Genomic DNA, 115343 nt, shown 5'->3' with positions numbered 1-115343 from the left:
GCCTTCGGCGTTATCATCGCACAAAGCGTAAAGCAAGACGGTATAAAACTCAACCCCAAGCATATTTTAAAGGGCTATAATGAAGCAATGGCCAAGGATTTTAAGGAACCCGGTCTTTCTGATGCTCATATGGTTTTAAATAAGGCCTTTCAAATGGCTCAAATGGAAAAGGCTGCAAAGGCTCTTGAAGAAGCTAATGCCTTTTTGGAAAAAAACAAGGCTAAAGAGGGTGTTGTAGTTACCGAATCCGGTTTGCAGTATGAGGTGCTTTCAAAGGGGAAGGAAGATTTCTATCCTACAGCAAATGACGAAGTTGAAGTCAACTATATCGGAAAACTTATAGACGGAAGTGTTTTTGACGATTCATATAAAAGCGGTTCCGGCGTAAAAATCCAATTATCAAGGGTGATCCCCGGCTGGAAAGAAGGCTTACAGTTGATGAGTCAGGATGCAAAATTCAGACTTTATGTTCCGCCGGCATTGGCTTACGGAGAACAGGGTATTACTCAGGGCAATACGGTTATAATTCCCCCCAATGCTGTTTTGATTTTTGACATTGAGCTGGTAAATATCTTGCCGCAAAAGTAGTAAACGGTAAAAGAAAAAAAGAGTTTTGCTTTTAAGCAAAACTCTTTTTTTATGCCCTGTTAATTTTTAGCCCTTTCTTTAAGCTTTGCCTTATTCCAAAATTCTTCCATTTTTTCCCCATTTTCAGGTAAAAGCTCAAGGCCATTTTTTTTCATTTCGGCCTCCACAAACCGGAACCGCCTTTCAAATTTTTTGTTTGCATGCATCAAAGCCATTTCGGGATCTATCTTTAAAAAACGGGCGGCATTGACGGCAACAAAGAATACATCTCCTATCTCATCTTCCATCGCGGCCTCGGATCCTGATTTAACGGCTTCGGCAAATTCTGCCGTTTCTTCTTCCATCTTTTCGATAAGGCCGCCTATTTCAGTCCACTCAAAACCGGCCTTTGCTGCCTTTTTTGAAATCTTTAAGGCCCTCAACATCGGCGGAAAATTTTTAGGAATTGAATCCAAAATTGATTCGGCCTTAGGTCTTTCGATTTTTTCTTTTATGTTTTCCCATTGGTTTAAAACGGATTCGGGAGTCGAAGCTTTTTTATCGCTTTCAGGCCCTTCATAGCCTTCCGTTTCCCCGAAAACATGAGGATGCCTTCTTATCAGCTTTTCGGTAAGATTTTTCATAATATCGGCAGTTGAAAAAAGACCTTCTTGTTCATACATATACGAAATCATAAGTACGTTTAAAAGAATATCGCCAAGCTCTTCTTTTACATGCTCAGCGTTTTGTCCGCTACTATGGTGTTCTTCTATTGCATCAGCTGCCTCATAGGCTTCTTCCAAAAGGGACTTGCGCATACTCATAGGGGTTTGAGCTATATCCCATGGACAGCCTCCCAGCCCCCTTAATCTTTTAATTACATTAAAAAGAGCTTCAAAGCTCTCAATCAGTTGTGAATTTTCCATAGGCCAAACATTATAGCAAAAAGGTTCGATAATTGACAATCAGGGGAACTGATTTTACTATCTATTACAAACAATTTCTATAATAATTATGAAAGGAGAAAAGTTTTTTCTTTTAAATAATTTTATGGGAGTTAAGAATGAACAAACTTTTTAAAATCACCCTCCGCAACGACTATGCCTTTAAAAGAGTATTCGGAGTTGAAGAAAACAAAGATGTTCTACAGGACTTGCTGGAATGTATACTAGACATTCCGCCTGAAACCATCGCAGGTTTGGAGCTCTTGGATAAAGAGTTTCAGAAAGAACTTTTGAGTGAAAAACTCGGTGTTTTGGACATCAAGTTAAGACTAAAAGATGGAACCTTTGTCGACATTGAAATTCAAAACAGTTGGCATTTTGATTTTCCTGAAAGAACCCTGTATTATTGGTCTAAGATGTACAACGAAAATATAAAACAAGGTCAAGACTATACAAAACTGCCAAAGTGTATTACAATAAACTTGATAGGAAAAGGCTTTAATAAAAATAAGCGTTTGCACAATAAGTATCTTGTTCTTGAACAAGATACAAAAGAACCTTTAGTCTCAAAACTTGAGATTCATATACTAAACCTTGAAAAAGCAAGAGGGTTAGAAAGATCTCAATTTAGAGATAACAAAATGAAACGCTTATTAAATTGGCTGAAATTTATCGAAACTGATAATGTGGAGGTACGTAATATGCTGGCACAAGAATCACAGATGATGAGAAAGGCAAATGAGACTATTACAATAATGGAAATGAGTCCTAGAGATAAATGGCTATATGATTCCCGTATGAAATATGAACACGATAGAGCATCATGTATAAGTGAAGGGTATCGGCAAGGTATTGAACGAGGAATATCCCAAGGTGCTTACCAAACCAAACTTGAAACGGCTGTTGCATTTAAGAAAATGGGTATTGCTATAGAAAAAATAGCTGAAGGAACGGGGCTCAGTAAGGAAGAGATAGAGAAGCTCTAATTAAGAGAGAATACAACACAGTACAATAAGCTAAGGAAAGACTCTGTTCTAACTGAAGATTTGACGTTTGCATCTATGACTGAAGCCCGGTTTTATGATGCTTTTTTATGGAAGCATTTCCAATCCTTGACTTTTTTATTCTTTTTTTGTAATCTTACAAGTGTTAAAAATGCTTAAACATAATTCTTTTTTTATTTATCTCTTCGTTTCGTTAAATGTTCTTTTTGCTCAAGAAAATATTTATGACAAAATTTTGGACTACCGCTGCAAAAACGATACAGATATTGTTTTGATAGAAAACGAAGCGGCGATAGCTCTAAATAATTATAAATACGTAAGGCTTAATTCCATCTTTGCTTTTGATTTTAGCTCTACTTTAAATTTTAATCTTAGTTCCGAAAAGGATAAATCGGGATTTTCCGTACAGCCTTCGGTTTCGGCAGGGATGCCTCTTTATAATAATCTGGGACTCAAACTGTCAGCTCCTTATTCCTATAAGATGGGAAAAAGCTCTCAAGATTTTTCGCTGGGGCTTTCGGGAGATATTTACAGCCAAGCCCGCAAAAGAAAAAAGCAGGAAATTGAAACTTCCTTGGAAGCTCTTAAAGAGGCCGAAAAAAAAGTAAAGAGCGTTAAAGAGCTTGCCGAAAAAAAACTTTTAACCGATATTCAAAAAATATTAAACGAATATTCGGCTCTTCTTGCAAAAAGACTTTCAGGCATTCAGGCCGATATTAACTACAAACAAATTCTTGCAGAAGGCTATTCCGAAACATCTTCAAAGTTAAGAACGGCAAGGCTTAATTTGATAAGCTCCGAAAGGACAGAAAAAGAAACGGAATTTTCTTTTGAGGTTTCTGCCCGTCTTTTTTTTGAGTCCTGCGGTCTTGATATTCCAAAAAAAGATGAGGATGAATTTTTTATAAGGCTTGCAAAGAGCCTCCCTAAACAAAAGCTGATTTCTATGGAAAACCTGAAGGCCGAAAACTATAAGCCTCTTTTAAAAGCGGAAAATGATTATCAAAAACTTATCGAAAAAAATAAAATGGATTTAAGCCCATTTTCGGCATCTGCAAGTTTGGGATATTCTTATACGGGCTCATACATGAATAAACTTGAGAATATAAGTTCGGGGCTGCAGTTGATGTTTCCCGGGGTAAGGCTTGATACGGGCCTTAGCTTAAGTCTGGACTCCGCTTCCGTTCCGGCCATGCAAGTGTCTTTTTCGATAAATCCGCTTGCAATTTATGATTATTATCTTAATAAAAAAAATGTTGCCTTAAAAGAAGCGGGCGAAAAGATAAAGCTGGGAAACACGAGAAATAATTTTGCTAAAGAGTTTAATACTTTTAAGCTTAAATGGGAGCAGCTTGAATGGCAGCAAATCCGCTATGCCGAAGAACTGGATATTTATAAAGAAAATGCCGAAGAACATGCTAAATGGTTCCAAAGGGGACTTATAAACGCTTTGGAAAATAAGCAGGCTTCTTTGCAATATATTACCGCTCTTTTAGGTTCAGCCGATTCGAATATCGCCGTACATATTTTCAATGCAGAGTTAAAAGAAGCTTTCGATATAGAGGAAAAATAAATGCAGGATACAAAGCAAAAAAATAAAAATAAAAATAAAAAGATTATTTTAATAGTCATTGCCGCAATAATTATACTTTTGATAGTTTGGATTCTTTTTTTACCCAAGAAGGGAACTGAGGAAGTTTCTCAAACGGTTACGGTAACTAAAGAAATAATACAGGATGTTATTCAAGTTTCAGGTTATATCCAGCCTGCTCAACAGCAAAATCTTCAATCTCCGGGCGAGGGCCTTATAAAAAAAGTTGCGGTTAAAGAAGGCGATACCGTAAAAAAAGGAGACCTTATCTTTGCCCTTGACAATACCTATCAGGCTTTTCAAGTTGCAAAGCAGGAATTTCTTATCGAAAAAGAACAATTACAAGGCTATTCTAAAAACCTTGAACTTATGAAACTGGAGCTTGAATCTTTAAAGAGGGCCTTACGGGATAGAAGCGTTTATGCAAAGTTTGACGGCATAGTCGTTTCTTTTGACCTTACCGAAGGCTCCTATGTTATGCCCAAGGATAATTTCGGGGTGATTATAGACCGCTCCTTTTTTAAGTCTACTGTCGATGTTTCTGAAGGAGATGTTCCGCGGTTAAAGGTAGGGCAAAAAGTTTTACTCAGCTTTCAAGCTCTCGGCGATGAAAAAGTGGAAGGCCGTGTTACCTATCATTCTTCAATTGCGAAGTCCGGCTCCCAAAGGGGAGCTACTGTGATAGAGACAAAGATAGTTGTCGATAAGCTCCCCGAAAATGTTTTACCCGGTTATTCTTTTAGCGGAAACATCATTGCCGGTGAAGATGAAGAAGTTTTGCTTTTGGATCAAACAGCTCTTTCCTATGATAAGGGCGAACCCTATGTTGAAAGGCTTCTTGAAAACGGCAAGCTTGAAAGGGTTAATGTCGAAGTTGAAGCCTATACTCCGGGCACCGTAAAAGTTTTATCGGGCTTAAAGGAAGGCGATACCTTGAGGGTAAAACCTCCTAAGTGGTAAGAGAAAAATGTTTGAAGATTTTATAAACGCCCTTCATAATTTTAGAACAAACAAGATGCGGACCCTTCTTTCCTTATTGGGCATAGTGATAGGCGTTACCTCGGTTATAATTGTTACAAGCCTTGCAAGTTCTCTTTCAAACAGCATGATAAAAGAATTTGAAGAGTTCAGTATGGATATAATCAACATAGGAACTCAGGCGGATAATCCCGAATTTGCAGGTGAAGGTAAAAGCATAAAATTTGATGAAGCTTTCCGTAAAAAGCTGATGCAAAAAATCCCCGAGATAAAGCATGTTTTTTATTCCAACACTTTTCAAGCCTCGATTATAAGGAATGATTTGCGGATTGAAATTAGCGATATAGAAGGAATTGAAGCAGAAAGGCTGGAGTCTCACCGAGTGGTTATGGATTACGGCAGTTTTTTTTCTTCTTCGGATTATTCTATGGGAGCTGAAAAGGCTGTTATAGGCGAAAGGATAGCTTTTCAGCTTTTTCCTGAGGGCAGGGCAGTAGGTAAATTTATTACTTTGCAGATTCCGTCAAGCAGCGAAAAATCTCCTCCCCTTATTGTGCGTCTTCAGGTCATAGGTGTTATAAAAGCCAAAAATACCTGGGTGATCCGTACCTCAGATGCCGTCTTTGTTCCAAGAAAATTTGCCCTGAGTAGGCTTCCGGGAAAGGTATCTGAGGCTGTTTGGTCAGCCGAAGTTGCTATATCAGATCCTAAGGATTCATCCAAGGTTGAAGTAAAGATTCAGGATTTTTCTGAAGAACTGTCGGGCGGTAACCGCTTTGCTCTGTGGGTTTACTCTGCTCGTCAGCAGTTTGAGCAAATGACTAAGATTACCGGAATGGTAAGCCTTGTGCTTTCAGCCATAGCCGGAATATCCTTGCTTGTCGGGGGTATCGGTATTATGAATATAATGCTTGTTACCGTTACCGAGCGCCGAAGGGAGATAGGCATAAGAAAGGCTCTCGGAGCTACGGGCGGAGCCATAAGAATGCAGTTTTTAATAGAGTCGGCTTCCCTTACTCTTACAGGCGGGCTCATAGGTATAGTTTTAGGGCTTCTAATCAGTAAGCTGATTGTAAATGTTTTCTTCCCTCCCGAAATAATCTTTTTACCCAATTTTTCGGGCTCGCTGATAGCCTTTTCGGTAAGCGTATGTACGGGAATATTTTTCGGCCTTAATCCTGCCATCAAGGCTGCAAGGCTTGATCCCGTCCTAGCCCTTGCAGAGTAAATGAGGTTTTCTTATGGATATTGAAGCTTTAGAATTGCGTGCCCTGAGTATTCAGGCCGCAAGAGAATTTTTTATTAAAAAAAATTATTTGGAATTGGATACGCCGGCTCTTTCGGGAGAGCTAATCCCTGAAACCTGTTTGGAGGTTTTTAAAACGGAATATCTAAGTCCGTCCTTGTTAAAAAAAAGCCCTACAGGAAAAGCCCTTTTTTTGGTTCCTTCTCCCGAAGTTTATATTAAGCCGATAATAGCCCAAACTTCCCGCTCGGTTTTTCAAATTTCAAAATGCTACCGCAATGCAGAATCGATAGGCAATATCCATAGCCCCGAATTTACCATGCTCGAATATTATACGGTAAACGCAAACTATAAAGATTCCGTAAAGATAAGCGAAGAATTTTTAAGCCATGTTTCCGATAGGGTAAAAGAAAATCCTCTTGTTGACGGAGAGGTCTTAAAAACCTTATCAAAGGGATTTGAGTGTCTGACTATGGACGAAGCCTTTAGAAAATACGCAGGAGTGCCTTTAAGTACGGAACATTCACCGGAGGAGCTTGCTTATTATGCCGAAAAGTTAGGGCTCGGAGAAGCTGAAAACTATTCGGATTGGAAAGAGGACGATTTATATGAGCTTATTTTAGTCCATGCCGTCGAGCCCAATCTACCTAAAAACAGACTCATAGCCCTTTTGGATTATCCCGCCTTTGTGCCATGCCTTGCCGCAGAAAATTCCAAAAAGGTTTTCAATAAAAAAAATGAAGCTCTTGAATGGAAGACCGTCGAGCGTTGGGAAGTTTATTTAAACGGAGTTGAGCTTGCAAACTGCTATACCGAAGAAAGAAATGAAAACAAAATAAATTCTTATTTTAAAAACGAAAACGAATTAAAGCAAAAAAACGCCCTCGTTCCGCATCCGCCGGTAAAAAATTTCGGAGAGACTTGCTCTAAGATGCCGGCTTGTTCCGGTGTTGCCATGGGCTTCGACCGCCTTATCATGCTCCTTGCGGGGAGAAAAACTCTTAGCCCTATAATTTATCGTAATAATTTTTAAATCCGGATATAAGTATTATGTAACTTTATTGTGATTTTCGTTTTAAATTCATTGACAATAACCTGTTTTGCGTTTAAAATGGTTATAGATGTCTAGAAGCAATTATTAAATTTTGAATTTTGCAGGAGGATATTATGGCTTCAAAAATAGGAATAAAACTTGCAGACGGGACATTTTTCCCGATTTTGGATGAAAGTGCACTTTCCGAGCAATCTTTGGAATTGACTACAGTTAGGGATGATCAGGAAAGTGTTCAAATAAATTTATTTAAACAAGTTGACGGGGCAGAGCCCGAATATATAGGCTCCCTTATTGTAGAAGATGTTTCAACGGGGCGTGCAGGCGATCCCACTATAAATTTAAAAATAAAGCTTGATGAAGAAAAAAATCTTTCTGCAGAAGCCGTCGATGAGGGCTCCGGATCTCATCAATCGCTAAGAGTATCTTTAAAAAATCTTGATGAGGCAAGCCTTGAAGGTATGGATTTTGATTTTGCCTCCCTTGATTCCTCATCCGGGTTTACAAGCGGTAATGACGATTATTTTATAAAAGAAAGCGATGACTTTTCTTTTGATGAATCACTTCAATCTCAGGCTGATTCTCAACTTTACGATAATGAAGAAAAACCTGAAAAAAAGAAAAAGATGCCTTTGTGGCTTATAATTATAATAATAATTCTTTGTATAACGGCCTTGGTATTTGCCATTCTTCTTTTGACAAAAAAAATGCCCTTTGCCGATAAAGATAAGATAGCTTCGGTTCCTGAAAAGGTTGAACAGGTGCAAGAGTCAAAAAAAGATGTAAATGCGACAACCTCTAATGTTCCTAAAGAAAATGCCGCAGAAAAAGCTGCCGCTGAAGCCAAGCGAAAAGCTGAAGAAGAGGCCAAACAAAAGGCTGAAGCCGAGGCTAAGAAAAAGGCCGAAGAAGAAGCCAAGCAAAAGGCTGAAGCCGAGGCTAAAAAGAAGGCTGAAGAAGAAGCTAAACAAAAAGCAGAGGCCAAGAAAAAGGCTGAAGCTCAACAAAAATCGAGTACAAATTCAAATGGCGCAGTACGGTACAAGATCAAATGGGGAGATACTCTGTGGGATCTATCCGAGACCTATTATAAAACACCTTGGCTTTACAAAAAGATAGCGGATTACAACAAGATCAAAAATCCTAATCTTATTATAGCCGGTACCTATATAGATATTCCGCCTAAATAATTTTTAAGAGGATAGCCTTATAACATACAAATTTACCCGCATCGCTTTAATATGGTTCTTTTTGTGCGTTTGTCTTTGCAGCGTTTCCTGTGCGGGCTCTTACGATAAAACGGAAGAAGCCCGCCTGGTTGAGGACCTTTATTCGGAAAATTTTTACCGTTTTTTAAAACCTCAACCTTTGGAATTGAAGAAGCTGTATAATACCGATCCTTCATCCTTGTACTATATAGGTCTTGCCCTCCAAAAGGCGAGGGTGGGGGCTTCGGATAAAAAAATCTATGATGCATCGGCGAGGGCTTATTTTGAGTACGCAGTAAAAAATGCTCCCATGCCGTATAAAAAACTGGCCGATGATGCTCTTTATTCTCTTGTATCCAATGAAGAAAAACTTAAGCGGCTTGAAGAAAAACTTGCTTTACCCGAAGCTATTCAATTAGACAATAAATTAGACAATCAAACAATAAGATCCGAAATCCAAAGGCTGCTATTTTTGTCGGGAAATTTTACAAGAATGGATCAGTCTTTGCCTGATTACCTTAGCACGCAAAAATTTGATGCGGAAATTATTGAAGGCCTAAAAAATATCGAAAAAAAGCAGAATGAATTAAAAGACTGCGGAGACGATTTTTTTAATATTTTAAAAGCAAGAAAGCTAAACTTTGAATCTCGGTTTGAAGATGCGTGGATTATTTTTAAAAGTTTAATGGAAGCAGGGGATAATCCATGCTTTGAATATCGAATGGTTCTCTCGGATGCGGGAAAGGCTGCCTTATCAGGCTCCTCCGACAATGCTTCGGATGCCCTCCTTTTTGAAAATCGGCTTGATTTTTATGAAAAAAAATCCGCAAAAAATTCCGACTACATTGTTCAAAAATACATGTATGCTTTTTATGCTGCCCGCCTGCGTCTAAAGATGGGCGGAAAGGAAAATACCGAAAAGGCTCTTTTACTTTTTAAAAAGGCAAAAACCTATCCGCCTCAATCCTACGATTATGATGTTGCTCTTTGGTACATCCTCGATATAGAAAAAAGCAGATCGTTTAAGGTATTTTTTGATGAGCTTTGCCTGTCTGTTCCTTCATGGAAGAATCCTTCGGTTTATGAAGAACTGACAGCTCATGCCTGTATGAAGCTGGTTCTTTCCCGGGATTGGAAAGGACTTGAAAAACTTCAAAAAGCCGTTCAAAAAACAAATCTTATGACGGCACGAGCCCGTCTTGCTTATATTCTTGCACGTTCTAAAAAATCATCGGATGCAGAGTCTCAAAAGCTTTACCGTGAAGCTTATGAAAAAGATCATAATTCCTTTTATTACAGGCTTATGGCTGCTTACCGGCTTGGGCTTCCTATTTCCTCTTCTCCATACGGGAAAAATTATAAAAGAAAAGGCAGCAGCGGCTTTTCTGATGAAGAGATTGTTCAGATTTTAAAAGGTTTTGTAAAATATAAACTTTATTCCCAAGTGTACAATAAAATTATCGTTTTATATCCTCAGATCAGTACGGAAGAAGCCGCTTTTTTTTCGCAAGTTTTATCGGAAAACGGCTATTATGCCGACTCTATGAGGATTATGACCTTTGCGGTCAACTCCGAAGGTGCCGAATTTGGAGACGAACACTTAAAGTTGATTTATCCCCGGCCTTGGCTTGAGTCGGTTAAAAGATATGCGGCAGAATACAATTTACCTGAATATCTTTTATACGCCCTGCTTAGAAGCGAAAGTTATTTTAAGCCTGAGGTTGTTTCCCATGCGGGTGCGATAGGACTTGCCCAGCTGATGAAGCCTACTGCTGCCGATATTGCCCGCCGTCTGAAGCTGGAAACTTATGACCTTAACAATCCCGATACAAATATCCGTTTCGGAGCCTTCTATCTTTCGGATATGGTAAACCGTAACGGCGGAAAAATTATGCATGCCCTTTTTTCTTATAATGCAGGTCCCAATGCAGTCAAACGCTGGGTAAGGCAGGCCGGTGATTTGCCGACCGACTTATTTTTAGAAAGCCTTGCTTATGCGGAAACAAGGGGCTACGGCAGAAATGTGCTTGCCGCCGCGATTATCTACGGGCATTTATATTACAATAAAACCCACCGCCAAATTATAAAAGAGCTTTTTCCGGATATTTAACACCGGGATTCTTGCAATTCTTACTTTGAAAAAGCAAATTCAAAGCGTTCACAGAGTTTTTTAAGTTGTTCTTCCGACTTTATTTTGAATCTTTTTAGCAAGGCTTCAGGGATCTGATAGTAATCTATTTTTCCTTGTGAAAAATTAAGCATAAAGTCTGCAAAGCAAACGCTTTCAACCAATTCTCGATGTTCTTCGGGTGCATTTTCAAAATTATCCTGATATCTTATCGTTACTACTATGGGTTCTGGGAAGTTCCACTTTTCTGCAAGGGTCGCTCCTATTTCTGCTTGGGCCATTCCGCTCATAATCATGTCCATAACCTGAGGCGGTATGTTCCTTTCAGCTTGAATTTCTGCAAGCTTTACGACCAATTCGGGGTACATTGAACCAAGGATAATCTTTCCAAGGTCATGGAGAAGACCGCAAATATAGGCATCGTCAACTACAGTCCGTTTTCCCGTAAGTTTTGCAACATTTAGGGAGAAAAAAGCCAGTCTGTAAGCATTTTCCCAAATTTGCTTTTGCTCTTTTTCCGTTGTTTCCAATATTTTGATTGTTCCCATAGAGTAAAGCAGGTTTTGTATACCTCTCAAGCCTACGAACTTGACGGCTTCGACAATGTTCATACAGGGTTTTGAAAGACCGAAAGCTACGGAGTTTACATGTTTTAGAAGGTCTGTTGCCAATCCTATATCGCTGCTTATAAGCTGGGCAATTTTTTGCATCTTCGATTCGGGATCGTTAATAGCCCTCTGTATCTGCATAATATTTTCGGGGAATTGCGGTATTTCGTTGATATATTCTACAATAGCCTTTGTAAGAGGTACAGCCTCTTTTTTCAGCTCCAATCTTAGGGGAATAATAACACGGTTTACCGTTACTCCGTCTACAACATCAATTGTATAGGCCTTTTCATCCAGTCCCATTTTTTTGAGCATTAGAACCATTATTACAAGGCCTAAACCGGCTCCTTCGGTATTGTCTAAAACTTGAGTAAAGGCCTCATCCAATGATGAAAATTGTCTTGCTCTGACTATTTTGTCAAAAATTCTCTTAAATTCTTGGCGGGTTAGGGCCGAGTTATTGCTTACTTCAAGGACTATATTGTCATTTTTAAGTTGAAGGGATAGCTTGATATAAAGACCTGCCTTTTTTTGAAGTTCCAGATAATGATCCATGTTTGAGATTGTATCTTCTTTAAAATCCTTCATTCCCAGTTCATAGTCTTCGGCATCGGAAATATTTAAGCCTCTTTCTTTAAAATATACTCTTTTTGTATTGGCTTTTTTTGCGTTTGTTGTGAGCTCATTTGTGTAATATACGATATAATCTGTAATATCGGTGCAATGCAGCTGCCTTAAAAATTCCGATATAACATCCGTGATATAAACTTCTGTTTCTTTAGGCAAAGTATATGAAGTTATAGCGATAGGGACACCCAAACGTATGACTGTTTCAATTTTTTCTGAATCAACGATTATTCTTTTATCTTTTTCCATGAGACACATCCTAACACATAAATAAAAAAAAATAAATACCTTTTTAGTAATTTACTGTAAATCTTTTTCAGTTTAGTTATCGGCATTAAAGCCTTAAATCTTGAATGCTTGTTTTGCACTATAATATAAAAAAATCGCCCCGGGAGTATGCGGACCGGAGCGATTAAAATAGAGTATAAACCATTCACATATAAATACTTTTATGAACGCTTTACGCAGGTAATTTAGGATAATTACCCGCAATCTGTGCCTGAATGTAAGTTACCATATTCTTACTTTTTTGTCAAGTGAATTTGAATAAAAAATTAAATTTTCTTTAATCTTTTGTCTATTTCTTCGAAAGTTTCTTCCAAATCTTCAAATAAAAGGTCCGTATAGGAGTCAAATTGGGTAGGCTGATTGTTTACTATCGCTATCTTACCTCCGTTTCTTAAAGTATAAGCCGGAAGAGCTGCTACAGGATAAACCAAAAGACTTGTACCTAAAACCAGCATAAAATCCGACTTGGAAGCTTCCGTTTCTGCCTTCATCAGGGCTTTTTGGGGAAGGGCTTCTCCAAAAAAAGTTATTGCCGGTTTTATAGGGCTTCCGCACTTAGGGCACCTTGGTACTTCTCCCGTTTTAGCTGTCTTTGCGGTTTCCTCAAAGGTTTCGGTGTAGGAGCAGCTTGTGCAATAGTGAACCGATGGAGAGCCGTGTACCTCAATTACATTTTTGCTTCCCGCCTTTTGATGGAGTAAATCAATGTTTTGGGTTATTACGGCTTTTAGGATGCCCCTTTTTTCAAGGTCGGCAAGGACGGTATGCACGATTGCAGGCTGCTTTTCTTCCAATCCGTATATAAATTCCTTGGCCATCCCGTAATAAACCGAAGGATCCCGATAAAAGACATCTATATCGAACATTTTCTCCGTGTTCGGTTGTTTATAAAGGCCGTCTTTTCCCCTAAAGTCCTTGATTCCTGCAAGGGTGCTTATTCCGGCTCCCGTGAAGGCTACGAGGTGCCTTGCTTTTGTAATTTCCGAAAAAAGTTTGTCATAATCGTTTTTTTCTTTATCCATAGTCTTAACCCCATGTAAATATTATAAGGCATTTTTCTTTCAAAATAAAGACCTTGTCGTTAAACCTCTTGAATTTAATTCTTTTTCAATGTATGCTTACAAATATGCAGATTGCAGCACTCATGTTTCTTTCTTTTGCACTTTCAATTATTTGGGCTTTTATTATTATAAGAAAAGAAAATTTATCGGTTAAACCATTATTATATATTTTTTTGTTTTCATTTTTTGCAGTCCTTATTTCGATTTTAATGCAGACTATCGTATACTTTTTGTCTCAGGATTTTGTAAAAACTACGGGATATGCTCACGGCATTCTTTTTGACTGTTTTATTCATTCTTCTCTGCCGGAAGAAACCGTTAAGGCACTTCTTTTTTCTATTTTTGTAAAATTGCTTTGGTCGGATAAGATGAAAAATATGGATGAGATTACTCCGGCTCAAACGAGGGCGAACATAAGAATCCTAATGCTTTTATCGGTGTTTTACGGCTTAATTTTTGCCTCCTTTGAGAATCTTGCTTATGCAATACGTTATCCGGAAGCAATCTGGCTTAGATCTTTTACTTCAAATATCTTACATGCGTGTTTGGGTGTATACTATCTTGAAATAAGCATGGTGCAAAAGACGAGGAATATTATAAAGCCTTTTCTTTTTACTTGGGGTATACACGGCCTATATAATATGTTTTTTTCCATAGGCTCTTATTTTGTAATCTTCGGAATAGTTATTGTGTTTTTTGTTATTTCTAATGCGGTAAGCAGATATGACCGCTTTAAGAGTAATTAAGTTTACTGTCCATTAAAAGGTTTCCGGAGGTGCTTTAAGCAGGTCTTCAGGATATTCTATCGACCATAAAAAAAGGCCTTGGGGCGGTGCTGTGGGGCCTGCCTTTTCCCTCATCTTTGATTCTAAGATATCTTTAAAATCTTTTTTGGAAGCTCCGATTTCGTCTAAATGCAAAAGAGTTCCTACTATTGAGCGTACCATCTTCCATAAAAAGGCATTTGCACAAATTTCAAAAATAAGATAATCGTTTTCGATAAAAAAGACCGCCTTTTTGATATAGCGGGATTTACTTATACTTTGATCTCCGGCTGCAGAAAAAGCGGTACAATCCAATTCTCCTGAAAGGCAGGAGGCCATTTCGTTTAAGGCGGCTATGTCGGGGTATCTTCTTATGTGCCAAGTATAGGGCTGCTCGTGGGCAAAGATTGTTTTACTGCATTTGATCTTATAGCGATAGGTTCTTGAAAGAGCATTAAAGCGTGCATGCAAGAGGGGGGACACTTCAGCTGCATCCATCACCCTTATATCCTTAGGCAGGATTGAGTTAAGTGCCGGTAAAAAATTTGAGGCCCTCATGCTTTTTATATCGCAAAAAAAGTTTACGGCTTGGCGGGCTGCGTGTACACCTGAATCCGTGCGTCCTGAGCCGTTTGTTTCTATAGGATGTTTATGAATTTTGGTTAAGGCTTTTTCCAATTCTCCTTGAACCGTCCGGAAGGTTTCGGCTCCTTCCTTGGTTTGTTTTTGCCATCCGCAAAAATTCGTACCGTCATAGGATAGGGTAAGGAGGATATTTTTTTGATTTTGCGAGATTTCCATTAATCTTCTACATCCTTTAGCTCTACCTTGAGAGTATCGTAAAGGCTTCTTGCCGCTTCCAAAATCGGCCCCGGCTTATTTTTACTTGATTTTCCTAGACCGAACATTTTTGCAAGGGCAAATTTGTGATAATCCAAGCGTTTTAGGCGCATGTCCATGTCGATCTTTTGGCCGTATTTATATTCAAGGAGGGCTGAAAGATAGATTATACCGTCATAACCGTAGTTTTTATCTACATCAGGGCCGAAAGATTTTAAGCCTGCAATTATTTCCGTTCCTGTCGATTCCAATTCAAGAGCACGGCGGTAAAGAAAGGTTGCCTTTCGATAAAAAAGGTCTGAAACATATTTATAATTTTCTTCAGGGTATTTTTTCCCAAGTTCGTCAAAGAGCCATGCCGCTCTTATGGCACAGATAGCCTGTTTTATCGTGGGCGAAAATTTTTCTTCAAAAAGCTCGTAACATAAAATGGCAAGGTAATATGAGGCTGCTCCTTCATTTAAACCACGGGATTTTGTAAAATCAACATTATGGAAAAGACCTTTTATCGCCTCATACCTTGCTTCGGTATTTTCAAAAAGTTTTTCGATGACCGGACGTGAAGGAATGGCAAAATCTTGCGGAAAGGCTGTATAAAGACATTTGTGACAGACCGTTAAATTGTACACTGTAGGAAATATTTCTCCGTATTTTGCCGAAGGTTCATAAAGTCTGCGTAATTCATCGGTAAGGTCTCCGGCGATTAAGCGTCCTCCGCCTGAGTGCAGTTCTTCTCTTTTAAATTTTGTACTGCACACGGGGCACTGTACTTGTTCCTTTGAGTAAAAAGTTATACTTCCTGTACGGGATTCCTTTTCTGCTTGTTTTCTTATCATAATTTTCTTCTCCGCTTTTGATTATCGGCATTTTTTGTGTTTTGAAGACCGATAAGCTCAGTCTTTTTATGGAAAATCTCATTTTTTTATTGATAATTTTTTAAGCTCTTATAAAAAAATTGAAAAACTCATTTTTCAAGATTATAAAAACTAAAAAATATCCAAACTAATAAGCTTTTTTCAAGCTGCTGTTTTGCACTCTTTTTGCTTCCATAAAACATATAATGTTAAAGGAGATAAAAGTGAATTTCAGTTTAGAAAAAGGAGAGGAATTTGTCAAGGCCTACAATACCGATAAGACAAATCCTTCAAGACGACAAAAAGTTTTAATGTCTATCTTTGAGATGATTTATGTCAATTTGGAAAGTTTCGGTGTGTATTTTGCGGACGAAGATTTACGCAGTGATTTTTTACTCAAATTTTATTATAAGCTTCCTAGAATTTTGGAAAATTATAATTCTTCACTGTCAAGTTTTTATACTTATTTAACAAATCATATTCGTTTTTATTATTTAACGTTTAAATGCAAAACCGTAAGGCACGAGATAAATGATACCGTTCTTGCCGATCAAGAAGGAGCAAGATGGGAGTATCTTATGGGAGAGTATGATTTAGAGGAAAATTTTAATTTTTATGTGGCCGAGTCTGAACCTGAATACTGCAATGTAAAAACAGGGCATTTGAGTTTGAAGGATGACAAAAATTTCTCAAAAGAATCGATACATATGAGAGAGCTTTATTTTAGTATGCCTTGTAACCATAGACGAATTTTCTTGCTTGCGTGCAAGGCTTGTTTTTTTCTTGATGATGATTTGATCGATAAAATAGCTGCCGAAATTAAAATGGATTCATGGTTTTTATGTTCGATTCTTCATGATTTAAAGGCTGCCTGTTTTAACCGTTACGAAAAAATAAGCTATTGTGTCGGTAATAGAAACAGGTATTACATAAAGGCTCAGCTTTTTAAATACCTTTTACTTAATACTTATAATACAAGAAGTCAGCTTAAAAAGATTTGTTTTTCACTAAAACATAACCGTCATTTATGGGATAAAACAAAAAAAATAAATCGAAGGCAGATAAAGGCTCCAAGCAGTACCGATATAGGAAAGTATATAAATGTATATAAGGGTACAATCGACAAAAATATTGCAAAGAGTTTAAAAATTTGGTATACTCAACAGCATGAAAATATATCTGGCATCGGGAAATGTAAACAAAAAAAGGGAAGTGCAGGAGCTTCTTCCGTCTCATACGATCGTTTTGCCTAAAGACGAGGGCATAGAATTTGATCCTGAAGAAACGGGAAGTACTTTTTTTGAAAATGCTATGATAAAGGCAAAGGCTCTTTACGATATTGTAAAAGCTCCTGTTCTTGCAGATGATTCCGGTCTTTGTGTCGACTTTTTAAACGGAGCTCCCGGTATTCATTCCGCACGATACGGTTCTATTGAAGGAGAGCATGTTTCGGCTGAAGCAGGTATTAACAAGGTCCTTTCAGAATTAAAAGGCGTAAAAGACCGAAGTGCCCGTTTTGCTTGCTGCATGGTTTTTCTTTTGGACGAAAACCGTTTTTATTCGGTGCAGGAAACATGTGAAGGTCATATAATCGAAGCTCCTTCGGGTTCGGGCGGCTTCGGCTACGATCCCATATTCTTTGTAGAAAAGTTCGGCAAAACCTTTGCCGAACTTACTTCTGAACAAAAAAATTCCATTTCGCATAGGGGCAGGGCTCTTTTTTCAATTTCAAGATTTATAGAGGGTTCTTAACTGCTATTTTTTTAATAAAGGGATATTGGATATATTGATACATTTTATATTTTTGTATATATTTAAATCATTAAAAAATTGAATGAGATATAGAGGTCATATGAAAAATAAAAAGCATTTCTCACTACGAAAAAAATTATTGATTGTTTTCGGATTATTGATTATATTGGGCGGAGTTATACAGGGCTCCGTATCATGGTATACCTTTAGAAAGACAATGATTAAAGATGTCGAAGAACGCTTAACGGATAAGGCTGCCGATATTGCTATCCTTGTGGAAAGCATAATAGATGTCGATTTTGAGTATTTAAGAGGCGTTGCCCGTATTCCCGATTTAAATGACGATAGTTTGTCGTATCCTCAAAAATCCGCACGGCTGCAGCAGGAGCTCTCCTCAGACAATGGCGGTGCTTTTTTAAATATATGCGACTTAAACGGCAATACTTATTATATGGACGGAAGAGTAGTTTCGGTTGCAGACAGACATTGGTATAAGACGGCTCTTGAAGGAAAATATTTTATTTCGGAGCCCTATCTTTCTCCGGACACAGGTAAGATTCACGTCGTTTTTTCTTTGCCTATTTACAACAAAGACGGTGAAATTTCGGGAGTTATATGTGCAGGGCTTCAAGGGCTGATTTTGTCGGAAGATATTAAAGATCTTGTTATAGGTAAAACAGGTTACTGCTACATGATGGGTAAAGACGGTACCATTATTGCACATAGAGACAATAAGCTTGTTTCCGGTTTTGTCAATTATCAAAAACTTGCTGAAAAAGATGCCGAATTGAAATCGGTAGCGGAATTTCAGAAAAAAGCCTTGCGGGACGAAGATCCCGGAGTAGGTTATTATACGCTTGACGGAGAAAAAAATATCGGCGCTTATGCAAAAATGGAAAGGAACGGATGGACTATCGTTATACGGGCTCCTGTAAACGAATTCTTAATTTCGCTTAACACGCTGACCCGCGCAATCATAATTTCAGTTATTATAATATTGCTTGTAACAATAATTATTTCATTTATTATTTCTACAAAAATGGTAGGTCCCGTTAAGACTGCCGTAAATGTTCTTAGGGATATTGCCCAAGGCGAAGGCGACCTAACCGTTCAGCTTCCTCTTATCGGAAACGATGAGGTTACTCAGCTGTCGGAATATTTTAACGAAACAATCGAAAAAATACGTCTTTCCATTAAATCTGTTGATTTAAATGCCGGAACAATGCAGAATATTGGTGACGAGCTTGCAGGCAACATGACGGAGACTGCAAGCGCAGTAAACCAAATAAGTGCAAACGTTGAAGGTATTAAGCAGCAAGCTATTACGCAGGCGGCAAGTGTCAGCCAGACATCGGCAACCGTAGAAGAAATTATCAATACGATAAAAAAACTTGATGAGAGAATAGAACTTCAGGCATCCAGCGTTGCCCGTTCTTCTGCTTCGGTGGAAGAGATGGTTGCAAACATCGGCTCAATTACTCAAACCCTTGAAAAAAGCGACGATGCCATTAAAAATCTTGCAACGGCAACAGCCGACGGAAAAGATACCGTTTTAAACTCGAATACGATTACGCAAAAAATAGCCGAAGAATCGGGCAGCCTTTTGGAAGCTTCAAGTGTTATTCAGCACATTGCAAGCCAGACAAACCTCCTTGCGATGAATGCCGCAATTGAGGCCGCCCACGCAGGCGAAGCCGGAAAAGGTTTTGCTGTAGTCGCCGATGAAATAAGAAAACTTGCTGAGGATTCCGCTGCTCAAGGTAAGACCATTACCGCCGTATTAAAAACCTTAAGCAACGAAATTGAAATCTTGTCGTCTTCTTCCAAAACCGTTGAAGAAAAGTTTAATACCATCTTCTCGCTTTCCGAAGAAGTAAAAACGATGAGTAATACTTTAACCGAAGCGATGAGAGAACAGGAAAACGGCAGTAAAGAAGTGCTTGCCGCTATCCGCGACATCAATGCCGTAACGGTAGAAGTAAAAGAAGGTTCCGCCGAAATGTTAAGGGGCGGCGAGCAAACTGCCGAAGAAATGCAAAAGCTGGACGGTCTTACACGGGTTATTACCGACGGAATGAACGAAATGGCTGCCGGCGTTATCGAGATAAACAATGCTGTACAGGAAGTAAACGAAATTACTCAAAAAAATAAGATAAGCATTGAAAACCTGGCAAATGAGGTTAAAAAGTTTAAGATTTAAGAGAATGCATCTCAAATTAAAATCAAATGAAACCTCTAAAAAATTAAAGTTTTTAGAGGTTTCATATTGTAAATTAAAAAAAATCTTCGCGCCCTTTGCGCCCATTGCGGTTAAATTAAACACGGCCTTTTAAAATGCCTATTTACTTTTTTTTGATTATCATATATTATCGAAAACATGCATAAAAAAAGCACCTTCTTAAAATTTGCGGCCTATTACAAGCCTTATAAATTCTTATTCTTCTTTGATCTTTTTTGTGCCCTTTTGGTGTCTGCGGTGGACTTGGTTTTTCCCCAAGTGATAAGATACTTAACAAGGGTAATTCCAAAAATAAGAAGCGGCGGGCTTTTGCCCTTTTCGGATAAGACTATTTTCGGCTTTGATGTGCAAGCCTCGGCGATTATCTACCTTGGACTTATAATTGCGGCGATTCTTTTGGTGCTTTATATAATAAGATACTTTACCCAATATTTTATAACCTCATGGGGCCATATAATGGGTGCCCGCATGGAAAGGGATATGAGGAATGACCTTTTTAACCACATGCAGCGTCTTTCCTTTTCATATTACGATAAAAACAAAACGGGAGACATGATTTCGCGGATTGTTTCAGACCTTTTCGATATATCGGAGCTGGCACACCACGGCCCCGAGAACCTTTTTATTTCTTTTTTAAAAATAATAGGTTCTTTTTCGCTCCTTTGTTTTATCAATGTAAGGCTTACCCTTATTTTGGCTTCGGTTACCTCCCTTATGTTCATCTTTACTTTTTTTCAAAATAAAAAGATGCGTAAAATCTTTATGCTCAACCGTAAAACCATAGCCGGAATAAATTCCCAAGTGCAGGATACCCTTTCGGGAATAAGGGTGGTACAGTCCTTTGCAAACGAAGAATTGGAAAGCAAAAAATTCGATATAGCAAACGAGGCCTTTGTTCATTCCAAATATTTAAACTACAGGCAGATGGGGCAGTTTGTCGGCGTAAACGGTCTTTTACAGGGCTTGTTTTTTATCGTAACGGTTTTAGCCGGAAGCTTTTTTGTTGCAAGAAATGAATTGACTATTCCCGATTTGACCATCTATGTTTTGTACATAAATATTTATATCGCTCCTATAAATGTGCTTATTAATTTTACCGAGATGTTTCAAAAAGGAGCCGCCGGTTTTAAGCGCTTTTTACAGGTTGTCGAAACGGCTCCGGACATTACCGAAAAAGAAGATGCCGTCGAGCTAAAGGATGTAAAAGGAAATATAAAATACGAAAATGTAGATTTCAGCTACAATGAAACTACAACAATCTTAAAAAATATTTCCATCGATATTCCTGCAGGAAAAACCCTTGCTCTTGTAGGCCCTTCAGGCGGCGGAAAGACTACTATTTGTTCTCTTCTTCCCCGCTTTTATGATGTAATAAACGGAAAGATAAGCATAGACGGTAAGGATGTTCGGGACTTAACATTAAAGTCATTGAGGGAAAATATCGGAATTGTACAGCAGGATGTTTATCTTTTCGGCGGAACCATAAAAGAAAATATAGCCTACGGTAAGCCTGAGGCTTCCGATGAGGAAATTATTGAAGCCGCTAAAAATGCTCACATTCATGATTTTATTATGAGTTTGGAAGCAGGCTATGATTCCTATGTGGGAGAGCGGGGCGTTATGCTTTCAGGCGGTCAAAAGCAAAGAATTTCCATTGCCAGAGTCTTTTTAAAAAATCCTCCGATTTTGATTTTGGATGAAGCGACTTCAGCCCTCGATACAGAAAACGAAATTTTAATTCAAAAGGCAATTGAGGAACTTTCTGAGGAGAGGACTACAATAGTTATAGCCCATCGTCTTTCTACAATAAGAAATGCCGATAGGATTTTGGTGGTTACCGATGAGGGCATTATGGAAAGCGGCACTCACGAGGAGCTTTTAAGTTTAAACGGCATCTATGCAAATTTACGCAAGCTTGATGAGTTTTAATCGATGCCTCAAAGCCGATTAATCAAAAACCAATTAAATGGGAGACATTTAGGTGCAAAACGAATTGAAGGATTTACGCGAATTAAAAAAGAAATTTAAAAAGGCCGTTCTATCTCAAAGGTATACGATAGATGAACTTCGTATTGCTTATGACGATATTTTATATTCTCCTCATGTGCCTAACAATGTAGACCTATCGGAAGCCGATTATCGGGGAATAAAAACCGATATATTGAAACCGGATATGGCTGTTTCGGGAAGAGTAATCTTATATATACACGGGGGTTCGTTTATAAGCGGCACAAAAAAAGCTTACCGCTCCTTTTGTGCAGGGCTTGCTCATGAAGCTTCTGCCGATCTTTACTTACCCGAGTACAAGACGGCTCCCGAACATCCCTTTCCTGCCGCTCTTGAAGATGTTTACAAGGTCTATGCAAAACTTATAGAATCGCATACGGTTGAACCTGCAAATTTGATTCTTGCAGGAGACGGGGCAGGGGGAGGCTTGATTTTGTCTCTTATTCATTATTTAAAAAATAAGCGTCTTCCCCTCCCTGCCTTGCTGATTTTATTTTCGCCTTGGGCGGATTTAAGCTGCTCAAGTGAGGGCTTAAGCGTAAACCGAAAGAAAGATTTTGTTTTTTCGCAAGCTGCTTTATTTGGGGCTGCGCATTTATACACGGAAGAAAAAAATCTTACCAACGAACTGGTTTCCCCTATTTTTGGAAACTTTGAAAACTTTCCGCCTGTTTTTATTCAATGCGGCAGTAATGAGATTCTTTTGGATGATTCGATCAGGCTTTGCGGAAAAATAGAAAAGGCCGGAGGAAGGGCCGTGCTCGATAAAAAGGAGAACATGCCTCATTTGTTTCAGGCCTTACCCGATTACTTTGCCAATGCTCACATTGCGGTTGAAGCTGTCGGGAAAAAAATAAGTGAGTTTATTTTAAGCGGAGATACAAAATAATGGAACTTCTTTCGCCTGCGGGCAATTTTGAAAAATTGGATTATGCATGGGAGTACGGAGCCGATGCAGCCTATATAGGATTAAAAAACTTTTCGCTTAGAGCCAAGGCCGATAATTTTTCGGGAGAAGAATATAAAAATATTTTCCTTTTAAAAGAAGAATACAAAAAACGCGGCTTAACAAAAAAGCTTTATTGCGCAATAAATATTTCGTTTCATAATGAGGACTTAAAAAACCTTTTAGAAGAGATAAAATATTTTAAGCAATATCCTTTCGATGCCTTTATAGTTCAAGATTTGGGAGCTGCCAGAATTTTAAAAGAAAACTTTCCCGATATTCCGCTTCATTTAAGTACGCAGGCAAACTGCATAAACTATGAGGCAGTAAGAGTGTACAAGGACCTAGGTTTTTCCCGCGTGGTTTTGGGAAGGGAAGCAAGCCTTGAGGATGTGCGTGAAATAAAACAAAGGGTTCCCGAAATAGAGCTTGAATGTTTTGTGCATGGGGCGATGTGTATTTCTTATTCGGGACGCTGCCTTATAAGTGCCTATCTTACCGACCGAAGCGCAAACGCAGGCGCCTGTACCCATTCTTGCCGCTGGAATTATAAGATGTATTCCGAAAAAGGCGGACACTTCTTTGTAGAAGAATCCGAACGGAAGGGCGAGCTTTTCCCCGTAGAAGAGGGCGAAAACTATACGGCCCTTTTTTCTTCAAAAGATTTATGTATGATAGACTACCTCGATAAGATGAAAGAAGCCGGGGTTGATTCTTTAAAAATCGAAGGCCGCATGAAAAGCATTTACTATACGGCCTTAACCGCAAGGGCTTACCGCAAAAAAATAGATTTTTTAAACGGAAAAATAAGCGCCGATGAAGCGGCTCCCTTTGTAGAAGAATTGTATAATACGGCCCACAGGGAGTTTTCTACGGGCTTTTATTTTTCGAGTGCTGAAGCAAATAAGACCACCGCAGGCGAGTCAAAGTCTCCCTACATGCTTGCAGGCAAAATCGGTAAAAGGCTTTCGGAAAATGAATATGAATTTATTTCGATGAATAAGATAGATTCAGGTCTTCCGCTCGAATATGTAGGCCCCGATATTTGTTCTATCGAGGACTTGGATTACACCCTTCTTAAACCCGACACAAAAGAAAAAATGGATTGGGTCTGCCACGGTCATCCCTGTATCCTCAAAACCGATAAACCCATAGCCGAAAAATTCTTGGTAAGGTGCAAAGAAAACTTGTAATTTTTCTTGTACTGGTGTATAATTTTATTATAAAATTATTAGAAGTTTTTATAGGAGTATGCTTATGAAGAACAGCAAATTTTTTAAAGCCGTCGGCTTTGTTGTAATCGTTCTCATCCTGAGTGCCGCCTTTACAGGATGTGAAACCGAATCCCATGATGTAAGCGGTCAGTATGCGGGAATTGAGGCAAAGGCCCCTGCAAACCAGGTCGATATTCTTCTTTTTAACGACTTTCACGGAAACGTTGCAGAAGATACCCGTCCCGGAAAGGGAAAGAATGCCGGTATGGCTAAGATGATAGGCTATGTACGCACTGCCGGAATGGAAAATCCTAACACCATCGTGGTTGCAGGAGGCGATAACTATCAGGGAACAGCCATATCCAATCTTACCTATGGAGCTCCCGTTTCGGCTATGATGAGGGCTATGGATGTAAAGGTCTGTGCCGTAGGTAACCATGAATTTGACTGGGGCTCAAACCGCATGACAAAGTGGCAAAAGGACGGAAACTTTACCTTCTTGGCTGCAAACATTGTCGAAAAGAAGACGGGAAAGCCCGTATCCTGGGCAAAGCCTTATTCAATCATCAAAAAAGGAAACTACAAGATTGCCTTTATCGGTTTGGCTCACCCCGATACGGCCGTATTGACAAGCGCTGAACATGTAAGCGGTTTGGAATTTACCGATCCGGTAAAAACAGGCCAAGAATGGGTAGACTATCTATTAGCCGGAAAGGCTAAAGAAGGCAAGCCCGATGCAATTATCGCCTTAACCCACATCGATTCATTCCAAGAAGATGGAAAAATCAGCGGAAATGCAGTTAAACTTACCGAAATTAAGGGCTTGGATGCTGTTCTTTCGGCTCACAGTCATCGAACAGTTTCAGGAAATGTAAACGGCATTCCCATACTTCAAGCCTATTGTTACGGCAGGGCTGTAGGTAAACTCAGCATCACCTTCGGAAGCGGAAACAAGATTGCAAAGATTGAATCGGCAGTCGATGAAATCTACAAGCACAAAGATTCTCTTATCGAGGATGAAAAAGGCAAGGCTGTATTTACAAAATATGAGACAGAGCTGGAGCCTATTAAGGGTGAAGTAATCGGTGTTGCCGAGGGTGAGTTTACCCATGAAAGAAGCGAAAAGGGAAGCAATACCCTTTTGGGTGCATGGGCAGCTGAAGTTCAACGCCAATTGGGAAAGGCCGATATAGCCATTCAAAACGGAGGAGGCTTACGCCGAACCCTTGCAGCAGGCAATATCACCGTAGGCGACCTTTATGAAATTATGCCCTTTGATAATTACCTCGTTGTTTTCGATCTCCCCGGCTCTGAGATTAAAAAGGCAATTGATCACGGTATAATGAATCCTAATATTACCGACGGTCAATTTGCAGGTTTAAGGGTAGAATATGACGGCAGAAAGCCTTTTGAAAACAGAATCACAAAGATTACTCTTATGGACGGAACACCCCTTGATATGAATAAAAAATATAAGGTTGTGGTAAACAGCTTTATGTTTACGGGAGGAGATTCCTACGATTTTAGCAAGGCTACAAATTCTGCAGAAAGCGTATCCATAAGAGATGCTCTCATTGATGCCATTAAAAAGGCTAAAACGATTAAACCCATACCTGTCGATTATATTAAAGATATAAGCAAATAACAGGATTCGATTATAAAAGCGGTGTAGAAAACTTTCTCGCCGCTTTTTATTAAAGGGAGCCTCTAAAAACTGATGTTTTTAGAGGCTTCTAAGTAAAGATGAACGGAATTAAACATGAAGCGTATTTTCCTTTTTATTGTAAGCCTCTTATTTTTTAATTTATATGCAGAAGACACAGGGCAAATTTCCTCTGAAAATTTATCTCAAGATATGGAAAAGAAGTATGATGGTTTAAGCAGTTATTATAATGCCTATATAAATGCTCCCGAAAGTCAGGTAGTTAAGGCTAGGGTTATCGAAATCGTTTATGACGATACAAAGGAAAACCGCCCCGATATTCCTATAGAGTCGGACTTCCGTTATCAGCATTTAAAGATAAAAATTTTAACCGGAAAGCATAGGGATGAGGTTTATACAATCCGGAATACGATAGAGCTCGCCATTCCTTATAAGCTTATTTTTAAGGTAAACGAAAAGCTCATCTTACAGCTGGATGAGGATGAAACAGGGAAGATAAACAACTTGCGCATTTATGAGAGGGCGAGGGACTATAAGGTCTATGCTCTTATTTTTATTTTTGCAGCGGTTTTAATTTTTGTCGGCAAAAAAAACGGTCTAAAAGCTCTTATCTCCCTGGGGCTTACCATAGGCCTGATATTCGGCATTTTTCTTCCCCTTATCCTTCAAGGTCATAATCCTATTCTTTGGGCTATTATAATTTGCAGTCTTGCCTCCGTTATTACTCTTTTTATTATTTCTGGAATGAATAACAAAACCTATACGGCAATTTTGGGAACTATAGGCGGGGTTATTATAGCAGGCCTTTTTGCCTTTGTTGCAGGAAAAATTCTAAGACTTTCAGGTTTGGGAAATGAAGATGCTCAAATGTTAGCCTTTGTTCCGCAGTACCGTAAAATAGATTATCAGGGACTCTTATTTGCCGGCATTATGATAGGCTCCCTCGGTGCCGTTATGGATGTAGCTATGTCTATTTCTTCTTCAATGTGGGAGATTGTAGCTGTAAGCCCTAAGATACCGAATAAACAGCTTATAAAATCGGGGATGAATATAGGGCGGGATATTATAGGCTCAATGTCCAATACGCTTATTTTAGCCTATGTGAGTACGTCAATTCCCGTACTTTTACTCTTTATCATTTTTTCGCACGGGTTTACCGAAATCATAAATTTGGAAATTTTATCGGCCGAGATATTGCGTGCCGTCTCCGGAAGTATAGGTTTAATCTGTACGATTCCCATAACCGTCAACTTAGTAAATATTTTTAGAAAGAACTAAAAAAGTTTTTAGTCTGAGGTACGGAATCTTTTATTTGCAAATTAAATAATTTTATCCGCAAACCAATGCCCAATTTTTAAAAAATATTTTATAGCCGCCCTTATCCCAAAGTTTTATAAGATCGGAATATTCGTAATAACGGTTTCCGTAATATTGAGGTTTGTCTTTTATTGTTTTTCGCGGATTTGATTTTGTCTTTTCTTGCAGAGAGTCGTAAAGAATAAAACCATTTTCGTCGTAACCTATTACCGTTACATAATGCAAAACTTTTTTTATTTTTATTAAAAGAATAATCGGCTTTCCTTCGTCGACCGTATTTTTTATCCAATTAATTTTTTCGTTATCGGAGCAGCAGGATAAAACTGCTTCTTTTGTTTTTATTTTGTGTTTATGCAATACTTGGATAAGGCCTTGCGGCATGGTTAAATTATTTTTTATCCGCCATCCTGTTTCTTTTGCTAAAAGTTCCGGATCTATTTCTTTTTTTGTTATTATATTTATCGCAGCCATCGCAGAATAGGGTGCACAGTTATTAAAAGTTTGGCGGTAATAAATTTCGCTCATGGCTAAGATATTTTTTTGCCTATGGTTTTCTTTTGTGTTTAATCCGACGGACGGAAAAACTCTGCCTAGACTTGCGATTAAAACGGCAAGCGGAATGAGTGCTAAAAAGAAAAACAAAAATCTTTTTTGTATCCGCATCAAAAGTTCCATTGTCAAATACTTATCCAATATTTTTTTGAGAATGCTGTTAATTTTACATGCTTGCTTGTTTTAAAGTTTTTGGGGCAGCGATGCTCATTTCTAAATTAAGAAATTCAAGAACTTTAAAGATTGTTGAAAAAGATGGATTCCCTTTTTTTGATAGCGATTTATAAAGACTTTCTCTACTGACATCTATTGTTTTTGCTAGATCCGTCATTCCTTGAGCTCTGGTTACATCTCCAAGGGCTTCTATAAATAGTTCCGGCATATTATCTTCTCTTGCAATTTTTAGTATTTCATCTAAGTATATTGCAATATCTTTTCTTGTTTTAAGATAATCTGCTGCGTCCCATTTTGATATTTTCATATTCATGCGAGCTCCTCAGCCATGTCTATGGCTTTCTGTATATCTTTGGTTTGTGTAGATTTGTCTCCACCCAAAAGGAGTAAAATAATTTTGTTATTTTTATTAATAAAATAAACCCTATAACCTTTTGCATAATTGATTCGAAGTTCATATATCTTTTTGTTGATAAACTTACAATCGCCGAAATTACCCATCTGAAGCCTTTTGATTCTGGCTGTAATAATAATTTTGGCTTTTCTATCTCTTAAGTTTTCAAGCCACTTTTGATAGATATCTGTTTTTTCGATCTCAATCATAATTATATTGTATCTTATAAGATACAATATGTCAACACCCTATTCTTCCAGGATGCCAAGTTTTTCAAAAATAAAAAAGATAAGGCTTAAAGCTACGGCAACGAGAGAGGCTAAAACCATTCCCTTAAATTCGATTTCTCCGAATTTTATGCTGAGGCCGCTCAATCCTGTGGTAAATACTATCGAGGTTAGGATTAAGTTTTTTGATTTTGAATAATCGACCTTTGAATCTACTAAAAGGCGTATTCCCGAAGCTCCTATCATTCCATAGAGAAGAAAGGTTATGCCGCCGATGACGTTACCCGGCACGGTACGGATTAGGGCTGCAAGGGGGCTTATAAAGGCCATACAAATTGAAATGATTGCGGCTCCTGCAATTACATAAACGCTGTAAATACCGGTAACTGCCATAACGCCTATGTTTTCGCCGTAGGTTGTAGTGGGCACTCCTCCGACAAGGCCTGAAAGAGCTGTCGAAAAATTATCGGCAAAGATACTCCTGTGAAGGCCGGGATTTTTTAACAGGTCTTTTCCGATGATGTTGGAAGTTACTACCTGATGGCTTATGTGTTCGCTTGTAATAACTAAAAGAACGGGAAGCATTGTGATAATTGCCATGAGGTCGAATTTGGGAAGCTGAAAATGGGGAAGGGTAAAAAGTCCTGCTTCTCTTATTATCGAAAAATCTACCATACCGAAAAAGATTGCGGCTATGTAGCCTGCAATGCTTGCAATTAAAATAGAAATGGTAGATAAAAAGCCCTTAAAAAGAACCGAACCCAAAACGGCCGCTCCTATCGTAATAAAAAAAACTATTATGTCGCCCCGTGAGGCCGATTCCGTCATGATGTTTGCCCCGATAGTTCCGCCTCGAACAGTGAGTCCCGTAAGCTCAAAACCGATCAGGGAAACGACGGCACCCATGGCTGCAGGCGGAAGAATGACATTGATCCATGAGGTTCCGAACTTATAAATTATAAAGGCTATGAGGCATCCTAAAAGTCCTGTTACTATAAAGGCCCCTTGGGCATACTGAAATCCCATGGAAGAAATAATCAGGCCGGCAGGTCCTAAAAAGGCAAAGCTTGAACCTAAGTAGGCGGGTGCTTTTCCCTTTGTTATGGCTATAAATAAAAGGGTTCCCACACCGTTCATAAATAGAACGATGCCTGCATCAATTCCGAATATAATCGGAACCAAAACCGAGGCACCGAACATTGCAAATGTATGTTGAATACTTAAAGGCAAGAAAAGCCCCGCCGGAACTTTTTCGTCAACTTGATAAATTCTTTTATGTAACATGTTAATTTCCTTACTTCAATTTAATCTTTTTTTATCTTTTCAAACAGCGTTATCAGGCCCCAGCCTGCAAGCATACAGAGGACTGCAGCCAGCCTCATTGAAGGCAGCAGTCAGCCGTCGGGTAGCATGTGACGGATTGAACCTGCAACCAGCCCTAAAATAAAGGCGTAGGTTATCTTGGGAAATTTCTCCATTAAAAAACCGATTAAACGGGCAGAAAGAATAATGCCGGCTAGAATACCTAAGCCTACAGGAATCAGTACCGGAATGTTAAGCTCTGTAATGGCTTTGATTACCGTATAATAAGCTCCCATTATCAAAAGGAGGAAGGAGCCTGAGATGCCCGGAATTACCATTGCTGCAGCCCCTACAAAACCTGCAAGAAATAAAAAGATAAAGCTTCCGAGGCTCAATGTTTCTACGGCCGCAGTTGATGAGGCCGCCGCACCCTTAAAAAAGTACAGGGCAAGCATTATGCTTAAACCTATAAAGAACCAAAGAATTTTAAAGACCTTTGTAAAAGAGTTTTCTTTTTCTTTTTTTCGTACAAGGTCAAAGATTATAAAGATACTTCCTATTATGAGGCCTATAAAAAAGAAATTGGTCTGCACGGGAAACTTTTCATAAACAAGCTTGAAAAGGCGTGCAAAGAGGAGAATTCCTAAGCCCATGCCTCCGAAAAGGCAAAGATAAATTTTAAAATTAGCTTTAATGATCTTGATGTCAAGGCTTGCAGCCCCTATAAGGTCGGAATAGGCTCCAAAAACGACGGCTATGGTTCCGCCTGAAACTCCGGGAATTACATTTGCTATACCTACGGCAATACCTGCGATTATCTTCTTTATATAATTTAACATTGCTTTAGTATACATAAATTTTATAATATAAACAATACAATAGACACAATCTATAAAAATTTGGTATAATATAAAAATGTTATACCATATTGCAGAACTGCTTGGTCCCTATTTCGGGCCGATGAGACTTTTACAATCCTATGCCGTTTTAATTTCTTTAGGCTTGTTTTTGGGCTTTTTAATAACGGTTTTACTCTTGCCTAAATTTTATTCTAAACTGCCGAAAGACAGAGGGCGGGAATTTACCGTAAATCCTGAAGCTGCTGTAGGAAAACCTACGGGAGCCGGCGTGGTGTTTATTTCCATCTTCGTGCTCTGCGTTTTTTTATTGATTACACCTACCATTACGCAGAGCCTTGTTTTGGTTATAACCTTTGCCGTTATGCTGACAGGCTTTTTAGATGACAGGTCCGAAAAGTCATGGGGAGAATATTTAAAGGGCGGCTTGGATTTTATTTTATCGGCCGTAACAGCCCTTGTTATTTTTTATATCTATTTTGAAGGAAGGGTTTCCTTTTGGATTCCCTTTACATCGAACCTTGTAGAAGTGCACCCTATTGTTTTCTTTGCCGTTTCCATAATTATTTTGTGGATTTCGATTAATACAACAAACTGTACTGACGGAGTTGACGGCCTTTCGGGAACCCTTATTCTGTTAGCCCTTGTTTCCCTCGGCATAGTTTTTTACTTTGTTTTGGGACATGTCAAGGTTGCGGCCTATCTTTTGGTTCCGAATATCAGCACTGGTGCAAAATGGGCTGTTATGATTTTTACCCTCTGCGGAGTTCTTACCGGCTATCTTTGGCATAATGCCTATCCGAGTAAGGTACTTATGGGAGATGCAGGTTCCAGAGCCTTGGGCTTTTTTATCGGTGTTCTGGTAATTATTTCACGGAACCCCTTTATCCTTTTGATGACGAGCGGCGTTATCCTCATAAACGGAGGAACGGGTATTTTAAAAGTGGTTATGCTCCGCTTTTTTAAAATCCGTATTTTTAAAAACATCAGGTTTCCTCTTCATGACCACATGAAAAAGAATTTGCAGTGGTCGCCGACTCAGGTTTTAATCCGATTTGTGATTATCCAAATTTTAATTACGATTGTGATTTTAGGAATTCTATTTAAGATTAGATAGGCTTATAATTTTTAGAACTATGAGTTTTTTATCGAGGTTTGAGCCTCTTTTAGGTTCTGAAAATTTAAAGAAAATTGAAGACGCACGGATTGCGGTTTTCGGTTTGGGAGGCGTGGGAAGCTATACTGCCGAGGCTCTTGCTCGAAGCGGGGTTGCCCAAAACGGGGCAGGGCAACTTATTTTGATTGACGGCGACAAGATAGAAGAAAGCAATATCAACCGTCAGCTTTATGCCCTTTATTCTACCATCGGAAAAGCTAAGACCGAAATTGCAATGGAGCGTATTGCCGATATAAATCCGGCATGTAAAATAAAAGCTGTAAGTTCCTTTATCCTGCCCGATAATTTTTATAAAATTTTAGGCGAAGATTTTTTTAAAAGGGTAGATTTTATAGTTGATGCCGTCGATACAATAGCCCTAAAACTTTTTCTTGCAGCCGAAGCCGAAAAAAATGAGGTACCGCTTATTTCGGCGATGGGCTGCGGAAACCGTCTAAACGCCGATTTTGAATTTGCAGATATTTACAGAACAAGTGTCTGCCCCCTTTGTAAAATAATGCGTACCGAGCTTAAAAAAAGGAATGTTAAGCACTTGAAGGTGCTTTATTCTAAAACCGAATGTACCGTAAAACAAAACCCTCCGGCTTCGGCTGCATGGGTGCCCTCAATCGCCGGACTTTTAATCGCCGGAGAGGTAATTAAGCGTCTATCTCGGCCAGAAGATTTTTCATGATAAATTTGCGGCGTTCGGGGGTGTTCTTGCCCATGTAGAATTCCAAAATTGAAGGAACTTTTTTTAGGGTTTGAACCGTTACGGGGAGGAGTTTTATATCCTGCCCGATAAATTGCCCGAATTCCTTTGGGCTTATTTCTCCCAAGCCCTTAAAGCGGGTAATTTCGGAAGAAGCCCCAAGGCGGCTTACGGCCTCATCTCTTTCTTTTTCGGAATAGCAATAGTTTGTCTCTTTTTTGGTGCGTACCCTGAATAGGGGAGTTTCTAAGATATGAACCCGTCCTGAGGTAACCAGCTCTTCAAAATAGCTTAAAAAGAATGTTAAAAGCAGGTTACGGATATGAAAGCCGTCGTTATCCGCATCAGTTGCGATTACGATTTTAGAGTAGCGCAAGCCCTCAATATCGTTTTCGATGCCCAGGGCCATCATCATATTATAAAGCTCGGCGTTTTTGTATATCTGAGCCCGTTTTTTGCCGTACATGTTTTCGGGTTTTCCTCGAAGAGAAAAAATTGCCTGCGTTAAAACATCCCTGCTTGAAACCATTGCCCCTGTAGCCGAGTCTCCTTCGGTGATGAAGATCATGGTGTCTTCACCGAATTTTCCGTCTCCTAAATGGAATTTACAGTCCTTTAATTTCGGAATCTTTATGGCAATTTTTTTTGCTGCTGCCTTTGCTTCTTTTTTTACCGTGTTAAGCTCGGTGCGGAGTTTTTCGTTGGCAATTATCTTGCTTTCAAGTTTTGCGGCAGAGTCCGCATTTTTTTGCAGCCATTCAACTACTGCCGACTTTGTATCGTTGACTATCCAAGAGCGTACCTCGGTGTTGCCTAGCTTGTTCTTTGTCTGGCTTTCGAAGACGGGAGCTTGAATTTTTACTGAAACGGCAGCACAGGTTCCCTCTCTTACGTCTTCGCTCTTATAGTTCTTTCTAAAATATTCGTTAATGCCTTTTAATAAGCCTTCCTTAAAAGCCGAAAGGTGGGTTCCGCCGTCGGAAGTGTATTGTCCGTTTACAAAGGAGTAGTAGGTTTCGCCGTAATTGTTTGTGTGCGAAAAAGCAAACTCAAGCTGTTTTTCCTTGAATCGGCAGACCTCATAAATTGTTGAAGCTCCTACATTGGATTCAAGCAAGTCCAAAAGACCGTTTTCGGATTTAAAAAGTTTTCCGTTAAAACTCAAGGTAAGGCCTGAGTTTAAATAGGCATAGTTCCAAATTCTTTTTTCGATAAAGTCCAAATTGAATTTATAGTCCCCGAAAATTTTTGTATCGGGAATGAATTCTACCAGAGTTCCGTTTTTGATTCCGGGCTTTGTGTTTCCGCTTTTTTCGCTTACAAGCTTTCCTCTTTCAAAGATTGCTTCGGCATATTTGCCGTCCCGCACGGCTACAACCCTAAAATGTTCCGAAAGGGCATTTACAGCCTTTGTTCCGACTCCGTTTAAGCCGACCGAAAACTGAAAGACATCATCGTTATATTTTGCACCGGTATTTATAACCGAAACACATTCTACCAATTTTCCTAAAGGAATACCCCGCCCGAAGTCGCGGACCGTTATCTTGTTTTCTTCTTGTTGAATCTCTATGCGGGAGCCGTTTCCCATTATAAACTCGTCTATCGAGTTGTCTATAACCTCTTTTACGAGGATATAGATACCGTCATCGGGATTTGAGCCGTCGCCTAAGCGGCCTATGTACATACCTGTTCTCAAACGGATGTGTTCAAGGGAGCTCAAGGTTTTTATTTTGGACTCATCGTAAACAGCTTTTTTTGTTGCCATTACTCTTCCTCCGTAACCTGTTCAGAGGTTTTATCCAAAAACTTTTCTTCAAGTCCGGCTGCGAAGTCTTTTAAATCGGCTATCTTAGCTTCCGAGTTTTTGATGGCCGTTTCAGAGTTGCCTATTTTCTTTTCGGCTTCCTTTATGGCGTTTTCGCAATTCTTGATTGTGCGGTTAAGATTTTGAATTTGATTTTCTTCCGCTCTAATTTTTTGCATTATCTCGCAAAATTCTATATTGTATTTTGTTTTGCTTATTTCTTTTAGGTATTTACCGGCCTTTTTTAGATATTCTGCATATTTTCCAAGTTCGACATCTGAAGGATTTTCCCCAAGAGCCGAATCTCCTTCCGGCGAGTAAAAATTTTCCGTGTATTTTAGACCGGCAGATTCCAAAATAAGGTCTATTTTTTCGTCTATTTCTTTTATTCTGCTTGTAAAGTTATCGATCCGTTTTTTTGAATTTTTGTCTGCACCGGCATCGGCTAATTTTTGAGTAACAAAGCCTGTTTCCTCATCTATCATTTTGAGGCGGCTTTCCGAATCGCTTAAGTCGGTACCGAGCTTTAAAATTTCTTCGAAAGTTTTTTTAAGTTCGGATGAAAGCTTATCTTCATCATAAAGAGCTTTTACTTCTTGAGAATTGTAAATATCTATATCCGATTTTGTTAAAATATTTTTAATCTTTTTTTCGGAATTTTTTACCTTTAATTCCTGGGAAGAAATCTTGCCCGAGATGCCGATCTTAGCAAAAAAGTTTGCATCCTTTTTCTCGGCGTTTAAGGTTTCTATTTTTTCTTGGGCCTCATGTATTTTTGCTTCTTCCGTGTGTATTTCGGCAGATAGAGAATCAAAAAGAGCTGCACACTGAGGCAAAAAATCTTTGTAAAGTTTGAGTAAAAAAACTCCCTTTATTTTTTCCGTTTCTTTTTTTGTATCCGAGAGCCTGTCTTTTATCTGTTTTTTAAAGCTGTCCAATTCTGAAAGGCGGGTATTGTTGTTTTTTATGTCCAAAACGCTTTCAGTACAAAATTTTCTTTCGTCATGCAGCTTTTGCCATTGAAGAAAATTTTCTTGAGAAACCCCGTTTGCTTCTGCAACAGGATCTGCCGTATCTTTGATGAGTTTATTTCCAAGCTGTTTATAAGCTTCCGTCAGTTTTGATTCAAGGTCTTTTAATTCCTTTAAAAGAACAGGGATTGTTTTATTACTCTTATTCATTTTTTCATTGTAACCTTTTATTTGTTTCTTGACAATAGCTTGTCTTTGATGTTGACATTTTCGTCTTCATTTTTTAAAATAGGAAAGGCCGTTAATGGCCAATAAGGGTATTTATATGAAAAATGTTAAAATAGAAATTTGTGCGGGATCCTTTGAGGATGCCGTCTTGGCGGAAAAGGTAGGAGCTTCAAGGATTGAACTTAATTCTTCTCTTTTTTTGGGAGGCTTGACTCCCTCTCTTGGAACCTTAAAGTTGGTTAAAAAGGAAACCCATCTTGAGGTTATGGCCATGGTAAGGCCCAGAGCAGCCGGTTTTTTTTATTCTTCTTATGAATATAAGACTATGCTTGAAGATGCAAAACTTTTTATAGATAACGGAGCAGACGGTCTTGTCTTCGGTTTTTTAAAAAAAGACGGAACCATCGATGAAAAACGGTGTGAAGCTTTGATAAAAATTGCAGGAAGCAGGGATAAGGTTTTTCACAGAGCCATTGATGTGGTCCCTGATCCCTTAAAGGCCCTGGATGAGCTTATTTCTTTAGGATTTACAAGAGTTTTAACGAGCGGGCAAGAGCCTACAGCCTATGAGGGTGCCGATTTAATTGCCAAAATGGTAAAACGTGCAAAAGGCCGAATCGAAATTTTACCCGGCGGCGGAATTACCGAAAAAAACGCTTCAAAAATAATCAAACTTACCGGTGTTGATCAGATTCATTTTGCAGCCCTAAAACGGAGAGAGGAACCGTCTACCAAGGCAAATCCTTCAATCTATTATGGAGGAGCCCTCTATCCGCCTGAGGACAGTATCGAGGTTGCCGGACTTGATGAGATGACAAAGGTCATAAAAAGCTTGTAATTTTTCCAAATTTTGCTTGGTATTTTAATTTTTTTGATGTATAATGGAAGAACAGAAGATGGGAGTAAACCGCTAAGGCTGTGTAAGCAATTTATAAATAAATGCAATTAAAAATTTTAGCGTTTTTTTCGTCCCTTGCGGTTATATTCAAAAATTGACCTTTGTTTTGGGAGGTTTTTATGAAAAAGACATTAATTTTTATTTTGATGATACTTGTTTTGATGGTGTCATCCTGTAATTTGTTTTTAAAAGAAGAATACGGCGAGCTTATTGTGAACTTTGACGGAACCCTGCCCGACGGTGCCAGAGCCTTGGATGCTAACGGGCTTCCCGTTCTTTCGTCTTCTCCTATGAAAATCAATATAATCAGAGAAGACGGCTACACGGTAACAAGAGAACTAAGTGCCGAAGAACCCAAGTCACTGGTTGAGCTTGTACCTATCGGTGAAAAGATAGAGATAATAGTTACGGCAATTAACCCATCCGGTCAATGGTCGGGAAGGGCTTCTCACACCGTAGCCTCAGGTCAGAATAAGGTAACCGTTCTCTTAAACAAAAAAATTTCAGGTTTAAACAATCTTTTGTTTACACAGAAAAAAATCAAGGTTTCGGGGCAAGATGCCTATGAGTTAAAATTCTACATGGGCGGAAAAGAAATTAATGCTCCCGTTTCAAATGAAGAGTACAGCTTTGGCCGCGACAGTAAGGGACGTCTTTATGTCAGATATAAACCCAACGATACCTATCTTGTCCGTTATACGAGTGAGGGTGAACTTGATGTCCATCCGGCAACAACGACGATCGAATTTCTCGCAAACGATTATACAACGGGGAAAATGTACGGGATAGGTGGAGGCTTAAAGGAAATAAATGAGAACGATTTGAGTTCTGGTACTGTTTCCGGTTCCCCTGCCTCTGTGAGCAAGCCTTTTGCCGTAGATAACGGCAGAGTTGCATGGCTGCGTGTAAGTAGCCCACCACCACCACTACCACCACTACCTCCTAACAACATAATAAATGCCGCAAGTTTGACCGGGGGATCTCATTCAGACATTCTGATTAATTCTCATATTGATATTCACCATTGCAAGCCATCAGAAGTAAAAGATATTTTTATCCGCGGCGATTATGTATATGTGCTTTTTAATACAGTTAATGAAAGTATAACATCAAGTGATCCTAACCTTTACTCTTTAGGCGGGGTTGTCCGCTATAATATAAACAATTTGGCGGGGAATCATGTAAAAATCGGTTTTTCAAACAGCGTAGGCTTTGAAAATCGGGCAGTGCCCGCCTCTTATTATTCCGAAAATTTTTACGGGGCGGTAAAGGTAATCGGTTTTGACGACGAAAACATCTACATAGCCGATGACGGCTTCGATGCCGTCGATACTCCCGCAGGTTCCCGGATCGTTAAAAACCGCAACCGTATAGCAGCCATTAATATTGCAACAAACGCTTTGAGTTTTAGTGATGCCGGGCCTGCAAAGTGGTATAACGAATGGAAAGAATGGCGAACGCCCAATACGAAGACTGTGGTGTGGGAATCTTTATATGACGGCTCCTCAAGAAGTGGGATGAATTACTATCAGGTAGAAAAAGGTGATGAGGACTTGTCAGGGGCTAATCCGTTTATAACTTCCAGCGTCCACGAGTCCAGCGGTGTTTTATATAGCGACGTATTTTGTTATGACAGCGCAGGAAATTTCTATGTTTCGGGTAAAGATAACAATGAAAAATTATACCGATATGTATTAGAAGATGACGGAAACTATGAGACTGACGGAGAAAAGGATATATCCGAGAAACCGACGACTATTGCAGTTTCCGTTTCGTCCGTACCTGACGATGCAGGAAAAACAATTTTGTTCTACTATTTTGAGTCCGGACATGGTCACAACATAGGGCGGCTTGCATGGTATACCGATGATTTTACTCATGCTGCCCAACAAAGGAACATAACACTCTCTGATTTAGGCCAGAATGATACCGTTACTGCAATGGCGGCAAATAAGGACGGCATTTTTGTTGCGGTAAAAACCGTAACGGGTAAGGATTCTCCCAATGAAAAATACAAGATTACGGTTAAAAAATATGCGCATCAATCGCTTGGCTCTCCGGCAATTATTAGTGCTGTTGAAACCGTAACCGTTGTTAATGAAACATCGACAAACTATCCTAATGTTGTGGTTCCTCCTTCTCATTGGACAGCGGAACAGGCAAACGCATACATCAATGAAGACCTCAATGCTCTCTATATTTCAGACGGCGTATTATACGGTCTTACAACTAACCAAAAGGGATATATAAAGGACATTTTTTCCAAAGCAACGGAGGTGTTTATAGGCGGTAAACTGCTTAAAATCGGGAATACCAAATCCCTTGGTTCTTATGTTGTTGTATTGTATAAAAACGACGGTCTTAGGCCTGCAACGTCTGGAGAATTCGCCCCCTACCGATTTATTGCAGTTAAGCCAAAGAAACTCGTTATAGCTTCCGACGGCTATTACGGTAAGGAAACGACTCCCAGAAATAAAAATAAGGTGTTTGTATTTGATATAGGAAACTGGGCTCATCCTGATGAAACGGTTACTCATGCTATAATCAATTTCTCAAAACAATTGAACTATTCCGGTGGCTCATTCATCTGGACAAGTGAATAGGCCCCTTATAAGTCTTTCCGTTCCGGTTTACGGAACGGAAAGCTCTTTGCCTGCTCTTTTGGATAGTATTTTAGCTCAGAACCTGCTGCTTAAAAACGCCGTTCAAAAGAGCGGCTTTTTTTCGAATAATAAAGATACCTTGCCCATAGAAGTGCTCATCGTAAATGATGGAAGTCCTGGCGGTGATGCTTTACCTAAAATCCTTAAACCCTATAAAAAAAAGTTTAAAAACCTCGGTATTACTCTGACTCTTTTGGAACACCGCAAAAATCTGGGACTTTTTGAAGCTCGCAGAACGGCGGCAAATGCCGCTTCCGGTTCCTACATTTTCTTTGCTGACCCGGACGATACCCTGCCCAGCGATTCTCTTTTGGTCTTTTATAATGGACTGCTTGCTTCCGGCAACGGAAATCTTTCCGATGCAGCCGATATTATTCACGGCAAAATGCGGCTGTCAGTTCCTCAGTTCGATACGGCAGATAAAAAAAATGCGGAAAGATTCGACGCTTTTTCAAAAAGCGTGCAGTCGATACATTCGGGTTTTCTTTCGGGAAACGAAGTTCTTGAAAATTTTTTAATTAAAAAAGAACACTCAGGTTTTTTATGTGCTAAACTATTTCGTACCAGCCTTTTACAAGAGGTATATGCCGAACTTCCCAATATTTTTTGTATTATGTCCGAAGACCTCTTGTTGTATTTTTTTGTGCTTTTAAAAAAGCCCTCGTACTACGGCATCGATTCTTTTGTATATAATTATATTAACGATACGGGTATATCTTCAGCTGTTCAAGTTACAAGCCTCGATCGCTGGGAAAAAATCTGCTCCGCTTCCTCTGTCTTTACCCTTATTTTTTCCTATATTCATGAGCATCCCCTTGACGAAAAATATATAGATGAATTACGCATCGCCTGCAATAACCAGCTTAAAAAAATTATAAGCAAATTGAAGCGTGACTTTACCGGCTGTCTCCAAGCCGAAGCCTACGCAATCCTCTGCGATTACTGGGGCGAAGACTATGTAAAACAAATTGAAAAAAGCATGAAGGATGAAGAACAAAAGTAAAAGTGAAAAAGTTGAAAAAATGAGATTTGACATCCCTCTGTTCACAATCTCAACTAAAGATTAAACTAAAAATTTGATAACAATGCGGGTTCTTAGGGGCGGAGCCCCTAAGCGGTTCTTTTGAAGATAGGAGAGGTTATAGGGGAGGAAAGAAAACCTGTTCTGTCGGGTTGTCTTTCTTCCCCTAACTGATGATGAGGAGGTACGTAATATGCTGGCACAAGAATCCCCTATGATGCGGAAGGCAAATTCCACTATTGAGTTAATGGAAATGAGTCCAAAAGAAAAATGGCTCTATGAAAACCGCATGAAATACGAACATGACAAGGCCTCTTGGAAACATGTGGGTTATCAAGAAGGTCTTGATAAAGGGGCTTACCAAAAAGCCCTTGAAACGGCAAAGATATTAAAACAGCTCGGTGATTCTGTAAAAAAAATAATGCAAGTCACCGGTCTCACAAAAGAAGAAGTAGAAGCGATTAATTAATTGGTAATCAATAAAAACCGTATTCCCTCTTGAAGCTATATCATCCTTGTGATACAATGGGGCACTATACTTTAGGAGCAAGAGTATGAGATGGAAAAATAAAAAAATACCCGAAGGGGAGTTTATGGAGATGCGAGAAGAAATTCTCCAAACATGGCCCACGGGAAAGGATGTTGACTTAAAAGAGTCTATCGATTATTTAAAGAAGATCCCGCCTGAAAAAAACTTTGCAATCAAACTTGAACAAGCGGACAAAGAAGGTATAACTACGGCCCAGCCTCGTGCCGGTGTTCCCCTGTTGGATGAACACATTAATCTATTGCAGTTTTTACAGGATGAAGGAGGCGCCGACTTTTTGCCCAGCACAATTGACGCTTATACGCGTCAAAACCGATATGAAGAGGGTGAAGCCGGTATTGAAGCTTCAAAAAAGGCAGGCCGCTCTCTTATGAACGGTTTCCCTGCCGTAAACTGGGGTGTAGGCCCCTGCCGTCAGGTTTTGGAAGCCGTAAATCTTCCCTTACAGGCAAGACACGGAACCCCCGATGCCCGTCTTCTTTCAGAGATCATTCATGCCGGAGGTTATACCTCTAACGAAGGCGGAGGTATAAGCTACAATGTTCCCTATGCAAAGGCCGTTTCAATTGAACACAGTATAATGTGTTGGCAATATGCCGACCGCCTCGTAGGATTTTATGAAGAAAACGGAGTCCACCTTAACAGAGAACCTTTCGGTCCCCTTACAGGAACCCTCGTTCCGCCTTCTGTTGCTATTGCAGTAGGCGTTATCGAAGCCCTACTGGCCGCTGAGCAGGGTGTAAAGAGCATTACCGTAGGTTACGGTATGTGCGGAAATATGACACAGGATGTTGCAGCCGTTATTTCTTTAAGAGAAATTACAAAGGACTATATGAAAAAGTTCGGCTACAAGGATATGTGCATCACCACGGTTTTCCATCAATGGATGGGAGGCTTCCCTGCCGATGAGTCCAGAGCCTATGGTCTTATCTCCTTGGGAAGTACCACAGCTGCTCTTTCCGGAGCTACAAAGGTAATCGTTAAAACTCCGCATGAAGCTTTCGGTATTCCTACCAAAGAAGCAAACGCAGGAGGCATCAAGGCTACCAAAATGGTTCTAAACCTTTTGAAGGGACAGCGTTATCCCGATTCAAGAATACTCGCCCAGGAAATTGAGCTTATCAAGGCAGAAACAAAGTGTATTATGGACAGAGTCTATGAGATAGGAGGCGGTGATTTGGTTGAAGGCACTATCAAGGCCTTTGAAGCCGGAGTAATCGACATTCCCTTTGCCCCCTCCCAGTACAATGCCGGAAAGGTAATGCCTGCCAGAGACAATGACGGATGTATCCGCTATCTGATGCCGGGAAATCTGCCCTTTACAAAGGACATTCTTGACTTTAACAGGGGAAAACTTGAAGAGAGGGCCAAGGCAGATAAGAGGGAGGTTGATTTCCAAATGTCGGTTGATGATGTTTATGCCGTAAGTTCCGGTGTTCTTGTAGGAAGACCGGCTAAACGATAAAATTCTTATTGTATATGTGCGCTTTGCAGCACACACTTGAAAAAACTTTTTTCGGAAACTGATGTTTCATGCAAAAAATTTTTATAGGAGAAGAAGATGAAAATTGTTGATGTTATTTGCGCAGAAGGCAAAACAGGTTTCTATTTTGATGACCAAAAGGCTATCAAGATGGGTGCAGGTCATGACGGATTTTTTTATACGGGGAAACCCGTAACCGAAGGCTTTACCTCAATCAGACAGGCAGGCGAAGCTATTTCCGTTATGTTTATTCTCGAAGACGGACAGGTTGCATACGGAGACTGTGCTGCAGTACAGTATTCCGGAGCCGGCGGACGTGATCCACTCTTTTTGGCAAAGGACTTTATTCCCGTAATTGAAAAGGATATAAAGCCCCTCTTTGTAGGAAAAGAAATTACAAACTTTAGGGAAATGGCTAAGACATTTGAGGAGCACAAGGTAAACGGAAAAAGAATGCACACAGCTTTACGCTACGGCATATCTCAAGCTATTCTTGATGCCGTTGCAAAGTCCCAGCACATAACGATGGCCGAAGTTGTTGTAAAAGAATACAAAACAGGCTGCCAAATAAAGAGAATTCCGATATTTACTCAGTCAGGCGATGACCGCTACTTAAATGCCGATAAAATGATTATAAAGCAGGCTGAAGTTCTCCCCCACGGTCTTTTTAACAATGTTGAAGAAAAAACCGGTAAAAACGGCGAAAAGCTTTTAGAATATGTTAAGTGGCTTAAAAACAGGGTCGAAACCATGAGAACTTGTAAAAACTACAATCCTATTTTCCATATTGACGTATACGGCACAATCGGAGACTTTACAAATAACGATGTTCCCAAGATGACAGCCTATCTTAAAACGCTGGAATCAGCAGCAGCTCCTTTTAAACTTAGAATCGAAGGTCCGATGGACATGGGCGACAGAGAAAAGCAAATGCAGGTACTTGCAGCCCTCACAAAGAGCCTTGACGATAACGGCGTAAAGGTAGAGCTTGTTGCCGATGAATGGTGCAATACCCTCGAAGACATTCAGTACTTTGCCGATAACCGTGCAGGCCACATGATTCAGATTAAAACCCCCGACCTTGGCGGAATCAACAACACGATCGAAGCTATCCTTTACTGCAAAGAAAAGGGTGTAGGCGCTTATTGCGGAGGAACTTGTAACGAAACCAACCGCTCGGCTGAGGTTATCGTAAACTGTTCCGTTGCCGCCGGAGCCGCCCAGCAGCTTGCAAAACCCGGTATGGGCGTTGACGAAGGCTACATGATCATCAATAACGAGATGAACAGAATTGTTGCCTTAGCCAATAGGAAGTAAAACTTTTTTCAGAGTATTGTCTTAAGTGTGTGCTTTGCTGTACACACTTAAAAACTTTTTTCAGGATTTGATAATCCTTCAAAAACTTTTTTAAGGAGTAGGTTTATGAAGAATTTTAAGAAAATTTTCTTTGTGCTGGCCATGCTTTTGGCTGCAGGCACCATGGTTTTTGCAGGAGGAGCAAAAGAAGCAAGCCTTCCCTCGATTGATTTAACGATGGATAGGGCAGGTGCTCCGATTACCTTACCTGCAAAGGTGGAAAGAATTGTTTCGATGGCTCCGTCTACTACGGAAATCCTTATTGATTTAGGTGTAGCCGACAAGATTATTGCTGCCGATACCAATACCCAAAAGGATGGGCTTTTAAAACAGAATATTCCGTATTTTGATATGATGAAGCCCGATGCAGAAAAACTGATTGCCCTAAAACCGGATGTAGTTTTTATCTCAGGGATGTCGAATGCAAAAGGTAACACTCCTTTTTCTCCCTTAATTGATGCCGGTATCTGTGTTGTCAACATTCCTTCATCTTCGAGTATCGAGGCCATTTATCTTGATATTGCATACATAGCTGCCGTCGTAAAACAGGAAGGAAACGGAGCAAAAATTATTGCAAACATGAAAAAGGAAATAGAAGCTGTACGAAAAAAGGGTGCTTCTATTGCTCAAGATAAAAAGAAAACCGTTTACTTTGAAATAGGGGCCGCACCTTATATGTACAGTTTGGGAACAGGAACCTTTATCAATGAGATGATAGAAATTATCGGAGCTCAAAATATTCTTGCCGATCAACAAAAGTGGGTATCAGTTTCCGATGAAATGGTTTTGGCTAAGGATCCTGATGTAATTTTGACCAATGTAAATTATATACCTAATCCGATTGATGAAATAATGGCCAGATCAGGCTGGGCTTCTCTTAAAGCTGTAAAGGGCAAAAAGGTTTTCGGTATTGATACAAATTCTTCTTCAAGACCTAACCATAACATTATAAAGGCCTTAAAAGAAATGGCTAAAGCCGTCTATCCCGAAATCTATAAATAATGAAACTTCAATTCAAGCTTGCAGGCTCGATTGCTGCCTGCATCCTTGTTCTAATCTTGGGGATAGGAATAGGTTCTGTCTTTGTTCCGCCCCAAGATATTATCAAAATCATATTTTCAAAAATAACTCAAAAAGAAATTTCATGTATTGAATCGACCTTTGTTGCAATAGTTTGGAATGTGAGACTGCCTAGGGTTCTGGTCGCTTTTTTGGCAGGCGGTTCCCTTGCCGTAAGCGGGGCCGTAATGCAAAGCATCTTAAAGAACCCTCTGGCTTCTTCTTATACAATGGGTGTTTCATCCGGCGCCGCCTTAGGAGCGGCTCTGGTAATTTTAACAGGATTCACTCTTCCTTTAATACCCGCTTTTACTCTTCCTCTTGCAGGAACTCTTGCAGGTCTTCTTACAGTTTATGCCTCGGTTAAAGTTGCGGCCTTGGTTGATAGGAATTTTGAAAACTCGACGATTATTTTAACAGGTATAGTTTTTTCTCTTTTTATAAACGGAATTATAACCATCATAATCGCCCTTAACAGGGACGGAATGGCCCGCCTGATATTTTGGCAGATGGGAAGCTTTGCAAGTCAAAATATAAAAAACTTTAACGTGTTATTGCCTATCTGTGCTGCCGCAACCTTGATTCTTACAAGTCTTTCACACGAGATGGATTTGCTTACCTTCGGCGAGGAGCAGGCTAAGACTATGGGAGTAGATACAAAAAAAGTTAAATGGATTCTTTTGTTTTTAGCCTCAGCCCTTACGGGAACAGTAATTTCATTTGTAGGCATAATCGGTTTTATCGATTTGATTTCTCCTCATATTGTGCGTAAGCTCGTTGGTGCAAGACATAAGATAGTGATCCCCTTGTCCTTTTGTATAGGAGGCACTGCGATGGTTCTATGCGATATGACGGCAAGAACTATTTTATCCCCCCAAGAGCTTCCGGTGGGTGCAATCACTGCCCTCGCAGGTGCCCCGTTTTTTTGCTATGTCTATTTTAAGGGACGGAGGAGGGCTTAACTTTTATGGACTATCCTTTAATAAATGTAAAATCGGTTTATGCCGGATATTCAAAGACTCCCGTTTTAAAAGATATTTCCTTTTCGGTTTTAAAAGGAGACAGCCTTTGTGTTTTGGGCCCTAACGGCTGCGGAAAAACGACCCTCTTAAAAACTCTTGCCGGTCTTATCGGCTATTCGGGTGAAATTCTTTTAAACGGTCAAAACTTAAAAAATATCAAACGCAAGGATATAGCAAAAAAAATAGCCGTTTTAAGTCAAGTTTCTTCCATATATTTTTCATATTCCGTCTATGATACCGTTATGATGGGAAGATATGCCCATAGAGAAGGCAGCTCTTTTCTTTCAGTCTCAAAAAAAGACAGGGCCTATGTAGAAAAATGTTTAAGGGCTGTAGACATTTGGAATTTGCGAGAGAAGAAAATAGATGAACTTTCAGGCGGTCAGCTTCAGCGTGTTTATCTGGCCCGCACTCTTGCCCAAGAACCCGAACTTATCTTACTGGATGAACCTACAAATCATCTGGATTTAAAGGCTCAAACCGAGCTTATTCTTTTTTTAAAAGAGATTTGTAAAAAAGAAGCTAAAGCCGTCATCGGAGTCTTCCACGATATAAACCTAGCCCTTCAATTTGCAGATAAACTTATTTTTTTAAAAGACGGGATAATACAAGCCTCAGGAAAAAAAGATAAGGTTTTAAATAGAGAGATTTTACAATCCGTTTACGGGATGGATGTAGCCGAATGGATGAAAGATTCTTTTAATTTATGGCTTAGAGCTTTTTAGCTTAGAGGAATCTTTCTGTCAACCGCTTTTTATCAGCTTATTTCTTTGAGACTATCTGTTCTGTTGCCGGTATCCTGATTGTTTTTTTTTATATTTTATAATATACTACTAGTCTATAAAATAAATAATTTGGAGGTAATAATGAACCCATTGCAGAACACTGAACCTAAGGAAGTATTTAAATGGTTTTACGAAATCTCTCAGGTACCGAGAGGTTCGGGAAACGAAAGAGCTATCAGCGATTTTCTTGTAAAATTTGCAAAAGATAGAAATCTTGAAGTACATCAAGATAAGGCTATGAATGTTATAATAAAGAAGCCCGGAACTGCCGGCTATGAAAAATCTCCTACAGTTATTATTCAGGGCCACATGGATATGGTTTGTGAGAAGGATGCTTCCTCAAACCATGATTTTTTAAAGGATCCTATTAAATTCGTTGTAAAGGGAGAAATGCTCTATGCCGATAAGACAACCCTTGGAGGAGATGACGGTATAGCAGTCGCATACGCTCTTACCGTCCTTGACTCAAAGGATATTCCCCATCCGCCACTCGAAGTTTTGATTACGACTGAAGAAGAAACGGGGATGGGCGGAGCTATGGCTCTTACCGATGAACATCTGCAAGGAACACGCCTTTTAAATATAGATTCGGAAGAAGAAGGCGTCTTTTTGGTAAGCTGCGCAGGCGGATCCAATATTAATGTTTTTTTCGATATAAAGAAAGAGCCGGCCAAGGGAACATTCTTAAAAATCACCGTCGGAGGTCTTCTCGGAGGACATTCAGGTATCGAGATAAACAAGCAGAGAGCCAACTCAATTAAACTTTTGGGAAGAATTCTGTATAACATCAAGCAAAACGAAAAAATCAATATAGTAGAAATTTCAGGCGGTTCAAAACACAATGCCATTGCAAAGGATGCCCATGCTGTTATAGCGGTTGAAAATAAGGAAGCCGTTTTGAAGATTGTCGAAAAACTTGCTGCCGATTTTAAGGGCGAATACAGAGCCGTTGACAAACTTTTAACTGTTACGGCAAATGAAACGCAGAATTCTTCAGGCCAAATGTTTACAAAAGAGCTTACCTTAAATCTAATTGATTTTATGGCAAGTATTCCCAATGGTGTTCAATATATGAGCATGGAAATTCCCGGCCTTGTTCAAACAAGTTTAAATAACGGAGTTTTGGAAGAAATCGATGGAAGAATCAAATTTACAACCTCTGTACGAAGCAGCGTAAAGAGTGCCTTGGATGAAATTGTGGATATCCTTAGAATCCAAGCCGAGCACTGCGGAGCCGAATTCAAAAAGGTTTCGGAGTATCCCGCTTGGGAGTACAGTCCCGATTCTCCTGTACGCGATGCTGCCGTCAATGTTTACAAAAAGCTTAACAAAAAAGAACCCGTTATTACGGCAATACACGCAGGGCTTGAATGCGGTCTTTTAAAGAAAACCCTTCCCAATGTCGATGCTTTAAGTTTCGGGCCCAATTTGTATGATGTTCATACTCCTAACGAACACATGGACATTGCCTCTGTAGAACGTGTATGGAAGTTCTTGCAGGCCTATTTGGCTGAATTAAAGAATTAGAAATAAGGCATAAAAATTGCGGCCTAAGCCGAGGCAGGCTTAGTAAAAACTAAAAAGGGGCATGAAGTCATGCCCCTTATGGGAGTTGTGCTTTGAACCGCCTAAGACGGATACTCACATCTCCCTCTTAATATAATTCTAACATAATTATTGCAATTGTCAAGTAAAATAATCCTAAAAATTTAAATTTTTTTCTCGCCAAAGCTCTTGTACGATATATAAAGCAGGTTAAAGAGTGTCCCCAGTAAAAGAATAAAGGCCCATGTTCTTGCATGTATAAAGGGATTTTTTATCGGCAAAAAAAGGTCTGATAGAACGGAACTTAAATTCGTTACAAGATCCCATGAATTCCACCTTAAAAATCTTCCCAGATAGATGCCGAAAGCTGAAAGATATATCACAAAAATCGAAAAAATTTGCGGATACTTTATATTAAAAAGTTTTTGAATCTTGGCTTCGATAAAATCCAAACTTACAAAACCGTAAAAAAGACCTGCAAAGCTGTAAGAAAACAACAGGATTAAATCATACCAGCGCATTGTTGAAGCTGCCGTTTTTAGATGGATAAAATCTGTTACAATATAAAGAGCATTGGGAAAAAACAGAAGCCAGATAGTCATAAAAACAATAAAAATTATTTTGTTATTGTTTTTTGATAGGTATAGCGTTGAAGAGATAAGCCATGGTACAAAGGCCAAAAATAAGTTCCAGACCAAAAAAAGTAAAAAATAGTTTTCTGCTATAAAAATTCTACATACCGATAAAAAAATACAGAAAAAAGACAAGAACATCAAGGCAAAGGTACTTTTAATTCGGAATATATTTTTAAAGTAATGTCTCATTTATTCTCCAACAAAAAGAGCCGGGCGGTCTTTAAAAAAATCAAAAGACCCGCCCGTTCCTTTTATTTTAAATTTTCATATATGCGCATTAAATTTGTTTTCATGCGTTCAAGATAGCCTTTGTTATCTTCAGGGCTTTCGATTGTGTAAATTTTTTCAACCTTGGCTCCAAGCTCTGTTGCAAGTGTTTTTGAAACAAGGGGGCTTGCCGCTTCTTCCGTAAAGATAACCCTTACATTGTGCTCTCTGCAATATTCGACAAGTTTTGCAAGTTCTTTCGGATTCGGTTCGTTTTCATTAAAGATATCGGTTACGGAATTTTGCTTCAAGTCAAAATCTCTGCAAAGATATCCGAAGGCTGCGTGTCCCGTTACAAAGTGCTTGTTTTTTACTTTAGAAAATTTCTCGATATATTCTTTTAAAAGTTCGTCAAGCTCAGCAATGTATTTACTTGCATTTTCTTTATAGCTTTTTGCATTTGCAGGGTCAGCCGTAGTCAGAGCATTTTCAATATTTTTAACCATAATTTTTGCAGAAGAGAGGCTGAGCCATGTATGAGGATCGAATTCTCCGTGATGGCAATGTTCATGCCCCTTACCGTGTTTGTGCTGCCCGGCACAGGCTTCGCAGTCGCAGTCTTCTCCATGTTCATCATGGTTATGATGTCCCGCCTTGATTGCTTCTATTCCGCTGCTAGCCTCGACCATAATCAGCTTTTTGTTGTTGACCGCTTTTACGGCTTCATCAAGCCAAAACTCCATACCCAGCCCGTTATAGATTAAAATATCGGCCTTCGATAAAAAAGCAAGGTCTTTAGCTTTTGGTTCAAAGTCGTGAGCTTCCATTCCCGGCGGGATGATAACCGAAATATTAACCTTATCCCCTGCAACTGCCTGAGTCAACTCTTTCATTGCATCGAAGGTAACGGCAACATTTTTTTTGCCGTTATCGGGAATTTCCTTTGCTCCCATCGCAAAGAGATTTACCGATGAAAGGATAGCAATAAATAAACATGTTTTTAAAATAGATTTCATATAAACTCCAAAATTCCATATTTTTTTAAGACGGAATAGAATATAATACTGTGCCGAAATTAAGTCAATAAAAAATAAGCTAAAATTAACTTTTTATGGCTGAAGCTCGGGCTCCAGCCCCGGGACCAAGTATTTTTCGGGTATTTTAACGGGACGTCCGGTGCTGTCCACACAGGCCCACGTTACCTTTGCCTCTGCACAGACTTTACCTTCTTCATTTTTTATAACCTGCAAAAAGGTTCCGGAAACCTTACCCAAATCGATGTGAGTAACCTCAATGGCCAGTTTATCGTAAAGTTTGGCAGAGTGCTTGTATTTAATATCTATGTGGGATACATAGAGCATGTAGCCTTCTTCAATCATCCCTACATAATCAAAACCTATTTTTTTTAAAAACTGCATTCTGGCATGTTCCAGATAGTTTAGGTAAACCGAGTTGTTTACATGATTATAAGCGTCAAGCTCGTAGCTTCGAACTTCTACATAGAACGTATGCGTCACAATCTTCTCCTATTTTAGTTTAGCCGTCCGATTTCGTTTGCTTCGTGCATCTTTTCAAGGTCTGCCATTACCTGATCAACTACGGCCTGCTTTTTATCTATGCCTGTAAGGTCTTGATGTTCAGCCTTTACTTTTTCTCTATATTCTTCACAGTTTATGACGGGGCTTGCATCAAAGATGAGCCTATCCTTCCAAACAGTATCCTCGGTCATATCTCCCGAATCCGAAATACGCAAACAGTTTCCGTTACTTGAAACCAAGAGCATTATATCGGACATTTTAATATAGGAATCTATTTCTTTTACACCTTTTTTTGTTTCGGGTTTTCCGGGGCGGTATCGGGTTCCTGCAGGATATACAAGAATTACCCTTCCTTCTTCTTTTGCTTTTTCAAGTGCCCGCATTGAAGCAAGGTTTATCATCTTGCTCCGTTTTAATTCTTCTGCCAAAACTTCAGGGTCTTTAATCGATTTGATGGAACGGCTGGGATAGATATAAATGCGGTCATAGGCGCTTGCAAAGGCTGCAACATATGGATTGTCTTCTCCCAGTTTTAGCCCGGCCATTGCGATGCATTTTTCGGCAAGCTCCGTTCCTTTAGTACCGGTTTTTTTCATTAAATTTATAAAAGCCGGATAATCCATATTGCTGTAGTGTTCTGCAAGGATTATGCCTTTTTTTCCCTTATTTACCTCATCTAAAAATTCTTTCAAGTGTTCGGGATGCCTAAACTCCGAATTTTCAAGGGCGAGATCGTCTACCATGTCATCAAGAATTTTAGACAGGGCGGGATTTCCCTTTTGTAATACATTTTCGGGCGTAACTTCCGGATTTTTCATCGTGTGTTTTGCAATTTCAGGTAAAATGTCTTTTACATATTCCATTAAAGTTTGCTGCATTTTGCACCTCCATAAATTTTTAAAATAAGCCGTCAAAATAGTCTTTGTATTTTTGATACGAAGATTTATCGACGGTCAAGCTTACTACAGTATATTTTGATTTTTCTTTTTTTATTACCAATTTAATATCGTGTTTGACGCTTTTTGTTTCAAGATCATAGACGCTGTTTATGATTTTAAATTTTTGCTTGGAACCTGTTATATTTGTATTTTTTGCTAGCACCTTAGAAGCCTCTCCCGACGAAGAAAAATATCTTATCAAAAAATCGGTTTCCTTTCCGCTTATATCAGGGACAGGTTTTAAATCTACCGTATTTATGTTTAAAAAAGCTTCGTTTCCCATTAAAAAAGAATTGTCTGCTATCTGCTTCCATTGGCTGTCCAACGAAAGTTTAACTCCGTCAACAGTTTTTGTTTCTTTTTTTGCCTTGGAGTTTAAAACGAATTTGGACTCAAGCGGTTTAGCATCTTCGAGAGGTTTAAAATCAAAAAAAGTTTTTTCGTCCCTGATTTTTCCCATTTCGACCAACTCAAATGCTTTTTCCTTATTGGAATCTAAAATTTCTTTTACATGAAAAAGGGGAATGTAGGACTGGAATTTTACTTCGCTTTCCCCTCCGAATTGTTCTTCATCTACTATTTTAGAACCGGTTTTTATTATAAGGCTTTCAATCAAATTTTGAGACTTCCACGCGTAGAGTTTCGGGAGCATTCCCATAAGATAGTTTACCGCATAGGTGTAGGCCGGATCGGTGTTAATACCCGAAATATTGTTTTGGCCTGTAATTACGAATTCTCCGTTTAGAATTTCCCCGCTAAATAGAACTTTTGCAACAGTTCTTCCGTTTGAAGTGTATACAAAACTGCCTATCGTATTATCGTTGTAATATAAAAAGCCGGCCCATGTCGGTTCTTTCCACGAAAGGTCCTGATAAATAAGGTAATCTCCCGATTCCGTTCCCTCCCATGCCGATTTTTCTTCGGCTATGAGCTTAAAACCTTCTGCCGTGAAGAGAAAAAAAAGTAGAAAACCAAAACTTAAAATTTTTTTCATTTAAAAATCCTCTAGTTTAATTTTGCAAGTTCTTCTTTTACGGTTTTTTCAACTAAGTCTACAACCTTGTCTTTATCGATTAAGCTGCTTTCTCCCGCCTTTCTAAGCTTAAATTCGATATTGGGAAGATTTTTTTCGCCGACTACAAGCCTTATCGGAATGCCTATAAGGTCCATATCCTTAAACTTAACGCCTGTCCTTTCTTTTCGGTCATCTAAGAGGGCTTCAATTCCTCTTTTTTTGCATTCTTCGTAGAGACGGTCGGCTTCCTTTTGCATTTCTCCCTCGTATTTTATGGGAACTATAGCAACTTGGAAGGGGGCGATAGTCATGGGCCAGATTATTCCGTCTTCATCATGGTGTTCTTCGACAATTGAAGCTGTAAGCCGATCAAGACCTATGCCGTAGCAGCCCATGGAAGGGTGCTGTTGTTTTCCGTTTTCATCGAGATAGGTCATATTCATAGCCTTTGTGTATTTATATCCCAGCTTAAAGATGTGTCCGAGTTCGTTTCCCTTTTTGGTGTAAAGGGCGGTACCGCAAACCGCACACTTATCTCCGGCCCTTACCGTGCGGAGGTCAAAGATATAATCGGGGGTAAAATCCCGTAAAGGTTCTACATGAATTAAATGCTTATCCCTTTTTAAGGCTCCGGTTACCGTATCGTGCATCAGCATAACGCTTTCATCGGCTATGATCGGAATATTTTTTAAACCTGCTGGGCCGATAAAACCTATAACAGTTCCCGTAACTTCTTCTACCTCTCTATCACTTGTAAGAACGGCTTCAGATGCTTTAAGAGCAGATTTTAACTTTGCTTCGTTTACTTCCAAGTCACCCCTTATACAAACCGCAACCAGCTGTCCCCCATCAATACCGTTTTTATGCTTATTGTCCGCTGTCTTTGCAGCAAGGACTTCGGAATTCTCTATACGGTAAATTAAGGCCTTAATAAGGCAATCACTGGGCCTTTTTAAAAAAGAAGCTAAGGCCTCTATTGTCCTCACATCAGGCGTATCGATTTCTTCCATAACCGGGGTTGAATCTTGGGAGGTATTTCCGTTTTCCGGCTGTTTATCGGGCGCACAGGCTGCCTTTTCTTCATTTGCTGCATAGCCGCAAGAAGGGCAGATGAGGAGGGTGTCGTCACCAACGGAAGATTCTACCATGAACTCCTGAGAACCGCTTCCTCCCATAGCACCTGAGTCGGCCTTTACTCCTATTACCGTAAGACCGCAGCGCTTAAAAATCTTTATATAAGCTTTTTCAAAGCTGAGATAGGCTTCGTCTAAACTTTTATCGTTTGTATGGAAAGAATAGGCATCTTTCATAGTAAATTCGCGGGTTCTCATAAGTCCGTATCGGGGGCGGATTTCATCGCGGTATTTTGTATTTATTTGATAAGCCAAAACAGGATAGTGCTTATAGGAAGACAACTCATTCTTTAAAAGAGCAGTAAAGGCTTCTTCGTCCGTAGGGCTTACTACCAATTCTTGATTTAGGCGGTTTTTAATACGCAAAAGTTCAGGCCCCATCGAGTCCCATCTTCCCGATTCTTGCCAAATTTCACCCGGAACAATTACGGGAGGCTTAAATTCGAGACAGCCTATTGCATCCATTTCTTCCCTGATAATTTTTTCTACCTTTCTAAAGGCTTTTAAGCCGAGGGGCAAATAGGCAAAAAGCCCGTTAGCCAAATTTCTTATCATTCCTGCCCGCAAAAGCAGCTTGTGACTTTCAACAACAGCCTCATTCGGGATTTCTCGTAAGGTAGGCATATACATCTGCGTCATCTTCATAATTTTATCAACTCCAATAAAAACTTTTTAAGGCGTTTATTTTACCCCTTTTGCTTAAAAAAATCTATAGGCCGGATTTTTTTTAAAACGCTCGAACTCTAGCATAAAATACAAAAAAGTGATATACTCTGTTTCTTATGGGCCTTGATTTTGTTTAGATAGCAATAGGGCCGCTTTTAAAAGCTGATGTTTTTATAAGCTGTTTATATAAATTACTAGGAGTTTTCATGTCTATCCTTTTTTATGCGGAACCGGTTTTAAGTTTTTTATTTTCAATTTTACTAATTATAAAAAATGCCTCAAGTATTGCTGTGATTGCAGTGGTCTTAGGTGCGGCTTATTCTCTTTGGATGGCTTTTTGTATATTTTCTTTTTTTAAAAAGAAGACCGTGAGAGACTTGTTCATAATGCGTAAAACTATGGAATATGTGCCGTATATTTTTATGGCTTGCTTTATTATATCCAGGGCTGTTCAAGCCGAACAGGATAGGTCTGTGCTTGATGCAATTTTAGCCGTCTATTGGTTTGCCTTAGTTATTTATAATAGAGTGCTTTTGTTTAGATTAAAGGATAAGAGGCTGCCGAAATACTTTCCGGAATTGCCCGCGATACCTAAGAAAAAACGTTCTCTTATTTCGGAAATTTTAGATTGGGCCGATTCCATCTTGCAGGCTGCCTGTGTAGTTCTCCTTTTTACCGTTTTTGTTTTGCAGCTCTATGTTATTCCTTCGGAATCTATGGTTCAGCAGTTTATGATAGGGGACAGGGTCGCAGGCTTTAAAGTTGCTGCAGGGCCGACCTTTCCTCTTTCTTCATTCCGGTTTCCTCAAATTTATAATTATAAGAGGGGGGATGTGGTTATAATCCGCAATCCTCATTATGAAGATGACCCGAATAACGAGCTTAAATTTTTTGCATCTCAGCTGGTGCAGTACCTGACCCTCACTACGGTAAATATCAATAAGGATGAAAACGGAAAGATCAAGGCTGACCCCTTGGTAAAAAGGATTGTGGGCTTAAGCGGAGAAAAGTTAATGCTTGTAGATGGAGTGCTCTACATAAAAAAAGCCGGAGAAAAGGATTTTAAAGCCCTTGATGAAAGTGCTTATGCCGTTTGGGATTTATCCAAGCTGCCCCGGTCAAGCTTAAAATATGTAAAAGACATAAAAATGAATACCGAAGATTTAAACCGCCTTCAATCGGTAGAGGCTTGGCGGGCAAAGGTTGATTTCGATGAGGCCGAAAAGGAAGCCCTTGCCCTTATTAAAAAGATGAAAGAAATAAAGTCTAAGCCCGATAAGGTGTTTTCGGCCAAAGATTTTTTAAGCAAAGGTCAGTACCTTGTTACTCAAATGGCCAGAGATAACGAAGTGATAGCCTCAAAGATTTTGACGACGGACGGCGGGCTTATGTGGTTTGAAAACTTTTTAACTTCATGGAAAAAATCTGCCGAAAAAAATTCCTACAACTTATATGAGATGAGAAATGCTCAACTCAATGTTCTTATTAAACTCGGATTTGGAAAGCTCCTTGTACGGAATGCCGAACTTTATAAGGCTAATGTCAGTGATGCGGTTTTTTCTTCGGATGCGGAACGCCAAGCTATTATAAACGAGCTCGGTGAATACCTCTACTATTTAGCCCTCTCATCTCAAAGAAACATGGACGAATTCCCTAAGGGTGAAGAAGAGTTCATCCCCGAAAACTGCTATTTTATGATGGGGGATAACCGTTTTAATTCCACGGATATGAGGCATGAATATCAATACCACTTGGAAGCCCTTAACAAGGATGATGCCATGTCGATGATGTTTGTAACAAATGTAGCACCCCGCTATATTCATTCTTCAAGAATGCTTGGAACGGTAAATCTAATTCTTTTTCCCAGAGCCCGCTTCGGTTTAGTCAGATAAATTTAGTGTTCGGGAAAGATCATTTTCGTCAGCCCATTCTGAGCGAGCTTTAAATACCTCGCTTCCGTCTTTTGCCCTTATTATGGAATGAATGCAGATATTTTCCGATCGGCTTGATCTGCATATAAGCTCTTCTCCGTACATGGCCGATGAAACAAAATTGGTATCAAGGGTCTTTAATAATTTTCCCTTACAAAAGTCTGCATCCATGTATGACAGAATCCATCTTAAATAGTTTAAATTGTTTACATGAGAATTCATGTCTATATCCAAGAGGTTGGGCCGGAATCTTTCTTCGGTATCCCGGTTTTCGCATGCAGGAATTTTTGCAAACACCTTGCCTTCCAAGTGATCTTCATTAAAGGCTAAATTTCCCATAGTTTTTTCATCCGGCTTTACAGGCTGTCCTGTTTCTGAGTTCAATATTACCCAACAAGAACTTGCACGAAAGATAGGTTGTTTAAGCTCTTTAAATTCTTCTTCTATAGATAAGCTTTTTTCTCTTCCTTCTTCGATACGGCATTTTTCTTCAAAAGCCTCATCGATAGAAGTTTTTTTTCCGTTTTTTGCATAAAAGAAGGCAAAATCCCTAAAGCAAAAAAAGCCCTTAGGCGGCTGAGCCCAAGTTTGAACGATTAAATCATCCATCCAAAGAGGGTATTCGGTAATTTCAAAATGCTGTTTTGTGATAACCCATGTTAAGCCCATTTTTTGCAAATGCGGAACGGAAAGGCCTGTCGTGCTGTAATGACCTGCCGCCAATTCCTGCATCAAAATCGCAAATTCCATGGGTGTAGCCCTGCATTTTCCGTCTATGTTTCCTGTGAGAATCTTATGACGTACACTGTATTTATTATCAATAATCATAGGTCGAATTATATCAGTTTTTCAAAATTGTTTCTAGGTAAAGGATTTAAGGCTATGTAGACATATTTTATAAAATATAATATACTTATTTAAAATTATATTTTAGGAGGTGCGTATTTATGAGATCTTTTTCTAAATTTGCACAAATTGTTTTTTTTGGGCTTCTTATTGTGTCGGCTATTTTTGTTGTAAGCTGCGGCGGAAGCGGAAGTGCAGTTCTTAACAAGAATAAACCTCTCGTCTTTTTTAACAGACAGCCTTCAGACCCGACAACAGGAGAAATCGATATGACCTCTATGAACTGGAACGACAAGACCTATTATGTAGGTTTTGATGCTGCAGGCGGCGGCGCAGTTCAGGGAAAACTTATTACAGATTTTCTTGCATCGGCAGAAGCTTCACTTGACAGAAACGGCGACGGTATTATCGGTTATGTTCTTTGCATCGGTGACGTAGGCCACAACGATTCAAAGGCTAGAACTGAGGGTATCCGAAAGGCTTTGGGAACTTGGGCAGGTTCTACCGACCCCGGTAAAACAAAGCAGGGTTCAATTACTATTGCAGGAAAAACCTTCGATGTTGTAGAGCTTGAAGGAAAGGCTATGACAGGAACCGACGGTTCTACATGGAATGCCAATGCTGCAACAGAGGCCATGGGCGGATGGGCAACAAAGTTTGCAGATCAGATCGATATGGTTGTTTCAAACAATGACGGTATGGCAATGGGCTGTTTACAGGCCTCAAACTATCCTGCAGGTGTTCCGATTTTCGGATATGATGCAAACGCAGATGCTATCGAAGCTGTAGGCAAAGGGCTTCTTACCGGTACGGTTTCTCAGAACGTTGATGCTCAGGCAACAGCAACCTTACAGGTTTTGCGCAACCTGCTCGATGGTTTAACCGGAACAGATGTATACACCAAGGGTATCACAGCCGAAGACTCTTACGGCAATAAAATTTCAGCTCCTGTTCAGTACTGGGCTGATGTAAAAGCTGTTATGGCTGCAAACTCAGGTGTTACAAAGGCCAACTACGAGAACTACCTCGGCGGAACAAGGGATGCCGGAATTAAGCAGACAAATGCTCCCAAAAAGAAGGTTCTTTTAACTATTTATAATTCAGGCGATAATTTTCTTTCTTCTTCATACTTGCCTGCATTAAAATACTATGCTCCTCTTTTGAACATTGAATTGACAATCGTTCAGGGAGACGGACAAAACGAATCAAGCTGTTTGGATAAATTTACAAACCTAAACAACTTTGATGCCTTTGCCGTAAACATGGTTAAAACGAACTCAGGTTCAAACTACACCGACAAGTTAAAGTATTAATGAATCTTAAATTTAAGATTGCCATTAATCTTTGATGGTTTTTTAAGGCGGGAGTTTTCTTCCCGCCTTAAAATCAAAACAGGGGGCTTTTAAAGGAGTGTGATCTTTGGGATGAGTGATGTAGTTCTTGAAATAAAGAACCTTTCAAAATCTTTCGGAAAGAATAAGGTTTTGGACGGTATAGATCTGACTGTAAGACAAGGCTCCGTAATGGGACTTATGGGCGAAAACGGAGCAGGAAAATCCACCATGATGAAGTGCCTTTTCGGTATATACACACGGGATGAGGGCTCCATTTCTTTATTAAACAAATCAATCGAATTTAAAAATCCTAAAGAAGCTCTTGAAAGCGGAGTTGCTATGGTTCATCAAGAACTGAATCTTTGTCTTGACAGAACCGTTACAGATAATTTATTTTTAGGACGCTATCCGACCAACTTCGGGATTGTTGACGAAATAAAAATGTTTGAATCTGCAAGTTCTCTTTTTGCTTCGCTCAATATGAATGTTAATCCCAAAACAATAATGCGTACCATGTCTGTTTCACAGCGGCAGATGGTTGAAATAGCGAAGGCTGTTTCCTATAACGCAAAGCTCATCGTATTGGATGAGCCGACATCTTCTTTAACCGAGAGGGAGGTAAAAAAACTTTTTTCGATAATAAGAGCCTTACAAAAAAAAGGCGTTTCATTTATTTATATTTCGCATAAGATGGATGAGGTTTTTGAGGTTTGCGATGAGGTTGCCGTTTTACGGGACGGTAAGATGATTCTTTCAAAGCCCGTAGCCGAAACGGATATGAACGAAATTATTTCGGCCATGGTAGGCCGCTCTCTGGATAAGCGTTTCCCCGATGTGGATAATGTCCCCGGAGAAGATTTTTTAAAAATAGAAAACTTAAAAACAAAATATGCACCCGTGCTTGAAGATATTTCCTTTACCGTAAGGAAGGGAGAAATCCTAGGTCTTTACGGGCTTGTAGGGGCAGGGAGGAGCGAGCTTTTGGAAGCCCTCTTCGGTATCCGCACTATAGAATCGGGGAGCATAAGTATAAACGATAAATATCTTAAATTTAAGAGCAGTAAAGAGGCCATGGCTCATGGCTTTGCTCTGTTGACCGAAGAGCGTAAACTAAACGGAATGTTCGGCAAGGACACAATAGAATTTAACACGGTAATTACCAATTTGAATAATTATAAAACCATCGGGGTCTTATCAAAGCGTAAAATACGGGAGGCCGCAAACAGGGAAATTGAAACTATGAGGACGAGGTGCCTTTCGGCTGATCAAAGTATTTCGGCCTTGAGCGGTGGAAACCAGCAAAAGGTTATAATCGGAAAATGGCTGGAGCGTTCACCCGATGTGTTTTTGATGGATGAGCCTACCCGCGGTATCGATGTAGGGGCCAAATACGAAATATATCAGCTCATCATCAAGATGGCAAAAGAGGGAAAAACCATAATAGTTGTTTCGAGCGAGATGCCCGAAATTTTAGGTATCACGAACCGCATAGCCGTCATGTCCAACCGTCGCCTTGCTGGTATCGTAAACACAAAAGAAACCGATCAGGAAACTCTGCTCAGGCTTTCGGCCAAGTATTTGTAGGAACTATTTTAAGGAGTATGTTGTATGGAAAATAAGAACAATGAAAAAGTAGACTTTAGTTTTTTTAACGAAGATGCAAAACTTGCCGACTACGGCAGAGCTCTTCAAGAGCTTCGCAAGGACGGGGTCGATAAAATAGCTTCTTTAAAAAATCATATCTATGCTCTTAAAAAGAACCGCCTGATAGACGATGCCGTAAAAATTTCTTCTATTGAAGAATATAAAAAAGAAATTGAAGAAGCAAAGAAAACGGCTCTTGAAAACAAGGATGCCGAAAAGAAACTTGCAGCCGAGGCTGTTGCTTATTCAAATAAACTCTTTAAAGATAATATAAGGGATTTTATAAAGTCGGAAAATCAAAAGCAAAAACAGTATAAGATTGATTATGAAAATCAAAAAGTTTCTATTCTGCAGGAAAACGAAGCTGCAAAAAAAGAGGCCTATGACGATTTTGCCGAAACAAAGGATTCTGCCGAGCTTAACCGCAAGCTCAATGTTTTAAAGTTTCAGATTAATTCTTCTTTTGCTGAGGCAAAGAACAAATACAGGGATGCCGTTGCAACCTCTAAAGAAGCAAAAAATCAAGCCTACATAGACCATGTTCAAAAAAATATTTCTTTAAGAAATGGAAGAACAAATCTTAAAGAAAACATGGTTTTAAATTTTAAGGATTATATTTACAAGTTTAAGCTTTCAAGTTTTTTATTGAGTAACGGTCTTTATCTTGCAATTTTGGTTTTCTTTATTATCTGTATAATTGTAGCCCCCCTATCGGGAAACGGAAATCTTCTATCGCTTCCCAATATCTTTACAATTTTGGAGCAGGCTTCAACCAGAATGTTTTATGCTCTCGGTGTTGCAGGGCTCATTCTTTTGGCCGGTACGGACTTGAGTATAGGAAGAATGGTTGCCCTCGGTTCGGTTATTACAGGTTTGATTTTACATCCGGGGCTTAACATAGTAACCTTTTTTGGTCTCGGCCCTTGGGATTTTACGGCCATGCCAATGGTTTGGCGTTTGATTCTTTCGCTTGGGCTTTCAATATTGCTTTGCGTTTTATTTAGTGCCTTTGCCGGCGTTTTTTCGGCTAGGCTTAAGATTCATCCCTTTATTTCAACCCTTGCGACCCAGTTAATTATCTACGGTCTTTTATTTTTCGGTACGAGCGGAACTCCCGTAGGTTCAATCGATAATGAGGTAAAGGACTTGCTCGGCGGACGGTGGATTTTGGGAATTGTAAATAATGAGATGATTACTCTTCCTAAGCTCATAATTCCCGCCTTAATTGCGATTATAATAGCATGGTTTATTTGGAATAAGACCGTATTCGGAAAAAATATGTATGCCGTAGGAGGAAACTCTGAGGCTGCAGCCGTCAGCGGTATCAGCGTTTTTAAGGTTACTATGGGCGTTTTTATTATGGCCGGAGTATTTTACGGTGTGGGCTCCTTCCTCGAAGCCTTTAGGGCTAATGCAAGTGCAGGAACGGGACAAGGCTATGAACTTGATGCCATTGCCGCCTGCGTAGTCGGAGGCATCTCCTTTAACGGAGGTATAGGAAAAATCAGCGGTGCCGTAATAGGCGTTATTATTTTTACAAGCCTTACCTACTGCCTGACCTTTTTAGGAATAGATACAAACTTGCAATTTGTATTTAAGGGCTTTATCATCATTGCCGCCGTTGCCTTGGACAGCGTAAAATATCTAAAGAAAAAATAGGGAGTAATTTGAATGAGTGACGATAAAAATAATTACAATAAAAATGCAATTAAGTATGCTGTAAAAGAGCACTATGAAAATTTGGCCAAGGAAAACCTTTCGGTAAACGGAGAGGCTGAAAAGATAACTGCCTCAATAGGCTATGCCGCTCAAGACCTGGCCGGAATCCCTAAAGAAGCAGACTTAGGGCTTGGCTGCGGCAATCCGCAAGAAGCTGCCAAACCACGCTTAAATGAAACGGTTCTTGATTTAGGCTGCGGACGAGGTCTTGACTGTTTTATAGCATCAAAGGCAGTGGGTAACAATGGAAAGGTTTTCGGACTTGACGGCTCTGAAACTATGATCCGAAGAGCTTCGGAAATAGCTTTAAAAAACGGCTTTACAAATTGTGAATTTATTCTTGGTGAAATTGAAAATATCCCGCTTCCTGATAGGTCTATAGATCTTATCATGAGTAATTGCGTGATAAATTTGTCTACAGATAAATACAGAGTTTACTCCGAAATATACCGTTGTCTCCGCAAAGGGGGACGGGTTGCTATTTCGGACATTACTCTAAAAAAGGCTCTGCCTAAAGAATGGGTTTCCGATCCCAATATGGTAAAGACCTGAGTGGGAGGAGCTTGGTCTGCGGAGCAGATAAAAGCAGCCTTTGAAAAAATCGGCTTTATCAATATCAGCATAAGTTCTAAAGAAGTCTCCGACGAATACGCAAAAAAATGGGGTCATGGCTTGGAAATAAAAACCTACATTCAAAGCAGCCTTATCTATGCCGAGAAGTAAAATGTTTGTTACGAAATAAAAGTATTTATTGCATTAACTATTTTTTTATATGAGTCTTCGTTAATTTTTGATATTTTTTCAATGAAGGAATATTTATTAACAGGCCGCCTGTAGGCCGGAAGGTTCCCTACAGGTATGCCGAAATCCACCCGCCAAATTTCACCACGTGTCATTTTTAAGAGCCTCCCACATAGAGTTCATAGAAGTTTTAGTGATAACATCTTCTATTTTTTTGTAATCATTTTCGGCTGTAGGATTCGAAGCTTTTTTCCGTAAATTTTCCAACATCTTTTCCATTAGGATTATAGTTTGTTCATAAGAAAGAGATGAAATTTGTTTAGTAAAATCTGAAAATGCTAAGTCTGACATTTAAAACCTCCCTGTGTATAATACTATATTAGTTTTTATAAAAATTCAAGTCAATAAATTTTTAAACCTATCGACAAAGCATTTTTTTTAATATAGAATTATTAATTATTTGGAAAGGCTTTGTGCCTTAGGAGGAAGACTTTGAATTTAAAACAAGATACTACCTTAGAGGCCTTAAAAGATAGCTTCATTTCTTTTTACGGTAATTCGGAAGAAAAAATTATTTTTGCAGCTGCTCCTGCACGGATAAATATAATAGGTGAACATATAGATTATAACGGAGGCCTTGTGCTGCCAGCTGCGGTTAATTTATATTTAAGGATTGCCCTGCGCAAAAGAAAGGATAAAAAAATACTTTACCGCTCGATGAAGACGGAAAAAATTTTTGAATTTGAGCTTGATGGAAATTTGGGCTTTGATAAAGAAAATGATTTTGCAAACTATTTAAACGGCATGTTTTTGTTTTTAAAAGAAAGAGGTTTGAAGGCTGATACGGGATTTGAGCTTTTAATTACAAGCGATATTCCGCAAGGAAGCGGCATCTCTTCTTCGGCGGCCTTGGAACTTTGTTTCGGTAAAATTATTTCTCATGCCTTCGGTTTTGAGCTTGACGGCATTGAGTTTGCAAAGACCGGCCGGCGGGTCGAAAACGAATTCTTAGGTCTTAAATCCGGAATTATGGATCAGTTCGCTATTGCCATGGGTAAAAAAAATCAGGCCATTCTTTTAGATACATCTTCCTTGAACTATGAGTACATTCCTCTTGAAACCGAGCCCTACCGAATTGTAATCATGAATTCCAATAAGCCCCGTAAATTGACGGAATCAAAATATAATGAAAGAAAGGAAGACTGTGAAAAAGCTCTTGCCTTTTTACAGAAAAAAACGGACATAGATTTTTTATGCGATCTAAGTGTTTCCGATTTTGAAAAATTGAAAGAAGATCTGATTTCCAATTTGGGAGAAAAACTTTTCCGCAGGGTAAGGCATTGCGTTACCGAGATGGATAGGGTAAGGCGGAGTGCCGAAGCATTAAAAAATAAGGACTTAAAACTTTTAGGCGCTTCCTTAAACCAATCCCATCTTTCATTAAAAGACGATTACGAAGTTACCGGCAAAGAACTGGATGCCCTATTCTTTGCAGCCATAAAAGAAAAAAGCTGTATCGGTGCCAGAATGACAGGTGCTGGTTTTTCGGGCTGTGCTATCGCCATTGTACACAAGGACGGCTTTGAAGAATTTGCCGAAAGAGTAGGGAAGGCCTACACTGAAAATACCGGCTTTACCGCTTCATTTTTTGCCTGCCAAGCCTCAGACGGAGTGTCCGTTATTTCGATTTAAACAGTGCTATTTACACTGCTTAAAATAAATGCTCCAAAAAGCAAAAAAACGAAAAAACCTCCACGAAAGATTGAAATTTACGGGGAAGCGGGGTATACTATATAGTAACGCATGTGTAAATTGATAATTCAATTACGCATGAAAAAAAACATTTATAAGGAGATTATAATGAAAACAAACAGGAAAACAAGAGTTGCGATGCTTATCACAGCTGCACTGATTGTACTGCTTTTCTCGGGCTGTGCTTTTTTGGAGGGGTTGGCCGCTTCACCGGATAGACCGTCAAGGTCTCTTTCTGTCGGTGATAGAGTTGGAGACAAGACTATCGTATGGGAAAATACCGGTAGAGGCTCATGGAGATTTCTTGCAATGGGAACTCCGTCAGACCCGATGCCATGGGATCTTGATAGTTCACGGCATATAAGCATAAAGAATCTATCCTCAGGTATGGGGGACGGAAAAGAGAACAGTATTTTCTTAAAAAGAGAATTCGAATCGAACGGTTCCAAAACTCATACGGTAAAGAATAGCGCTGTTATGTACTGCATTTCACGAGGAGGCTGGCTCCCCTCACGGGACGAGGCCGAAAAGATAGCTCAATTTACCAGCAAAGACTTTTGGACATCCCACTGTGAAGCAAGCTCGAAGGCTTATTATTACAGCCCGCTTCAGAGAGGACTTCAATCAAAATGGCGAAGCGATCGCGAGCCGGTTGTTGCTATCCCTGTGTACTATCTTGACGCACAAGGAAATGTAACAGAGCCGTAATAAGGAAGTTACAAAATGAAAAAAGGAATAATAGCCTGTTTACTGGCTGTTCTTGTTTTAGCAAACCTAACAGCTGCGGAATACTACGTTTCAAAAGAAACCGGTAAGAACGGAAATGCAGGTACAAAAGATGCCCCCTTTAAGAATATCGAGAAGGCTGCCGAAAAGGTTCAGGCGGGCGATAAAATCTATGTTGCCGAAGGCAATTACTACGGCGTTCGCGACAAGGGTTTTATCATGATACAAAAAGCAGTCGAAATTTACGGCGGATATTCCAAAGATTTTTCCAAACGGGATGTTTTAAAATACCGCACCCTTGTTATGCCGCCGGCCTCTTCAAACGGAACAGGCAGAGCCAACAAGGCAATGGAGTTCGACATTAAAAACGGTGAGGGTAAAAAACTCGTAATTGACGGTATCATCTTCGATAAAGGACTCTCAAACGGGTATCATCCCACAAAGGGTAAGCCTCAGGGGGTAGAAACAGGTATGCTTGTTTTACCGCCGGGTCAAGGTGTGAATGGTAATGAAAAATCCATTACAACGGAAAAGGCTATATTCGGCGGCAGCATTATGAAATGCGATGTGCTTATTCAAAACTGCGTATTCAACAATGCTTCCAATTTTGCCATTCAGTTTGGAGGAACAGGCAATGTTAAAATTTTGAACAACGTATTTACTGCAAATGCAATGGCTGCCTGTGAAATATGGGGAAAAGAAAATAAACCGAATGCCATAACGGTGGAGTTCGCATATAACACGGTCTTATTTACGTGGCCGCGTACTCATGCTTTTGAAGATATGGGCTACGGTTTCCGCGTTATGACAAAGGTTGAGGTAAATATACACCACAATATTATTGGGCTGTCTTGTCTTTCTGCAGTAGACCGCTGCCGTATCGATAGTCCCGCTTCAATGGAAAATGGGCGAAAGGTGCTTATGGACAATAACCGTTTTTTTATGAACAAACAAGCGGATGTAACCCTGCCTGGCTTAGGAACCTTCGAGTACGTATGGGTAAAAGACTTTGACGATCTCGACCGTTTTAACAGTGCAGAAGGCAATGAAGAGTTAAAAGACATTGCTTCGCTTAAAAATGTGTTAAATAAGGCATATTTGGCCGGTTTTTTGAATGCTACTTATAAAGAAAAAACGGACTATGACCCGAATTCTCCCGCCAATGAGTTCAGGCGTGCAATGGGGATGAACCAAACGATGACAGTCCAATCCGACGTGTCTATGTTTGCAAACAAATATCCGCAAGATGATGCCGTAAAACTGTTCGGTGCAGTAAAAGGTTTCGGAGCGCAAGCGATTAAGTAATTCGGTTTACCGTTGTACGTTCTGTACAACGGTATCTTCACAGGATTTGCCGCCTCTCGGCCGGCAAATCCGCCGTGCCCTTCATAGAAATTAAAAATCTACCATTCTTTGAGCTTGTTCCGATTAATCATTTAATTCGGTATCAAGATAATAGATGAGCCCCTGGCGGCTGCCGCGTATAAAATACTTCCACCACAAAACAAGATTCTGGTTTAAAGGTTCACCTATATTTTGGAGTCTGAGCATCTTTTCTTTTAACTTCGGTTCAAGGAAAAAGGATTGTTTTATTGCTTCCCGAATAGAAAGGCCGTGCATATCCAAGGCTCTATCTAAAAAATCCTTAAAGAACGAAGGATAAAGAATTTTATCTTCTTCCATCAAAATGGAATTTTTTAATAGCTCATCAAAAGCCTTGTTTTTAATTTCCTTTGTGCTGTCATCTTCAGGGAATTTAAAAAAGTTCGGAGGATAATTGCCTTGCACGGTTATCGAAGAATTTGTCTTTTCAAAAAAAAGATTCGTTTTGTTGTTTGCTCTTTCAAGCCGCAAAAAGATTTTTTGTACGGCTTCCATGCTCGCCTTAACTGCCTCATCATAGCTTTCCGCAGAGCTTAGGACATTGCCGCATTTTTCTACATTGTTTTTAGGAAAAACGGTTTCATCTTTTTCAAAAAGGCGGGGTAAAACATCTTTTATGTTTTTTGTGCTCCTTGCTTCTTCAAGCCCGTATATTTTTTTTATGATGCCCGGCACCGAAATCCAAGCTCGTTCAGCACTAAATCGAGCGGCTCGTTCTGCACTAAAGTGAGCGGCTTCGTATTTTGGAAGTTCATCTACGGGTTCGCCTAAGGCTATTTTGACGGCGGCCTTAGTTACGTTAAAGCCCGAAGAATAGGGAACCGTCCAGCCAGACATGTAGCCCCCTGAAAGACGGGCGGCAATTTCTCCTACACAGGCAGTCCGTTTGCCGTTTTTTTGGGGATCGGCTTTTCGTAAAAAGATGTCTCCCTTGGCTGCCCCGTTTGTAAGTCCCAAGGCTTTTATTCCGAGGAAAAAAACTCTTATAAGCTCATCACATTCTTCCTTGCTCTTAATCGACGGAATCGTGTGTCCCATCTCGACAAAGTAGGGCGGAAAAAAAATGTGCCTGTCAGCGAGGGCGTTTAAAAAAATCTCTCCGTTTATAACGAGGGCTTCAAGCGAAAACTCTTCACCCTCGATGAACTCTTCGGCTATAGCTTTTCCGCTTCGCGAAAAGTTTACCGCATCTTCTAGGGCCGGTCTTAATTCATCTTGAGAATAGACCAAGCGGCAGCCCCGCGCTCCCATGTTGTCGGCAGGCTTTACCGTAATAGGGAAGGGAATGGCTTTTTGTTTTAAGATTTGAAGAGCCTCATCTATTTCGTTTTTAAAAATATGGGTAAACTTAGGAGAAGGAACGCCGTGCTTTTCAAAGCACTCCCTCATTAAAACCTTGTCGCTTGCACGGCGGGCGGCTTCCAAACTGTGCCCGGGAAGAGAACAGCTTTCTGCAATAGCTGCAACCGATACGGAAAAGTCCGTAGCTGCGGTAAAGACTCCGTGTAGGCCCTTTTCTTTTAAGCTTTTTGCAAGGTCTATGAGGGCGGGAATATCCTTTAAATCTATCGGAAAAAACTTGTCGGCTTCTTTTGCACAAACCGCATTCGGGTTTCCGTCTACGGCAATGACCTCGCAGCCCAACTCTTTTGCTGCCCTTATTGCAGGCCCCTGCATGAGACCCGCTCCTAAAATTAAAATACGCTTTTTATTTTCTTTCATACTCCGGTTAAACTCATCTTAATCTAAAAATTTAAAAACCTGTTGGAATATCTATAAAGCAGGTTTCAAGGTTTGTATCAAGTTCAAGTTTTTTTGCAACCAACTGAACGCCTACAGTTTCCGTTTGATAATGGCCTCCGGCAATTACATTTATCCTGTTTTCGAGGGCATTGTGATAGGTAATGTGTTCAATCTCTCCCGTTATGTATAGGTCAAGTCCTAAGGCTATTGCATCATCTATTTCCGAAGCGGCCCCGCCCGAAATAATTCCGATTGTTTTAATTTTTTTAGGCCCGAAAGGAAGGATGTTTGCAGGTTTTTCCCCTTGGGGAAAAAGTTTATTTATAATTTCATCTATTTCCAAGCCTTCTTCGGAATCTCCTTTTAAAGGAAGACTGCCGTAAAAGCCTATGTTCAGCCCCCTGTACATGCCGAACTCTTTTAAGTTTTCAAGTTCAAGGCGGCGGGCAAGACCGATGTTATTCCCATAAAGGGGATGGGCATCGAGGGGAAGGTGAACGGCATAGAGCACTATGTCATTATCCAAAAGAGCCTTTATTCTATGATAATGATTTCCCATAATCCGTAAGGATCGGCTCCAAAAAAGGCCGTGGTGTACAAAAAGCATGTCGGCTTTCCGCTCGGCGGCTTCTTTTATGGATTGAAGACAGGCATCCACCGCGAAAGCAACCTTTTTTATTTCTTTACCGCTGTTTTGTACCTGAACACCGTTTTGCGATAAATCTTGAGCCGCAAAGGCATCTATGTTTAACAGCTCGGTAAAATAAAGATCCAGCTCTTTTAGTTTCATTATAATCACCCCGCAAAAAAAATTTGAAGATTAGAGATGCCTATTATACTTTAGATTCTTTTTGAATTCAAGGCGGCGCGATATTTTAAAAAAATAAATTTACCTTCTGCAAAAACTATGATATAATTGTTCGTATTAACTAAGGAGAATTGATAAACAGCTCGGCACAAATAGTGCCTCTCTGTTTATCTGACGAGTTTGCCTTTCAGGCAAACTCGTATATTGTATGTAGTTTTGCATAAAGCAAAACTACTTGAAAAAACTTTTTTCAGGATTTGATAATCCTTGCAAAAAGTTTTTATAGGAGATGAGTATGCAACTGACACGGGAACAAGAAGAAATTTTAAACGGTTCTCAAGGAGAGATGCAGGCTAAGGTTTTAAAAACCTTGGTCATGTACGGTGAAGCCTTTGGTGCAGAAAGGCTTGTTAAGGTTACGGGAAAATACGGACATCTTGTTACAAGTTTCGGTATAGGAGTTATGAAACCGGTCTATAAATTGATGGATGAACTTCTCCAATCCGAAGCTGTTTCAGGGATTCCCTTTACGGCGGATCCCCGTCCGCTTGATGATGTAGTGCCCAAAAGTTTTTTGGAACGCCTTGTTTTTCATTTTATGTACAGCAAGCAGGAAGAGTATGAAAAGCAGCTTAAAGCTATGGGCCTTCTTTCGGATGATTCTTATACCTGTACCTGTTATTTTGACGAGGTAGGGAATACACCTAAAAAAGGAGAAATCTTAAGCTGGGCAGAATCCTCAGCCGTTAATTATGCAAACTCGGTATTGGGAGCTAGGTGTAACCGCAATTCGGGTATCATCGAAATGTTCGGGCTGATTGCGGGCTGGGTACCGGAGTTCGGCCTATTGACCGATGAGGGTCGTAAGGCCGATTTAATTGTCGAGGTTGAAACCGAGACTCTGCCTGAAGCCCAACTTTTGGGAAGTGCAATAGGAATCAAGGCTGTTGAAAACGTGCCCTATATTAAAGGCTTGGATAGATTTTTGGGCCGAGAGCTAAATGATGAGGTAAAGGCCTACTTTAAGGATATGGGAGCTGCAATGGCATCAAACGGAGCTGTCGGTTTATACCATGTCGAAAACCTGACGCCTGAAGCAAAAGAATCGGGGGCTTCTTTAATCCGTAAAAGTGCAGAAGTCTATACAATTACCGAATCCGAGCTTTTGAGGATAAGGTCTTCATATCCGGATATTAGAAAAAACAAAAATGCCCCTCCTGAACTTTGCTTTATAGGCTGTCCTCACCTGTCTAAAGAACAGCTTATTAAATGGACAGGCATTATAGAACAAAAATTAAAACAAAATAAAAAATCAAAAATTTCGATACCGACTGTTATGACTTCGCCTCGGGGTGTTTTAAAGGAGTTTTCCAAAACCGAAGAGTATAAAAGATTAAAATCTTTCGGCCTTCGTTTTTCGGAAACCTGTCCCCTCATGTATATGAATAACCCGCTTTGTGCAAAAAAATCGGTTATCACAAATTCCAATAAGCTTAGAACCTATACTACGGCCGTCTATTATAAGGATGATGAAATAGCCGATCTAATTACGGGAGGATTTTAATATGAAAACATTTAAAGGAAGAGTAATTGTTCCGGGAACAGTATCGGCAGAAGCTCTGGTAAGTTCTCAAGGTTTTAATACCCTTGCAAGCTTTCAAAAAGCTTTGATGTTCGGGGATAAGAAGGCTCATTGTTCCGATCAAAATAATCCGGACCTATATAAAAAGGAAATAGCAGGGAAGGCTCTTTGTCTCCCGCAGACTATAGGCTCAACTACGGGCGGAATGGTTATATTCTGTGCCGCTTCGATGGGACGCCAGCCTGCCTGTATGCTTTTTTCGGAGCCGATAGATTCCTTGGCTGCAGCAGGCGTAATCCTTGCTGCAAACTTTACCGATAACAGTATTCCTACAGTCGATAATTTGGGAAAGGAATTTTTATCAGCGGTTAAAAGCGGAAGCAGGGTTGAAGTTAAAGAAAACGGTGAAGTCATAATAGAAGACTAAAAACTGAATTAAATAGAGGGAGCCTCTAAAAACATCAGTTTTTAGAGATGCCCTAGAGTATAAAAACTATTTTGGAGGAAAAGAATGAAATTTGATGCTGAAGTAAAAAAGATGGTGGACGCTTACGGCGGATGGATGGAAGGCGATTTTGAAAACAGGGCAGGGGGAACAGGCCGCATGACTAAGGCTCTTTATCCCTATACCCAATTGTTTTCGCCTATTTTAATCAACAAAACAAAAATTAAAAACCGTGTTGTCATGGGGCCTATGGGAAACATAAATATGTGTGAAGAATCGGGACGGCCCAACAAAAAAATGCTTGAATACTTTTTTGCGAGAGCCGAGGGCGGTGTCGGTCTATTGACAACCGGCCTTGTTCCCATAAGCCACGGAATAGATCACTCGGTAACGGAACCTCATAACTATTCTTATTTTCCGCGTATAGACGGAACTAGAACCAATCTTGTAGGCTGGAGGGATCTGGCTCAGGGCTGTCATGCTTTCGGAAGTAAGATATTTATTCAATTAACTCCGGGACTGGGACGTGTTGGAAATCCCCAATGTCTTTTAACCAAGTTTAGATTTCCCGTATCGGCTTCAAATAATCCCAACTTTTATATTTCCGAAATTCCAAGCTTGCGTCTTTCTGGCCGAGCCTTAGGAAAAATTATAAAAAATGCAGGACAGGCTGCCGCCGATGCCAAGGAATGCGGTCTTGACGGTGTATATCTTCATGGCCATGAAGGCTATCTTCTTGAACAATTAACCAACCCTGCCTTTAACCGCCGTAAAATCGGAAAATATGCCGACTGGCAAAGATTCGGCCTAGATCTTGTAAAGGAAATACGAAGCAGGGCCGGCACCGATTATCCTATAATGTACCGCATAGACCTTTCTCTGGCTCTTAACGAGACCTACGGAGAAGAAGGTATGAAGGTCAAACAGCTTAAAAAATTTAAAAACGGAAGAACAATACAAGAAACCCTTGACTATATGAAAAATCTTGTAAAATGCGGTGTAGATATTTTTGATGTGGATCTCGGATGCTATGATAACTGGTGGCTCCCTCATCCTCCCGGAGGCATGCCTGCCGGCTGTTTTCTCGGAGTTTCCAAAATAGTAAAAGACTATTTTGCTTTCAATAATATTATATCCAATGCCGGAGTTCCCGTTCCTGTGGTAGCTGTCGGAAAGTTAGGTTATCCCGATGTCGCAGAAGCTGCCTTAAGAAACGGAGACTGCGATATGGTCATGCTTGCCCGCCCATTATTGGCCGATGCCGGGTGGTGTAATAAGGCCTATGCAGGCAAGGTAGAAGATATCCGCCCCTGTATCGGCTGTCAGGAGGGTTGCATCAACGAATTTGTTTTAGGAGGGCATCCTCAATGTGCCGTAAACCCGCGCACCGGCTTTGAAGATGTGCTTCCCTTTGATGCACCTGAGGCAGAGGTTAAAAAGAATATCGGCGTTATAGGAGCAGGGCCTGCAGGTATTGTGTTTGCCGTTAAGGCAGCAAAGAGGGGCCATAATGTAGAACTTTTTGAAAAAACGGATCGTATCGGCGGCTGCGTAGTTACCGGAAGTGTTCCTAAGATTAAATACGATTTTGAAAACTATTTAAATTATCTTCAAACAAAGGTAGAAAAGGCCAAGGCTATGCCTAACTTTAAACTTTCTTTAAACACGGAAGTTGATTTGAATTTGCTAAAAAACAAAAAATTCGATGCATTGGTTTTTGCATATGGGGGTAAGCCGATTTCTATTTCCGTACCCGGATCTGAAAAGATAAAGACAATTCAGGCCGTAGACCTTCTTTTAAATCCTAAGGACGCGGAAGGTGCTAAAAAGATTGTTATAATAGGCGGAGGTGTTGTAGGATGTGAGACAGCCTATTGGCTTAAATACGAGCACAAAAAAGATGTTACGGTAGTAGAAATGCTTCCTTATTTTATGAAGGGAGTTTGTACAGCTAATAGGGGCTACCTTATCTACTATATGCAAAAGGCCGGTGTTAAACTTTTAAATTGTGCAAAGCTTATAGGACTTGATTCGGGAAAAGCTATTGTAGAGCAAAACATTTCAAAAGGCGTGCCTAATCCCTATAATACTTGGCAGCCTATCTTGCCTGAAAACATACCTAATCCGCTTGCAAAAAAAATAGGCAATGAAACCAAAAAGCTTGAACTGGAGACCGACTTAATAGTCTTTGCCGTTGGAAATAAAACCGATGACAATCTTTATTTTTCTGCCCAAGTTGCAAACATAGTCCCCGAAATTTACAATATAGGAGACAGCTCGTTCACGGGAAAAGTTTTGGAAGCAACTCGTGCTGCTGAAAGACTGGCAGTAGGAATCTAGTTTTTGTACCTATAAAGAAAAAGCCCCCGCCGGTTTAGACGGGGGTGTTTAATTTTACAAGAACATTGCTGCAATCGTAGCGAATATCATAAGAGGAATATTATAATGCAGGAATGTCGGAACACAGGTGTCCCAGATGTGGTCATGCTGACCGTCGGCATTCAAGCCGGCAGTCGGCCCCAAAGTAGAATCGGAAGCGGGAGAACCTGCATCGCCTAAAGCACCTGCCGTGCCGAGAAGACAGGCTATGGCCATGGGGCTGAATCCGAGCTTCATACCAAGCGGAACATATATTGTTGCAATTACAGGAATGGTGCCGAAGGAAGTTCCTATACCCATTGTAATACCAAGTCCGATTAAGAGCATTATAATGGCACCGAGGAGTTTGCTTCCTCCTATAAGATTGGCACTGGAGACAACAAGGGCGTCTACCGCTTTTGTAGCCTTAATTACTTCTGCGAAGCCTGCGGCCACGAGCATGACAAAGGCGATAAAGCCCATCAGCTTAATACCTTCTGCCATAGTTTGATCCGCATCTTTTACTTTTATAACACGGGTAACAAGTAATACCAAAATACCGACAAGACCGCCTAAGGGCATAGAACCGGAGAGAATCTGTGTTACAAAGTCGGCTGCAATCGCTAAAAGAGTAAACCATTCACGTGAAGTAAATTTTATGTTTTTAACTTCATTTTCGGCCTTTATGTCCGCTTCTACCGTTTTGTATTCACGGGGTTTTCTGTAGGAAAAGAAAACCGCAATAAAAAGACCTAAAATCATTCCGGCACCGGGAAGAGCCATAGCCTTCCATACATCCATTTTATTGAATTGAAGTCCGTTTTGTGTCATAGAATCCGAAATAATTCCGTGGAAAATAAGACCGAAACCTGCAGGAAAAGCGACATAGGGCCACTTAACCGAGAAGGTTAATCCGCAGGCCATAGCACGTCTGTCGAGTTTCATTTTGTTCATTACAACCAAAAGGGGCGGAATTAAAATCGGAATATAGGCTATATGAACCGGAATTGCATTTTGCGAAAAACAGCCTATAAATGCAATGATAAGAACGAATAGGGCTTTTTTATTTTTAAGCCATTTTTGTAATTTGACCGCTAAAAGTTCGACTATAGAAGTTGAAGTAATGGCAGCGGCCAAAGTCCCCAGTAAGATATAAGATAATGCCGTTTCGGCATTGCCTCCCATTCCCGAAATAAGAATGCTTATCGTGTTTTGAAGTCCCAAACCTCCAATAATCCCTCCTACGATACCGGAAATCATAATTGCGATTAAGATGTTAATCTTAAGTAAGCACAGTACCATCATAACAATAACGGCAATAACAACAGGATTGAACATACACACCTCCGTTTTTTATGCAATTTATAACAATTGCAGTATCTTAACAATATTAGCATCAAATTTTTTATCTGTCAACTTTTTTATTCCATTCAAATTTATATTGTTGTTCTTGACAATAGGCATAACCTATGCGATAATCTAGTAATCAAAATATGTAGGCTGTTTAGCTGCTTATATGTTTTAAGTAAAACTTTTTATGGAGGAGATTTTATGGAAAAATCTAAATTTAAACCGAATGGTTTTGCTCTTGTTCCCTTTCTTATCTTTGTTGTCGTTTATCTGGGAATAGGTGTAACTCTTGTAGCAAAAGGCGATCCTATGGGGTTTTACGGCTTTAAGGGACCTGTTGCCGTAATTGTAGGTATTATAGCAGCCTTTTTAATGCACAAAGGTTCAATCGATGAAAAATTCGATGCTCTGGTCAAAGGTTGCGGAGATGCAAATATCATTACTATGTGTATCATCTATATTTTAGCCGGAGCTTTTTCGGTTGTTTCAAAGCAGATGGGCGGTGTCGATTCTACGGTAAATTTGGGTTTAACCCTAATACCGCCGAATTTTGTTACAGCGGGCCTTTTTATTATCTGCTGTTTTTTATCTATTGCAACCGGAACAAGTGTCGGTACTATTGCTGCCGTAGGTCCTATCGCCGTAGGTTTTGCAGAAAAAGCGGGTATTTCAATGCCGCTTATGATAGCTTCAATGGTAGGCGGAGCCATGTTCGGCGATAACCTTTCGATTATTTCGGATACTACAATTGCTGCTACAAGAACACAAAATGTTGATATGAGGGATAAATTCAGAGTTAATATTGCATTAGCCTTACCTGCTGCAATTTTAACTGTCATACTCCTATTACTCTTCGGAAGGCCCTCTGTTACGCCTCAAATTGAGTCTTTGGAATTTAATATCGTAAAAGTGTTGCCCTACGTATTTGTATTGGTTGCAGCTATTGCAGGTCTTAACGTATTTGCCGTTCTTTTAGGAGGAATCCTTTTTTCAGGTATTATCGGAATGGCTTACGGTGCCTTTGATGCTCTGCAATGGACAAATCATATGTATGACGGCTTTAACGGAATGTTCGAAATATTCTTGCTTTCAATGCTGACCGGAGGTCTTGCCTATATGGTAAGTCAGGCAGGCGGTATGGAATGGCTTTTACAAAAGATAAAGGGCATGGTAAAGGGTAAAAAATCCGCAGAACTAGGTATAGGTGCTTTAACTCTTCTTACCGATGCTGCAACTGCAAATAATACCGTTGCAATTATTATCGACGGTCCTATCGCAAAAGAAATGTGTGAAGAATTTAAGGTTGACCCTCGTAGATCTGCCTCTCTTCTTGATGCCTTCTCTTGTGTAATGCAGGGATTAATTCCTTATGGGGCCCAGCTTTTAATAGCCTGCTCCTTTACAAACGGACTTGTAAATCCCGTAGGCCTTATTCCTTTATTGTGGTATCAGCTTTTACTGGCCTTGTTCTTAACCCTTTCGATATTCTTCCCATTTGCCGACGGATATATTAAAAAGCATCCTTGGAATTTTGCAGAATGGAAGTCTGTAAAAGCAAAATAAGTTTTTATAGATTTCATTAAAATATTGTCCCAAGGTTCGAATAAAACTTGAGCCTTGGGATTTTTTTATTTATCGGCAGCTTTCTTTTTTTCCCTTTTAGGGGTGCCCTTTAGGGCAAACACGATGATACTCATTATGATTATTGTTCCCCCTATGGCCGCTCCTGCATTTAAGGTTTCGCCTAGGGCAAGATAACCTAAAATACTTGCAAGCAATGGGTTAAAAAAAAGAAAATTTGTAACATCGCTTGTTTTTTCGGCAATTTCTATTCCCTTATTAAAGAAAAAGTAGCCTAGTGCACTTGTAAGAATCCCTAGGCACAAAAGGCTTCCTATGTATTTAAAGCCGGCAGAAGAGAGTTCTTTATATCCGTCAACACAAAAAGGCGATAAGATGATAGCCGCACACATAACACTGTAGGTTACGATTTCTATTGAGGTATAGCCCATTTTTGCAAGTTTTCGGCTTAAAATATTGTATCCGCAAAAGGAAATTGCAGCCGACACAGTCCATAAAATGCCTATTTCGACCGATAAAAGTCCCTCCCATAAGATAATAATTATAACTCCGCAAAATGCCGTCAAAATAGAAATATAGCCTGCTTTGCTTATCTTTTCATCATAGATTATCGAAGCTGCCACGGCGGTCATTATCGGAGTTGTTGCAATTATAATGCTTGAGGTTGCAGCCGTAATTGTTTTAAGGCCCATATTAAAGACCAAAAGATATAGACCGAAGCCGAGAGCTCCGGATATAAAAAAAAGACCTATATGCTTTATTTTGAAAGGAGGACGTAAATTATTAAATTTTCCTATAATTAAAAGAAAAATACTTGCTAAAACACATCTTAAAAAACCTAAGGCTCCCGAGCCGAAATGCGTTAAAGCAAAGCGTGAAAACGGAAAAGATGATGCAAAACAAACAATGGCAATAGCAGCAAATAAGTATGATTTTGTTTTATTGGACATAGCATGACTCTGAATTTAAATCTAGACTTTCGTCTTGAGGCATGATACAATAATACAATAATGAAGTCAAGTATGAGTGTTATAGTTAAATTTTATTTATACTTTTTTGAATTTTACACTTGCGTGAATAAAATAAATACCTTATACTAAATGCTATATGTATCTTTTATTTGGAGGAAAATATGAATAGAAAAGAATTGGAAAAATTGGGATTTGCTTCAAAACAGATTCACGCAGGAAGCATTAAGAATCAATACGGTGCTTTAGCAACACCTATTTATCAAACTTCAACATTTGCGTTTGATTCGGCAGAACAAGGCGGTCACAGGTTTGCTTTAGAGGAAGATGGTTATATCTACACCCGCTTGGGCAACCCTACGACTACGGTTGTTGAAGAAAAACTTGCCTGTCTTGAAAACGGAGAAGCCTGTATGTCCGCAAGCTCCGGTATCGGTGCAGTTACCTCTTGTATTTGGTCAATCGTAAATGCCGGGGACCATATTGTTGCCGGAAAGACTCTTTACGGCTGTACCTTTGCCTTTTTAAATCATGGTCTTACCCGTTTTGGGATTGATGTAACCTTCGTTGATACCCGAGATCCTGAAAATGTAAAAAAAGCTTTAAAACCGAATACGAAAATCGTTTATTTGGAAACACCGGCCAACCCGAATATGTATCTTTGCGACATTGCAGCAATAAGTAAAGTTGCCCATGCTCATAATCCCGAATGTAAGGTTATAGTAGATAATACCTATATGACTCCCTATCTCCAAAGACCACTTGATTTAGGAGCAGACGTTGTTCTCCATTCTGCAACAAAGTACTTAAACGGACACGGAGACGTTATTGCAGGTTTTGTTGTCGGAAAAAAAGAATTCATCGATCAGGTACGCTTTGTAGGTGTTAAGGATATGACAGGTTCTACATTGGGCCCCTTTGAATCCTACTTAATAGGCCGAGGCATGAAGACCCTCGATATCCGAATGGAAAAGCACTGCGCCAATGCTCAAAAAGTTGCAGAGTTCTTGGAGAAACATCCGGCTGTTGAGTCCATCGCCTTCCCCGGTCTTAAATCTTTCCCGCAATATGAGCTTGCAAAAAAACAGATGAAACTTTGCGGAGCTATGATTGCCTTTACCGTTAAGGGCGGATTGGAAGCCGGTAAAACCCTTATAAACTCGGTTAAATTTGCAACCATTGCAGTAAGCTTAGGCGATGCCGAAACCCTTATTCAGCATCCTGCAAGTATGACCCACTCTCCGTATACTCCTGAAGAAAGAGCCGCTTCGGATATTGCCGAAGGTTTGGTACGTCTTTCTGTCGGTCTTGAAGATGCGGAAGACATTATTGCCGATTTAAAACAAGCCTTGGATAAACTTGTTAAATAAATCTTAAGAACACCTCTAAAAGCTTTTTTGGAGGTGTTCATTCTTTAAAGATTACGGAGAAAAAGAGTATGCAAAAGAAAACTCAAACAATGACAGGTAATAATGCGGCTTCTTATGTGGCCTATGCCTTTACCGATGTAGCCGCCATTTATCCGATTACGCCATCTTCAGATATGGCCGAGCTGGTTGACTCATGGGCAGCCAACGGAAGAAAAAACATTTTCGGTCAAACCGTCCTTGTTTCGGAACTGGAATCCGAGGCGGGAGCTGCAGGTTCAATGCACGGAGCCCTTTCTGCCGGAGCCTTAGCTTCAAGCTTTACGGCCAGTCAGGGGCTTTTACTTATGATACCCAACATGTACAAGATGTCCGGTGAGCTTTTACCGGGTGTTTTACATGTGTCGGCGAGAGCTCTTTCGGCTCATGCCCTTTCTATTTTCGGCGATCATCAGGACGTTATGGCTTGCCGCCAAACGGGTTTCGGTATGCTCGCCTCAGGTTCGGTACAGGAAATTATCGACCTAGGCGGTATTGCCCACCTTGCAGCGATAAAGGGCCGAGTCCCCTTCCTTCACTTCTTTGACGGCTTTAGAACCAGCCATGAACTTCAAAATGTCGAGCTCATCGACTATGACGACTTTGCAAAGATGCTTGATTGGAAGGCCTTAAACGATTGGCGCACCACGGCAATGAATCCGGAGCATCCCTTTACCAAAGGAACAGCCCAAAACCCGGATGTTTATTTTCAGGCGGCAGAAGCCTCCAATAAATTCTATACCGATGTTGTAGAAATAGTTGCCGATTATATGAAGCAGATTTCGGCCTTGACAGGAAGAACTTATAGGCCATTCGACTATCATGGAGCTCCCGATGCCGAACGCGTAATTATAGCCATGGGTTCTATAACCGAGACGGCCGAAGAAACCGTTGACTATCTTGTTTCCAAGGGAGAAAAGGTGGGTCTTATAAAGGTAAGGCTTTACCGTCCATTCTCGCCCAAATACCTTTTTGATGTAATGCCCAAGACGGTTAAAAAGATTGCTGTTCTTGACCGGACAAAAGAGAAGGGCGCTCTTTACGAACCCCTCCATTTGGATATACTGGGTGCATACATTGATGTGCCCAATAAACCTCTGATAGTGGGCGGAAGATACGGGCTTGCTTCAAAGGATACGACTCCCTCAATGGTAAAATCGGTATTTGACAACCTTAAAGCCGATGCTCCCAAAAACAATTTTACCGTAGGAATCGAAGACGATATAACAAATTTGAGTCTCCCCGTTTTGGAAGAAATTAAGACCGAACCCGCGGGAACAATCAGATGTAAATTCTGGGGTTTCGGCTCTGACGGAACCGTCGGAGCAAATAAGAGTGCTATCAAGATTATCGGCGACAGTACGGGTATGTATGCCCAAGCCTATTTTGCTTATGACAGTAAAAAATCGGGAGGCGTAACCATTTCTCACCTCCGCTTCGGAAAGCAGCCGATAAAATCCACATACCTTATAAGCGATGCCGACTTTATTTCCTGTTCAAAGCAGTCCTATGTTCATCAATATGATTTATTGAAGGGCTTAAAAAAAGGCGGAACATTCCTGCTTAACTGCCTCTGGTCTGATGAAGAATTGGAAGCCAACCTTCCGGGAGAAATGAAGCGTTTTATTGCAAAAAATGAGATAAAATTTTATACAATAAATGCTACGGGTATTGCTCAGGAAATTGGTCTCGGCGGAAGAATCAATATGATTATGCAGTCTGCCTTCTTTAAACTTGCAGAAATTATTCCCATTGAAGAAGCTGTTGAAAGTTTAAAAAAATCCATAGTCAGAGATTACGGTAAAAAAGGTGAAGACATAGTAAATATGAACTATGCCGCAGTTGAAAAGGGCGTAAGTTCTCTTCACAAGGTTGCCGTTCCTGCCGCTTGGGCAAATGCGGAGGATTCACAGATTTGCAATTCTCATCTTCCGCCCTATGTACGCAATGTACTTATTCCTATCAACAGGCAGGAAGGCGATGCTCTAAAGGTGAGCACCTTTAAAGGTGTTGAAGACGGCCGAATGCCTAACTGTACCAGCCGATACGAAAAGCGGGGTGTTGCAGTTGAAGTTCCGCATTGGATAAAGGAAAATTGTATTCAGTGTAATCAGTGTTCTTTTGTATGTCCTCATGCTACAATCCGCCCCTTCCTTCTTGATGAAAAAGAAAGGGCCGCTAAACCTGAAGGCTTTGAAACTATAAAGGCCAACGGAAAAGGCCTTGAAGGGCTTGAGTACAGGATGCAGGTTTCGGTTATGGATTGTACGGGCTGTTCAAACTGTGCAAATATTTGTCCTGCAAAGAATAAGGCCCTCGTTATGAAGCCCTTGGCCGAAGAAGAAGCTCAAAGCAAAAACTGGGATTATGCAGTTGACAATGTTTCTACAAAGCACGGTCTTATGGATCAGTTCTCCGTTAAAGGAAGCCAGTTTAAACAGCCTCTCTTGGAATTCCACGGAGCTTGTGCAGGCTGCGGTGAAACTGCCTATGCAACCCTTGTTACCCGTCTTTTCGGAGACCGCATGATGATAGCAAACGCTTCCGGTTGTTCTTCAATATGGGGCGGCTCTTATCCCACTGCCGGCTTTACCTATAACGAAAAAGGAAAGGGCCCGACTTGGGCAAGCTCCCTTTTTGAGGACAATGCAAACTACGGCTACGGAATGGCCCTAGGCACCCGTAAGTTGAGAGAACAGGCCGAAGACTATATGAAGAAATTTATTGAGCTCAATATCGGAACCGATTTTACTCCTCTTTTTAAAGAATGGATTGAAAACAAAAAAGATGTTGAAGCCAATACCTTAACCTGCGATAAGATTAAGGCTCTCTTTGATGCTCATCAGCCGCCTAGAAATACGGCTGTAAAGAATACCGAGACCGCCGATTATCTTCCGGTTCCCGAAAGCCATACCTTCAAATATGATACGGGAAATATTGAAGCCGACAGGCTCTTGGAATATATCTACAAGCTGAAGGACTTTATCGTCAAAAAGAGTGTCTGGTCCTTCGGAGGAGACGGATGGGCTTACGACATCGGTTACGGCGGTCTTGACCACACCATGGCATCGGGCGAAGACTTTAATATCCTCGTATTCGATACGGAAGTTTACTCCAATACCGGAGGTCAGTCCTCAAAGTCGACGCCTACGGCAGCTGTTGCTAAATTTGCGGCAGGCGGAAAGCGAATCCGTAAAAAGGATTTGGGTGCAATGCTTATGACCTACGGCTATGTCTATGTAGCTCAGGTTGCCATAGGCTCCAATATGAGCCAATTTGTAAAGGCTGTAAAAGAAGCCGAAAGCTATGACGGACCTTCAATCGTTATCTGTTATGCTCCCTGTATCAACCACGGACTCCGCTCAGGAATGAGCAGAAGTGTCGAGCAGGAGAAAAAGGCTGTTGAAGCAGGCTATTGGCACCTATACCGCTTTGATCCCCGCTTAAAAGCCGAAGGCAAAAATCCCTTCCAGCTTGACAGCAAGGAGCCGAGCGCTTCATTCCAAGATTTTATCAACTCCGAAGTCCGCTACACCTCGCTTAAAAAGACCTTCCCCGATGTTGCGGAAGTCTTATTTAAGCATGCCGAGGAAGATGCTAAGGAGAGGTATAATCGGTATAAGCGTTTGGCTGAGTAATTAATTTTTAAATATGTGGGCGATTACGTTGTCGCTCGAATAAAAATTAATCCTCGACGTGCAAAAAGCACGCCTCCGGTTAATTTTTATCGGCTCCTAGTACTCGCCTCACCTATTTAAAAATTGGTCTACAGTTGTTTTCGGTGTGATTGTTACTCTAATTTACTCTTCAAGCTCTTTTGCTTTTAAGCAGGCTTCGATGCAGGCTGACCATAGAGTGTCCGGAGAGGGGGGAAGGGCGGAAATTTCTATTTGCTTTTTTGTTTGAGGATGTTCGAATTTTAGGGAGTGGGCGTGGAGCCTGATCCCGCCGGATTTTTCGGTGCGCTCAAAACCGTATTTGATGTCTCCCTTTATGGGCATCCCCAAATGAGAAAGTTGAATACGAATTTGATGGGTGCGGCCTGTTTCGGGGAATATGCGTAAAAAATTATAGTTATCGCCAATCCCTGAAAGCTGCCAATAGAGAGATGCTTTTTTCCCTTTTTGCCTTGATTCCGTTACAAAAGCTTTTTGCAGCTTGGTATTGAATTCAAGATAGTTTTCGCAAAATTCTTTTTTATAAAGAACGGGAGCTGTGCCGCTTATTTTCGAATCGGCCGCCGAGTTTAATTCTTCTATTTTTTTACAGATTGCCCAATATTCTTTTTCTACCTTTTTTTCTTTAAAAAGATTATTTAGTTTTGTGTGTATTGCAGGAGAAAAAGCTATGAGAACTAAACCGCTTACAGGCTTATCCAATCGGTTGACTGCCTCGGCATATTTTTTTTCGCTAAAGGCCTTTTTAAAAAAGACTTGAGAATTGTTCCCGCAGTTTTTTAAAACTACTGCAAAAAAATTGTCCTCAAATAAAATTCTTACTTCATTGTGCATTTTAAAATCCCAAGTTTTGTCGGCGGATTATACAATAATTTACGGCTCTTGACAATATCGCTAAAAAAATAAATAATATCTCAATCTTAAAGTCCACTTAATCTTTAAGAATTTTAAACATTTTATTAGGGGGAACCTATGTCGAATATCCATGATATGGAGTTTTTACAAAAAAAAGTTCAAGAATTAAAAGAGCAGGGCTTATACAAAGAGCTTGTTACTCTTGAAGGGCCGAGCGATGCCGAATGTATTATTAACGGAAAAAAGGTTATTAACCTTTCATCCAACAACTATTTAGGCTTTGCGAATCATCCGAGGCTTAAAAAGGCAGCTATTGAAGCTATCGAAAAATACGGAGCCGGAGCCGGAGCCGTACGCCCCATCATCGGTAATATGAAGATACATGATGATCTGGAAAAACTCTTAGCCGAATTTAAAAGAGAGGAAGCCGTTCTAGCTTTCCAATCGGGTTTTAACTGTAATGCAGGCGTTATTCAGGCTCTTACGGATAAGGGTGACTTAATCATTTCGGATCAGCTGAACCATGCTTCAATCATCGACGGTACCCGCCTTTCAAAGGCCGATAAGGCAGTTTTCCAGCACTCCGATATGGCCGACCTTGAAAGAGTTTTAAAAGAAAAAAGAAATAACTACAATAATGTTTTGATTATAACCGACGGCGTTTTCTCAATGGACGGAGATATTGCCAAGCTCCCCGAAATCGTTGCCCTTGCAGAAAAATATAATTGTCTTACATATGTAGACGATGCTCACTCAAGCGGTGTTTTAGGAGAAAGCGGACGCGGAACCGTAGACCACTTTAAGCTTCACGGAAGAGTTGACGTTGCAATGGGAACCCTTTCAAAGGCTATCGGTGTTGTAGGCGGTTATGTCGCAGGAAAAAAAGTAACTATCGACTGGCTTAAAAACAGGGGCCGCCCCTTCTTGTTCTCAACAGGTCTTCCTCCCGCAGCCGTAGGAGCCGCTATTGAAGCCGTTAAGATGCTCATGGAATCAACGGAATATACGGACAAGCTTTGGGCAAATGCCAAGCACTTTAAGGAGGGACTAGGAAAGCTAGGCTACAATATCGGTCACAGCGAAACGCCGATTACCCCGATTATTATCGGAGATGAAGCCAAGACCTTGGAATTCTCGAAAAAGCTTTTTGAAAACGGCTTATTCTCAGGCCCCATCGTATTCCCCACAGTTCCCAAGGGAACAGGCCGAGTCCGATGCATGGTTACTGCCGGTCACACCACAGAGCAGCTTGACAGGGCTGTAAAAATCTGTGAAAAAGTCGGAAAAGAAATGGGAATCATTTAAGGAAACCTCTAAAAACTTCAGTTTTTAGAGATGTCCTTAATCCTGTTTTTTAAGATAAAAAGCACCGATTTGAAAATATCAAACCGGTGCTTTCTTTTAATTTTGTAGATAAGGAAGGTTGTTTATGGTAGAAACAAAGAGTAGCGAAGAAAAATATAGACGCCCCTCGTGGGACGAATATTTTATGGATGTTTGCCGGGCTATTGCAAAGAGGGCAACCTGCGACCGCGGAAGATCAGGCTGTGTTATTGCACGCGATCACCAAATTCTTGTTACCGGCTATGTAGGAGCTCCTACCGGCCTTCCTCACTGCGATGATGTCGGCCACCAATTTAAAAAAGTCCAGCATGAAGACGGCTCAATTACCCAGCATTGCGTCCGCACCGTCCATGCAGAACAAAACGCTATCTGTCAGGCAGCAAAGCGGGGAATCAGCATTGACGGAGCAACCCTTTACTGCAAGATGACTCCCTGCCGAACCTGTGCTATGCTCATCATAAACTGCGGGATCGTAAGAGTCGTAGCCGAAAAACGTTATCATGATTCGGCCGATACAATCGAAATGTTTAAAAAAGCCGGTATAATCCTAGAGCATATTTCCGACTCCTTAGAAGAATACAAGGGTCAATAGAGAAAATCAGCGATTTGTTTGAAGCTTTGTTTTTTAGTGGGACAAAGCCCATTCTTTAAACATTGAGTAATCTGGCGGGATATTAACCGCTTTTAAAAGCCGATATTGTAAACTTTCAAGCCTATCCGGTAAAGACGGCGGCCTTCCGATGGCCGGTTTCATAATTTCGGGGAACTTTGCAGGATGAGAGGTTTGTAGAACTATTCCCACCATACTATTTTTGTGAATTGAAGATGCCCATGTTTCAATATTTGCATATTTTAAAGGTATGCCCGTGTCTTTATCATTTTCTGATATTTTTCTCTTTAATGAATTCAGTGCTCCATTATAGACATCCTGCCAGGCTGTCCAAGCCATAGCACCGTAAGGATCTATTATATAGCCTGTTCTTTCATTACATGTTCTTACTGAAGATATTGTTCCCATACCGTCAAGCCAATAAGGAATTATAAGTCTTCTAAGCTCTTCAACATCGTAAATTTGAAGCATTCGTTTAAAGTTGATTGTATTAGGAATATCCAGAGCCGGCGTATTGGTTTTTATTGCCGTTCTTTTTTTTAAATCTCCAACTGTGAGCCAATCCGAAAGAGCATGATTTTCATTTTCGGCCGAGATAAGACCCTTGATCGGGGTTCCCATTTTTTTTGCAATCAGGGCTGCCGTAAGGGCCGAAAAACTTCCTGACGGTATTGAAGTTATGATTGAAGGATTTTCAATTTTGTTATCGTAATCGCTGCGGTATAAGACGGTTAAGGCTGCATAGACAAAAAAAGCAACTTGAGGTAAAAGGGGCGCTATGTTTAAGGCTCCTCCTGAAACAAGTTTTAGTTTTTTCAATAAATCTTCATCTTTTATGGCCTTATCCACAAGATTTTCACAATCTTCAAAGGTTCCTTCCACACAAATAGGATATACATTTTTAGGCATTGAAGAAAGAAAGTTTTCCTGTATTTCCGTTAAGGAGTCCTTTGGGTATAAAAGAAGGGCATTAACTCTCTTCACTTGGGAAACGGCTGATGCAATGGCACAAGCTCTTTCGCCTGAGGCCGGTACAATGAGGTTAATATCTCCGTCTTCGTCTTTATTAAAGTATTCTAAAAGATAGGCTAAAAAGCCAGCTCCTATGTCCTTATAGTTACAGGTGGGCCCGTGAAAAAGCTCCAAAACATAGGTTGTCGGCGCTATCGGGTTTATTGGGAGCCTGTGAGGATAAAATTGAGCTATTATAGACATTAGATCGTCTTCAGGAATTTCATCGCCGCAAAAGTTTTTTAGAATTTCAAAGCATATATCCCTAAAAGAAGAAGGGGGATTTCGATAAATCATTGCCGGACTTATTTTTCCGAGCTCCGCAGGCATAAAAACTCCCCCCGTTTCAGAGTTAAAACCTCTTAGTACAGCTTCTTTAAAAGAGACCAGTATATTTTTATTGGCTATATCGTAAAATTTCATCCCTACTTATCCACAAGTTTTACATAGATTTTTCACATTTCGTATTCTACAATATAAATCATTCATTGTCAATTATCAAGTTCAATCAAATTTTAGACTTGACATTTATGTACTTTCATACTAATATCAACAATGAGAGGTAACACATGAGAGCAACGGATATTATTATGAAAAAACGCGGAATAAAGGGGCAGGCTATAGAGCCCTTAAACCGCAAAGAGATAGAGTTTATTGTAAATTCTTATGTAAAGGGTGAAATTCCGGAGTACCAGATTTCGGCATGGCTTATGGCAGTGTATTTTAACGGGATGACCTTTGAAGAAACGGCTATTCTTACGGATGTTATGCTTCATTCCGGGAAGGTGATGAACCTTTCAAGCCTTGAAGGCCCCTTTGTCGATAAACATTCTACCGGAGGGGTAGGGGATAAGCTCTCGCTTCCTCTTGCTCCCATTGTTGCGGCAAACGGTGTTAAGGTTCCAATGATGAGCGGCCGGGCACTTGGCCACACGGGAGGAACTCTCGATAAGCTTGAGGCAGTTACGGGCTACCGCACCAACTTGACCGAAGCCGAATTTAGGAATTTTATATCAAAAACAGGCTTTGCTATGACGGGGCAGACAAAGGAAATTGTTCCTGCAGACCGCCTTCTATATGCGATGCGGGATGTTACGGCCACAGTCGAATCCGTTCCTCTTATCACTTCAAGTATCCTTTCAAAAAAAGTTGCAGAAGGTTCCGAAGCCCTCGTTTTTGATGTAAAATGCGGAAAGGGTGCCTTTATGAAAACCTTGAGCGATGCGGAAGCCTTGGCGGTGAGCCTTGTAGGTACGGCTAAGGCGATGGGAAAAAAGGCAAGAGCTCTTATAACCAATATGAATGAACCTCTCGGCACGATGGCCGGAAACTTTTTGGAAATAGAAGAAACGATAGATATTTTAAAAGGACAAGGCCCAGCGGACAGTACTGAGCTTACCTTGCAGCTGGCCGCTCATATGCTCGTTCTGGGAGGCAAGGCTAAGACGGAAGAAGAGGGTCTTTCCCTTGCAAAAGAAGCCGTAAGCTCAGGAAAAGCCTTGGATCTTTTTATAAAAAATATAGAACTTCAGGGAGGCAATCCCAAGACCCTTATGGCAGAATATAAAACCCGCCGCAGCAAATTCTTTGAAGAACTGAAGGCAGAAAAGGACGGCTTTATCGAGAGCATTAATGCTTTTGAGGTCGGTATGGCCGGTGTAAACCTTGGAGTCGGAAGAAATAAAACCACCGATCCCGTATGCCCCGATGCCGGAGTTGAAATTTTAAAACACAAGGGCGATTCCGTAAAAAAAGGAGACCTTATAATGAGGGTCTACGGAAAGGATTCGGCTTCGGTTTCCGCTTCAATGCCCTTATTGAAAAACGCTATAGAATATTCCGATAAGGCTCCGCAAAAAGATAAGCTTATTTTTAAAATTATCAAACAAGAAGAACTTTAAATTTTAAATCCAATGCGGAGAAAAAAATGGACTGGCAAAAAAAAGAAATAGGCCCCGAACTTGTAAACGAGATAAAAAGAAAATACGGATGTGATCCTCTGACTTCGGCAATATTGGTACGCCGCGGAATTATCGAAGGGAAGGATATTTTATTCTATTTGGAAGACGATATGCGCTATCTTCACAGTCCCTTCCTATTTAAAAACATGGAAGATGCCGTAGACCGTATCCTGGATGCAAAAGAAGAAGGGGAGAAGGTTTTAATTTTCGGCGACAGGGATGTGGACGGCATTACGAGCACGACCCTTCTTTATGAAGCCTTAAAGGATATGGGGCTTGATGTGTCATGGCGTATTCCTACCGGAGATGAGAGCTACGGGCTTTCCGTGGAAGCCGTGGAAAAGCACGCTGCAAATGACGGCACTCTTATCATAACGGTGGACTGCGGTATTTCCAATTTTAAGGAAATTGAAAAAGCCAATAGTTTAGGTATCGATGTAATAGTAGTTGACCACCATACCCCTCAGGAGAACCTACCTGAGGCAGCCGTAATAATAAACTGTAAGATGCCCGATTCGGGCTATCCCCACGAAAATCTATCGGGCTGTGCTACGGCATGGAAACTTATTACCGCACTTCGTTTCGGTATGCAGCCCTTTTATAAACAGCAAGTTTCCCTTTTAAATGTAAGGCCTGTAAATGACGCTTATTCTATAGAAGCCGTAAAACTTGTAAATATGGTTCAAATCGGAAAAATTACCGAAACCATAGTTCCGGGAATGCTTTCTTTTTCGGAAACGAGGCTGGGCTCTTTTTTAAACGGTCAGCAAATATTCGTATGGAATGCTCCCTTACAAAAAAAACAGCTTAAAAATATCTTCGGAAACGGAATCGAATTTAATTTTTTTGATTTTCAGCCCGAGGTTGCAAAACAATTTCCGCAAATGGGAGATATGAGCCTTTTGCGTTTAAAGGAATTTTCGACAATCGGGAAATATTATGAGGACGCCCAGTCGGAGCTCGAAACCTTTAAAAACATCTTTATAACCTTTATTCAGCAAAAAAACAATTTTTACGGAAAAAGGGAGGCTTCCGAAATTCAGCTGGTAGCCCTTTCTACTCTTGCCGACCTCATGGAATTAACCGGAGAAAACCGCATTATAGTAAAACAAGGTTTAAAAGAAATAAACAAAAAGCCCCGTCTCGGTCTTGTGGACCTGATGGCTATGCAAAAACTTTTAGGGGCACCCATAGGCACCGAAGAGATAGCGTGGAATATCTCGCCATTGGTAAATGCCTCCGGCAGAATGGGAAGGCCCGAAACGGCTATCGAGCTTTTTCTAGCTCAAGATTCGGGTGAAAGAACGGCAAAGGCCCAAGAAATATTTCAAATGAATGAGGACAGAAGGGCTCTTGGTTCCAAGGCTTGGGAAATTGCCCTGCCTCTTGCGATTGAAAGCTTAAAGGAATATAACGAAAAGTTGGTAGTTGCCGTCAGTGCGGAATTTCATCGCGGAATTACCGGAATTCTTGCAGGAAAGTTGGCCGAATACTTTAAGCTGCCGGCCCTTGCTATCTGCCTGATGCCTGACGGCAGTGCCGTTGCCTCGATAAGGTCGGCGAGGGGCTTCCGTCTTTTGGACTTCCTTGAACCCTATAGCGAGCTTTTTTTGGACTACGGCGGACATGATTTTGCGGCAGGTTTCGGCATCGAGCAGGAAAAGCTTACGAAGTTTTTGGAAAGTTTAAAACAATTTTCCGGGTCAATGGAATTTGAAAATGATGCAGATTTCGAAACTCTTACAATTGATGCCGAGCTTCCTCATGATTATTTAAAACCCGAAATCTTAAATTTAGTCGATAAATTTGAGCCTTACGGATGTAATTCTCCGGCTTTGACCTTTATGACAAAGCGGGTAAAAATTTTAAATGCAAACATTATAGGCAAGGCCGAGCCCCTTCATTTGCGCTTTAACTTGGAGTGCGGGAAATATAAATGGAATGCTCTTTATTGGAAGGCTGCCGAAAAACTGGGAACGGAATTTAAGGTTGGGGACTATGCCGACATAGTATTCAATGTATCGAAAAACTATTTTAACGGTACGGTTACTCCTAAAATGGTTATCAAGGATTTAAAAAAAATAGATTAGCATAATTTAGGGATTATTAAAATGTTAAAAAAAAGAAGTTTTCAAGTATTATTGTTTTTTTGCTTTTTATTTGCACTCCATCCATCGGGAAAGAAGGAAGTTTCCGATATTGAACAAAACGGCAAATCGGAAAAAGCTCTATATATTATTTCGCTGGCGGAGAGCGGAGATTTGGGTTCTTTTTTTAACGTAAAATTTAAGGCTGCACGCAAAATAGAAAAAGCATGGATTACTATTTATGACACATCGGAAAAAAAAGTTCAAACTATCAATGCTTTTCCTCTTGATAAGACGGAAAAAGAATGGGCTGCAATTGCGGCTGTTGCCGTTTGGTGGAAAAGCGGCAAATGGAAAATTCGGACTCATCTTATAATTGACGGAGCTTTATTTGAAGAAGATAGGGATTTTGAAGTTTTAGAAAGAGAATTTGAAGAGTATGTAATGAAATTGAGCAAAAAAAATTCACAAATTTTAAGAGATAAAAGTCCTAAAAAAACCGAACAACGAAACAGGTTTGCAGAAGTTTTAAAGGTGCAAAACCTTGAAAGCCTTTATTTTAAGGGTCCCTTTGCAATGCCTTTTGATGCAAAAAGAATAAGCTCAACTTTTGCCGAAAAGCGCACTTCAAAATACCCTGACGGAAAAACCTCGGTGAGCCGCCACTGGGGAATCGATTATCCTTCTCCAATAGGAACGCCGATCTTTGCTCCCGGAACGGGAAAAGTTGTGCTTGCCGAAAACAGGATAGTAACGGGCTGGACTCTCGTAATAGAACATGCTCCTGCTGTGTACACCATTTATTATCATCTAAATAAGATTCACGTAAAAGAAGGTTCTTTGGTAAAACAAGGAGAAAAAATTGCAGATATAGGAACAACAGGTTTTTCGACAGGCCCCCACCTTCATTGGGAGCTGCGTATAAATGAAATTCCTGCAGATCCCGAACTTCTTTTAAAAAAAGAATTATTTTAGGGTTTTATGGTTATATAGCTACATAGTATTGACAAAGAAGCTCTATTCCTTTATACTGTTTCTTGTGAGGTACTATATGAAAAATTTTAAATCTTTTATTTTATTCACCCTTATAGGCGTCATTGCCGGATTTCTTATTTCTTGCGGAAATAAGGATGAAAAAAATATTATCGCCTTAAAAAAAGCATCGAGGGAAAAGGCCGCAAAATCTATTACGGAATTTTCAAACGAATATTTTATGGACGGAGATATAGAAAAAAACGGTTCGATTACATTTGATGCAAGAATTAAGGAGTTTAAAAATACTATTAAGAGCAGCAAAGCTGATAAGAATCCTTTGAATACGGCAGCTATTGATAATCTTATAAAAAACAACATTGGTTTGAATTTTACTTTTATCAATGACCAAAAAGAAAAAGCCCTTTTTTATTCTTACGGTATTAAGGGGCCTGCTTCCGGAATGTCCGATCTTCCTATTTTTATCATGAAATTCGGCGATAAAAATATTGAAGCTGCCAGTCCTTTTTTAAAGGAAACTACATTTTATCTGCCGTCAAACGGTATAGGTAAATTTTTAGCCTTGATTTTCCCTAAAGATTTCCTTTCATTTTTTAATATGGATTTTTCCTATAATGAAATGAAAAATATGATGACGATGCAGCTTGACAGGCATTCCCAAAAAAGATATTTAAATGCCGAAAAAGCTCTTTATGAAAAAGCCGATATAAAAAAGACCGGTTCGGGATATGAAATTACTTTTAACAATGAACAGCTAAAACAAATCCCTTCTCTTATTTGGTATGCCTTGAAGAATGATAACCGTCTAAAACTAATGTTGAGCATGTATGAAGATACTCTTACAAAAGAAATAATGGATAAGTTTTCAGAAAATATTTCACCTGAAAAAATAACTATCCCTGAGGGCTTCCGTATTACCGAAGAAATAATCGTAAAAGACGGATTAATTTCAAAAGATGAGTTTACAGTTTTTGTAGCAGATAAGCCTTGGCTTAAATTAAGCTACGAAATTGAAGACTATAATTATGTTTTAAATAATTTAATTGCAAGTATAGAACTTTTTAGTGATGTAGATTCTTCTTCCCATACTGTCACATTTACAAGCATGGGGGAATCAAACGAAAATAAAGCCGATTTTATGATAAATATGTGGCTTACTGCTAATGATTCGATGAGTGAAGATTTGACACTCGGAGCTCTAAATTATTCTATACTGATAGATAAAACAAAGCAGTCGGATAATTTTAAGGCTTCAATGAATTTTGCTTTCCCAAAAATGGTTCCCGTATATTCGGATGACGGCTATGACGGTAATAGGATGGAAATAATGGAAATGAATCTTTCCGGCAGCTTTAATAAGAAGAGTCCGGATACTGTGGAATTTGGTATTGATAAAATAAGCTTAAATTCTTCTAAAGAAATGGGCGGAGGAAGGCTTGACGTTGAACTTGACTCAAAAATGGTTATCACTAACAAGATTATAAAGAAGATAGAAATGCCTAAAGACAGGGTGAATGTGCTTGAAATGAGCTCCGAGGACTGGACAAAAACCAAAGATGAGTTTATGATGCAGTTGGAAAATCTGTCAAAGGAGTATGGAAAATAAATCCTTTGATTATGGAGGAGAGCTTATGCAGATTCCTATAGAGGATATAAAGATAAGGCAAAGAGCCAGAAAAGAATTTATAGAAATTGAAGAGCTGGCAGAAAGTCTAAACCGTGTAGGGCTTTTAAATCCGATTATTGTAGATCAAAATAAGGTTCTTATTGCCGGTCAGCGAAGATTGGAAGCGGCAAAAAAACTGGGCTGGAAAACCATAGAAGCCAGAGTTCTTTCCGTAGAGGAGGAAAGCCTCGCTCTCGATATAGAGATTGAAGAAAATGTGCAAAGGCAGCAGTTTTCGAATGAGGAGCTTTTAAATGCTTTTACGCGTCTTAATCGCTTAAAAAATCCGGGATTTTTTGTTAGGGTTTGGCGTTCAATAAAAGCCTTTTTTAAGCGTCTTTTCGGCAAAAAGAAGAAATCGGCTTAAGTTTAATTTTTACAGGAAAACGTTTTTTTAAAACATCAAGCCCGTTTTATCAAAATCAACGTAAAAAAAGCCTCCTAAAAAGGAGGCTTTTTATTATTTTTCTTTTACTCCTTCTGTTTGGAGTTTTCCATGACGTAGAGAATAAAGATAGCGCTTTATCTTTTGGCTTGCAGTTTTTTCGAACTCTTCTACAACTTCAATTTTATCTATCTTTGAAAACTTGTTGACCTTTGAGTTGACAAAAAATCTTATTTCGTTTAGCACTTCTTCTCTCTTATGCATTATGGCATTAGAGATTTCTGAAACGGCATCTCCTATGGCATCCTGTAAGCGGACATAAGCGACTAAGGATGTGTTTTCTCCTTCAACAACTAAGGATTCCGATACAAGGGGATGCTGGTTTAAGACAAATTCTATATCTTCGGGATAGATATTTTCGCCGGCGGCTCCTAAAATCATATTCTTTGATCTTCCCTTTAAGCTGATTCTTCCCTTATTATCTATGACGCATAGGTCGCCGGTTTTGAACCAGCCGTCTTCGGTAAAGGCTTCCTTTGTTAAGTCCGGGGCATTATAATACCCTTGCATGACATTGGGACCTTTTACTAGGAGCTCGCCTATCCCTGTTTCCGGATCTTGATCTCCTATTTTTATTTCTACACCCGGAATGGTGCCGCCTATTACGCCGGGAACGGTTTTGTACACTGCGGAATAAGCAATCAATGGAGAAGTTTCGGTAAGGCCGTAGCCTATTGCATAGGGAAATTTTGCATCAACCATAAATTGCTCAACGACAGGATCGGTTTTTGATCCTCCTATACCAAAAAATTTAAGACGGCCTCCGAAGGTCTTTTTTAGCTTTTTTCCGGCCTTACGGCATAATAATTTTCTTCCGAGTTTTGTTCCATAAATCTTCTTTATAAGAGGACTTGCATTAAAGGCCGGCAGAATTTTTTGTTTATATATTTTCTCGATTACAATCGGAACACTCAACATAAAATGAGGCCTTATCTTTTGAAGAGCCGGCAGGAGGTTTCGAGGAATAGGCGGACCTTCGAGGTAGTAGATACAGGCTCCGTTCAGCATGAACATTAAAAAGCCTATCGTAAATTCATAAACATGGGACATGGGTAATATTGAAAGGGCTGCCTCGTATTGGTTTATGCGTTGACAGTGCTGACCTGCAATGGCCGTAAAGATAAGGTTTTTATGTGTAAGGACAACACCCTTAGAACGGCCTGTAGTTCCTGATGTATAAATAATTGAAGCTGTATCTTCTTCTTTGCATTCATGTTCAGGCAGAGGAGTGTCCGTCTTTATTTCTCCCTTTTTTACTGCAAAGTCATGTATATTGATTATGACATCAAGGTCATCCGTATTGTTTAACTTTGCCAAAAGTTTTTCTCCGGCAAATATAGCCCTTGCTCCCGAATGCTTTAAACAAGAAGAAGCTTCACTTTCATTAAAATCAGGTAAAAGAGGTACGGCAACGGCTCCAAGTGTTACTATCGCAAAATACGAAATTGCCCACTGGGGCGAGCTTGTGCTGAAAATTGCTACCTTATCAAGAGGCTTTATGCCCAGCGAATGTAATAAGGTTTTTATAGACTCAACCTTTTCGTCAAGTTCTTTGTAGCTTATGGGTTGTTCGGATACATATGAAAGAGCCGGCCTATTTGAAAATTTTAAGACCGAATTTCTTAATAAGGCTGAAAATGTATATTTTCCAAGATCATCGATTGTCTGCATAAATACTCCGTTAAATGTTTATGACAACATAATTATAATAAGGTTGCATTTTTATTGATTTTTATACCATTCTGCTATTCTTTTATTAAGAGAAGGAATAGAATCGGGGTATACTGAGGCATTACATGCGTCCTTCAAATAGGGCATTAGAATTTCCTTTTTTAGCATCGGCCAATTGCTCGGCAAAATATGAGGTGCATAAAAGCTTTGCGTCTGAGGCAGATGTGCCAGTAAAAGAGGATAATATCTTAGGAATAGCTTTTCGGTTACTTGATGCAGGGCTGAAAAGCCCCCGGCCAGGCCGAAGGAATTTATCATCAGATCCATTTCATTTGCCCGATTTAAAAGCTGTTCTTGGGTTTTTACCTGAAAAAACCAAATAAAAAAAGCTTCGGCTGCTTTAGAGTTTTTTGCCTTACTGCAAATTCCTCCGTAAAGAATGTCGTCTTTTAAGGGAGTTTTCCCGCTGAAGGCAAGCCATCTAAAATCCATGTTTTCCAATCGTTTTTGAGGTGTAGAAAAAAGCTCCTCACTGGAGACATAATAAAAAAGGCATCTTCCGTTTTTGACCAAAACATAGGGCGAGTCATAAAGATATTTGAATTTAAAGTCATCTTCGGCGGCAGCTGATGTATTTACCTCTCTGCTCCAATCTCTTATATAATTTATTGCATTTTGAAGGGATTTATCGTTCCATGAAAAAAAATCCTTTTCTTCTTCAAAGGATGCATTGAAGCCCTTGGTGTTCATATATAAAAAGTCGTCCGACCATCGGGGCGAAAAGCCCATTGCGGTATAAGTCCCTTTGATTCCCTTATTAAACTTAATTGAAAAATCCCTTATCTCATCAGGAGAAATGGAAAAATCGCTCTTTGTTTTAAACTTATTTGCCGAGGAAAATATAATCATCGGTAAGTTAAAACTTATAGGCAAAAGATATTGGTTTCCGGAAATATTTCCTAAGTTTAAGAGTTCGGGATAAAAGTCGGTTTTGTTTATCTTTTTTTCTCCGAAAAGATTATTGATTTTTCTAAATTTTACTCTGGCGGATTTCCCCTTAAGCCATGAACCTATAACTATGTCGGGCTGCACATCGGTATTGATGAGAGCATCGACAGGGCTCTTTTTGTATTCTACAATAATTTTATATTTGTTTTGCGAATTATTAAAAACCTCACAGTATGAAACAAACTCCGCCCTGTCCGTCCAGATGACTGCTATCTTGTCTTCTTCGGTTTTTGTACATGAGGTAAAAAGCATTGCTGCAAGGATTAAAAATAAAATATATCTTTTCATAAAATTCTCTTACTCTGCTGTTACTGTTTTTAAAATGGCCCCTGTTTTCCGCTCATACCACGATAGAGTATCGCCGAAGTTGAGGCTTATAAAATATTTTTTTAATATAACCGCTCCCTTAGGAAATCCGTATGAGCGGGATAGTCTTCTGGCCTGCTTTGATGAGGTATTGTAGTGAACAAGTGAGCTGTTTCCCAAGTTTGTTAAAATGTCGTTTCCCGAAATTTCCAAAAAGGCATCTACGCTTTCTTCCTTGTATGAAAGAATCGGTTTAAAAGTGCTGTCTATAGGATTTTTTCGGTTTAAGCTGATATGCAGCAGCTCCGTCTTAGGCGAGGGACTTGTTGCTACCAAAAAACATGCAAGGCTGTTAGGGCGTGAAGCATTTTGCTCAAGGGCAAAGGCTAAATTCCCTTCCATCGGGATCGGACTTGTTTCTTCCGTTAGGGTATTTATTATAAAGACCGGACTTTGGGATCGCCCTATGGCGCTTTTGGCAATCAGCATTGTGTTGTCATCTACTTGAACCGCATTTTGAATTCCCGGGGCATTATAGACGAATTCTTTTTTCCCGTTATCAAAATTAACCAATGTAACTCCGTTAAAAGATTCTACATATAAAAATAAATTCTTATAAACCGAAACGGATATGACGGTTTCTTTAGGAATGATAATCTTTTTTAATGCCTTTGTATCAAGGGAGTAGTGAGAGATAGGCATCCCCTTTTTTATGTCCGACCACAGCAAAAATCCGTTGTTATAAAATGTAAACTTATTTGTTTTAAGGTCTTCTATTATCGGAACGGGTTTTTCTTCAGGGGAATTTTGAACATATATTTTTCCGTCTTTTAGAATATATAAAATATTTCCGTCGCTTGTAATGTCATCTATTTTTGAGTCGGAGTAGGTAAGCGGTTTTTCAAGATTTACTGAAGAGTCTTCATTTAAGCCTATCATGTAAATGGAACCGTCTTGGGTGCCGATTACCATGTGATTTTTAATATGGCGGGCTGCCGTTATTTTGGAATTTCCCGGCACATAAAAGCCGCTCGAAGAAGCGTCTCCCTGTCTTATACACCATTCATTTTTTCTTCGAGTTCTTTCAATCCAAATAGGAACCGAATCTTGAATTTTGGAAGCAAAGAGGGCATATCGGGCTTGATGTTTGGATACCGTTTCTCCCGTAACTGCGTCTATTACATAGACATTATTGTCCTTATAGCCGATAATTCTTGTAAAGTTTTTTATAAGATTCGGATTTTCAAGTTTGTTTTCTGTTCTGAATTCTTTTAGCTTTTTTTTCTTTGCTATATCGGTGTAAACAAGGCGGCCTGATTCTCCGTAAGTTACAATGCTTCTTTCGGTTGATGCCGTGGCTGCCAAAAAAACAATTCCGGGGGCTTCTTGATAAATATTTTGCACTATGCCTTTTGAATCCAATACCGTAATACCGTCGGTAGATCTGTTGCCTACAAAAAGGTAGGTTCCGTTGGCCGACCATGAGAGGGATACGACCGAATCGGATAAGCGTTTTGAAAATAAGGTTTTCTTTTTTGCCCAATCCCAAAGAGAAACTTGATGAATGCTGAAACCGTTTGTTTCATAAACTGCAATGAGTTGTCCTTTAGGGTGTACGGCTATTTTTTGTATCGGCATACTTGAAAGCTGCCAAGTATCGGGTTCAAATTTTGGGTAAGAATATCTGGTAACAAAGCCGTCCTTTCCTGCTGCAAAAAATATCGGCAATGACCCCGAATTCATTATCTCGGTAACGCCTCCCGAAAATTTGTGAACGACCTTTGCCGAACGAAGTTTGTCTTGTTCGGGGATGTTTGCTCTTGCGGCCGAGTTACGTGAATAAAGAGCCTTATCGTTTGCAACTGCAACTGTCATAGCCTGAGCAAATACAAGGATATTGATTTTTTTTTCTTCCGGCTTTACCTCTGAAGATTGAGCTTCCGCGTTTTCGCTTGCTGCCGGTTGAGTTTGTGAGTTTGCATTTGCTTGTGAGTTTGTGCTTGAACTTGTTTCAGCTTGAGTTTGTTGGTTTGAATTCGGGTTTGTGCTCGGCTGCGTTTGTGAGGCTGCGTTTGAGTTTGTATTCGGCTGCGTTTGTGATGTAGTGCTTGAGCCTGATGTTCCGCCTCCTTGGCCGGTTCCTCCTGCCGTTTGTTCCCCTTGATTTTCGGCAACCTCACTCCAAGGCAAATCCGTATTTTGAGCACCTAATGAAAAGCATAAAATTAAAGCAAAAAATAAAAAAAGATATTTTTTGTACATAAACTATTAATCCCTTCCTTCTGTAAAAATATTTTGGTAGGAAAGATAGTTTCCCAAATAGACTGCCGTAAAAATTTCGGACTTCTTTTTGTTTTTTATATCTTGACAAATCGAGTCGTATAATTTGACGGGAATTTTCATAACTGCTACTTGATCTTCTTTTAAGCCGTATACATAAAACTCGAAACTGCCTTCATTGTTTACCGAGTGGAAAAATATCTTTATCTTTTTGCCCTTTATATCCTTTCCGCTGTCCAATATAAAGAATTTTAAAACTTCCATGGCATGAGGATCAAGGCCTGCTTCTACAACTGCAAGCCGTTCAGCCAATTCCGAATAGCCTATAACCGGGGTCTCATCGGCTTTTTCATATTCAATCTTTTCGGTTTTTTTTGTTTTTTCGTTTATCTCTTTTAATCCGGTGCAGCTGGAAAGGCAGGCTATTCTATCTGCCTCCGGAACGAAGAGTAAGATAAGCTTTTTGGAAGGCCATTCTATTCTTGTCTTTATTTCGGAACGGACCTTTCTTCCGCATTGAGGGCATTTAAAGGTCAAATATGAACCGTCAGCTATTTTTTTTAATATTTCCGGTTCTTTATCTAAATTTATTTTGGCATGATGTTCAATTTCAAAACTTGCATCGCAAGGACAATGTATCTTCATAATAAAACTCCAATATTCTATTATTATACCAAATTTTAGAGAAAAATGTAAGGGCTGATGAGGCTGTTTATCGGCCGGTATAAATTGTAAGAAGCTTTATCAAAAAAAACACCGGCTTGCATATATCTTCAATTTGTGGCATTATGTGAGCCTATGAAAATGTTTTATTGCGGTAAAAGAGCTTTAAGGCTTGCTTTTGTTTTGTTGATTGTTATGCTCCCGCTTTATGCCCAAGATGCTTTTTTGGCAGGAAGTTCTGAGGGCTTGTTTAAAATAGATAATTTTAGGGCAAAAAAGATTTGGAGTGATGCGCCTGTTTTTAAAATATCTAAGGCCGGAAATCAATGGCTTTTTTTAACCGGCAAGGGGCTTGCTGCAAGCAAAAACTTAAAAGAATTCTACTACCTAAATGATAAGCTTCCCAAAAAAATAATTAAAAATATAGATAAAAACGGAAACAAAACTTTTATAGAAAAAATTCCTCAACTTAAAGATTTGGAAGTTCACCCCTTTAATCCGAACATCTTTGTTACTGCAACTTCAAGCAATGTTTTTTTAACACGGGATTCCGGAAAAACTTGGGAGAACCTTGGAGCCAATCATTCGGTAAACGGAATAAAGGCTGTCAGTGTTTTGGATATGCCTAATTCAAGGGGCGAAAAAGTTTTAACGGTTTTTGTTTCTCACTCTATTGCAGGTATGGCTTGGAAGCAGCCGGATGTAAATTCGAAAATTTGGAACGATATAAGCGACGGTTTAAAAAAAGGTCCCGAAGGGATTGAAGAAATATCGGATATTGTTTTTAACCAAATCTCGAACAATTCTGAAATTTACTGTGCTCAAACATTTTCAGGTTTGATGTATAAGCTTGATTGGAATAAAAAACTATTTATACTCTTAAATGAAAAAGAAGTAAACAATAAAAAGCTCGTATGTGTCGATAGTTTAAATATAATAGACAATACGGTTTTCGGAGTTATGGAAAACGATTTATTTGAAACCAATTTAATTATGCCGAATACTCAAATCTATACTTCCAACAAATTATTGAAAGATTATAATAAGATAAAAAAATACCTGAAGAATTCAAATTATCTTTGTGCCTTTGTTCCGAATAGTTTAACTTTGTTTAACGGTAATTTATCCTTATCGGAACTCTGGTTATTACACGACAAAAAAAATCAAAACAATCCTTATTTAAAAATATCCGACGGTAAAAAAGGAATTTATACTCCTACTCATCAGATGCGGGATGAAAAATCTTTTGAAAAGCATATTAAAACAATCAAGGACAATAAGCTCAATGCTCTTGTAATAGACATGAAAGATGAAGCAGGCTTTGTCCGCTATGAAAGCAAAAACGAAGATATAAAAAAATATAACGGCATAAAGAATACTCTCGATATCGAAAAATTTATAAAAAGAGCAAAGGCTGAAAATATATATCTTATTGCCAGAATTGTCGTGTTTAAAGATAAAAATTTATATAGATATAATAACGGGCAGTATGCCGTTCAGGATACAGAAACAGGTAAACCTTGGCAAGGTTATAATCTTTATAACGGAGAAAAAGAGAACATAGAGGAGTATTGGGTTGACCCTTATAATGAAAATGTTTGGAAATACAACGTCGATATAGCCGAAGAACTTTGCTCCCTCGGTTTTGACGAAATTCAATTCGACTATATTCGTTTTCCTACCGACGGCTTAAACCTTGCAGATGCCCGATACCCTGCAAGGGAAAACGGCATGGATAAGGTCAGCGCTCTTATGTCCTTTTTAGCTTACTCACGTGAAAGAATCAAGGTTCCTATTTCCATAGATATTTACGGAGCAAACGGCTGGTACCGCACGGGTGCCCGCACGGGGCAGGAGGTAGAACTTCTTGCAGAATATGTGGACGTTATCTGCCCGATGTTGTATCCCAGTCATTTTTCTCAAAGTTTTTTGGCTTATCAGCCTGCCGAAGAAAGGCCTTATAGAATTTATCATCAAGGTTCTTATAGAAACAAATTGATGGCACGCAACAAGGTAATTGTACGCCCTTGGGCTCAGGCCTTTTTTATTCCCGTTTCTTATGACAAAAAATACTATGATGAAAATTACGTAAAACGCCAGATCTTAGGAATTAAGGATTCCATAGATGAGGGCTATATTTATTGGAATAATTCGGGGCGTTACTTGGATCTGCGTCCTGACGGGGAGGGTTTATAATGGCGGAACTTTCGGCAGCGTCAAAAGAACTTCATGCAGTACACCAATGGGGAATACAAGTAATAAGAACCATACAAAATTTTTCAAACCCTTTTCTTAACGAAGTAATGAAAATTTTTACTGAGGCTTCCACCTACGGCTTTGTAGTTTTTATTATAGGTTTATATCTTTGGTGTATAGATTATAAAAAGGGGCTTCATCTTGCCTATGCCGCTGCCTTTACATCGGGACTCAATGGAGGGATTAAGCGTATTTTTAAAATTCCACGTCCCTTTGCACATGCACCCGAAATCATGCTTAAAAGCATAGGCGGCTTTTCAACGCCTTCGGGCCATTCTTCGATAAGTGCTTTTATCTATCCGGCTGTCTTGTTTTATAAACCCTTTAGAGAAAGCCTCTCAAAAGATTTCCAATCGGCAAAGTCTCAAAAAAGCACGGCTTCGGTTAAGATAAAAATAGCAGCTGCAATTGTTCTTCCATTTTTGGTAGGCTTTTCACGGGTTTATCTCGGAGTGCATTATCCGACCGATGTCTTATTAGGCTGGGGGCTTGGTGCATTTATCTTTTTAAGTATGATGTTTTTTCTTCCCGCAATTGAAGCAAAGCTTCCTACATTAAATAGGACAGATGAGAACGATGTCCCAAATATTAAATTCAAAAAAACTGCGTCAATAAGGTTTACTCTTGCGGCTGTTTTTGCGTTTATACTCATTTTAATTTCGAGAGAAAAGGTAAATGAAGCAGGACTTATCCTTGGGCTTGCTTTTGGAAATATCCGTATCCTTGAAAATTCGAAGTATAGCTTTGATGCTTCTTCGGGAACTTGGGTTCAAAAATTTTTACGTTTTATAATCGGGTCTGCTCTTTCCTGTATTCCGATTATGATTTTTTATCTTTTAAAAATAGATTCAAGCTATGCACAATATAGGCTCTACCGATTTTTGGAATTTTTTATGGTCGGTCTTATTGCTTCAGGGCTTGCTCCGATAATATTTTGCCGCTTAAAAATTTCGGGAGAAGATAATGCAGATAGGTAAATATTCCCTAGACGATCCTATAGCTGCAATAGCTACGGCCCTAAGCCCTGCCGCTTTGGGTATTGTCCGCACTTCGGGGAAGGGGGCGATAGACCTTGCTTCCGCAATCTTTTCAAAACCTGAAAAACTAAAAGAAGCCCAAGGTAACACTATCTTGCACGGCTGGGTTTTAGACCCCGAATCAAAAAAAGAAGTTGATGAGGTTACGGTCTGCGTTTATCGGGAACCTAAAAGTTTTACGGGAGAGGATTCCGTTGAGTTTATCTGTCATGGCGGAACTGCCGTAGTTTTAAAAATTTACCGCCTTTTAATCGAAAACGGTTTTAGAGCGGCCGAGGGCGGGGAGTTTACATTCCGTGCCTTTGCGAACGGAAAGGCCGATCTAACACGGGCCGAAGCTGTAAACGAAATCATCAATTCAAAAACCGATATAAATATAGAACTTGCAGCAGGCCGCCTGTCGGGAAATCTTTTTTCAGGCATAGAGGAAATAAAGCACGGACTCACGGCTGTAATCGCTGCGGCCGATGTTGAAATAGAATATCCCGAAGATGAGGAAACAAGCCAAGGTGCATTTTCTCCCGATTTGATTTTACGGATTATCGAACCTCTAAAAAATTTAGCCGATTCATGGGCTGCGGAAAAAATCTTTATTCAAGGAGCTAAGGTTGTCCTTGCGGGTAAGACCAATGCAGGAAAGTCCTCCCTCTTTAATGCCCTTCTAAAAGAAGACAGGGCAATAGTTTCGGATATTCACGGGACGACGAGGGACTGGCTTGAAGCTTCCCTAAACTTTAACGGCATCCCTGTAAGCCTTTACGACACGGCGGGTATACGCTATACTCAGGATTCGATAGAAGCTATCGGTGTCGAGCGGAGCTTGGAGATGAGCCGGAATGCCGACCTCATCCTCTACCTTTGCGACCCTAAGGATATCTTGTCCGCAGGTAGTTTAAACAAGGAAGATTCCGAGTTTATAAAAAATGCAAAGGCTCCGGTAATTACGGTTATCACAAAAGAGGACTTACTCGATACCGAGTCAAAAGAAAAAATAAAAGAAATCTTAAAAGCCGAAAAAATTGCAGAGCCCATAATAATTTCATCAAAGGCTTCTAACGGAATTAAGGCTCTGTCCGAAAAGGCCTATTCTGTTCTTGCAAAAAATACCGGCAGTTCCGGCTTTTCAAAAACAGCTTCTCTTGGAAGCGAAAGACAGAGGGATGCCGTCCAAAAGGCCTTGGATGTACTTAAAACAGCCTATCAAAATTCTCTTGAAGGCTTTCCCCTCGACCTCATCGTAGAAGACCTTGAAGAAGCCTTAAGCTTTTTGGGCGAGATTACCGGAGAAGTCCGCTCCGACGATATCCTTGACAAGGTCTTTTCAGGCTTTTGTGTCGGAAAGTAAGGGGCTCACTCGACTTGAGCCATCTCTGCGATTCGCTCTAAATGGAATTCTACATGGTGTCCGTGTGTTAAAACCACCAGCCTGTCGCCTGCCGAAATAGAGGTACTGCCGTCGGGGATGATTTCTTCTTCGCCCCTCGCAATGCTTACGATTAAACAGTCATCAGGCCATTGAATGTCCATAATTTTCTTTCCGTCCAAAAAAGATTCGGGAGAAACGCATACTTCAAAAACCTGCTTGCCGTGTTCTTCCGCTTTTTCTTTTTTATTTGCAAAATCTTCACTGTTTAAAATCTGTTTTAAAAGCACCTCGTCATTCGGCGGCGACTTTATTATGTTTGCCGTAATGTATGCAGTTGCCGTGGTCAGCACCAAGCCTCCCAAATGGAAAAGGTCTCCGCTTGTTTCTGCAAGAAGAACTATGGCCGTAATCGGAGCCTTTATTACGGTAGTAAAAAAAGCGGCCATCGCAAAGACCATCAGGTTTACGGAATATTGAGCTTCAATTAAATTAAAATAAACCAAGATGTTCGAAAATATAATTCCCGTCAAGGCTCCGCATGAAAGAAGAGGAACAAATATGCCGCCTATGGCTCCGGAGCCTGCCGAAAGACCTGTAAAAATTATCTTTGCCGCAAGAATCAGAACGAGCATAGAAAGCGGAAAGCTGTGTTCTGCAATGGCTTCAATCAGATGGTCTCCTCCGCTTGCCGCAAGAGGCAAAAAAATACAGACTGGTATCGAAATAAGATACGGAATCAATGGCGAAAATTGGGGCGGAATCTTTAATTTTCTGTACATCTTTTGAGATGTATAAATCGATTTTTTAAAAAGATGTCCGATCAGGGCTGCAGCGGCTCCCATCAAGATTAGCCAGCCGAAATATTTTATAGGGAAAAGTTGAAGACCGTGAAAATCAAAAATAGCTCCCTGCTTAAAAAATAAGGAAGTTGCAAGGTCGCCGGCAAAGGCTCCAAGCATTACGCAGGTTAAAAGGAGGGGGCTTAGATATTGGTGCAGGTCTTCGATTGCAAAGACGATTCCTGCAAAGGGAGCCCCGAAAGTTGCGGCAAGCCCTGCTGCAGCACCGCTTGTTACAAGGCAAACCCTTTCAATATGGGAAGTCTTGCCGATTTTTTCAAAGGCACTTCCTATGTATGCTCCGATTTGAACGGAGGGGCCTTCCCGTCCGACTGAAAGGCCTGCACTTATGTTTAAAACACCGCCTAAAAATTTTAAGGGTAATTCCGGCCATGGGGTCATATCGAGCTTTTTCATAAATTTACCCTTGATCTGTGAAACCCCGCTCCCCTTTATCATTGGATATTTTTTGATGATAAAGCCCATAAATAAGCCTAAAATAATTACCGTCAAAATTAAAACGCCAAAGCCGAAGACCGTACCGAACTGTCCGCTTACTGCCTTATCATAAAAATCAATTCGTAAGCTTGAAAGAAAATCGATGGATTTTCTAAATGCCGTAATGGCAAGCCCTGTGAGGATTCCCACTATAAAACTTTCTCCGGCAATAATAAGATGATTGCCGTACCAATTTTCAAGAATTTTCTTTGTGCTTAAACCCGTGTATTTCATCTTTGATATTATATAAATAAGTCTTTTGCCTGTCAATTAAAATGCATTCCAAATTCATGGAAAGCAAGATTAATGAAAAATGTAAGTCCTTACCGTGCCGGTTGGCAGTATCTTATTACGCTTGTTGACAGCTCTGGTGCTCTTAAAAAAATATTACAAAATCGATTTTCATAACCATAAAGGGCCTCTTGATAAAAAAACGATGGCGTGTTACTTTATCGTTTGGAGGAAAACTTGAAAAAACATATTTGGAAATTTGCAAGATTCGGCGGGGTAACTCAGTTGGTGTTTGAAACTGCCGATGATATTCTTAATCTGAGGCAATTAGATCAAAAGCTTTGGACTACATTAGCGATGCCGACAAAAGGCATTTTCTTTAATCCCGAAACGGCTGCCATACTGGATACGGATGCCGACGGATTTATCCGCCCTCCGGAAGTTTTAGATGCCGTCGATTTTTTAGCAGAAAGTTTACAGGATGTCGGTATCATCATGAAAGACGGCGATACACTTTCACTCGGCGATATAAAAAGTACCGCAATTGCCAAGACAGCGGAATGGGCTTTAAAAAGTCAGGGAAAAACAGGCAGTATAATTTCACTTGCGGATATTGTAAACGAAAATGAAATTATAAAATCAAATGAACTCGGAGAACTATCTGATAATGACAGCGATGATCTCCGCCTGAAAAAAGTGCTTTCACTGTATGTAAAAGAAAATATAAACAGCACGAGTGAAGCCATCTTTGACATGTTTACTAATGACAGGAACCAATGTCTCCAAAACACCGAAGATTTAAAAGCCGTCAGTGCCGGTTTGGAAACCGCATCGATGCTAAAAGCCGTTGCCGCTTTTGAAGCCGTTAAAAACAAGATAGATGACTTCTTTGTTCGTTGTAAACTTTTGACCTATGTCAATGGAGAAAACACCCCGCTCACCGACTACAGTGAAATTTTTAAAAACTTCACTACTGTTGAATTGGACACATCCAGCGAAAAATTACGCGAGCTTCCCATTGCATTGCCGAATACCGAAATGCTTTTGGACACACAAAGCAAAATAAACCCGGCTTGGGCAAATGAAATAAAAAAGCTCTACGCAGATGCTGTTTCACCTTTATGCGGAGAGATTTTGGTACTGACAGAAAATGATTGGAAAAATATTTCACAAAAAATTTCCGACTTTACTACGGTGTATTCAAAGCAGGCTGAAATTAAGGCTGCAAAAATCAATCCTCAGTTTTTGGAAACAAAGCTCAATCAAAAAGATGAAATTATCACGGAAATAAATGAACGGTTGACCTTTGAAAAGGAAAAACAGCACATCCAATCGCTTAAAAAATTATTGCTCTTTCGAAAAGACTTTTTTACACTTTTGAAAAATTATGTCAGTTTTTCCAACTTTTATACCGGAGGAGAAACGGCCTTTCAGGCAGGCGTTTTATTCTTTGACACAAGGGCAACAACCTTGTGCTTTGAATTAAACGGAGATGACCGACATGCAACCTTGGATATTTTATCGGGAGCGTATTTACTTTACTGTGATATAACACGAGGAACAGCCAAGCGAAAACTTTTGGCACTTTTAACCAATGGCGCTTCTGACAATATTGTTGTTGGACGAAATGGTTTGTTTTATGACAGAGATGGAAACGATTGGAACGCAACTATTACTAAAGTTATTGCCAATCCGGTCAGTGTGCGTGAAGCGTTTTTCTCACCGTATAAAAATTTAGCCCGCATGATTGAAGAGCAAATTGCAAAAAAGGCAAATGCAGCAAACGAAAAATCGGATGCCCTCGTTGCAACGGCCGCAGACAAAACGGTCAATATGCCGAAAGAAGCGGCGGCGGCTTTGCCGAACAAAAAGCTTGATCTTGGGACGATTGCTTTAATCGGAACAGCAATAGGCGGAATTTCAACTCTCATCGGAAGCTTACTTCAAGCATTATTCGGATTAGGCTTGTGGGTACCTATCGGACTCATCGGGCTTATACTGATTATATCGGTACCGTCGATGATACTGGCCGCCATGAAATTGCGCAAGAGAAGTATCGGTCCGATTCTTGAAGCAAACGGCTGGGCGATCAATGCACATGCAAAAATCAACATTCCGCTTGGAAGCTCGCTTACAAAATTGGCATCATTGCCGAAAAATGCACGGCTCGCACACCTTGACCCGTTCGCCGAAAAGAAAAAGGGTAGAAATATTTTTATTGCCGTTTTAATCCTGCTGCTTGCAGCCGCCGGTGTTTTTTGCTATTTTTATCTTATTAAAAAAACGGGTATCTATCCGTTCAATCTAAAATAAAACCGTAGACACACAAAGGGGAGATGGAGCACCATTGGTAATTCCATCTTCCTCTTATTTGTCGAATTGATGCACTTTCGGAGTAGTGAAAATCACTGCTCCTTGACAATATCAAAGACTTTGAAGGAACAGCCAAGGAGTATGGAATTGATTTTGCTTTGAAGAAAGACATTTTAGAGAATCCACCAAGGTATTTAGTTTTCTTCAAGGGCCGTGATGCAGATGTGATGGAAGCAGCCTTTAAGGAGTATATGGCGAAGAATCTCCGCAAGGAGAAAAAGCCATCCGTGAAAAAGGCGCTATCTGCTTTCAAGGAAGCTGCGGAAAAAAATCACAAGACTCGTGAGAAAGTTAAAGTGAAAGATCGTGGGGTGGAGCTATGAGTGATTCTTCACATCGGAAACAGGAGTGATATATAGACACAAAAAAGGAGGATAATGCCATGATAGAATATCATAATAAAATCACAGCACTATACTCCCGCCTTTCAGTTGGTGATGAAGATAGAGATGGTGGCGAGAGTAATAGTATTGTCAATCAAAAAGCATTTTTAGAAAGGTATGCAAGAGATAAAAAGCTGATAAACATTCGCCATTATATCGACGATGATGAAAGCGGTAGGTTCTTTGACCGTTCAGCTTATACACAGATGATAAGCGATGTAGAGCAAGGCAAAATCGGAATTGTCATCATGAAAGATATGACAAGATGGGGAAGAGATTATCTCCAAGTAGGAAATGCGATGGAGATATTTAGAAGAAACAATGTACGCTTTATCGCTATCAATAACGGAATAGACAGCATTGACCAAAACACATTGGAATTTGCTCCCTTTATCAACATCATGTCAGAGTGGTATGCAAGAGACATCAGCAAGAAAGTAAAGACAGGAATTAAGACCAAAGGAGCAAACGGAAAGCCTGTCGCAACAAAAGCTCCATACGGCTATATAAAAGACCCTGAGAACAAAGATTATTGGATCGTTGATAAAGAAGCTGCCGAAGTTGTAAAACTCATTTTCAGGCTATTTATGGAGGGGAAAAACAGAAATCAGATAGCCGTTTATCTGAAAGAAAAAGAAATACTAACCCCAACCTTTTATATGAAACGACAAGACAGAGGAACAGCCAAAAGCAAACCTCTCAATGAAGAAAACAGATACAACTGGAACAAAGCAACCATAACACGCATACTGAAAAGACAAGAGTATTGTGGCGATGTAGTCAACTTCAAGACCGAAAAGCATTACAGAGATAAGAGAAACCATTATGTAGATAAAAGCAAATGGCAAATAACAGAAAATGTCCATGAGCCGATAATAGATAGAACTACCTTTGAAAATGTAGAGCGTATGTTAAAAAACGCACCTGTAAAAAGACCAAACGGAGATGGAGAAATTCACGCATTATCAGGACTGATGTACTGTAAAGATTGCGGAACAAAAATGCACATTCGCACCATACACAAAAACGGAAAAGTACAGCATGTAACCTATTGTAGTGAATATGCCAAAGGAAAAGCAAAGCACCCTAAATGCAACTCCCCACATCGTATTGATGTAGATGAAGTTATGGAAAACATCGCAGAAGTCTTACGAAAGATAGCACAGTATTCTTTGGAAAATAAAGCAGAGTTTGAAAAACTTGTAAAAGAAAGTCTGTATAAAGAGCAGACCGAGGAAGTCAAGAAAAATCAAAAGCGTATGCCCCAAATCACAGACCGAATGGAACAGATAGAAAGAGTGATGAATAAGCTCTATGAAGATAATGCACTTGGAAATATGGATACAGAACGCTATGAACAGTTATCAAGAAAGTATGCAGAAGAATACTACACCTTAAAAGCAGAAAAAGAAGAAATCAAAGAACGCTTATCCGAATGCGAAAATGCAAATCAAAGAGCAAAGAAATTTATCAGACTTGCAGAAAGCTATTCCAACTTTGAAGAACTTACCCCAACCATTATCAATGAGTTTATCAGTAAAATCGTAGTGCATGAAAGAGATGTAAAAAGAGCAAGATATGTTGTTCAGCGAATAGAAGTTTATTTTAACTATATCGGAAAATTTGAAAATGAACTTACAAAACAGATAGAGCCGACAGAACAAGAAATGCTACAAATGAGAGAAGAAATAGAAGAAGCAAAGAAAGAAAAAGCACGAGCATATCGTAGAGCATATTACAAAGAATACCGAGCTAATAATCTTGAAAAGTGCCGAGAGTATGAAAAATTAAAAGCAAGAGAATATAGAGCAAAAAAGAAATTGCAAGCAACAACCTAAAATTAAATATCAACCAATCGCAAAAGAGGTTTCCTAATCACAGGAAATCTTTTTTTGTGCAAGTCGAAAGGAGGAACTAAATGGCAGAAAATGAGAAAACAGATATTAAAGAAATACAGACAGAAGAACATCAAAAGCCTGATGGCATTCTTACAAAAAAGATAAATGGAAAGACCTTTGTAACAGAGATATATTTTGATAAAAAGAGTAAGGAAACATTTCAAGATAAAATGTTCAAAGTTATACATTCAAAGGGTAAATAGTAGTGAGTAGAGAAATATGACAGTAGAAAAATATCGAAAAAAATGCTATAATATTAGTCAATATAGATAAACAAATTTGAAGTTGAAGAGGAGAAACTTTCCCATGAAGAAAGAAATCAAAACAATAGAGAAAGATGGATATAACGGCGTATACTGGCCGAATCCGAACGGCAGTAAATATTGCATGATTGCCATGCTTGGTGATGATACAAAAGACATGATGGCAAAGGGTGGCGTCAAATGGCTTCAAAAGAAAGGTCTGAACGTCCTCACAATGTCACCGGCCCCAAAAGATTACGGTCACCATAACTATCCACTCGAACGTTTTGAGAAGGCACTTGCATTTCTGAAGACGATGGGCAATGAAGAAATCGGTATTATGGGTGCCTCGACAACTGGTATGCTTGCGCTTGTCGCAGCGTCATACTTTTCGGAAATAACGCTTACGATAGCCATTTCTCCTTCTGATTTTGTGATGGAAGGTTTTTATCAGGATGGGAAAGACGGGGCTCACGAACGTCCGGGAGACGGAGAGTCATCTGTTTCATATCACGGTAAGCCGCTTCCTTATCTGCCCTATGCGTATCGCCATCCGGAATACTGGCAGAAAATATCTGAGGAAACCAAACGGCGTGGCGCGATGGTTGCCAGTCGCGATTTGTTCGATGAATCGGAGAAAAGGCATCCCGTGCAGGAAGCCGAGAAAATAAAGGTGGAGAATATAAAGGGTCGCATTCTGCTGATTGGTGCGGAGGATGATGTACTTTGGGATACCTGTAAATACATTCGTAGAATGGAAAACAGGCTGAAAGAAAGGGACGCGGATAACAGTGTAGTTCTCATGACCTATGAACATGGAACGCATTTTATTTTTCCGCAGACCATGTTAACAGGCATTCTTCCTGTGGGTTCCGGGCTGTTTATCAGCATGGCTTTTAAGGAGGCAAAGCAGTATCCTAAAGAGTGTAAGCAGACGAGGATTGAAGTTGATGAGCGCTTATCGGAGGAACTAAAGCAGTGGATAAATTCGGCTCGATAAATCCCAGTTTGTAGAACTAACAACTTAATAAAAATTACCACAGGAACAGTAAATCAAAAAAGGTTTACTGTTTTTCTTTACTCAAAATTAGAAAGGGAGGAAACGAGAAAATGAAAAACATTGAAGAAAAAATCTTAATGGCAGATGAAGAAATCAAGCAGTTACAAAACAAAAGGAAAAAGCTCATCAGTCAGCAGAAACAGGAAGAACGAAAAAAGAGAGATAAAAGGATATATGAAAAAGGGGCAGTCTTTGAAAGTATCTTTACAGAAAGTAAAAATCTAACCAAAGATGAATTTTATCAGCTAATAACAAGTCAAAGAAATAAAGATGAAATCAATCTTAAAAATCATAGAGAGTAGAGAAATTGCAACAAGAAAACAGAGAACTATCACAGGAAAGAAGCAAGAATTAGACCTGTACAAATTGGCTAAAAAAATGGTATAATATTACAAACATCGAGTAAAACAAATTAGAATTTGTAGAGGTGAGAAAAATGTAATGGCAACACATCCAACTTAAATCGAAATAGTATAAAATTACGAGGAGATTATAAGATGAACAATTATATAAAATTAAATGAAGATAGATGGAATAATGTAAAAAATGACTATACTGAGCCATTGACACATGAAGAATTAGAAGAAGTTAGAAATAATTCAATTTCTGTTGCATTAACTGTTGGGAAAAAAGTTCCGAAAGAATGGTTTGAAAAAGCCAACGGAAAAAAGATATTAGGTTTAGCTTGTGGTGGTGGACAGCAGGGGCTGGTTTTTGCTATAAAAGGTTATGATGTAACCATAATGGATTTTTCTAAATCACAATTACAAAGAGATGATATGGTTGCTAAAAGAGAAGGCTTAAAAATCAACACAGTTCAAGGCGATATGACAAAACCATTTCCATTTGAAAATGAAACTTTTGATATTATTTTTAATCCGGTTTCAAATGTATATATAGAAGATTTAGAAAACATGTATAAAGAAGCCTCTCGAGTATTGAAAAAGGGTGGACTGTTAATGGTCGGATTTATGAATCCTTGGATATACATGTATGATGCTGACATTGTATGGGACAAACCCGATGAGGAATTACTTTTAAAGTTTTCAATACCTTTTAATTCAAAAGAGCTTGAAGAGGAAGGCAAGATAACCATAAATCCGGAATATGGATATGAATTTAGCCATACCTTAGAAACTCAGATTAGAGGACAACTTAAAAATGGTCTCGCTATGATAGATTTTTATGAATCGTGTGACAAAAGAAATAGATTATCACGTTATGGAAATGACTATATAGCTACACTCTGCATTAAACTATAATGTTAAGGAAGACGCAGGCCAAGAAGATTGAGAAAAAGAATCCCCATCTTCCTCTTTCTGCGAATTCTTCTTTACATTTAAAGAACATCTCAAACAATTCAACAAGTTTTTATGGCGCTCAAATAGCGTTTACCCCATAAAAATAACTAGAGCTAAAATAATCAGAATAACAATATTTATAAACACAATAAAGGGGATAACTTCGTTTAGTCTTTTTTTATTTTCTTTTATCAAGAGGATTGAAACTGTAATCATTGTAAAAATTACATATACTGCTATTACAAGTTTTTCGGTTTGCTTGGACATTTGAAAAAACCGGAAAAGAAGGCCTACTGTCAAGGAAAGGCCTGAAAGAAAATAGAGGCAAAGCCCTACATGTTTGCCTATGGAAGAGGCATTATATTCTTCTTTTTCCTCTTTGCTCATCATATTATAACCTGCAATCAAAAAATAGAATTTAAACTTATGAATTAAAATACCGAAAACCGCAAGCAATCCTGCAATTATATAAAAAGCTGTCATTCTTTCCTCCAAAAACGTGTTTACTTTTAAATTATAGCATGGTAAATTAGTATTGTAAATGAAGCAAACCCTATTTTTCTTTTGAAACTTTTTGACTTTATTGTACTTTATATCTATATATGGTATAAATAAATAGGAGAAGTGAAAATGAAATATATTAAAACCATTATGCTTGTGTTGATTGTAGGTCTTGCTTTGACGGCATGTGCTCCAAAAGCCGATGTCTTTGTTCAGGCATCGGGAGATGTTGTCGTAACCTTGGATATTCAAACAGGGAAAACAATAGATGCCCTTCTCGAAAATGCGGCTCAGTTTACCGAAGAAGAAAAGGTTAAAAGCCCTTCTATCTTTAATACTGAGGAAATAAAACAGCAGCTCGAATCTAAGGGAATCAAAGTTTTAAACATGACTACCAATTCGATAGCGGGTATAAATGCAAAAATAAAAATCATGAATAAGGACATGGATAGTGAAAGCTCTTTTGTAAAAACCGATATGAAGACAGGTCTTTTGTCCTTGAGTATAGGCCCCGACAATATAAAAGAATTTGTAAATTTGCTTTCCGAGGACGACAGGGAATATATAGAACTGTTAATGGCCCCGGCCATAACGGGTGAGCCTATAGGAACTGCGGAATATGAAGAGCTTATTAAGGCTGCCTATGGAGACAAGCTGGCCTCCGATCTAAAAAAATCGAAGTTTCATGTTTCTATTACCTGTCCTAAAAAAATTAAAAGCATCAAGATTACGCCATTCGGTTATTCTTCTAAAGACGGAAATAAGGGAACCGTGGATATTCCCCTATCCGAGTTACTTTGTGTAAGAGACCCCATCTTCGTTGAGGTCAAATTCTAAGTCAAGGTTAAATTCTAAATTTTTTGGAGGTGTTTATGTATTTCGATTATTATTATTTGGTTTTGGTTGTTCCGACCTTGCTCTTATCCTTGTATGCACAATTTAAGGTAAAGTCTGCCTTTTCAAAATATTCCCAAGTGCAGACCATGAGGAAGATATCGGGTAAGGAAGCTGCCGCTCTTCTGCTTAGATCAAATTCCATTTCTGATGTAAGCATCCAAAGAATCGGGGGGAGTTTAAGCGACCACTATGATCCCTCTCACAAGGTTTTACGCTTGTCTGATCCGGTATACGATAAGACCTCGATAGCAGCTGTAGGAGTCGCTGCCCACGAAACCGGACATGCCATTCAGGATAAGGAAAAATACGGCCCCTTGGTCTTACGCAGCACCTTGGTGCCGGTTGCAAACATAGGTTCAACGGCCGGCCCCTATTTAGCTCTTGCAGGTATTATCTTTAGAATGAATTTGCTTCTTAACATAGGCATTATCCTTTTTGCTTGTGCAGTCTTATTCTATCTTATAACCCTTCCTGTTGAAATCGACGCTTCAAGGCGTGCTCTAAAAGTCTTGGAACACAATGCCGTTTTAAACCAAGAAGAACTTAAGGGTGCAAAAAAAGTTTTATCGGCTGCAGCCTTAACTTATGTGGCCTCAGCCCTCACAGCTATGGCAAACTTATTGCGCTTAATTTTAATTTCGCGGGATAGAAGATGAGCTTAATTCTTTTGAATAAGAGAAAAATAAATAGGCCCGGTTCCATCCGCCTTATCGGGAAGAAAGCGGAATCCGTATCTTGTTTTTTCGGGGGAAATGGGGCCTAGGCTATCGAGCTTGTCTTCAAGCCTTACTTTTTCTTTATACTTTTTTATAAGCTTTTCGATTAAAAAATCGTTTTCTTCATCGGCGAGGGCACAGGTCGAATAAACTAAAAAACCCTTAGGCTTAAGAAGCAAAAAGGCCGCCGATAAAAGAGCCCACTGTCTTTGGCTTAAATTTTTTATGCGGGCTTCAGTCCACTGTTTCAGGTATTTTTCGTTTTGGAGCACATGCCTCTCGGAAGAGCAGGGGGCATCCAGTAAAATTCTATCATAAAGTTCTTGGCCGTAGCGGGGCATTCGGGAAGCATCATAGGAAGAAACCTTTATCCGTTTTCGAGTTTCTTCGCTTAAATGTTCATCAAGAACCCTTATAAGCCTGTTCCGTCTATCGGCAGAAAGTTCGTTTGCCTGTATTTCGGCATTCTCTTTAATCCTGCTTAAAAGGACTAAGGTTTTCCCTCCGGGGGCGGCACACATGTCTAGGCAGCTTCCTTCTTCAAGGACAGGCGTGGCTCTTGCCGCCTGAATGCTTGCATAATCCAAATAGTAGTTTTGTATGAGGTTTTCGCTGTAAGCTTCCGGCTTCTTTTCTTCTAAAAGGGCGGCTTTTAAGCCCTGCCATCTTTCCCCAAAAATCGAAAGATAATAGCTTTCAAAGCCTTCAGCTCCGCTTAATTTTTGCTTTTTCATAGCCTCTTATTCTAAGAAGTTTTTCCGATAAATCAATCTATAGATCAAACTATTTCAAACTCAGGATGCTTTGCGTAAAAGTCCTCAGGGATAATATCCATTAAGATTATGTCGTGCATTTTACGATTACGGATTAGAGCTCCTCTTCTTGCTCCTATTTTTTTAAAGCCAACCTTTTCGTAAGCCTTAACAGCTCTTTCATTATAAGAATATACATTTAAGGTTATATTGTGTAGGTTTAGTTTTTGATAGGCATAGTTTATGAGAAGGCGCATAGCCTCGGTACCGTATCCCTTTGACCAGTAGGCCTTGTTACCTATAAAGATACCGAG

Annotated in this window: 97 protein-coding genes and 1 pseudogene (2 of these 98 cut by a window edge); 63 read left to right on the top strand and 35 right to left on the bottom strand. The window is 39.7% G+C overall.

Translation table 11 applies throughout. The features are described 5' to 3' along the window. Nucleotides 1-588 carry the 3' portion of an FKBP-type peptidyl-prolyl cis-trans isomerase gene (locus tag HGJ18_RS07890; protein ID WP_253695529.1) on the top strand. It extends 162 nt beyond the left edge of the window, so the window shows 588 of its 750 coding nt (coding positions 163-750); the start codon falls outside the window, past its left edge; the stop codon is at nucleotides 586-588. Nucleotides 589-647: 59 nt separating this feature from the next. Here HGJ18_RS07890 and mazG read toward each other — a convergent pair whose 3' ends face one another. Further along, nucleotides 648-1493 (bottom strand): nucleoside triphosphate pyrophosphohydrolase, encoded by an 846-nt coding sequence (gene mazG, locus HGJ18_RS07885; protein WP_253695523.1) that lies wholly within the window; start codon nucleotides 1491-1493, stop codon nucleotides 648-650. A gap of 137 nt (nucleotides 1494-1630) precedes the next feature. On the opposite strand from mazG, the gene HGJ18_RS07880 reads away from it, so the two are divergent. The 7 genes from HGJ18_RS07880 (at nucleotide 1631) to HGJ18_RS07850 (ending at nucleotide 10699) form a co-directional block, all read left to right on the top strand. Continuing rightward, on the top strand, nucleotides 1631-2497 hold the full coding sequence (locus HGJ18_RS07880) for an Rpn family recombination-promoting nuclease/putative transposase (RefSeq protein WP_253695521.1): 867 nt from the start codon (nucleotides 1631-1633) through the stop codon (nucleotides 2495-2497). A 169-nt stretch (nucleotides 2498-2666) separates the two neighbouring features. After that, nucleotides 2667-4088, top strand: a complete 1422-nt coding sequence (locus HGJ18_RS07875) for a hypothetical protein (RefSeq protein ID WP_253695519.1) — start codon at nucleotides 2667-2669, stop codon at nucleotides 4086-4088. Continuing rightward, nucleotides 4089-5066: an efflux RND transporter periplasmic adaptor subunit gene (locus HGJ18_RS07870; protein WP_253695518.1), complete on the top strand. Its 978-nt coding sequence runs from the start codon at nucleotides 4089-4091 to the stop codon at nucleotides 5064-5066. Between the two features lie 7 nt (nucleotides 5067-5073). Then, nucleotides 5074-6312: an ABC transporter permease gene (locus HGJ18_RS07865; RefSeq protein ID WP_253695516.1), complete on the top strand. Its 1239-nt coding sequence runs from the start codon at nucleotides 5074-5076 to the stop codon at nucleotides 6310-6312. A 13-nt stretch (nucleotides 6313-6325) separates the two neighbouring features. Next, on the top strand, nucleotides 6326-7363 hold the full coding sequence (locus tag HGJ18_RS07860) for an EF-P lysine aminoacylase GenX (protein ID WP_253695514.1): 1038 nt from the start codon (nucleotides 6326-6328) through the stop codon (nucleotides 7361-7363). 134 nt (nucleotides 7364-7497) lie between these two features. After that, a complete protein-coding gene (locus HGJ18_RS07855; protein ID WP_253695512.1) occupies nucleotides 7498-8571 on the top strand; it encodes a LysM peptidoglycan-binding domain-containing protein in 1074 nt (357 codons plus the stop codon). A gap of 61 nt (nucleotides 8572-8632) precedes the next feature. Further along, nucleotides 8633-10699 carry a flagellar assembly lytic transglycosylase gene (locus HGJ18_RS07850; RefSeq protein WP_253695510.1) on the top strand — a complete coding sequence of 689 codons (2067 nt, stop codon included), beginning with the start codon at nucleotides 8633-8635 and terminating at the stop codon, nucleotides 10697-10699. Nucleotides 10700-10719: 20 nt separating this feature from the next. Here the strand turns inward: HGJ18_RS07850 and HGJ18_RS07845 are convergent, their stop codons facing one another. Both HGJ18_RS07845 and HGJ18_RS07840 read right to left on the bottom strand, forming a co-directional pair. After that, nucleotides 10720-12201, bottom strand: a complete 1482-nt coding sequence (locus HGJ18_RS07845; RefSeq protein ID WP_253695503.1) for an ATP-binding protein — start codon at nucleotides 12199-12201, stop codon at nucleotides 10720-10722. 305 nt (nucleotides 12202-12506) lie between these two features. Next, nucleotides 12507-13262 carry an SIR2 family NAD-dependent protein deacylase gene (locus HGJ18_RS07840; RefSeq protein ID WP_253695501.1) on the bottom strand — a complete coding sequence of 252 codons (756 nt, stop codon included), beginning with the start codon at nucleotides 13260-13262 and terminating at the stop codon, nucleotides 12507-12509. A 92-nt stretch (nucleotides 13263-13354) separates the two neighbouring features. Here HGJ18_RS07840 and HGJ18_RS07835 point away from each other — a divergent pair, with 92 nt between their 5' ends. After that, nucleotides 13355-14047, top strand: coding sequence for a PrsW family intramembrane metalloprotease (locus HGJ18_RS07835; RefSeq protein ID WP_366793599.1), 693 nt, complete (start codon nucleotides 13355-13357; stop codon nucleotides 14045-14047). Between the two features lie 12 nt (nucleotides 14048-14059). Here HGJ18_RS07835 and truA read toward each other — a convergent pair whose 3' ends face one another. After that, nucleotides 14060-14866, bottom strand: coding sequence for a tRNA pseudouridine(38-40) synthase TruA (truA, locus tag HGJ18_RS07830; RefSeq protein ID WP_253695497.1), 807 nt, complete (start codon nucleotides 14864-14866; stop codon nucleotides 14060-14062). Continuing rightward, nucleotides 14866-15741: a DUF2225 domain-containing protein gene (locus HGJ18_RS07825; protein ID WP_253695495.1), complete on the bottom strand. Its 876-nt coding sequence runs from the start codon at nucleotides 15739-15741 to the stop codon at nucleotides 14866-14868. The genes truA and HGJ18_RS07825 overlap by 1 nt, the downstream gene beginning before the upstream one ends. Nucleotides 15742-15983: 242 nt before the next feature. Here HGJ18_RS07825 and HGJ18_RS07820 point away from each other — a divergent pair, with 242 nt between their 5' ends. From HGJ18_RS07820 to HGJ18_RS07785, 8 genes are all read left to right on the top strand, one after another. Further along, nucleotides 15984-17012: a nucleoside-triphosphatase gene (locus HGJ18_RS07820; RefSeq protein ID WP_253695493.1), complete on the top strand. Its 1029-nt coding sequence runs from the start codon at nucleotides 15984-15986 to the stop codon at nucleotides 17010-17012. Next, on the top strand, nucleotides 16927-17511 hold the full coding sequence (gene rdgB / locus HGJ18_RS07815; protein WP_253695491.1) for an RdgB/HAM1 family non-canonical purine NTP pyrophosphatase: 585 nt from the start codon (nucleotides 16927-16929) through the stop codon (nucleotides 17509-17511). The genes HGJ18_RS07820 and rdgB overlap by 86 nt, the downstream gene beginning before the upstream one ends. A gap of 100 nt (nucleotides 17512-17611) precedes the next feature. Next, on the top strand, nucleotides 17612-19711 hold the full coding sequence (locus HGJ18_RS07810) for a methyl-accepting chemotaxis protein (RefSeq protein ID WP_253695490.1): 2100 nt from the start codon (nucleotides 17612-17614) through the stop codon (nucleotides 19709-19711). 177 nt (nucleotides 19712-19888) lie between these two features. After that, nucleotides 19889-21679, top strand: a complete 1791-nt coding sequence (locus HGJ18_RS07805) for an ABC transporter ATP-binding protein (RefSeq protein WP_301338922.1) — start codon at nucleotides 19889-19891, stop codon at nucleotides 21677-21679. Between the two features lie 52 nt (nucleotides 21680-21731). Beyond that, nucleotides 21732-22646 (top strand): alpha/beta hydrolase fold domain-containing protein, encoded by a 915-nt coding sequence (locus tag HGJ18_RS07800; protein ID WP_253695486.1) that lies wholly within the window; start codon nucleotides 21732-21734, stop codon nucleotides 22644-22646. Beyond that, a complete protein-coding gene (locus tag HGJ18_RS07795) occupies nucleotides 22646-23896 on the top strand; it encodes a peptidase U32 family protein (RefSeq protein ID WP_253695484.1) in 1251 nt (416 codons plus the stop codon). The genes HGJ18_RS07800 and HGJ18_RS07795 overlap by 1 nt, the downstream gene beginning before the upstream one ends. 64 nt (nucleotides 23897-23960) lie before the next feature. Beyond that, nucleotides 23961-25562: a 5'-nucleotidase C-terminal domain-containing protein gene (locus tag HGJ18_RS07790; RefSeq protein ID WP_253695483.1), complete on the top strand. Its 1602-nt coding sequence runs from the start codon at nucleotides 23961-23963 to the stop codon at nucleotides 25560-25562. A gap of 114 nt (nucleotides 25563-25676) precedes the next feature. Beyond that, nucleotides 25677-26858, top strand: a complete 1182-nt coding sequence (locus HGJ18_RS07785; protein ID WP_253695481.1) for a YibE/F family protein — start codon at nucleotides 25677-25679, stop codon at nucleotides 26856-26858. A 51-nt stretch (nucleotides 26859-26909) separates the two neighbouring features. On the opposite strand, the gene HGJ18_RS07780 is transcribed toward HGJ18_RS07785, so the two are convergent. The 5 genes from HGJ18_RS07780 to HGJ18_RS07760 form a co-directional block, all read right to left on the bottom strand. Then, nucleotides 26910-27572: a C39 family peptidase gene (locus HGJ18_RS07780; RefSeq protein WP_253695480.1), complete on the bottom strand. Its 663-nt coding sequence runs from the start codon at nucleotides 27570-27572 to the stop codon at nucleotides 26910-26912. Between the two features lie 43 nt (nucleotides 27573-27615). Then, on the bottom strand, nucleotides 27616-27930 hold the full coding sequence (locus tag HGJ18_RS07775) for an addiction module antidote protein (protein ID WP_253695478.1): 315 nt from the start codon (nucleotides 27928-27930) through the stop codon (nucleotides 27616-27618). Between the two features lie 2 nt (nucleotides 27931-27932). Beyond that, the gene (locus tag HGJ18_RS07770) at nucleotides 27933-28226 is read right to left on the bottom strand and encodes a type II toxin-antitoxin system RelE/ParE family toxin (RefSeq protein ID WP_253695476.1); all 294 of its coding nucleotides are present in this window, start codon (nucleotides 28224-28226) and stop codon (nucleotides 27933-27935) included. A gap of 39 nt (nucleotides 28227-28265) precedes the next feature. Then, nucleotides 28266-29528 (bottom strand): uracil permease, encoded by a 1263-nt coding sequence (uraA, locus tag HGJ18_RS07765; protein WP_253695474.1) that lies wholly within the window; start codon nucleotides 29526-29528, stop codon nucleotides 28266-28268. Nucleotides 29529-29638: 110 nt separating this feature from the next. After that, nucleotides 29639-30400, bottom strand: a complete 762-nt coding sequence (locus HGJ18_RS07760; RefSeq protein ID WP_253695472.1) for a DUF368 domain-containing protein — start codon at nucleotides 30398-30400, stop codon at nucleotides 29639-29641. Between the two features lie 61 nt (nucleotides 30401-30461). On the opposite strand from HGJ18_RS07760, the gene HGJ18_RS07755 reads away from it, so the two are divergent. After that, nucleotides 30462-31520 carry a phospho-N-acetylmuramoyl-pentapeptide-transferase gene (locus HGJ18_RS07755; protein WP_253695470.1) on the top strand — a complete coding sequence of 353 codons (1059 nt, stop codon included), beginning with the start codon at nucleotides 30462-30464 and terminating at the stop codon, nucleotides 31518-31520. A 19-nt stretch (nucleotides 31521-31539) separates the two neighbouring features. Next, nucleotides 31540-32253, top strand: a complete 714-nt coding sequence (locus HGJ18_RS07750; protein ID WP_253695468.1) for a tRNA threonylcarbamoyladenosine dehydratase — start codon at nucleotides 31540-31542, stop codon at nucleotides 32251-32253. Here the strand turns inward: HGJ18_RS07750 and HGJ18_RS07745 are convergent. Next, nucleotides 32219-34036: a DNA topoisomerase IV subunit B gene (locus HGJ18_RS07745; RefSeq protein ID WP_253695462.1), complete on the bottom strand. Its 1818-nt coding sequence runs from the start codon at nucleotides 34034-34036 to the stop codon at nucleotides 32219-32221. The genes HGJ18_RS07750 and HGJ18_RS07745 overlap by 35 nt on opposite strands. Further along, nucleotides 34036-35256: a hypothetical protein gene (locus tag HGJ18_RS07740; protein ID WP_253695460.1), complete on the bottom strand. Its 1221-nt coding sequence runs from the start codon at nucleotides 35254-35256 to the stop codon at nucleotides 34036-34038. Before HGJ18_RS07740 ends, HGJ18_RS07745 begins: the two co-directional genes overlap by 1 nt. Nucleotides 35257-35371: 115 nt before the next feature. Here HGJ18_RS07740 and HGJ18_RS07735 point away from each other — a divergent pair, with 115 nt between their 5' ends. The 10 genes and pseudogenes from HGJ18_RS07735 (at nucleotide 35372) to HGJ18_RS07690 (ending at nucleotide 47635) form a co-directional block, all read left to right on the top strand. Further along, on the top strand, nucleotides 35372-36112 hold the full coding sequence (locus HGJ18_RS07735) for a copper homeostasis protein CutC (RefSeq protein WP_253695458.1): 741 nt from the start codon (nucleotides 35372-35374) through the stop codon (nucleotides 36110-36112). Nucleotides 36113-36291: 179 nt separating this feature from the next. Continuing rightward, nucleotides 36292-38775, top strand: coding sequence for a hypothetical protein (locus HGJ18_RS07730; protein ID WP_253695457.1), 2484 nt, complete (start codon nucleotides 36292-36294; stop codon nucleotides 38773-38775). Then, a complete protein-coding gene (locus HGJ18_RS07725) occupies nucleotides 38768-39838 on the top strand; it encodes a glycosyltransferase family 2 protein (RefSeq protein WP_253695455.1) in 1071 nt (356 codons plus the stop codon). Before HGJ18_RS07730 ends, HGJ18_RS07725 begins: the two co-directional genes overlap by 8 nt. A 187-nt stretch (nucleotides 39839-40025) precedes the next feature. Beyond that, nucleotides 40026-40325, top strand: a pseudogene (locus HGJ18_RS07720) (PD-(D/E)XK nuclease family transposase); the annotation flags it as partial. Between the two features lie 85 nt (nucleotides 40326-40410). Then, nucleotides 40411-41868 (top strand): methylaspartate mutase subunit E, encoded by a 1458-nt coding sequence (locus HGJ18_RS07715; RefSeq protein ID WP_002691028.1) that lies wholly within the window; start codon nucleotides 40411-40413, stop codon nucleotides 41866-41868. Between the two features lie 96 nt (nucleotides 41869-41964). Next, complete coding sequence (locus HGJ18_RS07710; protein WP_253695453.1) at nucleotides 41965-43203, top strand: methylaspartate ammonia-lyase; 1239 nt, start codon at nucleotides 41965-41967, stop codon at nucleotides 43201-43203. A gap of 105 nt (nucleotides 43204-43308) precedes the next feature. Further along, nucleotides 43309-44244: an ABC transporter substrate-binding protein gene (locus HGJ18_RS07705; RefSeq protein ID WP_253695451.1), complete on the top strand. Its 936-nt coding sequence runs from the start codon at nucleotides 43309-43311 to the stop codon at nucleotides 44242-44244. Then, nucleotides 44244-45263, top strand: a complete 1020-nt coding sequence (locus HGJ18_RS07700; RefSeq protein ID WP_253695439.1) for a FecCD family ABC transporter permease — start codon at nucleotides 44244-44246, stop codon at nucleotides 45261-45263. Before HGJ18_RS07705 ends, HGJ18_RS07700 begins: the two co-directional genes overlap by 1 nt. Nucleotides 45264-45268: 5 nt before the next feature. After that, nucleotides 45269-46048, top strand: coding sequence for an ABC transporter ATP-binding protein (locus tag HGJ18_RS07695; RefSeq protein WP_002667977.1), 780 nt, complete (start codon nucleotides 45269-45271; stop codon nucleotides 46046-46048). Between the two features lie 141 nt (nucleotides 46049-46189). After that, the gene (locus HGJ18_RS07690) at nucleotides 46190-47635 is read left to right on the top strand and encodes an aminoacyl-histidine dipeptidase (protein ID WP_253695433.1); all 1446 of its coding nucleotides are present in this window, start codon (nucleotides 46190-46192) and stop codon (nucleotides 47633-47635) included. 182 nt (nucleotides 47636-47817) lie between these two features. On the opposite strand, the gene HGJ18_RS07685 is transcribed toward HGJ18_RS07690, so the two are convergent. The 6 genes from HGJ18_RS07685 to HGJ18_RS07660 form a co-directional block, all read right to left on the bottom strand. Further along, a complete protein-coding gene (locus tag HGJ18_RS07685) occupies nucleotides 47818-48477 on the bottom strand; it encodes a DUF1361 domain-containing protein (RefSeq protein ID WP_253695425.1) in 660 nt (219 codons plus the stop codon). 62 nt (nucleotides 48478-48539) lie between these two features. Continuing rightward, nucleotides 48540-49511 carry a metal ABC transporter substrate-binding protein gene (locus HGJ18_RS07680; RefSeq protein WP_253695423.1) on the bottom strand — a complete coding sequence of 324 codons (972 nt, stop codon included), beginning with the start codon at nucleotides 49509-49511 and terminating at the stop codon, nucleotides 48540-48542. A 93-nt stretch (nucleotides 49512-49604) separates the two neighbouring features. Beyond that, nucleotides 49605-50012, bottom strand: coding sequence for an acyl-CoA thioesterase (locus tag HGJ18_RS07675; RefSeq protein WP_002667986.1), 408 nt, complete (start codon nucleotides 50010-50012; stop codon nucleotides 49605-49607). A gap of 14 nt (nucleotides 50013-50026) precedes the next feature. Then, nucleotides 50027-50911: a 1-acyl-sn-glycerol-3-phosphate acyltransferase gene (locus tag HGJ18_RS07670; RefSeq protein WP_253695422.1), complete on the bottom strand. Its 885-nt coding sequence runs from the start codon at nucleotides 50909-50911 to the stop codon at nucleotides 50027-50029. 19 nt (nucleotides 50912-50930) lie between these two features. Continuing rightward, on the bottom strand, nucleotides 50931-51965 hold the full coding sequence (locus HGJ18_RS07665; RefSeq protein ID WP_253695420.1) for a DUF7954 domain-containing protein: 1035 nt from the start codon (nucleotides 51963-51965) through the stop codon (nucleotides 50931-50933). Between the two features lie 11 nt (nucleotides 51966-51976). Further along, nucleotides 51977-53764 carry a proline--tRNA ligase gene (locus HGJ18_RS07660; RefSeq protein WP_253695418.1) on the bottom strand — a complete coding sequence of 596 codons (1788 nt, stop codon included), beginning with the start codon at nucleotides 53762-53764 and terminating at the stop codon, nucleotides 51977-51979. A 227-nt stretch (nucleotides 53765-53991) separates the two neighbouring features. Between HGJ18_RS07660 and lepB the strand changes: the two genes are divergently transcribed. Next, a complete protein-coding gene (gene lepB, locus HGJ18_RS07655) occupies nucleotides 53992-55677 on the top strand; it encodes a signal peptidase I (protein ID WP_253695411.1) in 1686 nt (561 codons plus the stop codon). Here the strand turns inward: lepB and HGJ18_RS07650 are convergent. Beyond that, complete coding sequence (locus HGJ18_RS07650) at nucleotides 55666-56544, bottom strand: acyl-[acyl-carrier-protein] thioesterase (protein ID WP_253695409.1); 879 nt, start codon at nucleotides 56542-56544, stop codon at nucleotides 55666-55668. The two genes, lepB and HGJ18_RS07650, sit on opposite strands and share 12 nt — an antisense overlap. Before the next feature lie 119 nt (nucleotides 56545-56663). Here HGJ18_RS07650 and HGJ18_RS07645 point away from each other — a divergent pair, with 119 nt between their 5' ends. From HGJ18_RS07645 to HGJ18_RS07625, 5 genes are all read left to right on the top strand, one after another. Then, entirely contained in the window at nucleotides 56664-57875 is a 1212-nt protein-coding gene (locus HGJ18_RS07645) for a substrate-binding domain-containing protein (RefSeq protein WP_253695407.1), read from the top strand. Nucleotides 57876-57986: 111 nt separating this feature from the next. Beyond that, on the top strand, nucleotides 57987-59480 hold the full coding sequence (locus HGJ18_RS07640) for a sugar ABC transporter ATP-binding protein (RefSeq protein WP_253695406.1): 1494 nt from the start codon (nucleotides 57987-57989) through the stop codon (nucleotides 59478-59480). A gap of 24 nt (nucleotides 59481-59504) precedes the next feature. Beyond that, entirely contained in the window at nucleotides 59505-61199 is a 1695-nt protein-coding gene (locus tag HGJ18_RS07635; protein ID WP_253695404.1) for a galactose/methyl galactoside ABC transporter permease MglC, read from the top strand. A gap of 12 nt (nucleotides 61200-61211) precedes the next feature. After that, nucleotides 61212-61811, top strand: a complete 600-nt coding sequence (locus tag HGJ18_RS07630) for a methyltransferase domain-containing protein (RefSeq protein WP_253695402.1) — start codon at nucleotides 61212-61214, stop codon at nucleotides 61809-61811. Then, nucleotides 61812-61982 carry a methyltransferase gene (locus HGJ18_RS07625; RefSeq protein ID WP_253695401.1) on the top strand — a complete coding sequence of 57 codons (171 nt, stop codon included), beginning with the start codon at nucleotides 61812-61814 and terminating at the stop codon, nucleotides 61980-61982. It abuts the gene before it with no gap. Between the two features lie 8 nt (nucleotides 61983-61990). Here the strand turns inward: HGJ18_RS07625 and HGJ18_RS07620 are convergent, their stop codons facing one another. After that, nucleotides 61991-62155: a hypothetical protein gene (locus HGJ18_RS07620; protein ID WP_253695399.1), complete on the bottom strand. Its 165-nt coding sequence runs from the start codon at nucleotides 62153-62155 to the stop codon at nucleotides 61991-61993. After that, nucleotides 62142-62351: a hypothetical protein gene (locus HGJ18_RS07615; RefSeq protein ID WP_253695397.1), complete on the bottom strand. Its 210-nt coding sequence runs from the start codon at nucleotides 62349-62351 to the stop codon at nucleotides 62142-62144. The genes HGJ18_RS07620 and HGJ18_RS07615 overlap by 14 nt, the downstream gene beginning before the upstream one ends. A 141-nt stretch (nucleotides 62352-62492) precedes the next feature. On the opposite strand from HGJ18_RS07615, the gene HGJ18_RS07610 reads away from it, so the two are divergent. The 3 genes from HGJ18_RS07610 (at nucleotide 62493) to HGJ18_RS07600 (ending at nucleotide 65783) form a co-directional block, all read left to right on the top strand. Then, the gene (locus HGJ18_RS07610; protein ID WP_253695395.1) at nucleotides 62493-63692 is read left to right on the top strand and encodes a galactokinase; all 1200 of its coding nucleotides are present in this window, start codon (nucleotides 62493-62495) and stop codon (nucleotides 63690-63692) included. A 168-nt stretch (nucleotides 63693-63860) separates the two neighbouring features. Then, the gene (locus HGJ18_RS07605) at nucleotides 63861-64460 is read left to right on the top strand and encodes a hypothetical protein (protein ID WP_253695394.1); all 600 of its coding nucleotides are present in this window, start codon (nucleotides 63861-63863) and stop codon (nucleotides 64458-64460) included. Nucleotides 64461-64475: 15 nt separating this feature from the next. Continuing rightward, nucleotides 64476-65783 (top strand): right-handed parallel beta-helix repeat-containing protein, encoded by a 1308-nt coding sequence (locus HGJ18_RS07600; RefSeq protein ID WP_253695393.1) that lies wholly within the window; start codon nucleotides 64476-64478, stop codon nucleotides 65781-65783. Between the two features lie 123 nt (nucleotides 65784-65906). On the opposite strand, the gene HGJ18_RS07595 is transcribed toward HGJ18_RS07600, so the two are convergent. After that, on the bottom strand, nucleotides 65907-67583 hold the full coding sequence (locus HGJ18_RS07595) for an ATP-grasp domain-containing protein (RefSeq protein ID WP_253695392.1): 1677 nt from the start codon (nucleotides 67581-67583) through the stop codon (nucleotides 65907-65909). 31 nt (nucleotides 67584-67614) lie between these two features. Then, nucleotides 67615-68394, bottom strand: coding sequence for a Nif3-like dinuclear metal center hexameric protein (locus HGJ18_RS07590; protein ID WP_147624578.1), 780 nt, complete (start codon nucleotides 68392-68394; stop codon nucleotides 67615-67617). A gap of 313 nt (nucleotides 68395-68707) precedes the next feature. Between HGJ18_RS07590 and HGJ18_RS07585 the strand changes: the two genes are divergently transcribed. From HGJ18_RS07585 to HGJ18_RS07575, 3 genes are all read left to right on the top strand, one after another. Beyond that, entirely contained in the window at nucleotides 68708-69976 is a 1269-nt protein-coding gene (locus HGJ18_RS07585) for an aconitase X (RefSeq protein ID WP_253695391.1), read from the top strand. A 1-nt stretch (nucleotide 69977) separates the two neighbouring features. Beyond that, a complete protein-coding gene (locus tag HGJ18_RS07580) occupies nucleotides 69978-70421 on the top strand; it encodes an aconitase X swivel domain-containing protein (RefSeq protein WP_253695390.1) in 444 nt (147 codons plus the stop codon). 84 nt (nucleotides 70422-70505) lie between these two features. Then, nucleotides 70506-72779 carry an oxidoreductase gene (locus HGJ18_RS07575; RefSeq protein WP_253695389.1) on the top strand — a complete coding sequence of 758 codons (2274 nt, stop codon included), beginning with the start codon at nucleotides 70506-70508 and terminating at the stop codon, nucleotides 72777-72779. Nucleotides 72780-72833: 54 nt separating this feature from the next. Here the strand turns inward: HGJ18_RS07575 and HGJ18_RS07570 are convergent, their stop codons facing one another. Continuing rightward, complete coding sequence (locus tag HGJ18_RS07570) at nucleotides 72834-74135, bottom strand: Na+/H+ antiporter family protein (protein ID WP_253695388.1); 1302 nt, start codon at nucleotides 74133-74135, stop codon at nucleotides 72834-72836. A gap of 213 nt (nucleotides 74136-74348) precedes the next feature. Here HGJ18_RS07570 and HGJ18_RS07565 point away from each other — a divergent pair, with 213 nt between their 5' ends. Continuing rightward, on the top strand, nucleotides 74349-75710 hold the full coding sequence (locus HGJ18_RS07565; protein ID WP_253695387.1) for a Na+/H+ antiporter NhaC family protein: 1362 nt from the start codon (nucleotides 74349-74351) through the stop codon (nucleotides 75708-75710). A 65-nt stretch (nucleotides 75711-75775) separates the two neighbouring features. Here HGJ18_RS07565 and HGJ18_RS07560 read toward each other — a convergent pair whose 3' ends face one another. Continuing rightward, nucleotides 75776-76678 carry a DMT family transporter gene (locus tag HGJ18_RS07560; protein WP_253695386.1) on the bottom strand — a complete coding sequence of 301 codons (903 nt, stop codon included), beginning with the start codon at nucleotides 76676-76678 and terminating at the stop codon, nucleotides 75776-75778. A 182-nt stretch (nucleotides 76679-76860) separates the two neighbouring features. On the opposite strand from HGJ18_RS07560, the gene megL reads away from it, so the two are divergent. Continuing rightward, entirely contained in the window at nucleotides 76861-78066 is a 1206-nt protein-coding gene (gene megL, locus HGJ18_RS07555) for a methionine gamma-lyase (protein ID WP_253695385.1), read from the top strand. Between the two features lie 68 nt (nucleotides 78067-78134). Beyond that, nucleotides 78135-81740, top strand: a complete 3606-nt coding sequence (gene nifJ / locus HGJ18_RS07550) for a pyruvate:ferredoxin (flavodoxin) oxidoreductase (protein WP_253695384.1) — start codon at nucleotides 78135-78137, stop codon at nucleotides 81738-81740. A gap of 162 nt (nucleotides 81741-81902) precedes the next feature. Here nifJ and HGJ18_RS07545 read toward each other — a convergent pair whose 3' ends face one another. After that, the gene (locus HGJ18_RS07545; protein ID WP_253695383.1) at nucleotides 81903-82613 is read right to left on the bottom strand and encodes an RluA family pseudouridine synthase; all 711 of its coding nucleotides are present in this window, start codon (nucleotides 82611-82613) and stop codon (nucleotides 81903-81905) included. Nucleotides 82614-82751: 138 nt separating this feature from the next. On the opposite strand from HGJ18_RS07545, the gene HGJ18_RS07540 reads away from it, so the two are divergent. Then, nucleotides 82752-83939 (top strand): glycine C-acetyltransferase, encoded by a 1188-nt coding sequence (locus HGJ18_RS07540; RefSeq protein WP_010697822.1) that lies wholly within the window; start codon nucleotides 82752-82754, stop codon nucleotides 83937-83939. Nucleotides 83940-84063: 124 nt separating this feature from the next. Then, nucleotides 84064-84570, top strand: a complete 507-nt coding sequence (locus tag HGJ18_RS07535) for a deoxycytidylate deaminase (RefSeq protein ID WP_253695382.1) — start codon at nucleotides 84064-84066, stop codon at nucleotides 84568-84570. Between the two features lie 33 nt (nucleotides 84571-84603). Here the strand turns inward: HGJ18_RS07535 and HGJ18_RS07530 are convergent, their stop codons facing one another. Next, the gene (locus HGJ18_RS07530; protein ID WP_253695381.1) at nucleotides 84604-86022 is read right to left on the bottom strand and encodes a PALP domain-containing protein; all 1419 of its coding nucleotides are present in this window, start codon (nucleotides 86020-86022) and stop codon (nucleotides 84604-84606) included. A gap of 146 nt (nucleotides 86023-86168) precedes the next feature. On the opposite strand from HGJ18_RS07530, the gene HGJ18_RS07525 reads away from it, so the two are divergent. From HGJ18_RS07525 to HGJ18_RS07505, 5 genes are all read left to right on the top strand, one after another. After that, nucleotides 86169-87500, top strand: a complete 1332-nt coding sequence (locus HGJ18_RS07525; protein ID WP_253695380.1) for a thymidine phosphorylase — start codon at nucleotides 86169-86171, stop codon at nucleotides 87498-87500. A gap of 26 nt (nucleotides 87501-87526) precedes the next feature. Continuing rightward, on the top strand, nucleotides 87527-89650 hold the full coding sequence (recJ, locus tag HGJ18_RS07520; protein WP_253695379.1) for a single-stranded-DNA-specific exonuclease RecJ: 2124 nt from the start codon (nucleotides 87527-87529) through the stop codon (nucleotides 89648-89650). A gap of 21 nt (nucleotides 89651-89671) precedes the next feature. Further along, on the top strand, nucleotides 89672-90622 hold the full coding sequence (locus HGJ18_RS07515; RefSeq protein ID WP_253695378.1) for a M23 family metallopeptidase: 951 nt from the start codon (nucleotides 89672-89674) through the stop codon (nucleotides 90620-90622). 76 nt (nucleotides 90623-90698) lie between these two features. Continuing rightward, entirely contained in the window at nucleotides 90699-92246 is a 1548-nt protein-coding gene (locus HGJ18_RS07510) for a BAR domain-containing protein (RefSeq protein WP_253695377.1), read from the top strand. Further along, nucleotides 92236-92673 (top strand): ParB N-terminal domain-containing protein, encoded by a 438-nt coding sequence (locus HGJ18_RS07505; RefSeq protein ID WP_495573976.1) that lies wholly within the window; start codon nucleotides 92236-92238, stop codon nucleotides 92671-92673. Before HGJ18_RS07510 ends, HGJ18_RS07505 begins: the two co-directional genes overlap by 11 nt. Nucleotides 92674-92766: 93 nt before the next feature. On the opposite strand, the gene HGJ18_RS07500 is transcribed toward HGJ18_RS07505, so the two are convergent. From HGJ18_RS07500 to HGJ18_RS07485, 4 genes are read right to left on the bottom strand one after another with little or no spacing between them, the layout of a single operon-like run. Then, nucleotides 92767-94422, bottom strand: coding sequence for an AMP-binding protein (locus HGJ18_RS07500; protein ID WP_253695376.1), 1656 nt, complete (start codon nucleotides 94420-94422; stop codon nucleotides 92767-92769). A gap of 51 nt (nucleotides 94423-94473) precedes the next feature. Then, complete coding sequence (locus HGJ18_RS07495) at nucleotides 94474-95718, bottom strand: type 2 periplasmic-binding domain-containing protein (RefSeq protein WP_253695375.1); 1245 nt, start codon at nucleotides 95716-95718, stop codon at nucleotides 94474-94476. 9 nt (nucleotides 95719-95727) lie between these two features. Then, the gene (locus tag HGJ18_RS07490) at nucleotides 95728-97998 is read right to left on the bottom strand and encodes a WD40 repeat domain-containing protein (protein ID WP_253695374.1); all 2271 of its coding nucleotides are present in this window, start codon (nucleotides 97996-97998) and stop codon (nucleotides 95728-95730) included. 6 nt (nucleotides 97999-98004) lie between these two features. Then, a complete protein-coding gene (locus HGJ18_RS07485; RefSeq protein WP_253695373.1) occupies nucleotides 98005-98661 on the bottom strand; it encodes a CpXC domain-containing protein in 657 nt (218 codons plus the stop codon). A 135-nt stretch (nucleotides 98662-98796) separates the two neighbouring features. Here HGJ18_RS07485 and HGJ18_RS07480 point away from each other — a divergent pair, with 135 nt between their 5' ends. Genes HGJ18_RS07480 through mnmE form a run of 3 tightly spaced genes read left to right on the top strand, consistent with a single transcriptional unit; the run spans nucleotide 98797 to nucleotide 103317 of the window. Further along, nucleotides 98797-100875 carry a putative glycoside hydrolase gene (locus HGJ18_RS07480; protein WP_253695372.1) on the top strand — a complete coding sequence of 693 codons (2079 nt, stop codon included), beginning with the start codon at nucleotides 98797-98799 and terminating at the stop codon, nucleotides 100873-100875. Next, a complete protein-coding gene (locus HGJ18_RS07475; protein WP_253695371.1) occupies nucleotides 100875-101912 on the top strand; it encodes a phosphatase PAP2 family protein in 1038 nt (345 codons plus the stop codon). Before HGJ18_RS07480 ends, HGJ18_RS07475 begins: the two co-directional genes overlap by 1 nt. After that, the gene (gene mnmE / locus HGJ18_RS07470; RefSeq protein WP_253695370.1) at nucleotides 101899-103317 is read left to right on the top strand and encodes a tRNA uridine-5-carboxymethylaminomethyl(34) synthesis GTPase MnmE; all 1419 of its coding nucleotides are present in this window, start codon (nucleotides 101899-101901) and stop codon (nucleotides 103315-103317) included. Before HGJ18_RS07475 ends, mnmE begins: the two co-directional genes overlap by 14 nt. A gap of 5 nt (nucleotides 103318-103322) precedes the next feature. Here mnmE and HGJ18_RS07465 read toward each other — a convergent pair whose 3' ends face one another. Beyond that, a complete protein-coding gene (locus HGJ18_RS07465; protein WP_366792903.1) occupies nucleotides 103323-104945 on the bottom strand; it encodes a ClC family H(+)/Cl(-) exchange transporter in 1623 nt (540 codons plus the stop codon). A 198-nt stretch (nucleotides 104946-105143) separates the two neighbouring features. Between HGJ18_RS07465 and HGJ18_RS07460 the strand changes: the two genes are divergently transcribed. The 7 genes from HGJ18_RS07460 to HGJ18_RS07430 all read left to right on the top strand — a co-directional run bounded on the left by HGJ18_RS07460 (nucleotide 105144) and on the right by HGJ18_RS07430 (nucleotide 112124). Next, nucleotides 105144-107219 carry a hypothetical protein gene (locus tag HGJ18_RS07460; RefSeq protein ID WP_253695368.1) on the top strand — a complete coding sequence of 692 codons (2076 nt, stop codon included), beginning with the start codon at nucleotides 105144-105146 and terminating at the stop codon, nucleotides 107217-107219. Nucleotides 107220-107314: 95 nt separating this feature from the next. Continuing rightward, a complete protein-coding gene (locus HGJ18_RS07455; protein ID WP_436411288.1) occupies nucleotides 107315-107602 on the top strand; it encodes a PcfB family protein in 288 nt (95 codons plus the stop codon). A gap of 59 nt (nucleotides 107603-107661) precedes the next feature. Beyond that, the gene (locus tag HGJ18_RS07450) at nucleotides 107662-109500 is read left to right on the top strand and encodes a recombinase family protein (RefSeq protein ID WP_253695367.1); all 1839 of its coding nucleotides are present in this window, start codon (nucleotides 107662-107664) and stop codon (nucleotides 109498-109500) included. A gap of 80 nt (nucleotides 109501-109580) precedes the next feature. Beyond that, entirely contained in the window at nucleotides 109581-109763 is a 183-nt protein-coding gene (locus HGJ18_RS07445; RefSeq protein WP_002680022.1) for a transposon-encoded TnpW family protein, read from the top strand. 103 nt (nucleotides 109764-109866) lie between these two features. Then, nucleotides 109867-110802: an acyl-CoA thioester hydrolase/BAAT C-terminal domain-containing protein gene (locus HGJ18_RS07440; RefSeq protein WP_002680020.1), complete on the top strand. Its 936-nt coding sequence runs from the start codon at nucleotides 109867-109869 to the stop codon at nucleotides 110800-110802. Between the two features lie 110 nt (nucleotides 110803-110912). Beyond that, complete coding sequence (locus tag HGJ18_RS07435) at nucleotides 110913-111164, top strand: DUF3847 domain-containing protein (protein WP_002680014.1); 252 nt, start codon at nucleotides 110913-110915, stop codon at nucleotides 111162-111164. Nucleotides 111165-111359: 195 nt separating this feature from the next. Beyond that, nucleotides 111360-112124 (top strand): class I SAM-dependent methyltransferase, encoded by a 765-nt coding sequence (locus tag HGJ18_RS07430; RefSeq protein WP_253695366.1) that lies wholly within the window; start codon nucleotides 111360-111362, stop codon nucleotides 112122-112124. A 129-nt stretch (nucleotides 112125-112253) separates the two neighbouring features. On the opposite strand, the gene HGJ18_RS07425 is transcribed toward HGJ18_RS07430, so the two are convergent. Next, a complete protein-coding gene (locus HGJ18_RS07425; RefSeq protein WP_253695365.1) occupies nucleotides 112254-112646 on the bottom strand; it encodes a DUF3784 domain-containing protein in 393 nt (130 codons plus the stop codon). 147 nt (nucleotides 112647-112793) lie between these two features. Here HGJ18_RS07425 and HGJ18_RS07420 point away from each other — a divergent pair, with 147 nt between their 5' ends. Further along, complete coding sequence (locus HGJ18_RS07420) at nucleotides 112794-113501, top strand: hypothetical protein (protein ID WP_253695364.1); 708 nt, start codon at nucleotides 112794-112796, stop codon at nucleotides 113499-113501. Between the two features lie 35 nt (nucleotides 113502-113536). Beyond that, the gene (locus HGJ18_RS07415) at nucleotides 113537-114217 is read left to right on the top strand and encodes a zinc metallopeptidase (protein WP_253695363.1); all 681 of its coding nucleotides are present in this window, start codon (nucleotides 113537-113539) and stop codon (nucleotides 114215-114217) included. A gap of 2 nt (nucleotides 114218-114219) precedes the next feature. Here the strand turns inward: HGJ18_RS07415 and HGJ18_RS07410 are convergent, their stop codons facing one another. Both HGJ18_RS07410 and HGJ18_RS07405 read right to left on the bottom strand, forming a co-directional pair. Next, nucleotides 114220-115011, bottom strand: coding sequence for a class I SAM-dependent methyltransferase (locus tag HGJ18_RS07410; protein WP_253695362.1), 792 nt, complete (start codon nucleotides 115009-115011; stop codon nucleotides 114220-114222). A gap of 44 nt (nucleotides 115012-115055) precedes the next feature. Further along, nucleotides 115056-115343, bottom strand: the 3' portion of a protein-coding gene (locus HGJ18_RS07405) for a GNAT family N-acetyltransferase (protein ID WP_253695361.1). 267 nt of this gene lie beyond the right edge of the window; the window shows 288 of its 555 coding nt (coding positions 268-555); its start codon lies off the right edge, out of view; its stop codon occupies nucleotides 115056-115058.

This window comes from Treponema denticola, assembly GCF_024181405.1.
In the GTDB taxonomy this organism is placed as follows: Bacteria; Spirochaetota; Spirochaetia; order Treponematales; family Treponemataceae; genus Treponema_B; species Treponema_B denticola_D.
Note: the sequence above shows the minus strand (reverse complement) of the source record. Positions and strands in the feature narration are given on the sequence as shown.

Excerpts from the sequence above, each read along its gene's own strand:
- HGJ18_RS07530 (WP_253695381.1), bottom strand. The coding sequence starts at position 86,022 with ATGAAATTTTACGATATAGCCAATAAAAATATACTGGTCTCTTTTAAA.
- HGJ18_RS07630 (WP_253695402.1), top strand. The coding sequence starts at position 61,212 with ATGAGTGACGATAAAAATAATTACAATAAAAATGCAATTAAGTATGCT.
- mazG (WP_253695523.1), bottom strand. The coding sequence starts at position 1,493 with ATGGAAAATTCACAACTGATTGAGAGCTTTGAAGCTCTTTTTAATGTA.
- HGJ18_RS07670 (WP_253695422.1), bottom strand. The coding sequence starts at position 50,911 with ATGCAGCAAACTTTAATGGAATATGTAAAAGACATTTTACCTGAAATT.
- HGJ18_RS07605 (WP_253695394.1), top strand. The coding sequence starts at position 63,861 with ATGAAAACAAACAGGAAAACAAGAGTTGCGATGCTTATCACAGCTGCA.
- HGJ18_RS07705 (WP_253695451.1), top strand. The coding sequence starts at position 43,309 with ATGAAGAATTTTAAGAAAATTTTCTTTGTGCTGGCCATGCTTTTGGCT.
- HGJ18_RS07775 (WP_253695478.1), bottom strand. The coding sequence starts at position 27,930 with ATGAAAATATCAAAATGGGACGCAGCAGATTATCTTAAAACAAGAAAA.
- HGJ18_RS07640 (WP_253695406.1), top strand. The coding sequence starts at position 57,987 with ATGAGTGATGTAGTTCTTGAAATAAAGAACCTTTCAAAATCTTTCGGA.
- HGJ18_RS07615 (WP_253695397.1), bottom strand. The coding sequence starts at position 62,351 with ATGTCAGACTTAGCATTTTCAGATTTTACTAAACAAATTTCATCTCTT.
- HGJ18_RS07835 (WP_366793599.1), top strand. The coding sequence starts at position 13,355 with ATGCTTACAAATATGCAGATTGCAGCACTCATGTTTCTTTCTTTTGCA.
- HGJ18_RS07865 (WP_253695516.1), top strand. The coding sequence starts at position 5,074 with ATGTTTGAAGATTTTATAAACGCCCTTCATAATTTTAGAACAAACAAG.
- lepB (WP_253695411.1), top strand. The coding sequence starts at position 53,992 with ATGTCTATCCTTTTTTATGCGGAACCGGTTTTAAGTTTTTTATTTTCA.
- HGJ18_RS07785 (WP_253695481.1), top strand. The coding sequence starts at position 25,677 with ATGAAGCGTATTTTCCTTTTTATTGTAAGCCTCTTATTTTTTAATTTA.
- HGJ18_RS07560 (WP_253695386.1), bottom strand. The coding sequence starts at position 76,678 with ATGTCCAATAAAACAAAATCATACTTATTTGCTGCTATTGCCATTGTT.
- HGJ18_RS07440 (WP_002680020.1), top strand. The coding sequence starts at position 109,867 with ATGAAGAAAGAAATCAAAACAATAGAGAAAGATGGATATAACGGCGTA.
- HGJ18_RS07635 (WP_253695404.1), top strand. The coding sequence starts at position 59,505 with ATGGAAAATAAGAACAATGAAAAAGTAGACTTTAGTTTTTTTAACGAA.
- HGJ18_RS07650 (WP_253695409.1), bottom strand. The coding sequence starts at position 56,544 with ATGATTATTGATAATAAATACAGTGTACGTCATAAGATTCTCACAGGA.
- HGJ18_RS07570 (WP_253695388.1), bottom strand. The coding sequence starts at position 74,135 with ATGTTCAATCCTGTTGTTATTGCCGTTATTGTTATGATGGTACTGTGC.
- megL (WP_253695385.1), top strand. The coding sequence starts at position 76,861 with ATGAATAGAAAAGAATTGGAAAAATTGGGATTTGCTTCAAAACAGATT.
- HGJ18_RS07795 (WP_253695484.1), top strand. The coding sequence starts at position 22,646 with ATGGAACTTCTTTCGCCTGCGGGCAATTTTGAAAAATTGGATTATGCA.
- HGJ18_RS07420 (WP_253695364.1), top strand. The coding sequence starts at position 112,794 with ATGAAATATATTAAAACCATTATGCTTGTGTTGATTGTAGGTCTTGCT.
- HGJ18_RS07490 (WP_253695374.1), bottom strand. The coding sequence starts at position 97,998 with ATGTACAAAAAATATCTTTTTTTATTTTTTGCTTTAATTTTATGCTTT.
- HGJ18_RS07810 (WP_253695490.1), top strand. The coding sequence starts at position 17,612 with ATGAAAAATAAAAAGCATTTCTCACTACGAAAAAAATTATTGATTGTT.
- HGJ18_RS07880 (WP_253695521.1), top strand. The coding sequence starts at position 1,631 with ATGAACAAACTTTTTAAAATCACCCTCCGCAACGACTATGCCTTTAAA.
- HGJ18_RS07825 (WP_253695495.1), bottom strand. The coding sequence starts at position 15,741 with ATGATAAGAAAACAAGCAGAAAAGGAATCCCGTACAGGAAGTATAACT.
- HGJ18_RS07545 (WP_253695383.1), bottom strand. The coding sequence starts at position 82,613 with ATGCACAATGAAGTAAGAATTTTATTTGAGGACAATTTTTTTGCAGTA.
- HGJ18_RS07695 (WP_002667977.1), top strand. The coding sequence starts at position 45,269 with ATGGACTATCCTTTAATAAATGTAAAATCGGTTTATGCCGGATATTCA.
- rdgB (WP_253695491.1), top strand. The coding sequence starts at position 16,927 with ATGAAAATATATCTGGCATCGGGAAATGTAAACAAAAAAAGGGAAGTG.
- HGJ18_RS07575 (WP_253695389.1), top strand. The coding sequence starts at position 70,506 with ATGAAATTTGATGCTGAAGTAAAAAAGATGGTGGACGCTTACGGCGGA.
- HGJ18_RS07685 (WP_253695425.1), bottom strand. The coding sequence starts at position 48,477 with ATGAGACATTACTTTAAAAATATATTCCGAATTAAAAGTACCTTTGCC.
- HGJ18_RS07790 (WP_253695483.1), top strand. The coding sequence starts at position 23,961 with ATGAAGAACAGCAAATTTTTTAAAGCCGTCGGCTTTGTTGTAATCGTT.
- HGJ18_RS07840 (WP_253695501.1), bottom strand. The coding sequence starts at position 13,262 with ATGGATAAAGAAAAAAACGATTATGACAAACTTTTTTCGGAAATTACA.
- HGJ18_RS07735 (WP_253695458.1), top strand. The coding sequence starts at position 35,372 with ATGAAAAATGTTAAAATAGAAATTTGTGCGGGATCCTTTGAGGATGCC.
- HGJ18_RS07565 (WP_253695387.1), top strand. The coding sequence starts at position 74,349 with ATGGAAAAATCTAAATTTAAACCGAATGGTTTTGCTCTTGTTCCCTTT.
- HGJ18_RS07855 (WP_253695512.1), top strand. The coding sequence starts at position 7,498 with ATGGCTTCAAAAATAGGAATAAAACTTGCAGACGGGACATTTTTCCCG.
- HGJ18_RS07715 (WP_002691028.1), top strand. The coding sequence starts at position 40,411 with ATGAGATGGAAAAATAAAAAAATACCCGAAGGGGAGTTTATGGAGATG.
- HGJ18_RS07600 (WP_253695393.1), top strand. The coding sequence starts at position 64,476 with ATGAAAAAAGGAATAATAGCCTGTTTACTGGCTGTTCTTGTTTTAGCA.
- HGJ18_RS07745 (WP_253695462.1), bottom strand. The coding sequence starts at position 34,036 with ATGGCAACAAAAAAAGCTGTTTACGATGAGTCCAAAATAAAAACCTTG.
- HGJ18_RS07870 (WP_253695518.1), top strand. The coding sequence starts at position 4,089 with ATGCAGGATACAAAGCAAAAAAATAAAAATAAAAATAAAAAGATTATT.
- HGJ18_RS07710 (WP_253695453.1), top strand. The coding sequence starts at position 41,965 with ATGAAAATTGTTGATGTTATTTGCGCAGAAGGCAAAACAGGTTTCTAT.
- mnmE (WP_253695370.1), top strand. The coding sequence starts at position 101,899 with ATGCAGATAGGTAAATATTCCCTAGACGATCCTATAGCTGCAATAGCT.
- HGJ18_RS07665 (WP_253695420.1), bottom strand. The coding sequence starts at position 51,965 with ATGAAAAAAATTTTAAGTTTTGGTTTTCTACTTTTTTTTCTCTTCACG.
- HGJ18_RS07410 (WP_253695362.1), bottom strand. The coding sequence starts at position 115,011 with ATGAAAAAGCAAAAATTAAGCGGAGCTGAAGGCTTTGAAAGCTATTAT.
- HGJ18_RS07805 (WP_301338922.1), top strand. The coding sequence starts at position 19,889 with ATGCATAAAAAAAGCACCTTCTTAAAATTTGCGGCCTATTACAAGCCT.
- HGJ18_RS07435 (WP_002680014.1), top strand. The coding sequence starts at position 110,913 with ATGAAAAACATTGAAGAAAAAATCTTAATGGCAGATGAAGAAATCAAG.
- HGJ18_RS07430 (WP_253695366.1), top strand. The coding sequence starts at position 111,360 with ATGAACAATTATATAAAATTAAATGAAGATAGATGGAATAATGTAAAA.
- HGJ18_RS07730 (WP_253695457.1), top strand. The coding sequence starts at position 36,292 with ATGAAAAAGACATTAATTTTTATTTTGATGATACTTGTTTTGATGGTG.
- HGJ18_RS07580 (WP_253695390.1), top strand. The coding sequence starts at position 69,978 with ATGAAAACATTTAAAGGAAGAGTAATTGTTCCGGGAACAGTATCGGCA.
- HGJ18_RS07750 (WP_253695468.1), top strand. The coding sequence starts at position 31,540 with ATGAGTTTTTTATCGAGGTTTGAGCCTCTTTTAGGTTCTGAAAATTTA.
- HGJ18_RS07485 (WP_253695373.1), bottom strand. The coding sequence starts at position 98,661 with ATGAAGATACATTGTCCTTGCGATGCAAGTTTTGAAATTGAACATCAT.
- HGJ18_RS07740 (WP_253695460.1), bottom strand. The coding sequence starts at position 35,256 with ATGAATAAGAGTAATAAAACAATCCCTGTTCTTTTAAAGGAATTAAAA.
- HGJ18_RS07755 (WP_253695470.1), top strand. The coding sequence starts at position 30,462 with ATGTTATACCATATTGCAGAACTGCTTGGTCCCTATTTCGGGCCGATG.
- HGJ18_RS07660 (WP_253695418.1), bottom strand. The coding sequence starts at position 53,764 with ATGAAGATGACGCAGATGTATATGCCTACCTTACGAGAAATCCCGAAT.
- HGJ18_RS07760 (WP_253695472.1), bottom strand. The coding sequence starts at position 30,400 with ATGTATACTAAAGCAATGTTAAATTATATAAAGAAGATAATCGCAGGT.
- HGJ18_RS07690 (WP_253695433.1), top strand. The coding sequence starts at position 46,190 with ATGAACCCATTGCAGAACACTGAACCTAAGGAAGTATTTAAATGGTTT.
- HGJ18_RS07425 (WP_253695365.1), bottom strand. The coding sequence starts at position 112,646 with ATGACAGCTTTTTATATAATTGCAGGATTGCTTGCGGTTTTCGGTATT.
- HGJ18_RS07860 (WP_253695514.1), top strand. The coding sequence starts at position 6,326 with ATGGATATTGAAGCTTTAGAATTGCGTGCCCTGAGTATTCAGGCCGCA.
- HGJ18_RS07450 (WP_253695367.1), top strand. The coding sequence starts at position 107,662 with ATGATAGAATATCATAATAAAATCACAGCACTATACTCCCGCCTTTCA.
- HGJ18_RS07445 (WP_002680022.1), top strand. The coding sequence starts at position 109,581 with ATGGCAGAAAATGAGAAAACAGATATTAAAGAAATACAGACAGAAGAA.
- HGJ18_RS07680 (WP_253695423.1), bottom strand. The coding sequence starts at position 49,511 with ATGAAATCTATTTTAAAAACATGTTTATTTATTGCTATCCTTTCATCG.
- HGJ18_RS07505 (WP_495573976.1), top strand. The coding sequence starts at position 92,236 with ATGGAAAATAAATCCTTTGATTATGGAGGAGAGCTTATGCAGATTCCT.
- HGJ18_RS07700 (WP_253695439.1), top strand. The coding sequence starts at position 44,244 with ATGAAACTTCAATTCAAGCTTGCAGGCTCGATTGCTGCCTGCATCCTT.
- HGJ18_RS07535 (WP_253695382.1), top strand. The coding sequence starts at position 84,064 with ATGGTAGAAACAAAGAGTAGCGAAGAAAAATATAGACGCCCCTCGTGG.
- HGJ18_RS07770 (WP_253695476.1), bottom strand. The coding sequence starts at position 28,226 with ATGATTGAGATCGAAAAAACAGATATCTATCAAAAGTGGCTTGAAAAC.
- HGJ18_RS07475 (WP_253695371.1), top strand. The coding sequence starts at position 100,875 with ATGGCGGAACTTTCGGCAGCGTCAAAAGAACTTCATGCAGTACACCAA.
- HGJ18_RS07585 (WP_253695391.1), top strand. The coding sequence starts at position 68,708 with ATGCAACTGACACGGGAACAAGAAGAAATTTTAAACGGTTCTCAAGGA.
- recJ (WP_253695379.1), top strand. The coding sequence starts at position 87,527 with ATGGACTGGCAAAAAAAAGAAATAGGCCCCGAACTTGTAAACGAGATA.
- HGJ18_RS07510 (WP_253695377.1), top strand. The coding sequence starts at position 90,699 with ATGAAAAATTTTAAATCTTTTATTTTATTCACCCTTATAGGCGTCATT.
- truA (WP_253695497.1), bottom strand. The coding sequence starts at position 14,866 with ATGGAAATCTCGCAAAATCAAAAAAATATCCTCCTTACCCTATCCTAT.
- HGJ18_RS07645 (WP_253695407.1), top strand. The coding sequence starts at position 56,664 with ATGAGATCTTTTTCTAAATTTGCACAAATTGTTTTTTTTGGGCTTCTT.
- HGJ18_RS07540 (WP_010697822.1), top strand. The coding sequence starts at position 82,752 with ATGTCGAATATCCATGATATGGAGTTTTTACAAAAAAAAGTTCAAGAA.
- HGJ18_RS07495 (WP_253695375.1), bottom strand. The coding sequence starts at position 95,718 with ATGAAAAGATATATTTTATTTTTAATCCTTGCAGCAATGCTTTTTACC.
- HGJ18_RS07875 (WP_253695519.1), top strand. The coding sequence starts at position 2,667 with ATGCTTAAACATAATTCTTTTTTTATTTATCTCTTCGTTTCGTTAAAT.
- HGJ18_RS07525 (WP_253695380.1), top strand. The coding sequence starts at position 86,169 with ATGAGAGCAACGGATATTATTATGAAAAAACGCGGAATAAAGGGGCAG.
- HGJ18_RS07595 (WP_253695392.1), bottom strand. The coding sequence starts at position 67,583 with ATGAAAGAAAATAAAAAGCGTATTTTAATTTTAGGAGCGGGTCTCATG.
- HGJ18_RS07415 (WP_253695363.1), top strand. The coding sequence starts at position 113,537 with ATGTATTTCGATTATTATTATTTGGTTTTGGTTGTTCCGACCTTGCTC.
- HGJ18_RS07500 (WP_253695376.1), bottom strand. The coding sequence starts at position 94,422 with ATGCAGACAATCGATGATCTTGGAAAATATACATTTTCAGCCTTATTA.
- uraA (WP_253695474.1), bottom strand. The coding sequence starts at position 29,528 with ATGTTACATAAAAGAATTTATCAAGTTGACGAAAAAGTTCCGGCGGGG.
- HGJ18_RS07845 (WP_253695503.1), bottom strand. The coding sequence starts at position 12,201 with ATGGAAAAAGATAAAAGAATAATCGTTGATTCAGAAAAAATTGAAACA.
- HGJ18_RS07515 (WP_253695378.1), top strand. The coding sequence starts at position 89,672 with ATGTTAAAAAAAAGAAGTTTTCAAGTATTATTGTTTTTTTGCTTTTTA.
- HGJ18_RS07590 (WP_147624578.1), bottom strand. The coding sequence starts at position 68,394 with ATGAAACTAAAAGAGCTGGATCTTTATTTTACCGAGCTGTTAAACATA.
- HGJ18_RS07620 (WP_253695399.1), bottom strand. The coding sequence starts at position 62,155 with ATGACACGTGGTGAAATTTGGCGGGTGGATTTCGGCATACCTGTAGGG.
- nifJ (WP_253695384.1), top strand. The coding sequence starts at position 78,135 with ATGCAAAAGAAAACTCAAACAATGACAGGTAATAATGCGGCTTCTTAT.
- HGJ18_RS07780 (WP_253695480.1), bottom strand. The coding sequence starts at position 27,572 with ATGGAACTTTTGATGCGGATACAAAAAAGATTTTTGTTTTTCTTTTTA.